General features: G+C 38.2%; 95 protein-coding genes, 1 tRNA gene and 1 pseudogene (1 of these 97 running past the window's edge). 46 read left to right on the top strand and 51 right to left on the bottom strand.

Features of this window, described 5'->3' with window-relative positions:
- From mnmE to lpxK, 8 genes are all read right to left on the bottom strand, one after another.
- Window positions 1-564, bottom strand: partial view of a tRNA uridine-5-carboxymethylaminomethyl(34) synthesis GTPase MnmE gene (gene mnmE, locus EWU23_RS00485; RefSeq protein ID WP_166227745.1) — the 5' end (the start) only. It extends 801 nt beyond the left edge of the window; 564 of the gene's 1,365 nt are visible here — the first part of the coding sequence; its start codon is at window positions 562-564; its stop codon lies off the left edge, out of view.
- On the bottom strand, window positions 564-848 hold the full coding sequence (locus EWU23_RS00480; RefSeq protein ID WP_166227744.1) for an SCP2 sterol-binding domain-containing protein: 285 nt from the start codon (window positions 846-848) through the stop codon (window positions 564-566). The genes mnmE and EWU23_RS00480 overlap by 1 nt, the downstream gene beginning before the upstream one ends.
- Before the next feature lie 70 nt (window positions 849-918).
- Window positions 919-3,837 (bottom strand): PD-(D/E)XK nuclease family protein, encoded by a 2,919-nt coding sequence (locus EWU23_RS00475; RefSeq protein WP_166227743.1) that lies wholly within the window; start codon window positions 3,835-3,837, stop codon window positions 919-921.
- Window positions 3,838-3,843: 6 nt separating this feature from the next.
- On the bottom strand, window positions 3,844-5,553 hold the full coding sequence (locus EWU23_RS00470; RefSeq protein WP_166227742.1) for a GMC oxidoreductase: 1,710 nt from the start codon (window positions 5,551-5,553) through the stop codon (window positions 3,844-3,846).
- A gap of 10 nt (window positions 5,554-5,563) precedes the next feature.
- On the bottom strand, window positions 5,564-6,103 hold the full coding sequence (locus EWU23_RS00465; protein ID WP_166227741.1) for a gluconate 2-dehydrogenase subunit 3 family protein: 540 nt from the start codon (window positions 6,101-6,103) through the stop codon (window positions 5,564-5,566).
- Window positions 6,104-6,196: 93 nt separating this feature from the next.
- A complete protein-coding gene (locus EWU23_RS00460; RefSeq protein ID WP_205753039.1) occupies window positions 6,197-6,694 on the bottom strand; it encodes a transposase in 498 nt (165 codons plus the stop codon).
- A 362-nt stretch (window positions 6,695-7,056) separates the two neighbouring features.
- Entirely contained in the window at window positions 7,057-9,048 is a 1,992-nt protein-coding gene (locus EWU23_RS00455) for a putative porin (RefSeq protein ID WP_166227738.1), read from the bottom strand.
- Between the two features lie 29 nt (window positions 9,049-9,077).
- Window positions 9,078-10,085, bottom strand: coding sequence for a tetraacyldisaccharide 4'-kinase (lpxK, locus tag EWU23_RS00450; RefSeq protein ID WP_166227736.1), 1,008 nt, complete (start codon window positions 10,083-10,085; stop codon window positions 9,078-9,080).
- 66 nt (window positions 10,086-10,151) lie between these two features.
- Between lpxK and EWU23_RS00445 the strand changes: the two genes are divergently transcribed.
- Together EWU23_RS00445 and EWU23_RS00440 are read left to right on the top strand one after the other, a co-directional pair.
- On the top strand, window positions 10,152-11,246 hold the full coding sequence (locus tag EWU23_RS00445; protein ID WP_166227734.1) for an o-succinylbenzoate synthase: 1,095 nt from the start codon (window positions 10,152-10,154) through the stop codon (window positions 11,244-11,246).
- 48 nt (window positions 11,247-11,294) lie between these two features.
- Window positions 11,295-11,696, top strand: coding sequence for a hypothetical protein (locus EWU23_RS00440; RefSeq protein WP_166227732.1), 402 nt, complete (start codon window positions 11,295-11,297; stop codon window positions 11,694-11,696).
- Window positions 11,697-11,828: 132 nt separating this feature from the next.
- Here EWU23_RS00440 and hemF read toward each other — a convergent pair whose 3' ends face one another.
- Genes hemF through EWU23_RS00425 form a run of 3 tightly spaced genes read right to left on the bottom strand, consistent with a single transcriptional unit; the run spans window position 11,829 to window position 15,943 of the window.
- A complete protein-coding gene (gene hemF, locus EWU23_RS00435) occupies window positions 11,829-12,722 on the bottom strand; it encodes an oxygen-dependent coproporphyrinogen oxidase (protein WP_166227730.1) in 894 nt (297 codons plus the stop codon).
- Window positions 12,723-12,724: 2 nt separating this feature from the next.
- Entirely contained in the window at window positions 12,725-15,337 is a 2,613-nt protein-coding gene (locus EWU23_RS00430) for a transglycosylase domain-containing protein (protein ID WP_166227728.1), read from the bottom strand.
- 12 nt (window positions 15,338-15,349) lie between these two features.
- Window positions 15,350-15,943, bottom strand: coding sequence for a beta/alpha barrel domain-containing protein (locus EWU23_RS00425; protein ID WP_205753038.1), 594 nt, complete (start codon window positions 15,941-15,943; stop codon window positions 15,350-15,352).
- 125 nt (window positions 15,944-16,068) lie between these two features.
- Between EWU23_RS00425 and mnmA the strand changes: the two genes are divergently transcribed.
- The 4 genes from mnmA (at window position 16,069) to EWU23_RS00405 (ending at window position 18,924) form a co-directional block, all read left to right on the top strand.
- The gene (gene mnmA / locus EWU23_RS00420) at window positions 16,069-17,205 is read left to right on the top strand and encodes a tRNA 2-thiouridine(34) synthase MnmA (RefSeq protein WP_166227724.1); all 1,137 of its coding nucleotides are present in this window, start codon (window positions 16,069-16,071) and stop codon (window positions 17,203-17,205) included.
- Window positions 17,206-17,362: 157 nt separating this feature from the next.
- The gene (locus EWU23_RS00415; RefSeq protein ID WP_166227722.1) at window positions 17,363-17,674 is read left to right on the top strand and encodes a metallophosphoesterase; all 312 of its coding nucleotides are present in this window, start codon (window positions 17,363-17,365) and stop codon (window positions 17,672-17,674) included.
- Window positions 17,634-17,888, top strand: a complete 255-nt coding sequence (locus tag EWU23_RS00410) for a metallophosphoesterase family protein (protein ID WP_205753037.1) — start codon at window positions 17,634-17,636, stop codon at window positions 17,886-17,888. The genes EWU23_RS00415 and EWU23_RS00410 overlap by 41 nt, the downstream gene beginning before the upstream one ends.
- A 208-nt stretch (window positions 17,889-18,096) precedes the next feature.
- Window positions 18,097-18,924, top strand: coding sequence for an AraC family transcriptional regulator (locus EWU23_RS00405; RefSeq protein ID WP_205753036.1), 828 nt, complete (start codon window positions 18,097-18,099; stop codon window positions 18,922-18,924).
- A gap of 230 nt (window positions 18,925-19,154) precedes the next feature.
- Here EWU23_RS00405 and EWU23_RS00400 read toward each other — a convergent pair whose 3' ends face one another.
- The 3 genes from EWU23_RS00400 to EWU23_RS00390 are packed head-to-tail and all read right to left on the bottom strand — an operon-like array spanning window position 19,155 to window position 24,787.
- Entirely contained in the window at window positions 19,155-19,691 is a 537-nt protein-coding gene (locus tag EWU23_RS00400) for a metallophosphoesterase family protein (RefSeq protein WP_166227716.1), read from the bottom strand.
- 1 nt (window position 19,692) lies between these two features.
- Window positions 19,693-20,697 (bottom strand): zinc dependent phospholipase C family protein, encoded by a 1,005-nt coding sequence (locus EWU23_RS00395; RefSeq protein WP_166227714.1) that lies wholly within the window; start codon window positions 20,695-20,697, stop codon window positions 19,693-19,695.
- Complete coding sequence (locus EWU23_RS00390; protein WP_166227712.1) at window positions 20,684-24,787, bottom strand: hybrid sensor histidine kinase/response regulator transcription factor; 4,104 nt, start codon at window positions 24,785-24,787, stop codon at window positions 20,684-20,686. The genes EWU23_RS00395 and EWU23_RS00390 overlap by 14 nt, the downstream gene beginning before the upstream one ends.
- Window positions 24,788-25,089: 302 nt before the next feature.
- On the opposite strand from EWU23_RS00390, the gene EWU23_RS00385 reads away from it, so the two are divergent.
- Window positions 25,090-26,118, top strand: a complete 1,029-nt coding sequence (locus EWU23_RS00385; RefSeq protein WP_166227710.1) for a GntR family transcriptional regulator — start codon at window positions 25,090-25,092, stop codon at window positions 26,116-26,118.
- A 31-nt stretch (window positions 26,119-26,149) separates the two neighbouring features.
- On the opposite strand, the gene queG is transcribed toward EWU23_RS00385, so the two are convergent.
- Window positions 26,150-27,091, bottom strand: coding sequence for a tRNA epoxyqueuosine(34) reductase QueG (queG, locus tag EWU23_RS00380; RefSeq protein ID WP_166227708.1), 942 nt, complete (start codon window positions 27,089-27,091; stop codon window positions 26,150-26,152).
- A gap of 100 nt (window positions 27,092-27,191) precedes the next feature.
- Here queG and EWU23_RS00375 point away from each other — a divergent pair, with 100 nt between their 5' ends.
- Together EWU23_RS00375 and dnaJ are read left to right on the top strand one after the other, a co-directional pair.
- On the top strand, window positions 27,192-27,716 hold the full coding sequence (locus EWU23_RS00375) for a nucleotide exchange factor GrpE (protein ID WP_166227706.1): 525 nt from the start codon (window positions 27,192-27,194) through the stop codon (window positions 27,714-27,716).
- An 8-nt stretch (window positions 27,717-27,724) separates the two neighbouring features.
- A complete protein-coding gene (gene dnaJ, locus EWU23_RS00370; RefSeq protein WP_166227704.1) occupies window positions 27,725-28,882 on the top strand; it encodes a molecular chaperone DnaJ in 1,158 nt (385 codons plus the stop codon).
- Window positions 28,883-28,965: 83 nt separating this feature from the next.
- Here dnaJ and EWU23_RS00365 read toward each other — a convergent pair whose 3' ends face one another.
- From EWU23_RS00365 to EWU23_RS00355, 3 genes are all read right to left on the bottom strand, one after another.
- Window positions 28,966-31,944, bottom strand: coding sequence for a glycosyltransferase family 117 protein (locus EWU23_RS00365; protein ID WP_166227701.1), 2,979 nt, complete (start codon window positions 31,942-31,944; stop codon window positions 28,966-28,968).
- Window positions 31,945-32,012: 68 nt separating this feature from the next.
- A complete protein-coding gene (gene pheS / locus EWU23_RS00360; protein ID WP_166227699.1) occupies window positions 32,013-33,038 on the bottom strand; it encodes a phenylalanine--tRNA ligase subunit alpha in 1,026 nt (341 codons plus the stop codon).
- A 15-nt stretch (window positions 33,039-33,053) separates the two neighbouring features.
- A complete protein-coding gene (locus EWU23_RS00355) occupies window positions 33,054-33,734 on the bottom strand; it encodes an outer membrane beta-barrel protein (protein WP_166227697.1) in 681 nt (226 codons plus the stop codon).
- Between the two features lie 104 nt (window positions 33,735-33,838).
- On the opposite strand from EWU23_RS00355, the gene radA reads away from it, so the two are divergent.
- Window positions 33,839-35,218 (top strand): DNA repair protein RadA, encoded by a 1,380-nt coding sequence (gene radA / locus EWU23_RS00350; RefSeq protein WP_166227695.1) that lies wholly within the window; start codon window positions 33,839-33,841, stop codon window positions 35,216-35,218.
- Here radA and truA read toward each other — a convergent pair.
- From truA to EWU23_RS00325, 5 genes are all read right to left on the bottom strand, one after another.
- On the bottom strand, window positions 35,190-35,957 hold the full coding sequence (truA, locus tag EWU23_RS00345; protein WP_166227693.1) for a tRNA pseudouridine(38-40) synthase TruA: 768 nt from the start codon (window positions 35,955-35,957) through the stop codon (window positions 35,190-35,192). The two genes, radA and truA, sit on opposite strands and share 29 nt — an antisense overlap.
- Before the next feature lie 12 nt (window positions 35,958-35,969).
- On the bottom strand, window positions 35,970-38,198 hold the full coding sequence (purL, locus tag EWU23_RS00340; protein WP_166227691.1) for a phosphoribosylformylglycinamidine synthase subunit PurL: 2,229 nt from the start codon (window positions 38,196-38,198) through the stop codon (window positions 35,970-35,972).
- Window positions 38,199-38,309: 111 nt separating this feature from the next.
- Window positions 38,310-38,891, bottom strand: a complete 582-nt coding sequence (locus tag EWU23_RS00335; protein WP_166227689.1) for a nucleotidyltransferase family protein — start codon at window positions 38,889-38,891, stop codon at window positions 38,310-38,312.
- The gene (locus tag EWU23_RS00330; RefSeq protein WP_166227687.1) at window positions 38,891-41,071 is read right to left on the bottom strand and encodes a xanthine dehydrogenase family protein molybdopterin-binding subunit; all 2,181 of its coding nucleotides are present in this window, start codon (window positions 41,069-41,071) and stop codon (window positions 38,891-38,893) included. The genes EWU23_RS00335 and EWU23_RS00330 overlap by 1 nt, the downstream gene beginning before the upstream one ends.
- Entirely contained in the window at window positions 41,068-41,556 is a 489-nt protein-coding gene (locus EWU23_RS00325) for a (2Fe-2S)-binding protein (RefSeq protein ID WP_166227685.1), read from the bottom strand. Before EWU23_RS00325 ends, EWU23_RS00330 begins: the two co-directional genes overlap by 4 nt.
- A gap of 95 nt (window positions 41,557-41,651) precedes the next feature.
- Between EWU23_RS00325 and EWU23_RS00320 the strand changes: the two genes are divergently transcribed.
- The 5 genes from EWU23_RS00320 to EWU23_RS00300 are packed head-to-tail and all read left to right on the top strand — an operon-like array spanning window position 41,652 to window position 45,566.
- A complete protein-coding gene (locus EWU23_RS00320; protein WP_166227683.1) occupies window positions 41,652-42,824 on the top strand; it encodes a class I SAM-dependent methyltransferase in 1,173 nt (390 codons plus the stop codon).
- A 57-nt stretch (window positions 42,825-42,881) separates the two neighbouring features.
- Window positions 42,882-43,556 (top strand): hypothetical protein, encoded by a 675-nt coding sequence (locus EWU23_RS00315; protein ID WP_166227681.1) that lies wholly within the window; start codon window positions 42,882-42,884, stop codon window positions 43,554-43,556.
- A 4-nt stretch (window positions 43,557-43,560) separates the two neighbouring features.
- Entirely contained in the window at window positions 43,561-43,866 is a 306-nt protein-coding gene (locus tag EWU23_RS00310; RefSeq protein ID WP_166227679.1) for a hypothetical protein, read from the top strand.
- A gap of 10 nt (window positions 43,867-43,876) precedes the next feature.
- The gene (locus EWU23_RS00305) at window positions 43,877-44,323 is read left to right on the top strand and encodes an SRPBCC family protein (protein ID WP_166227677.1); all 447 of its coding nucleotides are present in this window, start codon (window positions 43,877-43,879) and stop codon (window positions 44,321-44,323) included.
- A gap of 4 nt (window positions 44,324-44,327) precedes the next feature.
- Entirely contained in the window at window positions 44,328-45,566 is a 1,239-nt protein-coding gene (locus tag EWU23_RS00300; RefSeq protein WP_166227675.1) for a dicarboxylate/amino acid:cation symporter, read from the top strand.
- Here the strand turns inward: EWU23_RS00300 and EWU23_RS00295 are convergent.
- On the bottom strand, window positions 45,553-46,692 hold the full coding sequence (locus EWU23_RS00295; protein WP_205753034.1) for an ABC transporter permease: 1,140 nt from the start codon (window positions 46,690-46,692) through the stop codon (window positions 45,553-45,555). The two genes, EWU23_RS00300 and EWU23_RS00295, sit on opposite strands and share 14 nt — an antisense overlap.
- Before the next feature lie 95 nt (window positions 46,693-46,787).
- Window positions 46,788-47,162: a 30S ribosome-binding factor RbfA gene (rbfA, locus tag EWU23_RS00290; RefSeq protein ID WP_166227671.1), complete on the bottom strand. Its 375-nt coding sequence runs from the start codon at window positions 47,160-47,162 to the stop codon at window positions 46,788-46,790.
- Window positions 47,163-47,247: 85 nt separating this feature from the next.
- On the opposite strand from rbfA, the gene EWU23_RS00285 reads away from it, so the two are divergent.
- Window positions 47,248-48,618, top strand: coding sequence for a hypothetical protein (locus EWU23_RS00285; RefSeq protein ID WP_166227669.1), 1,371 nt, complete (start codon window positions 47,248-47,250; stop codon window positions 48,616-48,618).
- On the opposite strand, the gene rpiB is transcribed toward EWU23_RS00285, so the two are convergent.
- On the bottom strand, window positions 48,615-49,052 hold the full coding sequence (gene rpiB / locus EWU23_RS00280) for a ribose 5-phosphate isomerase B (protein ID WP_166227667.1): 438 nt from the start codon (window positions 49,050-49,052) through the stop codon (window positions 48,615-48,617). The genes EWU23_RS00285 and rpiB overlap by 4 nt on opposite strands.
- Before the next feature lie 81 nt (window positions 49,053-49,133).
- Here rpiB and EWU23_RS00275 point away from each other — a divergent pair, with 81 nt between their 5' ends.
- Window positions 49,134-49,856 (top strand): LOG family protein, encoded by a 723-nt coding sequence (locus EWU23_RS00275; RefSeq protein WP_166227665.1) that lies wholly within the window; start codon window positions 49,134-49,136, stop codon window positions 49,854-49,856.
- On the opposite strand, the gene EWU23_RS00270 is transcribed toward EWU23_RS00275, so the two are convergent.
- Window positions 49,853-51,520 carry a helix-hairpin-helix domain-containing protein gene (locus EWU23_RS00270; RefSeq protein ID WP_166227663.1) on the bottom strand — a complete coding sequence of 556 codons (1,668 nt, stop codon included), beginning with the start codon at window positions 51,518-51,520 and terminating at the stop codon, window positions 49,853-49,855. The two genes, EWU23_RS00275 and EWU23_RS00270, sit on opposite strands and share 4 nt — an antisense overlap.
- 14 nt (window positions 51,521-51,534) lie before the next feature.
- The gene (locus tag EWU23_RS00265) at window positions 51,535-52,020 is read right to left on the bottom strand and encodes a methylated-DNA--[protein]-cysteine S-methyltransferase (protein WP_166227661.1); all 486 of its coding nucleotides are present in this window, start codon (window positions 52,018-52,020) and stop codon (window positions 51,535-51,537) included.
- 324 nt (window positions 52,021-52,344) lie between these two features.
- Here EWU23_RS00265 and EWU23_RS00260 point away from each other — a divergent pair, with 324 nt between their 5' ends.
- From EWU23_RS00260 to EWU23_RS00230, 7 genes are all read left to right on the top strand, one after another.
- Window positions 52,345-53,775 carry a circularly permuted type 2 ATP-grasp protein gene (locus tag EWU23_RS00260; RefSeq protein ID WP_166227659.1) on the top strand — a complete coding sequence of 477 codons (1,431 nt, stop codon included), beginning with the start codon at window positions 52,345-52,347 and terminating at the stop codon, window positions 53,773-53,775.
- Window positions 53,776-53,970: 195 nt separating this feature from the next.
- A complete protein-coding gene (locus tag EWU23_RS00255) occupies window positions 53,971-54,813 on the top strand; it encodes a hypothetical protein (RefSeq protein WP_166227657.1) in 843 nt (280 codons plus the stop codon).
- A gap of 233 nt (window positions 54,814-55,046) precedes the next feature.
- Window positions 55,047-55,622: a hypothetical protein gene (locus EWU23_RS00250; protein WP_317164280.1), complete on the top strand. Its 576-nt coding sequence runs from the start codon at window positions 55,047-55,049 to the stop codon at window positions 55,620-55,622.
- A 193-nt stretch (window positions 55,623-55,815) separates the two neighbouring features.
- Window positions 55,816-57,063, top strand: coding sequence for a hypothetical protein (locus tag EWU23_RS00245; protein ID WP_166227653.1), 1,248 nt, complete (start codon window positions 55,816-55,818; stop codon window positions 57,061-57,063).
- 216 nt (window positions 57,064-57,279) lie between these two features.
- Window positions 57,280-57,474 (top strand): hypothetical protein, encoded by a 195-nt coding sequence (locus tag EWU23_RS00240; RefSeq protein WP_166227651.1) that lies wholly within the window; start codon window positions 57,280-57,282, stop codon window positions 57,472-57,474.
- A gap of 332 nt (window positions 57,475-57,806) precedes the next feature.
- Window positions 57,807-58,157, top strand: a complete 351-nt coding sequence (locus tag EWU23_RS00235; protein WP_166227649.1) for a DUF4386 domain-containing protein — start codon at window positions 57,807-57,809, stop codon at window positions 58,155-58,157.
- Window positions 58,138-58,494 (top strand): DUF4386 domain-containing protein, encoded by a 357-nt coding sequence (locus EWU23_RS00230; protein WP_166227647.1) that lies wholly within the window; start codon window positions 58,138-58,140, stop codon window positions 58,492-58,494. Before EWU23_RS00235 ends, EWU23_RS00230 begins: the two co-directional genes overlap by 20 nt.
- 94 nt (window positions 58,495-58,588) lie before the next feature.
- Here the strand turns inward: EWU23_RS00230 and lysA are convergent, their stop codons facing one another.
- Window positions 58,589-59,824, bottom strand: a complete 1,236-nt coding sequence (gene lysA / locus EWU23_RS00225; RefSeq protein ID WP_166227645.1) for a diaminopimelate decarboxylase — start codon at window positions 59,822-59,824, stop codon at window positions 58,589-58,591.
- 44 nt (window positions 59,825-59,868) lie between these two features.
- On the opposite strand from lysA, the gene EWU23_RS00220 reads away from it, so the two are divergent.
- From EWU23_RS00220 to EWU23_RS00210, 3 genes are read left to right on the top strand one after another with little or no spacing between them, the layout of a single operon-like run.
- Entirely contained in the window at window positions 59,869-61,209 is a 1,341-nt protein-coding gene (locus EWU23_RS00220; RefSeq protein WP_166227643.1) for an alkaline phosphatase D family protein, read from the top strand.
- Between the two features lies 1 nt (window position 61,210).
- Window positions 61,211-61,648, top strand: coding sequence for an OsmC family protein (locus EWU23_RS00215; protein WP_166227641.1), 438 nt, complete (start codon window positions 61,211-61,213; stop codon window positions 61,646-61,648).
- Between the two features lie 3 nt (window positions 61,649-61,651).
- Window positions 61,652-62,446, top strand: coding sequence for a thymidylate synthase (locus tag EWU23_RS00210; protein WP_109322699.1), 795 nt, complete (start codon window positions 61,652-61,654; stop codon window positions 62,444-62,446).
- Between the two features lie 920 nt (window positions 62,447-63,366).
- Here EWU23_RS00210 and EWU23_RS00205 read toward each other — a convergent pair.
- From EWU23_RS00205 to EWU23_RS00170, 8 genes are all read right to left on the bottom strand, one after another.
- A complete protein-coding gene (locus tag EWU23_RS00205; RefSeq protein ID WP_166227639.1) occupies window positions 63,367-64,332 on the bottom strand; it encodes an AAA family ATPase in 966 nt (321 codons plus the stop codon).
- On the bottom strand, window positions 64,329-65,687 hold the full coding sequence (locus EWU23_RS00200) for a peptidylprolyl isomerase (RefSeq protein WP_166227637.1): 1,359 nt from the start codon (window positions 65,685-65,687) through the stop codon (window positions 64,329-64,331). Before EWU23_RS00200 ends, EWU23_RS00205 begins: the two co-directional genes overlap by 4 nt.
- Window positions 65,688-65,694: 7 nt before the next feature.
- On the bottom strand, window positions 65,695-67,950 hold the full coding sequence (locus tag EWU23_RS00195; protein ID WP_166227635.1) for a peptidylprolyl isomerase: 2,256 nt from the start codon (window positions 67,948-67,950) through the stop codon (window positions 65,695-65,697).
- A gap of 88 nt (window positions 67,951-68,038) precedes the next feature.
- Window positions 68,039-68,719: a hypothetical protein gene (locus EWU23_RS00190; protein WP_166227633.1), complete on the bottom strand. Its 681-nt coding sequence runs from the start codon at window positions 68,717-68,719 to the stop codon at window positions 68,039-68,041.
- On the bottom strand, window positions 68,716-69,765 hold the full coding sequence (locus tag EWU23_RS00185; protein ID WP_166227631.1) for an agmatine deiminase family protein: 1,050 nt from the start codon (window positions 69,763-69,765) through the stop codon (window positions 68,716-68,718). The genes EWU23_RS00190 and EWU23_RS00185 overlap by 4 nt, the downstream gene beginning before the upstream one ends.
- A 1-nt stretch (window position 69,766) precedes the next feature.
- Window positions 69,767-70,534, bottom strand: a complete 768-nt coding sequence (locus tag EWU23_RS00180) for a type III pantothenate kinase (RefSeq protein WP_166227628.1) — start codon at window positions 70,532-70,534, stop codon at window positions 69,767-69,769.
- Between the two features lie 3 nt (window positions 70,535-70,537).
- Window positions 70,538-72,466, bottom strand: a complete 1,929-nt coding sequence (gene nadE, locus EWU23_RS00175) for an NAD(+) synthase (protein ID WP_166227626.1) — start codon at window positions 72,464-72,466, stop codon at window positions 70,538-70,540.
- Between the two features lie 5 nt (window positions 72,467-72,471).
- Window positions 72,472-72,777: a hypothetical protein gene (locus tag EWU23_RS00170; protein ID WP_109322691.1), complete on the bottom strand. Its 306-nt coding sequence runs from the start codon at window positions 72,775-72,777 to the stop codon at window positions 72,472-72,474.
- A gap of 100 nt (window positions 72,778-72,877) precedes the next feature.
- Here EWU23_RS00170 and EWU23_RS00165 point away from each other — a divergent pair, with 100 nt between their 5' ends.
- Together EWU23_RS00165 and EWU23_RS00160 are read left to right on the top strand one after the other, a co-directional pair.
- The gene (locus tag EWU23_RS00165) at window positions 72,878-73,525 is read left to right on the top strand and encodes a 7-carboxy-7-deazaguanine synthase QueE (protein WP_235942123.1); all 648 of its coding nucleotides are present in this window, start codon (window positions 72,878-72,880) and stop codon (window positions 73,523-73,525) included.
- Window positions 73,526-73,528: 3 nt separating this feature from the next.
- Window positions 73,529-74,776: an OmpA family protein gene (locus tag EWU23_RS00160; RefSeq protein WP_166227624.1), complete on the top strand. Its 1,248-nt coding sequence runs from the start codon at window positions 73,529-73,531 to the stop codon at window positions 74,774-74,776.
- 923 nt (window positions 74,777-75,699) lie between these two features.
- Here EWU23_RS00160 and EWU23_RS00155 read toward each other — a convergent pair.
- Window positions 75,700-76,197 carry a septal ring lytic transglycosylase RlpA family protein gene (locus EWU23_RS00155; RefSeq protein ID WP_166227622.1) on the bottom strand — a complete coding sequence of 166 codons (498 nt, stop codon included), beginning with the start codon at window positions 76,195-76,197 and terminating at the stop codon, window positions 75,700-75,702.
- A 104-nt stretch (window positions 76,198-76,301) separates the two neighbouring features.
- Window positions 76,302-77,573 carry a citrate synthase gene (locus EWU23_RS00150; protein ID WP_166227620.1) on the bottom strand — a complete coding sequence of 424 codons (1,272 nt, stop codon included), beginning with the start codon at window positions 77,571-77,573 and terminating at the stop codon, window positions 76,302-76,304.
- Window positions 77,574-77,755: 182 nt separating this feature from the next.
- Between EWU23_RS00150 and pepT the strand changes: the two genes are divergently transcribed.
- A complete protein-coding gene (gene pepT / locus EWU23_RS00145) occupies window positions 77,756-79,027 on the top strand; it encodes a peptidase T (protein WP_166227608.1) in 1,272 nt (423 codons plus the stop codon).
- A gap of 344 nt (window positions 79,028-79,371) precedes the next feature.
- Here pepT and guaA read toward each other — a convergent pair whose 3' ends face one another.
- Both guaA and EWU23_RS00135 read right to left on the bottom strand, forming a co-directional pair.
- Window positions 79,372-80,895, bottom strand: a complete 1,524-nt coding sequence (guaA, locus tag EWU23_RS00140; protein ID WP_166227606.1) for a glutamine-hydrolyzing GMP synthase — start codon at window positions 80,893-80,895, stop codon at window positions 79,372-79,374.
- Between the two features lie 72 nt (window positions 80,896-80,967).
- Window positions 80,968-82,143: an exo-beta-N-acetylmuramidase NamZ family protein gene (locus tag EWU23_RS00135; RefSeq protein ID WP_166227604.1), complete on the bottom strand. Its 1,176-nt coding sequence runs from the start codon at window positions 82,141-82,143 to the stop codon at window positions 80,968-80,970.
- A gap of 77 nt (window positions 82,144-82,220) precedes the next feature.
- On the opposite strand from EWU23_RS00135, the gene EWU23_RS00130 reads away from it, so the two are divergent.
- Window positions 82,221-83,429: an ABC transporter permease gene (locus EWU23_RS00130; protein WP_166227602.1), complete on the top strand. Its 1,209-nt coding sequence runs from the start codon at window positions 82,221-82,223 to the stop codon at window positions 83,427-83,429.
- 2 nt (window positions 83,430-83,431) lie between these two features.
- Window positions 83,432-85,282 (top strand): M61 family metallopeptidase, encoded by a 1,851-nt coding sequence (locus tag EWU23_RS00125; RefSeq protein ID WP_166227600.1) that lies wholly within the window; start codon window positions 83,432-83,434, stop codon window positions 85,280-85,282.
- Here the strand turns inward: EWU23_RS00125 and EWU23_RS00120 are convergent.
- Window positions 85,272-87,548, bottom strand: a complete 2,277-nt coding sequence (locus EWU23_RS00120) for an NADP-dependent malic enzyme (RefSeq protein WP_166227598.1) — start codon at window positions 87,546-87,548, stop codon at window positions 85,272-85,274. The two genes, EWU23_RS00125 and EWU23_RS00120, sit on opposite strands and share 11 nt — an antisense overlap.
- Window positions 87,549-87,569: 21 nt before the next feature.
- Window positions 87,570-88,829, bottom strand: coding sequence for a cation:dicarboxylate symporter family transporter (locus EWU23_RS00115; RefSeq protein WP_166227596.1), 1,260 nt, complete (start codon window positions 88,827-88,829; stop codon window positions 87,570-87,572).
- Between the two features lie 130 nt (window positions 88,830-88,959).
- On the opposite strand from EWU23_RS00115, the gene trxB reads away from it, so the two are divergent.
- The 3 genes from trxB to bshB1 are packed head-to-tail and all read left to right on the top strand — an operon-like array spanning window position 88,960 to window position 91,727.
- Complete coding sequence (gene trxB, locus EWU23_RS00110) at window positions 88,960-89,898, top strand: thioredoxin-disulfide reductase (protein ID WP_166227594.1); 939 nt, start codon at window positions 88,960-88,962, stop codon at window positions 89,896-89,898.
- A 9-nt stretch (window positions 89,899-89,907) separates the two neighbouring features.
- Window positions 89,908-91,005 carry a peptidoglycan DD-metalloendopeptidase family protein gene (locus EWU23_RS00105; RefSeq protein WP_166227592.1) on the top strand — a complete coding sequence of 366 codons (1,098 nt, stop codon included), beginning with the start codon at window positions 89,908-89,910 and terminating at the stop codon, window positions 91,003-91,005.
- 2 nt (window positions 91,006-91,007) lie between these two features.
- The gene (gene bshB1 / locus EWU23_RS00100) at window positions 91,008-91,727 is read left to right on the top strand and encodes a bacillithiol biosynthesis deacetylase BshB1 (RefSeq protein ID WP_166228982.1); all 720 of its coding nucleotides are present in this window, start codon (window positions 91,008-91,010) and stop codon (window positions 91,725-91,727) included.
- Between the two features lie 315 nt (window positions 91,728-92,042).
- On the opposite strand, the gene pdxH is transcribed toward bshB1, so the two are convergent.
- Window positions 92,043-92,675 carry a pyridoxamine 5'-phosphate oxidase gene (pdxH, locus tag EWU23_RS00095; RefSeq protein ID WP_166227590.1) on the bottom strand — a complete coding sequence of 211 codons (633 nt, stop codon included), beginning with the start codon at window positions 92,673-92,675 and terminating at the stop codon, window positions 92,043-92,045.
- A 65-nt stretch (window positions 92,676-92,740) separates the two neighbouring features.
- Here pdxH and polA point away from each other — a divergent pair, with 65 nt between their 5' ends.
- The gene (gene polA / locus EWU23_RS00090; RefSeq protein WP_166227588.1) at window positions 92,741-95,590 is read left to right on the top strand and encodes a DNA polymerase I; all 2,850 of its coding nucleotides are present in this window, start codon (window positions 92,741-92,743) and stop codon (window positions 95,588-95,590) included.
- Between the two features lie 10 nt (window positions 95,591-95,600).
- Window positions 95,601-96,593 carry a glycosyltransferase gene (locus tag EWU23_RS00085; protein ID WP_166227586.1) on the top strand — a complete coding sequence of 331 codons (993 nt, stop codon included), beginning with the start codon at window positions 95,601-95,603 and terminating at the stop codon, window positions 96,591-96,593.
- Window positions 96,594-96,610: 17 nt separating this feature from the next.
- Here EWU23_RS00085 and EWU23_RS00080 read toward each other — a convergent pair.
- The 3 genes and pseudogenes from EWU23_RS00080 to EWU23_RS00070 form a co-directional block, all read right to left on the bottom strand.
- Window positions 96,611-96,946 (bottom strand): annotated as a pseudogene (locus EWU23_RS00080) (four helix bundle protein); the annotation flags it as partial.
- 141 nt (window positions 96,947-97,087) lie between these two features.
- Window positions 97,088-97,954, bottom strand: a complete 867-nt coding sequence (locus tag EWU23_RS00075; protein WP_166227584.1) for a carbon-nitrogen hydrolase — start codon at window positions 97,952-97,954, stop codon at window positions 97,088-97,090.
- Window positions 97,951-98,916 (bottom strand): glycosyltransferase family 9 protein, encoded by a 966-nt coding sequence (locus tag EWU23_RS00070; RefSeq protein WP_166227581.1) that lies wholly within the window; start codon window positions 98,914-98,916, stop codon window positions 97,951-97,953. Before EWU23_RS00070 ends, EWU23_RS00075 begins: the two co-directional genes overlap by 4 nt.
- Before the next feature lie 96 nt (window positions 98,917-99,012).
- On the opposite strand from EWU23_RS00070, the gene EWU23_RS00065 reads away from it, so the two are divergent.
- The 3 genes from EWU23_RS00065 to EWU23_RS00055 all read left to right on the top strand — a co-directional run bounded on the left by EWU23_RS00065 (window position 99,013) and on the right by EWU23_RS00055 (window position 102,577).
- Window positions 99,013-100,494, top strand: coding sequence for a glycine--tRNA ligase (locus EWU23_RS00065; protein WP_166227579.1), 1,482 nt, complete (start codon window positions 99,013-99,015; stop codon window positions 100,492-100,494).
- Window positions 100,495-100,508: 14 nt separating this feature from the next.
- Window positions 100,509-102,431, top strand: a complete 1,923-nt coding sequence (locus tag EWU23_RS00060) for a DUF349 domain-containing protein (protein ID WP_205753033.1) — start codon at window positions 100,509-100,511, stop codon at window positions 102,429-102,431.
- A 73-nt stretch (window positions 102,432-102,504) separates the two neighbouring features.
- Window positions 102,505-102,577: transfer RNA gene (locus EWU23_RS00055), tRNA-Thr, on the top strand.
- Window positions 102,578-103,209: 632 nt separating this feature from the next.
- Here EWU23_RS00055 and EWU23_RS00050 read toward each other — a convergent pair.
- Window positions 103,210-103,740 (bottom strand): hypothetical protein, encoded by a 531-nt coding sequence (locus EWU23_RS00050; RefSeq protein ID WP_166227575.1) that lies wholly within the window; start codon window positions 103,738-103,740, stop codon window positions 103,210-103,212.
- Window positions 103,730-104,203 carry an N-acetyltransferase gene (locus tag EWU23_RS00045; protein WP_235942122.1) on the bottom strand — a complete coding sequence of 158 codons (474 nt, stop codon included), beginning with the start codon at window positions 104,201-104,203 and terminating at the stop codon, window positions 103,730-103,732. Before EWU23_RS00045 ends, EWU23_RS00050 begins: the two co-directional genes overlap by 11 nt.
- Window positions 104,204-104,535: 332 nt before the next feature.
- Here EWU23_RS00045 and EWU23_RS00040 point away from each other — a divergent pair, with 332 nt between their 5' ends.
- Entirely contained in the window at window positions 104,536-105,129 is a 594-nt protein-coding gene (locus EWU23_RS00040; protein WP_166227573.1) for a c-type cytochrome, read from the top strand.
- A 72-nt stretch (window positions 105,130-105,201) separates the two neighbouring features.
- On the opposite strand, the gene arsA is transcribed toward EWU23_RS00040, so the two are convergent.
- A complete protein-coding gene (gene arsA, locus EWU23_RS00035; RefSeq protein ID WP_166227571.1) occupies window positions 105,202-106,965 on the bottom strand; it encodes an arsenical pump-driving ATPase in 1,764 nt (587 codons plus the stop codon).
- Between the two features lie 78 nt (window positions 106,966-107,043).
- Window positions 107,044-108,138: a helix-turn-helix transcriptional regulator gene (locus EWU23_RS00030; protein WP_166227569.1), complete on the bottom strand. Its 1,095-nt coding sequence runs from the start codon at window positions 108,136-108,138 to the stop codon at window positions 107,044-107,046.
- Window positions 108,139-108,262: 124 nt separating this feature from the next.
- Here EWU23_RS00030 and EWU23_RS00025 point away from each other — a divergent pair, with 124 nt between their 5' ends.
- From EWU23_RS00025 to EWU23_RS00005, 5 genes are all read left to right on the top strand, one after another.
- Window positions 108,263-108,601, top strand: a complete 339-nt coding sequence (locus EWU23_RS00025; RefSeq protein ID WP_166227567.1) for a hypothetical protein — start codon at window positions 108,263-108,265, stop codon at window positions 108,599-108,601.
- 236 nt (window positions 108,602-108,837) lie between these two features.
- Window positions 108,838-112,446, top strand: coding sequence for a PAS domain S-box protein (locus EWU23_RS00020; protein ID WP_166227565.1), 3,609 nt, complete (start codon window positions 108,838-108,840; stop codon window positions 112,444-112,446).
- Window positions 112,447-112,512: 66 nt separating this feature from the next.
- Window positions 112,513-112,872, top strand: a complete 360-nt coding sequence (locus tag EWU23_RS00015; RefSeq protein ID WP_166227563.1) for a response regulator — start codon at window positions 112,513-112,515, stop codon at window positions 112,870-112,872.
- A 17-nt stretch (window positions 112,873-112,889) separates the two neighbouring features.
- Window positions 112,890-113,732, top strand: a complete 843-nt coding sequence (locus EWU23_RS00010; RefSeq protein WP_166227561.1) for a hypothetical protein — start codon at window positions 112,890-112,892, stop codon at window positions 113,730-113,732.
- 1 nt (window position 113,733) lies between these two features.
- Entirely contained in the window at window positions 113,734-115,158 is a 1,425-nt protein-coding gene (locus EWU23_RS00005; RefSeq protein ID WP_205753032.1) for a glycosyltransferase family 2 protein, read from the top strand.
- The last annotated feature ends 185 nt before the right edge of the window (window positions 115,159-115,343 follow it).

The following is a 115,343-nucleotide window of genomic DNA, read 5'->3' as shown; positions in this document are numbered from 1 at the left end:
TCGATCCGCAAATTCCACATCTTCTTCTCCAAAATCCAACTCCAACTCAATCAAAGACGCAAAATGAATTAATTCCTCTCGCAAGGCGGCCAATTCCTGGGAAAAACCTCCGCGCAATTGATGCAAAGCAGCGGAAGTAGCGGCGGCTGAATCGGCTGCAATAACATCCGCCACGGCTTCCGCTTGGGCTAAATCAAATGCTCCATTCAAAAAGGCTCTTTGCGTAAACTCCCCTGCTCTGGCTAATCTCGCCCCTTTTTCCACAAATAATTGAATGATACTCTCTTGAATATAGGGCGAACCATGACAAGAAATCTCAATAACATCCTCTTTGGTGTAGGACTTAGGTCCCTTGTATAAACTAATCACAACCTCATCATACACTCTGCCACCCGACTCAATACGGCCATAGTGCAAGGTATGTGGGGCTTGTTTGGATAAATCTTTGTTTGGGAATACCTCATTGACCCAAGCTATGGCCTTGTCGCCCGACAAGCGGATGACACCAATAGCTCCTACACCCAAAGGTGTAGCTAGGGCAATAATTGTATCCTTAAAATCCATTATAGCAAGTTTTGCAATTTCATGGCTACTGACATATCACCCGAAATCTTAATTTTACCAGTCATAACAGCCATCATCGGGTTTAAGTCGCCCGACATCACTTTACTAAAGTTCTCCACCGTAGCTGAAATCGTACAATCTGCTTCTTCATTTTCATTAGTGACTGTTCCATCGTTTTTAACCACGATGATTCCTTCTGGAAATGCAAACTTAAATGAAACGCCTAATCCGCCTTTCTGTGCGGCCATGGCGGCAATACGGTCGTTGATGTCTTGAAATGTCATGTTTATTATTCTAAATGTGTCAATGAAATGGCAAATTTAAGGCATTTATTTCCTTAATGAAATTTTACAACTATACCTCCCGGTGACAAATCCCCTTGAAGTCGCAATATTGGCAGTCTTCCAAATTAGCTGTTTTCTCAAAAGGCGCCGAAGGATCTAGTAATCGATGAACCCAATGAGCAATCAATTGTTCTGATTCTTTCAAAAAATCTTCCAATGATTGATTCTCACTAAATTCTATATTCTCCGTTAAAACGGTAGCTGATAAATTTCTAAAAGATATAATCCCAGGCTGGATCTGAGCCGTAGGTGTATGAATTTGTTTCAAATATCCCACTCGCTCTTCCTGAGGTTTGGAAAGCTCCTTACCTAATAAAAACTTATATAGCCACAATTGAAAAAGTTTTTCCTTGATATCCTCGGAAGTTAATTCCGACATTAAGTCTCCTCCAATTTTTAAGTCTTTTTTCTCTACTTTTCCCGTTTTATAATCAATAATCCGAATGGTATTCGCCCCTAATCGATCCAATCGGTCAACACGACCTTTGATTTTCACTGGCCAAATTTCCCCATCAACCGATATTCCAACCTGTGTTTCTAAACTTCCTTCGACTTCCAAAAGTTCAATGGGCTCATTTACCCATTGTGGTGATGCTTGTAAATAATTTTCTAGAATTGTTTTGGCAACTTCTTTTAATACATAATTGAAGCCTTTTTCCAGCTCAAATACCCCTTTTTCTTTTTCAATTTCTCGAATGGCCCGATTCAAATAATCATCCAAATGACTGATTTTCTCCTTCCAATCCACTTGATCCATTCTTCCTCCATGCTGCTCTTGAATTTCGTTATCGAGTAATTCCAACACTTTATGAATCCAAGTACCAAAAACATCGGCCCCCATGTCATCATCACTTTGTTTTTCATCCCGCAATCCTACAATTTGGGAAAAGTAATACTTCATGGAACAGGTCACTAACATGGACACTGAAGAAGCAGATAGTCCCCTTTTCAAAAGAACTTCTTTGATCTTTTGTCGCATCTCATCCGTTTTTTCAATGCTACTTACATGCTCCTCCTGCTCTTTGTTTAATTTACCTAATTCCAAGACTGGCTCTTCCAATACCAATTGGGGATTCTTCTTTTTCCAGTCGAATCGTATCTGCTTAATGAAACGACTCATTTCCTTGATACTTGATTTTTCGGAAGGTTGCACATAACAAAGAATCACTTCCTGAGCTCTTTGCAATAATCGATAAAAGTGATAGGACGTAACCGCATCAGCCTGAGTAAATGTAGGTAGCGAGAAATACGACATATTGGCTATGTCAGTAGGAATTAAACTTTCTCGCTTTCTTGTACCTGGCAATGAACCTTCATTTAATGACAACACGATTACTCGGTCAAAATCCAACGTTCTCGTTTCTAATAAACCCATGACATGTAAGGTCCGGGAGCTATGATCTGGCCCCTCAAAGGTCAATTTTTGTTGCTGTAATAATTGCATCAATAATATTTTACCACTGGCATAGGATATTGGAAATCTATCTAAAATAGCTGTTTCTAAGGTTTCACAGACATCAAAAGCTTGCTGAACAGCCTCTGCTTCCTCATCCCATTCATTGCGGGGATAAGCCAGCATAATCTGATAAATAAAGCTTTTGATATGTTCTAAAATCTCCGAAAAATCAGAGTCCGTATGCACCAAAACATGGTGTAGAATGGGAATATTGATTTCCTTTATCGTATCAAATGACACATATAGGTTATCGGTACCGAGTTTTGAAATCAATAATTTATGGGCATCAATTTGTTTATGTTTTGACCAATATTGGGCATAAAGCTGAACTAAGGGATGCTGCCAAAGCTTCATCAAATGGGCCGTAGGAAAACGTCCATCAACACCTCTTTTGGTCAAATCCCACCATAAATTAATCAATGAAAAAATTTGGGTCTTTTTGATGGAAAAACCCATGGTGATGTTCAAGCGATCCTTAAATTCACCGATATACTGTGTCACTTGATCCAAAAGTGATTCATCCCCCAGTACCAAAGCTACTTGTTCCTGATCTCCATAGGTATATGCCCATTTTCGGATGGCCTCCATGGCCACATACACTTGAGCTGAAGGATTGGCTAGCCCTATGATTTGTACTTTTTTAGGATCTTCTAACAAATGCTTTTCCATCCAGAGGAAAGGCCCTCGCGATAAATAGTTTTGGGAAGCAGGATGAGAATAATTCCTTAACCAGTTGCCTGCCCGATGAAATTTATTTTTCACGTAATATTCATCCGCATCCCAAAGTGTCTCAGCCAAACCCTGTTTGAGTAACATGCTGATAATATCTTCCTCGGCTTTCGACAGGGCATTAAAACCAACAAAGTAGATTTTTTTAAAGTTTTTGGCTAGGGCTAATCCATTTTCTAAATTTTCTACCAACTTACGATAGGCCATTCCTCGGTACACTAAACCTAAGGACTCCAATCTGCTTTTGAGACGAATATACACCTCTAATAAATGATCGTAGAGCTTGAAATAAGCCTTAGTATTCTCTGTAATGAATTTTTCAGGTTGATCTTCGCCATATTCTAGCCCCCAACGTTCTAAGGATTTGGCTTCTGACAAAAAAGAAAACAATTGAATGGGATCCACTAGGTAAAGATCAAGTATATCAAAATCTTTCAGCATCAATTGTCCCCATGAAACAAATCGATCGAAATCCACCTGCAGATCCACTTCCTTGAAGCATGCAAAAGCTTCCATCAATAGGGAAATGGGATCAATGAGCTCCGAATTTGTCATTTGCAGAGCAAATTCCTCAATGGTCATCACTTTGGGAGAAATAAAAGGTCTTTCTCCCAATTGTGCTAATTGAGTTTTAAGGTAAAGCGCACCCCTTTGGGAAGGCATCACTACAGCGACTTCCCTCAGTTCATCAAAGCCATGTTGAGCTATGAGATGTTCCGCTGTTTTCCTTAAAAATGATTTCATGCTGTCTTACAGATTTCCCTTTTTCATTTCTTTGACAGCATAATCTACTGCTCTAGCGGTAAAAGCCATGTACGTTAAAGAAGGATTTTGTGTAGAAGTAGAAGTCATACAGGCTCCATCAGTCACGAATACATTTTTAACATGATGCATTTGATTCCATTTATTCAAAAGAGACGTTTTAGCATCCGCTCCCATGCGCACTCCGCCCATTTCATGGATATCTAAACCAGGTGCTTGTTTGGTATCTCGATGACGGATATTTTTAAAACCTGCTTTGGTATACATTTCAGTAAATTGATCAATGAAATCTTGCACCATTTTATCGTCATTGTCATCATAAGCCACATTCACATGCAAAATAGGCATTCCGTTTTCATCCTTTTTTAGCTTATCCAGTGTGACTTTATTGGATTCTTTCGGTATCGTCTCTCCCATCATGTGTGAGCCAGCATACCACATTTGATTCAGTTTAGGATTTAATAAGGAATTTTTCAAGCTTTCTCCTAACCCTTCACGATCAGTATTTGAACCTCTTCCTGCATTCATACCAGCAGCATAGCCTCGTAAGAAGTTGGTTTCTTGCTTATATAAATTACGGAAGCGAGGGATATAACCTGAATTTGGCCGTCCTCCTTCTGTTTTATAGTCCAAATAACCTTCGTATTCGGCTGAAATAGAAGCACGATAGTTATGAAAGGCGATGTGTGTACCCAACAATCCTGAATCATTACCAAGTCCATTGGGGAAACGATGCGAGGTAGAATTCAATAAAATCAAATTGGTATTTAAAGCTGCAGCAGTAACAAAGATCACTTTCGCATAATATTCCACCATTTCTTTGGTATGTGCATCTACCACCCTTACTCCTACGGCCTTTTGTTTCTTCTCGTCGTAAATAATGGAATGAACCACGGAATCAGGACGTAAAGTCATGTTTCCAGTTTTGGCGGCCCAAGGTAAAGTAGAAGCATTAGCAGAAAAATAGCCACCATACGGACAGCCTCTTTGGCATAAATTCCTACCCAAGCATTGCGCTCTACCTTGTTGATAGTGGATTTCCTGTGGCTGAGTTAAATGCGCACACCGACCGATAATCACATGGCGATCATTATACAATCGCTTGATTTCCTTTTGAAAGTGTTTTTCCACACAGGTCAATTCATGCGGAGGTAAAAACTCGCCATCAGGTAAGGCATCTAATCCATCCTTATTTCCAGATATACCAGCAAATTTCTCTACATGGGAATACCAAGGGTCTAATTCTTTATAGCTAATAGGCCAAGGAGTGGCAAAGCCATCGCGAGCAGGTCCATCAAAATCCAATTGAGACCAACGCTGCGTTTGACGAGCCCATAAAAGTGATTTACCGCCTACTTGATAACCACGAATCCAGTCAAAGGGCTTGTCTTGCTCATAGGGGTGCTCCTTATCTTTCACAAAAAAATGCTTGGCATCCTCACGGAAAGCATAGCACTTAGAAATGATAGGGTTTTCCTTGATTTCATCATCAGTCAATCGACCACGGTGAGGAAATTCCCAAGGCGACATTAAGGTAGTTGGATAGTCTTCATTGTGAGTCACCTTTCTTCCTCTTTCTAAAACAAGAGTCTTAACCCCTTTCTCACAAAATTCTTTGGCAGCCCATCCTCCAGCCATTCCAGACCCGATGACAATGGCACCATAGGTGCGCTTTTCGGCATTAGTTAAATAATTCATTGAATATAACTTATGATTTTTTGACAGAAGCACAGCCATTAAAATAGCCAGGTGCCATGACATAATGAAAATGATTGACCATGATTTCTTCCGAAGAAGTATAGCCCTGAATGGTTAATCCTTTTAAAGTTGACATTGCTTTTTGTGCATCAGCTCCTAGATTTCCATGAGCCATCACAAAAAGAAATTGCTCTTTTTCTGCTTGGCTAGCTTGAGACCAAGGTTTTTTCACATAGGATTCCAATGAAGTTTTAAAACCATCTAAAACCTTACGAAAAGTCGCTTGTGCGGCTGGATCATAGCAGTCATCTAACATGGTTTTAACAAATACGGGAACTCCCAAACTGACGGCTCCGGGGATAGCAGATTCAGGTATAATGATTCCTACCCAATCGCTTAGTAATTGATCTTGTTCTGCAGACCATGCTCTTGGCTTCCAAGACGCTGCATTGGCCTGTTTCGATTGGGCAGAAAGGTCATAAAAAGCCACTGTTCCTAAGGTGGCTAAAGCCATTCCTTTTACCCATTCTCTACGAGAAATTGTTGTCATTTGCAAAAGAATTTAAAGAGAGTAAATCTAAGGAAAATTCGGGAGCTTGTTGTGCTGAAAATGTAGGTAAAAAATGAAAAAATAGAAATTCATTTAGCGCGAACAAGGAATATGGCGTATTCTCTTCTTTCCCCAATTTTTAGGGTTATTACGTGTATATTTCTGCATATTGTCAAATGCTTTTTTATGTAGAACAACATAATCGTGGTAATTCGAATGCCAAGAAAATGCGGCATCAATCATGTGTGCATATTTTGACACCGCAGATTTATATGATCGAATAATAGATGATATGGATCCATATTTAGGTGAAATGGAAGACATAAATGCTTTGCTTGGACATACATTTACCTTTTGGAAAGGCTCCTCTTTATTTACTATGTTTCCATCCAAGACATTCGAATTGGGAGAAAATTTATCTTCATTTGATGAAATCCTAATGGACAAAGTATCTAAAATATTTTTGATAATCAACATCCCATGCATATGGTCTGGCATGATGACAAAATTACCTAAATCTACAAATGGAAAATGTAAAGGTATTTCGTTCCAAAATTTTTCTGCCAATTTACCTAATTCACTCAATTGCATTTCTGAATCGGATAAAGGATGTTTTTTGACAATTTTACCAAAATAATGAACCCTGTTTTTGGTACAAATAGTAATAAAATAAGCACCAGGCCTTCTGTAGTCCCAATATGGTTTTCGAGTTGTATCAACCCTATATTTATTTCGAAATTTTCTAGGTTTAATTGGTGTCATAGGTATAATTTTTGACTGTATAAATCTGTAGAAAAACAGACCGCTACAACAAAAAAAGCTCTATAAAACATCAAAAAAAATCCGACTATCAGAATATCAATATCCAGATAAAACCCAAAGCCGAAGCACTGCTTCGGCTCAACGGATCTCTGGCACCTCCAAAGCCGTTGCACTGCAACGGCTCAACGGTCCTAATCAAACAACAGCCATTTTACCCCATAACCAAAAACCCGTGACATGGCTGGATGAAGGTAAGCCGTATAATAATTGTTGTTCAAGAGACCATAATTGGCATGTGACATTTTGAAAAATAGGCGTACCCGATTAATACGCAAGGAAACATAGGGGTCAAGCTGGACAAAAGCCGGTACTTGGTAATTATTTTGAATATGGTACTGTTGCAAAGCAGGCTGATAAGCATCCGCAAAATAGGCAGATTGATGGTGTATATCGATTCCAAATTGAACATAAAGCAACTTCTTATATTGTACATCCAAAGCCAAATTAGCATCAACCAATAGGTTAGGCATGCGGAGAACATTGGGACCTGTTTGTGTATTGGCATAAACTTTCGTAAACCAGGAGAGTTTTTTCCATTGTCCTCCTACATCCACCGACGTTCTAAAAACACCAATATCTGATTTAGCTTGCATGGGAGTAGCTAGTGAATCAAGGTATATCCAATCAGAAATACGTTGAATGGTTAAACCTGGCTTAAAATAAATATATTTCGACTTCAAATTAATCCCTCCATAGATTTCGTCCATGGAGATATTCGCAAAATCATTTTTCCACCGATATGAGGTATTATACACCCAGTTTTGTGCAATACTTGGACTATACGAAATTCTTTGGGCACTGACTTGAAAAATGGGCGATTGAAAACTGGCTTTCAGTCGATAATCTGATCCTAACAAATATTCACCCTCAGCTGTAAAATCAATATTCTGACTAAATGATTGATTGATCCACAAGCCTACATAATTCTCAAATCGATCTAATTTAGTCTCATTTAGCGGATTATACACCGACCAATAACGTTGCTTTAAATAAGTCCGATAAACAAACTGTTTATATATTCCTTTTAAGCCTGTTTGGTGACTATAGGATGACCATTGATTCTCATTGTACAGTGAATCCTCGGTAGGAGCTTGAATGTATTGAATATAGGTTCTTGGATAAAAACCATCGGCTAATGATTGTTGGAATGCCTTATCTCTAAACTTCACAGTTCGATTTTCCACATCCAAGGCTTGGAATAATTGTAAGCCTTTCCACCCAACAAATTCATGGTAAACGTGAAATTTGATGAATTTATCATTGGATTGAGATAAAGAATTGGACAAAATGGCCGTATTATCAATGTATTTCAAAGCTTCATCCGCAGTCAACGTTTTTGATAATTTCACGCCCCCTTGATCATTGGTTCCTTGATCAAAATAATTAATATGCCCTAATAAACGGTATTTCTTATTTTTTGATTGATAATTGCTATGCAACAATAATCCCCATTGACCTAATAAACTCTGCTCACCTGATTTAAATGCGGCATCTGTCAATACTTTGTCGGCCACCATCCTTTGAAGAGCAATACCTATATTCCAGAGAGAATCTACGTTTCGGGCAAAATTAAAATTCAAACGAGTTTGACCTCCTCCACCCAGATTATATTCCACTTCAGAATAAGGCGATTTGGAATTAAAATATCGAACCTGATCCGATTGAAAAGCGTAGGGAGAATATACTGAATAACCCAATTGGGTGCCCAAACTACCTGGGGATTGAAAAAACATATTTCTAACGGCTGTTCCATCATTTCCTAAATTAGCCGTCAAAAAACCACTTTTCTCCTGAAATAAATATCGGTGGAAAAGCGTAAGTGTCGTATCAATTCTTCGCTTGATTTCACGAGAATTTACAATATCAGATTCATGTACATAATACATAGTATTAGGGCCAAACACTTGTTTGGTCGAATCATCTAATGCGGCACGACCACTTTTTTGAGGCCCTTTGCTAGTTCCTTTAGTATTCTGAGTAGCTGGATTGGGAAAGCCATTTCTGTCATTCGGATTTTGGGTACCGGGAAAACCTGAAGTCGTTCCAGGCGTCAAAACTTGAGCCCAAATCGAAAATGGAAGCAAAAAGGAAATAAGAAAAAGTATGGTTAACCGATGTTTCATCACCGCAAAGGTAGCTTAAAATAAGGAAATTATCTTGTCAAGCTTTGGTTCAATAAGCTCCAAAACTCAGCCTCCCTCTTCAAAAAATACATCTCCATAGGCAGATAGGCTAATTTATTGGCTAAGTCTGGAAATTCCTGATAAGCAGCTTGCAGGCGAACATAATCCTTGTGCGTGGTAATAAATGCCTCATCCTCTGCCATTTTAGCCGCCTTTGTATTTAAATCGTGTAGTTCAGCTTGAGTAAAACGATGATGATCTGGATAAGATTGTGTGCTTTTCATTACACCTATTTTTTTTACTTGCTCAAAAAATAGACTCGGATCTGCTATACCTGCCAATGCATGCCATGACATATGGGAAAATTCTTGGATTCCCTGTGGTTTTCCATAACGGATAGAAGCAAAGAAAACAGGTTTGCGTATTTCTAACTGAAAACGGTCTATTTGTTGATGGTCCAACATTGATGGACAACGAGTCACCACTACGGCATCTGCCCTTTCAATTCCCGATCTCCATTCCCTTAACCTCCCCATGGGCATTAAATGGTCTTCAAAATAAGGTTGATCATACGTAGTACAAATGATATTAAAATCAGCTTTTAAAGCACGATGCTGAAAGGCATCATCTAAAATGACCGTTTCGATTTCCGGAATTTGCTCTATCATTTGTTGAATTCCTGTAACCCTACTTTCACAAACAGCCACATGCATTTGTGGAAAAGTGGTCTTATAGGTTAGAGGTTCATCCCCAACTTCGGCAGCGGCGGAACTAAGCTCTACCCATTTAAAACCCTTGCTTATCCGCCCGTATCCCCTACTTAAAATTCCCACAGAATTATTCCAGCTTGCATGATGAATTAAATAAGCCACCAGTGGACTTTTACCGGTACCACCCACGGCTAAATTTCCAACTACTATGGTTTTGGGTTTGTCAAAATGATGAGATTTGAACCAACCCCAATCATAAAATGCATTACGTACGGAGATGATAATTCCATAAAGCAATGCAGGAAACCAGGTGAATATATTTTTCATATCAAGTTTAAAGCTAAAAAGAATCGTCGAGGCAGCAAAACAGCCAAGAAAATAATAACTTGCGGTATGTTTGATATATCCGTTTCTTACCAAAAACATCCTCTACAATTTCACTTTGAAGCAGGTACTTCACGAGGAATATTGACCGAAAAAAACTCATATTTCATCCAGATTAAAAATAAAAAAAATCCCACTCAAGTGGGACTGGGAGAAGCTGGCCCCTTAAGAGGCCTAAGCCCAGAATTTGAAGAAGAAGGATTAGCGGGCTTCGAAAAGTATATTAAAAGCGCCAATTGGGAGTTATTTCCCGAAAACTTGGAAGAAATACCTGAATTTGTCTCCCATCTTCCTTTAGCTTATCCCTCCTATAAATTTGCCATTGAAATGGCTGTTTATGATTATATTCATGCTAAAAATGGAATTCATTTTGAAAATGCATTTAGCCTTGGTAAAATGGCTATACCTATCAATGGTTTGATTTGGATGGGGAAACCCGATTTCATGGAAGATCAAATCGAACAAAAAATCGCCCAAGGTTATACATGTCTAAAGTTAAAAATTGGAGCCATTGATTTTGATCAAGAACTTGCCATTTTAAATAATCTCAGAAATCAATTTCCCAAAGAAAAATTAAGCATTCGGGTAGATGCCAATGGAGCTTTTACAACAAAGGAAGCTGCTCATAAATTAGAGCAATTGGCTAAATTGGATATACATAGTATTGAACAACCTATTCGGGCCGGACTTTGGAATGCAATGGCAGAATTATGCCAAGAAAATATTTTGCCCATAGCCCTAGATGAAGAATTGATTGGTTTGGAAAACTATGAGCAACAAAATCAATTATTAGATAAAATCCCTGCTAATTACTTAATTATTAAACCTAGCTTAGTAGGTGGCTTTTCCTCCAGTCATACTTGGATTCAAGCAGCAGAAGAACATCAAATGGACTGGTGGATAACTTCTGCCTTAGAATCCAACATAGGTTTACAGGCTATAGCACAATTTACCGCTGAATATTCACTACAAATTCCCCAAGGCTTAGGTACAGGTTCCTTATATACCAACAATTTTGCTTCTGGTCTTTCCATTCAAAGTGGAAATTTACATTTCAACCCAAATTTCCATCGTGTCAATCCTTTTCATGAAATTCATGTTTAGGAAATACATTTTAAGGCCTATCTTTACAAAAAATTAGAAAAATACTTCATGAATACGATTGACGCGGCAATGATTGCCATCCTAGAAAAACGCTTAGAACTCTCTAAATTGAATTACTCAGATGAAAGCTACGATGATGTAGAAGAAATCTTACATGATTTGGAAGATGATTTTAATGAAAAATATGGTGATCAATTAGAAGAAATTCTGGAGAAGGTTCATATCAAGCATTGCCCAGAATCCGATGTTCTTTTACCTACAGCATACCTAGCTAAGAAATTTGTAGAAACAGAAGATGGCGAAATTGAAATAGGGAAGAAAGAAGGTGTAGAGGTAGAATGGATAGAAAACCCTTCAGTAGGTGCCAGATTAGTACTTTTACCTTCTCCTACACGTATTTTACTGATGACACCTAAAGGTATAAGTGTCGTTTGGGAAAAAGAAAGCTAAGCTTAACAGTAAGATTATCAGAAAATATTAGGATCAATTAACCCTTGAAACCTGATTTTTAATCATCAAAAAAGCCATTTGAAATAAAATTCAAATGGCTTTTTTGATATCATGGGCTCTTTAATGTCAAAATCACACCCAATCCACTCCTTTAACCAATAATTTCTGAGTTTCTAGTCCCAAAGGATAATCTGAATAGTTGTGCATATAATCCCAACTTGCTAAAGGAGGTAAGCTCATTAAAATGGATTCCGTTCTTCCATTCGTCTCTAATCCGAATTTAGTGCCCCGGTCATGAACCAAATTAAATTCCACATATCTTCCTCTACGTAGTAATTGAAATGCCTTTTCTGCTTCACCAAATGGACGGATAGCATTTTCCTGCATCAAATAACTATAGATAGGAACAAAAGCCTCTCCTATCGCCTTCACAAACTCAAAATTGGCTAGTTTTTCTTCCAAAGTTTTGGCCTTGATATAATCAAAAAATATCCCTCCGATTCCCCGCGTTTCTTCACGGTGTGAATTAAAGAAATAATCATCTGCCCAAGTTTTATATTTCGGGTAATACTCCTTATCAAACCGATCACAAACTGCCTTAATCTGTTCATGAAACCATTTTGCCTGCTCCGGAATGATGATATGAGGGGTCAGATCGATACCCCCTCCAAACCAATGTTCACCATTGCTTAATTCAAAATAGCGAACATTCATGTGAATAATAGGAACCCATGGATTGATGGGATGCATCACAATGGACACTCCTGAGGCAAAAAAATCTACTTCCTCTTTTATATCAAGACTTTTCACCATTTTGGGATGTAAAGGACCAAATACAGCAGAAAAATTGACTCCGGCCTTTTCTAAGATATTTCCGTTCACGATGACACGTGATCGACCTCCCCCACCTTCTTTACGCTTCCATTGATCTTCTTTAAATCGACTTCCACCATCGACAGCTTCTATGCCTCTACAGATAGAATCCTGCAAACCTTTGAAATAATCAGCTATGACTTCCTTACGCATACTTATTGAGGAGAATGTTGATTGGTATCTGGTGTTTCTGATGGACTTCCTAACAATGAATTGAGAGAATCCAATTCCGAGTCACTGACTTGTAGTGAATCAGGCAAAGTACTATAAGCACTTTGACAATTAAAATCTTTTTTGACCACACGCTTGTCGAGTTTATCGAATGGCACAGGTTTATAATTAGCCAATAAAGGGTCATTGACCACTTTGATCATAAATCGCTTGTAGATAGGTAAGGCTGTTTTAGACCCTTCACCGAGTGCCCCCGTTCGGAAGTGTATAGAACGGTCGTCACCACCAACCCACACACCCGAAATCAAATTATGGGTCATTCCAATAAACCAACCATCCGAATGATTCGAGGTCGTTCCTGTTTTTGCAGCAAATGCAGGTGCATAACGATTATTGGTTGGTAATAAGACCTCTCCTTCATTCCAAAGTAAGGAACTTCCAGTCCCTCCTTCATATACCACTCCCTCTAACATGGAACGAACCAATTGGGCCGATTCTTTTTTAATCACTCGGTAAGAAACAGGATCAAATCGCTGTAATACTTTACCATTTTGATCTTTAATCTCCTGAACTATCATAGGTTCTACATGAATTCCTTCATTGACAAATGCAGAGTAGGCCCCAATCATTTCATATAAAGACACATCAAAGGAACCTAAACCAATGGAAGGAACAGCTTTCAATGGACTCTTAATACCCATTTTCTGTGCATAATACATGACAGTATCTGCGCCCACCTCATTGGTTAATCGAGCTGTAATGGAATTAATGGATTTAGCTAGAGCACGACGAATTGGCATAGCAGAATAAGAAAATGTACCATCCGCATTGGAAGGACGCCAAATTTTCTTTTCCCCTTTTTCTTCTACTTCTAACTCAAATGGCTCATCAGTCATCATGTAGCATGGCGACAAATCCTTGGGACCATCAATGGCGGCGGTATATACAAATGGTTTGAAGGTTGAACCTGGCTGGCGTCTCGACTGTTTGACGTGATCGTATTTAAAATACTTAAAATCCAATCCCCCTACCCAAGCTTTAATATGTCCAGTATAAGGATCTAAGGTCATCATGCCCGACTGCAAGAAACGCTTATAATACTGAATAGAATCATAAGCACTCATGGTCATTTGTTCTTCACCTAAAGTAGATCTAGAATAAACCCACATTTTCCGTTTTACATTTTTCATGTAATGCATGACAGAATCAGGATTCTTGGGATATTTATGTACTAATGCCTTATAATATTCTGTACGTTTGGCGACCGTATCAATGAAACCTGGAATTTCTTTACCATGCTCATCTACCCAAGGATTTTGTCCCGTCCAGTGATTATCAAAGGTTTTTTGAATGGAACGCATACCTGACTCTACAGCCTGTTCAGCATGAATTTGCATCCTTGAATCAATGGTGGTATAAATTTTCAAACCATCTCGATACAAGTCAATTTCCATGTCATTGGCTTTGGCCCACTCATTCAAATATTTGGCAATTGCCACTTTAAAATAATTACCCGTACCATCATATGGCGATTCCTCATTGGAATGCAACTCAATCGGCATTTTAGCCAATGAATCATAGGCATTTTTCTTGACATATCCCGCTTTCACCATTTGAGCTAATACCACATTACGACGCTTCCATGCCCTATTTTGCTCCAAAGGTTTGCCTTCATACCTTTTAGGATTATAGGTCGTGGTTGCTTTCTGAAGCCCGACTAAAATAGCCGCTTCTTGAATATTCAATGAATCAGGAGAGGTGTTAAAATAGGTTTTGGAAGCCACTTTAATACCATAGGCATTATTTCCATAATCTACCGTATTTAAGTACCAAAGGATGATTTCATCTTTGGTATAGAATCTTTCCAGCTTGATAGCCGTAACCCATTCTTTAGATTTGTAGATTAATTTACTCAGGCCTGGAACATAACCGAACAAACCTGTTTTGGTAAAGCTCTTTTTGGTTCGCGTTTTGAATAAATTCTTAGCTAACTGTTGAGAAATAGTACTTCCACCCCCACGATCTCCGCCTTTTACTAAACCAACAGCTACCCCAGCCCAAGCTTGAAAGTCAATACCTGTATGCTCATAAAAACGCGCATCCTCCGTGGCTACTAATGCTTGTACCAAATAAGGAGAAAGTAGTTTGTAATCACGTATGGGGGTTCTATTTTCTGCAAAATACTTACCAAGCAAAACTCCATCGGCGGAATAAATTTCAGAAGCTTGCGACAATTTGGGATTTTGTAATTCATCAACACCCGGCATTTCACCAGTCAACCAAAAGACATTGGTTTCAATCACAAAAAGGTAAATGAGCACATACATGACAACTTTCCCAGCCACTTTCCACATGGTCACTATGGGCCGATAATAGGGTGAACTACGATCTACATGTGCTTCATAATATGCTTCAATCAATCGCCATTTAGTCCTAAGAAAAAAAATGGTCATAGCCACTTGACCAACTAACCAAGAATACTTTTTTTCACCTAAGACTCGGGCTAATAAGGGCAATAAAAAAGCAGTTAAACGCTCCAATCCTGTCCAGAAAAGGCTTTTAAGCTGTTGAACGATTGCGCGAATTCGTTGTAGCATAAATGGATTGAATTATTCCGTTTCTAATTTTTCTAAGATACTCATTAAATCCGTAAAATCCCTAAAGCCTGGCCTATCCTCTTGGCCTGCCACTAGACCGATACCTTGGATCGAACTTTGCTCTACCCATTCTTCTACATCTTCTTCTGGAAGCTCCAATCCCAATATAACAGGATATTGGGCTGCCCAAGTTTCTATTTGAGCTTCCATACCTTGTAGAGAGTCAGGAGAATCAGCTACTAATAAAAAATAGCTTACATAAGGAGCTGCGGTAGCAAATAATGCAGGTAAATTATCCGTGTCGATATTGACACGCATCATTTTGGGAATATCCAATTCCAATAAACGGGGCAAAGCTGCTCGAGAATCCACTTCTATCCAATCAGGAGCATAGTTTTGCACAATTTCTTTCATTTGATCGGCAGAAACACCAGAAAGTTCTGCTACTATTTCTACGCCACTCAACCAATTCCTAATTTCTTTGTATTTATCTAATGGCATCTCATATAAGGCAAAACCTAACCAATCAACCCCCATGCCGGCACAGTAGCGAGCGTCTGAAAGGTTAGCAATTGATGAAACCTTAACGCGTGTTTTTAACATCATATTCTCTTCTAAAACAATTGGCAAAACTACGGTTTAGGACGTGAATTACAAATAAAAATGACTTATTGGAGAAATAAATCACTAAATTGCGGAAAATTTCTGCAGGCTTTGAACCTGAAATGAATATGGAAACAAAAGGACGCGTTCTCGTCGCTATGAGCGGCGGCATTGACAGCTCGGTCGCAGCTGTTTTATTACACGAACAAGGTTATGAAGTTATTGGCATGACCATGAAAACATGGGACTATGCTAGTTCGGGCGGAACAAAAAAAGAAACAGGTTGCTGTTCTTTGGATTCCATCAATGATGCCCGACACATTGCTGTATCCTTGGGATTCCCTCACTATATTTTGGACATCAGAGAAGAATTTGGGGATTCTGTTATCGATTATTTCACCCATGAATATGTAGAGGGTCGTACTCCTAACCCCTGTGTGATGTGCAATACCCATATTAAATGGGATGCCCTTTTGCGCAGAGCTGATCAATTGGGATGTGAATTCATTGCTACAGGTCATTATGCCCAAATACGCCAAGAAAATGGACGATATGTCATTTCCAAAGGTGTAGATGCCTTGAAAGATCAAAGTTACGTGCTTTGGGGAGTATCGCAGGAAAGCCTAGCTAGGACTATCCTGCCTCTAGGACACTTAACCAAGCAACACATCCGTGAGATGGCTACAGAGCGTGGCTTTGTCGATTTAGTCAATAAATCAGAAAGCTACGAAATCTGTTTTGTGCCTGATAATGATTACCGTGGATTTCTAAAAAGACGTTTACCTGAATTAGAAGAAGCAGTACATGGGGGCAACTTCGTCGACCAAGCTGGGAAAATCATTGGTAAACATGAAGGCTATCCTTTTTATACCATTGGTCAAAGAAAAGGCCTAGGTAAAGCTTTTGGATTCCCCGCCTTTGTGACGGAAATTCGCAAAGAGACCAATGAAGTAGTGATAGGGAAATTAGAAGATTTGAACAGAACAGGGATGTACGTGGGTCAATTAAATATGCAGAAATATGCTGAAATACCCGCAGGTGGACTAGAAACCATAACCAAAGTACGGTACAAAGATCCTGGCACTGAGGCCAAAATTGAGCAATTTAAAGATAAAATCAAGGTTGAATTTCACGATGAAGTGGCTGGCATAGCTCCAGGACAAGCCGCTGTATTTTATGAAGGGGATGATGTGGTTGGCGGAGGATGGATTTTAAAATCCTTTCAAAAAGGTAGTGTTTTTGAAAACATTCAGTCTTTTGAATGATGAAACTAGTAACCTTAACCTGCTTATTGATTCTGTTTTGTATATAATTCAATTTGGCCCAACCAACTAAAAGCTGTCCTAAATCAGATATTAGCGTTTTAGTGATGGGGACTTCGGTCGACAGGGTGAATACCACCAAAAAGAAGTAGCTAACCAAATGGCTATTACAGGTACTGAAGCAGAAATCGATTTCATCATCACCACAGGAGACAATATGTATCCCAAAGGAGTAGCTAGTGCATTAGATCCTGCTTGGAGAAGTAGTTATGAAGATATTTATCTTGGACATAGCCTGCATGTCAATTGGTATCCTGTTTTAGGAAATCACGACTATGCAGGAAACCCTCAAGCCGAAATTGATTATTCTCAAATCAGCAGAAGAAGGAATATGCCTACCCGCTACTATTCGAAAACCTATAAATTATCAGATGGAAGCCGTGAATGTAGATTTCTATTTGGCCGGACATGAGCATCATTTAGAATACCATCAGCTTAGCCCCAAACTTCATCACATGATTTCTGGGGCTGGAAGTAAAATAACCCCTTTAAAATCGACTGAAAAAGCCAAGTTTGCACAATCTGTCAATGGCTTTGCCGCATTTTTCATTCAACCCAAAGTATTGGTATTCCAATTTATCGATGAAAAGGGAAATACCCTCTTTAGTCAACAAATCAAAAAATAATCCATTCTTCCATTTTAGCTTTTCAGCACGTATTGACAATAAGTCAAGATATTAAAACAGTAAAATATTATCGTATTAAATGAATTAAAGCATCAAGGTTCGTATATTACCATTGATAATTGGTATTTTCGTACCTGATTTTTCGTTCATTAAATGTGTTTTACAATTGAAATTTATACCCAAATTAGGTTTTAAAGAAGATCTCAAAATGGAAGGGTTTGAGAGCATCGATTTGCAAGAATTTTCTAAGCGAGATTGGTCTAGTTTGGAACCCAATACTCCCTTTTCCCCGCATCGACTAGATTTTTTTGTCCTATTAGTTATTACCCAAGGATCTGTCCGACATAAAGTTGATTTAAAAGAATTCTTAGTTCAGGAGAATGAATGTTTGATTATTTCTCCCAATCAAATTCATGCCTTAAATAGTGAGTCAGATTACCATGGATATTTCTTTTTGTTCACCAAAGAATATTTATTAAACTATTTTACGCCAAATACGTATTTTCATATTTCTCAATTATTCAATTACCATCTATTTAACCCTGTATATCAGCTAGATGAGTGCATGATGGATTATGCTGGAAGGGTGGCATCAGAATACATTTACAGCCCTTATCTGCTTAAAAATCAAATTATCTCTTCTTTGTTTTCTATTATTTTATACAAATTAAATAACAGAAACTTACTCATTCAGTCTCATCAAAACTCCAAGCAAGGTTTTGATTTGTTTGAAAAATTCAAAAACATGATTGAGGAAGAATACCCTAACAGTAGGAATGTCAATGATTACGCCGACAAAATGAATATTTCCTACAAGCATCTCAATGAGATTTCCAAGCGATTTACCAATAGGACCGCCAAGGAGTTTTTAGATGATTACATCATCCTGGAAATTAAGAGAAAACTAAGCTCAACAAGCCTCTCTGTCAAGGAAATTTGCTTTATTATTGGCTTTGATGAACCAACCAATTTCATCAAATACTTCAAAAAAACTACAGGAATCACCCCTCTTGAATTTAGGTCAAAAAACAAATAAGGTTTCATATTTACCATTATCTGTCACAGATTAACCTTTAGGTAACAAGTATTTTTGTTGAATTTTGTTACGTTATAGCTAGAACATACCATTCTATTTTATGATTTTGGACAAGACATTATCAAAAATTATATTATTTAATTCCGCCTTTTAATTACCAAATCCTGTGTTCATATAATAAGGTGTAAACATTAACTTGTTTACACCTTTCTTTTTCTAGGCCATTTAACTTAATTACCTTCCTCCAGCATTTCTTTGGGCACTTTTCTGTTCCTCTCCATTTGAATAATTTCTACATCAAATATCCTGGAGCAATCTATTTTTAATTGGATAGCAGTTTGTATTGGGTGAAAACCATGCTGACCTGCTGCACCTGGATTAATAAAAAGCATATTATTCCGCTTTATATCCCGCTTAACTTGTAAAATATGGGAATGACCACAAACAAAGATTTGAGGTATTCCTTTAGAAAAAGCCTCATATGCATCAGGCTTATAAGAGGAAGGTGCCCCAGCAATGTGCGTCATTGCGATATTGACTTCTTCGCATCGAAACCGCATAATTTTGGGATACATATTGCGGATTGTTCTATCATCAATATTACCATATACTCCAGCTATAGGCTTTTTGTAGGCAATTAATTGATCTGCCAATTGTACAGAACCCCAATCTCCCGCATGCCAAATCTGATCACAGGCTTGCAAATGAGGTTCCAATCGAGGATCTAAATAGGAATGCGTATCTGAAATAATCAAAATTTTCTTCACGCTACTCTGCCCTTTTATTTTTTAATGAAATCAATAATTTATCTGCAATCAAGCTATTGGAGAGCCAGGCTTTTTTCTCCCCTTGAAATGCAGCCATCAGCTCCTTGTTTAATTGAGCATCTGCATTCACCCAGCTTGGAGAACCTGCCTCTTTATAAGCTGAATACCAAAATGAGGCCACTCGGTGCGCTGAAACCAACATACGATCCTGTACCTTATCGCCCAATCGATTGCCATATGCTTGAATAAACTCTTTAGTATAATAATTCAAGGTTCTTCCATTTCTTACCACTTGCATATGTTTCTTTTCCGCTCCCACTACTACCGTAACCTCCTTTTCTACTTGAAACAGTTCAGGCAACATAGCATGAGATTCCAATAAAATCTCAAAAATAAAGTCTTGAGGTTTAGCGATATAAACGAGTGGTTTTGCTTGGTAAGTAGCTAAATGATATTGCGACAATTGCTCTTCTGGAACTAAACTTTCCCATAAAGCATGTAAACCTTTTTGTCCAGTCAATTGTCCATCATGATTTTTGGTTGTGTGCAATGGCACATGTGCATCCGCCACATAATGACCTAAGTCTGCTGCATAAAACAACACAGAATCTCTCATTTCCATTTTAAAGGCATTGACCAATCGACCATAGACACGAACTACCTCCCATGGGACTAAACCCTCCTTACGAAGTGAATCAAAACCATATTTCGCCACAGCTGCCGTATAGTCATGAGGTATATCTGTTCTATAATTAGCTCCAAAAATGGCCGCATCCATATCTAAATAATGCTTAGATTCTTCTGATTTATCTTCATTTCGACGAACATCTGGTCGGACGGATTGATTAACTAAATAATCTTGATTAGCAAAAAAATATGCTCCCAATGGTTCAGGTAAAGCATAAATAGACACTTGCTGTAAGGTCTTATGAGCTAAAAAACCCCAGGAAGAAATGATTAGAGTAAATGGAATAATGAGTAAAAATAAACGCTTAGGATTTTTCATCTTGAATTTGTTGAATGAATGATTTAGGGGATTTCCCATATTGTTTTTTAAAGGCACGAGTAAAATAAGCAGGGTCATTAAATCCAACCTGATAAGCTACTTCTGAAATATTAAACTCTGAATTTTCTAACAATAACTTAGCTTGTTGCAATCGGATAGAACGAATAAACTCATTTCCCGCTAGGGATGTTAAGTTCTTCAGTTTTCGATACAACTGCATTTTGCTCATATCTAATCCCTTTTCTAAATCATCCACATCAAATTCGGCTTCTGAAAGATGATTTATAACCAATTGAGTGGCTTTTTGCAAGAAAGGGTCTTCATATACAGGTAGTTTTCCTTCTGTAAGCCCTTGTTGGATCATCTGCTTTTGCCAGTTTTTCCGCATTCTCTCCTTCGTTTCTAGCAATTTATTCACCCGAATTTCTAAAATATCAGCATTGAATGGCTTGGAAACAAAATCGTCTGCCCCTGCTTGCATACCTTCGATTTGACTTTCATGAGAACTTTTTGATGTTAGAATCAACAAAGGGATATGGTTCGTCTTCGGATTTTGTCGCAATGCCCTACATAAATTCACCCCACTCATTCCGGGCATCATCCAGTCGGTGATGAGCACATCTGGAATAAACTTTAAGGCCATTTCTAAGGCGTCCTCACCCCTTTCTGCTTGGATAATTTGGAATCGATTTTTGAAAATATCTGAGATAAAAAGGCGCATTTCCGCATGATCGTCCACCACCATTAAAATTTGTTTTTCTTGTTCTATTTCCAGTTCATCAGCCTTCTTACTGGTTGATACTTTGTCCATTGTTGGAAAAATACTGTAGGCAAGGATCCAAGAAGGGTCAAAGTCGTTTTTAGTTACAGGAAAGTCAATACAAAAATCACTTCCCTTCCCTAATTCACTACTTACATGAATATGACCCAAATGTAACTCCATTAACTCCTTACATAAGGATAGACCTACCCCTGTTCCCACTCGACCAATGGAATCTGGTACTTGATAAAATCGATTAAATATATGCGGCAGATGAGTAGAATCAATTCCTTTCCCGGTATCCATGACATGGATTTTCACCACTTGTACCTCCTCTTCTGAATCAGCCTTAAACTGTTTAATTAAATCCATCTTTACCGCTATGGTACCATCTTCGGGAGTATGCTTAAAGGCATTGGAAAGTAAGTTACTGATACATTTTTCGATAATATCGGCATCGTAATAAACGAATAAAGAATCCACGGGCGCAGTCCATTTTAACTTGATCTGCTTTTGAACGGCATAAGTCTCAAAACCTTGTAGAATACCATTGACCTGCAAAATCAAATCATGTTGAGCTATAACAGGTTGTTGTTTACCGGCTTCAATTTTCGACAAATCCAATAATTGATTGATCAGGTGCAATAACTTTTGGGCATTCTGGTATATGGCCAAAATTCTTGACTTCTGCTCTTTATTGGCTTGGGTATTATTTAAAAAATACTTTTCCAATGGACTAATAATCAAAGTCAAAGGAGTTCTTAATTCGTGAGAGATATTGGTGAAAAAATGAGTTTTCACTTGCTCCAATTCGCGGATACGTTCTTTTTCTATTTCCTTCATCCGCAGATCCGTTTTGAATGCTTCTCGGATTCTAACTTCTCTCATAAAACCAAATACCATTCCCAACAACAGCAAGGTATACATTCCATATGCCCACCAAGTTCTATACCATGGTGGCAAAACTGTAATTTTCAACTCAAATGGGTTCTCCCCCCAGACACCATCCGAATTGGTAGCCTTTACTTTAAAGGTATAATCTCCTGGATTCAAATTGGTATACGTAGCCGAACGCTGTGTACCTACTTCATTCCATTCCTTATCAAATCCTTCTAAATAATACGCATAACGGTTATTTTTGGGTCTTTGATATTCCAAGGCGACAAAGTCTAAACTAAATACGGTCTGATCTGGTTGAAGGATTAAGTGCTTAGTTTGAAGGATATCCTTATCCAATGGAGAATTCTCATCGCCTACTTTAACGGGCTTATTAAATATTTTCAAACCTGTCAAATAGATAGGAGGAATATCCATTTTCATCCTCAAACTATCTGCTTTGATAAAATTAAGGCCATTGGCACCACCAAAAAACAACCAGTCCTTATTATTTTGACTATATGCATTGGCCAGAAACTCTTTTCCCTGTAATCCGTCTAATTCATCAAAATTGACAAATTTAAGCGTCTTGGAATTCATTTTTGAAATCCCTCCATTGGTACTTATCCAAAGATTTCCTTGTTTATCTTCCATCATACTTCTCAAGGTATTAGAAGCTAAACCATCCGCCACTGTAAAGTTTCTAAATCCTTTCCCGGGCCCATGATACAGATGTAAACCACCACCATTGGTCAATACCCAGATCCGCCTATTTCGATCTTGGAATATCTTAGTAATATTATTGTAACGAATACCATTAGCTGATCCATTTTTGTCGATATGCGCCAAGCTTTGGGTTGCTATGTTATAGACATAAATTCCAAAACCCGTAGTTCCAATCCAAATTTGCCTATTTTCATCTACCAAAAGGCTGGAAATATTTTTTGCTCCAAAATTCTTACTCCCTAAAATGGGATAAGGGATTCGGTATTTTTTACTAGCTATGTCAAATTCAATAACGCCCAAGCCAGCGGTACCCAGTAATAATTTATCCCCCATCAAATTCATGGCTGTCAAATTAGCTGCACGATTACCCAATTGATAAGGATAAGCCACTTGCTTTCTTTGAGGTGTTAAATTGATTAATCCATGGCCCCATACTCCAATCCACAGATTTCCTTCTGAATCAGACTGCAATAAACTGACATCAAAATCCGCTACGGGATTTAATTTATTCACTCCTGCATTATTGATGATATGTTCTATTTTGCCCGTTTTATAATTGAAATAAGACAAACCCACATTCAATCCAATCCAAACACCATTGGGGTCAGTTTTACTCGCACTGATGGCGGTAACTTTATTACTTAATAAGCCTTGTAAGGTATTAGGCTTATACCTTAAAATGGAAAAGCGAGGCTTTTGAAAAAAAGCAATATTCAAACCAGCTTCCCAAGTGCCCACCCAGGTATTTAGGTTTGCATCGGTAAATAAACTAGTAACAGAAAATGAGCTAATCCCTAAATCGGGATCTGGATTAGAGGATATTTGATAATAAGAAGAATAATCTTCTTTTTTCAATACGTAAACACCATTATCTGTCCCTATCCATAAATTTCTATAGGCATCCTTGGTCAAACTCGTGACGATGTTTTGTCTACTTAATGGGCTTTGAGCATTATAAAAAACTCGTGTAAAGTGCTGATTTTGAGGATTAAAACGAAATAATCCACGCCCTTCTGTTCCGATAAGGATATCTCCATTGAAGGATTCATTGATTACTCGAACCCGATAATCAGGTGTATTATTATTTTCTGCCAATTTAAAGGGTAAATAGGATCTTGGTCCTAATCGGGAAATCAATAAACCAGTCCTCGTACCAAACCAAATAGACCCTTTAGAATGTCGATAAATCCGCACTACATCCGCCATCATGGGATTTTTTACATCCGATTCTTTAGCAATCAATTTGTTTTCTCGGGTATCATAAATTAAAATACCTAATCCAGTAGCGGAAACCATGACGCGGTGATTACCTAAATTCAAAATGGATGAAACCGTCATGGAAGAAAAATCTTCCCCATTGGGCCCTTTACTGAAACGATACACCTTTCCAGTGGCTAAGTCGATTTTATTCAATCCCGCATTACGGGTACCTGCCCACATATTCCCTTCATCATCTTCACACATGGTAAAAATATCGCTACCACTGAGTGTGGTGGAATCGGATGGATCACTTCTAAAAACCACAAAATTATTTCCATCATAGCGGTTAAGGCCGTCGGAAGTAGCAAACCAAAGGAAACCTTTTTTATCCTGAATAATTTTGGAGATGGTACTTTGCGACAATCCAGAAGCCGTAGTCAAACGTTCATAACGCTGACTTTTTTGCGCCTGTAAGATATGACTGACGCATAAAATCAAAACCAATAAAAGGCGAAAATGTCGTTTCAAGAGATCAATTATGCAGGATAATAAAAACTAAAATTAGAAAATTATTCCTGAATCCTGAGCTGATTTATCCCTAATTGAAATAAAAGCTTTTGTCGTAATATGACTCAAAAGGCTGATTAAAAGGTTCTTTTTATGCTTAAAATTTTTCAAAATGCCCATTCTGCAAGATATATCCTGATATATGAAAGATTTGTCCTAAAGTATCCAAGCAATGAAACTTAATTTTGAACACGATTTAAGACAAAATAATTTAGTTTTTGTCCTAAACTTTCTCCATCTATTAAATATATCAGAATCAAATTATGAATAAATCATTTGTTTCGTTTTCTGGCAGAAATTTTGACAATAAATTGCCGAAATACCAGCAATTAATTAATTCACTTCTTCAAGATATTGAGATGGGAGAATTGAAACCTGGAGAACGTCTTCCTTCCATCAATGAAGCTTCCGAAGAATGTTATTTATCCAGAGATACAGTAGAAAGAGCTTATACTGAATTACACAAAATGGGAGCCATTACTTCCATTTTTAGAAAAGGATATTTCATTTCTAACTCGTCGTTAAAACTAAAAACGAAAGTGATGTTTTTAGTTGGAAAAATCACCGACACCAATAAGGCCATTTTCAATTCCTTCAATGAAGCGGTAGGCAAAAATGTCCTGGTGGATATATTCACATATCAGTACAAGACACGTCAATTTCAAGAAATATTAGGTCAACAATTGGGTAATTACCATTACTATGTGATTATGCCACATTTGATTGAAGAGGAAGAAGAAAACATTAAATGTTTAAAGAAGATTGCTGGAGATCGCTTGATCTTATTGGACCAACAATTCGAAAGCATGCAAAATACGCATGCGAGCATTGTTTGTCATCCTAAATCCCAAATTATTCAAGAATTTACCAACCATACAAACCTGTTTCAAAAATACCGTTGCTTAAATCTCGTATTAACGGAAGAAGAATACTTCGATGCGGAATTTATCAATGGCTGTGGAGATTTCTGTGAATCCATTAACATGGATTTTAAAGTATTGGATGGTCTGGACGGAGAAGAATTAAACCAAGGTGAATTGTACTTTACCTTGGATGATTCAGACTTAATTCAGGCCATCAAATACGCAGATAAACAAAACTGGAAATTAGGACAAGACATGGGAATCATATCCTATAATGATCAAGGATATAAAGAAATATTATCGGGTGGAATTACGGTACTTTCCAATCAACCTGAGAAAATCGGTCGACAAGCTGCAGCACTTATTGGTGAAAGCTATAAGACCACAGAAGAAATTGATCTGCAATTGATCGTAAGACTATCACTTTAGGGTTTAATTTTGTGGAAACGGGTCATGAAATTCATGACTCGTTTTTTTTGTTGACATACTGAATGTTTCGTTGCAGACCACTTATTTTACTTCGCTTGATGGCGGAATAATGAAATAGTTCTTTAAATACCTCTTCCGACAAAGATTCCCAATCTCCCCTTTCCATCTCTAAAAATGCAGATTTTGCTTCTAACCGAGGTTCCTGATGCGGAGTAGAAAACCGATTCCAAGGACAGACATCTTGGCAAATATCACAACCAAAAATCCAATCTTGAAAATCTGATTTCATGGAAGCGGGAATGCCTGCTTTTAATTCAATGGTGAAATAGGAAATGCATTTTGAACCATCAACCCAATATGGACTTAAAGCCTCGGTAGGACAAGCATCAATGCAACGGGTACAAGTTCCACAAAAATCCTTGATAGGCCCGTCGGGGTCGGCAGGTAGGTCAATGAGCAATTCGGCTATAAAATAGAAACTCCCCTGTTTGGGAATGATTAAGTTACCATTTTTTCCAATCCATCCCATGCCTGACTTTTTAGCCCAGGCCTTTTCTAATACAGGGGCAGAATCAACAAACATACGACCGGAAATTTCACCTAAATCCTCCTGTAGCGCATCCCATAAAACTTGCATCTTATCCTTAACCACACGGTGGTAATCCTCACCATAGGCATATTTGGAAATCTTAAAATGATGATTCAGGGGGATTAATTCCGGATTAGGAAAATAATTGAATACCAAGGAAACCACGGTCTGACAGCCCTCTACCAGTTTTCTAGGGTCTAAACGCTTGTCAAAATGATTGGCCATATAAGCCATTTCTCCCTGTAATCCTTGGTTCAACCAAGCTTCTAATTGAGGGGCTTCTTCCTCCAAAAAATCAGCCTTCGATATTCCACAAAAAGAAAACCCTGCTTCATAAGCCCGTTTTTTAATCAAAGAAGAAACTTGTTTGGAATCTAGTGTCATATTCCTAAAATTACAAAGATGCCTTATCTCTGCCAAACTGTCATAAAATACTTTTTGGCTTATGATTTGTGAGGCTATGAAAGCGTATTAATTTTGCCTTATGAAAAAGAAAGAAAACGAGAATAACTTAGAGGAAGAAAAAATCCAATCCGAAAATCAGGAAAATTTGACAGATAACGAAGAGACCGAAACGCAAGAGACTCCTACGGATGAGTTGGCAGAAATGAAGGAAAAATACCTTCGCTTGTATTCAGACTTTGAAAATTTCAGAAAGCGGACAGCCAAAGAAAAAGTGGAATTAATCCAAACCGCATCAGCAGGTTTGATTGTTGATTTACTTCCCGTAATCGATGATTACGAACGTGCCTTAGCCAACGCTCCAGAAGGAGAAATTTCGGAAGGAATTCAATTGATTTTCGCCAAAATCAATTCCGTATTACAATCAAAAGGATTAAAGGAATTACCAGCAAAAGGAGAAGTATTTGATGCGGAAATACATGATTGTATCACGCAATTTACTGCCCCTACAGAAGCTGATAAAGGAAAGGTGATTGAAGTGATTGAAAAAGGATATACGTTATACGAAAAAGTCATCCGCTTTGCGAAAGTGGTGGTTGGTAATTAATAAGCAAAATGGCTCAAAAAAGAGATTATTACGAGGTATTGGGAGTAGCTAAAACAGCTTCCGAGGAGGAGATTAAGAAGGCATATCGTAAGATGGCCATTAAATACCATCCCGATAAAAACCCTGATAACAAAGAAGCAGAAGAAAAATTCAAAGAAGCAGCTGAGGCTTATGAAGTCCTAAGCAATGCCCAGAAAAAAACTCAGTATGACCGATTTGGACATGCGGGCATGGGTGGAGCAGCTAGTGGCGGTTTCAATGGTGGAAATATGAACATGGAAGATATCTTCTCTCAATTTGGAGATATATTCGGTGACGAAAGTCCATTTGGCGGCTTTTTCTCAGGAGGCCGAGGTGGCGGAGGAAGACGCCAGCGCAAAGGTTCAGACTTACGCATTAAGCTAAAGCTAAATTTGGAAGAGATTGCCAATGGCGTTGAGAAAAAAATTAAAGTTAAACGTCATGTAGCATGTAAGACTTGTTCTGGGAATGGCTCAAAAAATGGGACAGACCTAAAAACCTGCCAAACTTGCCAAGGTTCTGGTCAGGTTCGTCGAGTACAACAAACCATGCTAGGACAAATGGTTACCTCATCTACCTGCCCTACATGTAGTGGAGAAGGGAAAAGTGTGGGAGCTAAATGTGATGTTTGTTTTGGCGAAGGTCGTGTCTTAGAAGAGGAAATTATCCCTATCAAAATTCCTGCTGGTGTATCTAACGATATGCAGTTGTCTATGAATGGAAAAGGAAATGTTCCTCCTCGTGGAGGAGTAGCAGGTGATCTATTGATCGTAATCGAAGAGGAAGCCCATGAGGTATTACACCGTGATGGGAATAATATCATTTATGATTTATATGTCAGCTTTGCTGATGCAGCTTTAGGCACCTCGGTTGAGGTTCCTACGATTGGAGGTAAAGCCAAAATCAATTTAGAGGCAGGAACTCAAAGTGGTAAAATTCTTCGCTTAAAAGGCAAAGGAATCAAAGAATTGAATGGTTACCACGTAGGCGACCAATTGGTTCATGTGAATATCTGGACACCTAAGCAATTGACTAAAGAAGAAACCGAAATCTTAGAGAAATTAAGAAGCTCCGAAAACTTTGCCCCGCAACCCGGTAAATCCGATAAAGGATTCTTCCATAAAGTTCGAGATATGTTCAGTTAGAAATAACTAATACATCTATATAAAACAAAGAAAGGCTTGAATCATCAAGCCTTTCTTTGTTTATAAGCGATAATCGCAGATTGCTATCCATTGATTCTTGCTAACTGTTTATTGAAAATCCCTTCCAACTCCTTGTATTTAGCAGGATTCACTTTTGATTCTTTGAAAGCCGAAACAATCAAATTCATCTCGTAGAAAGCTATTTGAATATCACGATCATGTGAACGTACATTGTCTTCTGAGAAGTAATAATCAATGGCTTTAGAATTACGTTTGATAATGGTATTGGCCATACTCAAGGCTTTAGCTTCATCTCCAATTTCTAAATATAAGCCAACCGAACTAGCCGAGAACTGATCGTAAGGAATCACTTTATTAGGCATGACCTTGTCTAAATAATCCAGCACTTGTTTAGCCTTAGGTAAATTCCCTTCACGAATCAATTGATCTGCTAAACGATAAACACCTAGTCGGGCCGTGACACTAGGAATACCTAAATAGAAATCTCCGTGGTAATAAATCTTTTCATCATTTAAACCTCTCCAATACATTTTATTCAAGAAATTATCCGCCATGATTTTTGTATTCACAAAACCATCTTTGGCTCCAGGAATTTTGAATGGCATCAAACGATAAGCATAACCTTCCAATTGCATACTTTCTTTCAATCCCAAATATTGGTCATTGGGTAAAGTAGAAGCAAAATAGATAGGACGCTTCCAACCTGTTTTCGCATTGTTAGAAATGACTTCCAATTGAATCAATTCCCCTTTGAAAATATTTTTACCGGGAAGCTTCCAACCGATGCTGGTACTCAAGAAAGGAGTAAACTCTTTAGGGAACCAATTACTAGCCGCAATTTCCGTTGGATTAACAGGTATTACCAAAGAATCAGATGGGAAAGTATTAATCATATCACCCGATTGAGTCTGAGCTTGAATTCTAGGGTCATTTTTGTGTAATAAATCCAAATAGTCAGGTAATGACATCCCTGTGATATTCGGATTGCCATTATACATCACTTGGTCATTAACACCTTCTAAAAATTGATCTTTCGTTAATTCAATTGGTAAAGGAGCCGATTGATACGTTTGACGTTTCATTTGATCGATATACCAGTCTGTACCCAATAAGGATAAATTACATACACGTACGTCTGTACGGAAGCCTTCTACTTCTTGTACATACCAAAGAGGGAAAGTATCATTGTCTCCACCTGTAAATAGAATGGCATTGGGTGCACAACTATTCAACAAGTTCTTAGCAAAGTCGATTTGATGATATCTACCACTTCTGTCATGATCATCCCAGTTTTGCTGAGCCATAATCAAGGGTGCAGAAAGTCCGAATACGGCTAAAAGAGACCATTTCAACTGAGGACTTCGTACTATCATAGACAACCAATCACCCAATTGCATTACTCCTAATCCAGCCCAAATAGCCATGAAATAAAAGGATCCTACATAAATATAATCCCGTTCACGAGGCTCTACGGGTGGTGAATTTAAATAAACCACCAAGGCTACACCACTGAGAACAAACATTAAAATGGTTATCAGAAAATCCTTTTCATTTTTATTGTACAACAAGTAAAAACCTAGGAAAACCAAGATGAGTGGCAGGAAGAAATAATTATTTCTGGCTTTATTATTGGCCAAATTTTCTGGTAATTTAGATGAGTCTTGGAATGGATTGATAGCCCAAGCATCTTGATAATCACTTTCCCTACCTAAGAAATTCCACAACAAATACCTCATGTACATATGTCCGACCTGATGAGTAAACATAAAACGGAGATTATCACCAAAGCTAGGTTTTTGACCTGCAGGAATTCCTAGCATCTCTTGATACAAGGCCACATGTTGAGGTGAATTACTGTACACCCGAGGTAACAACATTTGCTGGTCCTTTTGGTAGACGTATTCTGGTTTGTAAGTATAGACTTCGTATTTACCGTCTTTCAACTTATAAACAGGCTCTCCTTGCTTAAATTCTTCGATTTCAGCTGTATACACAGGACCATATAGCAAAGAACGCTCTCCATATTGTTCCCTTTTCAAATACTTCAAGAAATTCAAAATATTACTCGGATCGTTCTCATTAATCGGAGGATTATATCCCGAACGAACTAAGGCCACCGTATACGTGGAATAACCTATCATCAAGAATACAAATGAAAACAAGGCTATATTCAATACCTCTTTGCCTTTGGCATAAGAATAACGAATTCCTAAAACCACAGCTATGATGATTAAAAACAAGAAAAATAAGGCCCCACTGCCATTACTCAAGCCCAATGAATTCACAAAGAATAATTCAAACTTGAATGCGATAGAAGGTAATCCAGGAATGATACCTGAATTTATAATAGCCAAAATGACCAATCCGATAAACATAGCAATAAAACCGCCTTTGTAAGTTGGTTTAGCCTCACGTTTAAAATAGTATAAAATAGCCAAGGCTGGCAAAGTCACCAAATTCAATAAATGGACACCGATGGATAGCCCCACTAAATAGGCAATAAATAACAACCAACGGTTTGCTTCAGCACGATCTTCGACCAATTCCCAACGGAAGGCTGCCCATACCACAATCGCGGTAAAGAATGACGACATGGCGTATACTTCAGCTTCTACAGCTGAAAACCAGAAGGAGTCAGAGAAAGTATAAATCAATGAACCAACCACACCCGAAAACAACAAGGTATAGGTTTCTGCCTTATTTAATTCTTCAAAGGATTTGTTGATTACTTTACGACCAATCATCACAATGGTCCAATGCATGAATAAAATAGTCAATGCACTACTGATAACCGAAAGCATATTGACCCAAAAGGCCACCCGACTCACGTCACCAAGAGCCAATAAAGAAAACATTCTTCCTAGCAATAAGAACAAAGGTGCCCCTGGAGGGTGTGGGACTTGCAATTTATAGGAACAGGCGATGAATTCACCGCAATCCCAAAATGAAGCAGTCGGTTCAACGGTTAGTGTATACGTAACCAATGCGATGGCAAATACGCCCCAGCCAGTTACGTTATTTAAGCGTTTAAAATTCATCATATATTACAAATTAAAATCAAATGTACAGGGATTCATCCTGTCAAAAAAAAGCTTTCTGTTAAGAGTTGTTAATTGAATTGCTTTAAAAAGCGAACGTCATTTTCGGTAAATAAGCGTAAATCTTTGATTTGGTATTTCAACATCGTGATGCGTTCAATACCCATTCCAAAGGCAAATCCATTATATTTTTTAGAATCTATGCCTACGTTTTCAAGGACATTGGGATCGACCATACCTGCTCCAGCTATTTCTACCCAACCTGCCTGTTTACATACATTACAGCCTTCTCCTTTACACAGTAAACAAGTAATATCCATTTCAGCACTAGGCTCTGTAAAAGGAAAATAGGAAGGACGGAAACGTACTTTAGTATCTTTTCCAAACATCTCTTTAGCAAAGTGATAAAGAGTATCTTTCAAATCCTTGAAACTCACTTTTTCATCCACATACAATCCTTCAACTTGATGAAAAAGACAATGTGCTCGTGCTGAAATCGCCTCATTACGGTATACTCGTCCTGGCATTACCGAACGAATGGGAGGTTTCTGATGCTGCATCAGACGAATTTGCACATTGGAAGTATGTGTTCTTAACAATACATCATCTTGAATTTCTCCTGCTCCTTTTTCAATAAAAAAGGTATCCTGCATTTCTCTAGCCGGGTGATTAGCAGGGAAATTTAAGGCCGTAAAATTGTAAAAATCTGTTTCAATTTCAGGTCCATCTGAAACAGAAAATCCCATGCGATTGAAGATTTCTAAAATTCGGCTACGGACTAAAGTTAAAGGATGGATAGTTCCTTGTTGAACGGGACTTGATAATGTCAAATCCGAAGGAACGACAAAGCTAGACTTAGCATCAGCAAATGATTCCTGAGCTTGATTAAACTTACTTTCGGCTAGATTTTTTAATTGATTTAAGGCTTGACCAACCTCTCTCCTATTTTCAGCGGGCACATCTTTTAAGCCATCAAATAAACTGGCTAATCGACTTTTACGACCTACGAACTGAATTCGGAATTGCTCTACATCAGATTCATTTGAAATGACAAAAGCCTCAATTTCATCCTGAATCACCTTTATTTGTTCATTCATTCAATAAAACGTTAATTATAATATTTTTATACCCAAGGTAAGATGCCACACACTAGCCTTTTGAGAAATATTCACATCCGTTGGAATGGGCACAGTATTTGACAAATCAGTTAAATTCCCTTCATAACGAAGGTCTAAGGTTAATCCCAATAAATCCAGGCCACCTCCTACAGTATATGAAAAATACGCCTTGGAGATCGCATCTCTAACGGATGCCGAAGAAGTTACCGAAGTAATAGCTTGAGCAATGGTATTATCTGAGTTTAAATTATAGGAAGCGACAGGTCCTGCCAATACATGCAAAGGCCCTAGTTTATATCCCAAAAGAAGAGGTACATCTAAACTTGTATATGCTACATCGACCGATTGATTACGGCTAGAAATAGTAATAGCTGCATTTTTGGCAGTCACTAATACCTCTGGCTCAATGAATAATTTACGTCCAATTCGTGCATAAACTCCACCAACATAACCCGTTTTTAAAGCTAGATTCTGATTAATGATATCATTAATTGGGACAGAAGCTCCTTTATACGTCATACTTTCTACATTAATAGAGGATAAGGTAATACCTCCTTTTATTCCGAAACGGAATAAACTTCCAGTAACTCTCCTAGCCCCAAATTGGGCATTAGCTTGAAAAATCATTCCTAAAAGGAACAAAAACAGTAAGCTGAATTTAATTGACTTTTTCATGATTGGGCGGTTTAATTCAATTAGCTTGTAAAATTATCCTTTTTACTCCGAAAAAAAAGGAAAAACCAAATCAAAGCGTAATTTTGGGTTCTTAATATATTTCTGTGGCCAAAGCCAAAACCTCTTTTATTTGTCAATCTTGTGGACAATCCTCACCTAAATGGTTAGGTAAATGTCCAGCTTGTGAAGAATGGAACACTTTTGTAGAAGAACTCCTTGAAACGACCATACATCCAGCTGAAGTTTGGAAAAATAAAAGTACCATAAGAACGGCTCCTGTACCTAAATTATTGCAGGAAATAAGCTTTGAGAGCAGTCCAAAACTTCAATGCTCCGATGAAGAATTCAATCGGGTGTTAGGCGGAGGTATCGTTCCTGGAAGTTTAGTCTTAATTGGAGGTGAGCCTGGTATTGGTAAATCAACCTTACTGCTTCAAGTTGCCCTTTCTCTTCAAGGCCCTAGAATATTGTATGTAACAGGAGAAGAATCAGAACAACAGATTAAATTAAGAGCTGACCGTTTAGGACCGATTTCTCCGGATTTATATATTTTAACGGAAACCAATACCCAGCAAATCTTCAAACACCTGGTCGACTTAGAGCCTGATTTGATTATCATTGATTCCATTCAAACTTTATATTCAGATCAAATAGAATCTGGGCCTGGCTCTGTTTCTCAAATTAGAGAATGTGCCTTGGAACTCATGAGATTTGCCAAAGAAAGTGGCACCCCCATCTTTTTAGTGGGTCATATCACCAAAGAAGGATCCATTGCAGGGCCTAAAGTGTTGGAACACTTAGTCGATACAGTACTCCAATTTGAAGGAGATCGAAATATGATCTATCGAATTCTTCGTACCACCAAAAATCGCTTTGGAAGCACATCTGAACTTGGCATTTATGAAATGTTGGGCAACGGCCTAAGACCCGTGAGTAATCCTTCGGAAATCCTCCTTTCATCTAGGGATGAGCCAGCATCAGGTATTGCCATTGGAACTATTTTGGAAGGAAATAGACCCTTATTGATAGAAATTCAGTCTTTAGTGACCCAAACTTCTTATGCGACAGCCCAAAGAACTGCTACTGGCTATGATGCCAAACGATTGAACATGTTGCTGGCTGTTTTGGAAAAAAGAGGAGGTTTTAGGCTAGGGGCCCAAGACGTATTTTTGAATATTACAGGTGGTATTCGTGTAGACGATCCCGCCTTGGATTTAGCTGCTTGTATGTCATTACTTTCTTCCCATGAAGATAAAGTCATAGATTCCAGCATTTGTTTTGCCTCAGAAGTAGGTTTGGGAGGAGAATTAAGAGCTGTAACCCGTATAGATCAACGCATCGCAGAAGCAGAAAAACTTGGTTTTAAAGAGATTTGGATCAGTAAATACAACCAAAAAAGCATTAATTATAAAGCCAAAACGATTAAAGTGCAATTGGCAAGTACCTGGATGGAGGTTATGATGAACATTTGGAAACGAACGTAATTTCCGGATAAGCTACTTGTATTAAATGTAATCCATGTGCTGGAACAGCCCTACCAGCTTGTTTTCGGTCTTTAGATGCTAAAATTCTGATTAAATCCACTTGGTCCCATTTCCCTAACCCTATTTCAATCAAAGTACCTACTACCGCCCGGACCATGCCTCGCAAAAAACGATTCCCTTGTATGGTGAAAATCAACTGATTCGTTTGTCTTCTCCAAGATGCTTGGCTAAGTTGACAATCAAACGTATTTACATCCGTTTTTACTTTTGAGAAACTTTGGAAATCTTGGTGATTCAATAGAATCTGGGCTGCTTGATTCATCGCTTCCAAATTTAGTGGAGCTTCAAACCAATAAGCATATTCTCTTGAAAAAGGATCTTTTGTCAGACTTATGTGGTATTCATAGGTTCTGCTGAGCGCATCAAAACGTGCATGAAAATCATCAGGTACTTGATAAATGGCCTGAATCGCTAAACTAGCAGGAAGTATCCGATTCAATCGATAAACCCAATCCACCTTCGGCTGATTTGCCTCCTCTATACAGTCAAAATGGGCAAATTGTTCTTGTGCATGAACACCCGTATCTGTCCTACTGCTCCCCACTAAATCCACAGGGATTCCTGCGATGGTACTGAGTGCTTTTTCTAGTTCTGATTGAACAGAAACCGCATTTTTTTGAATCTGAAATCCATGAAAAAAGCCGCCATCGTACGAAAATTGTAGTAGATAACGGCTCATTTCTATAGGGATTTAATTCAATGCCTTTTCTAAAGCGGTATGGAATGATTCTGACGCTTTTGCTTGTGACGAAACAATTTGTCCATCAACAATAAAATCATGTCCAACAACTACACCTAAATCACTAAAAGGAATAGCTTGTGCTGAAAGTTGTGCTTCAAAGGCGGCTTGTTTTTCAGGAGCAACTGACACTAAAACACGGCTTTGAGCTTCTCCAAATAAGAAGGCATCTTGGCGAATATTTTTGTCTGAATTGATGGCAAAACCTTTTTGACGAGGGAAAGAAGACTCAGCTAAGGCCACTAATAAACCTCCATCGGATAAATCATGTGCTGATTGAATCAAGGATTGTTGAATCAAACTAGCAATTCCGCCTTGTATTTTTTGTTCCGTCTCCAAAACAAAATGTGGAGAAGGACTTGCTTTAACTCCTTTGTACGAATATAAATATTCAGAAGATGCGATATCATTGACACTTTCTCCTACCAAATAAATCAAATCTCCTTCTTCCTTGAAGTCCAAAGTCATTTTTTGACTCGCCTCCTCTAAGATACCCAACATACCAATCGTTGGCGTTGGGAACACAGGACCTTCGTCAGATGATTGGTTATAAAAACTTACGTTACCACCAGTTACAGGTGTTTCAAAAGCCAAACAAGCTTTTCTCATACCTTTGATAGCACCAACAAACTGCCAATATACTTCTGGAACATAAGGATTACCGAAATTCAAGCAATTGGTGATTGCTACTGGCACTCCACCGGAACATACGATATTACGAGCTGCCTCCGCTACAGCAATGGCACAACCCTCCTCTGGATCAGCATTGACGTAACGCGAGTTACAGTCGACCGTGATAACGATGGATTTCTTAGACCCATGTACTTTCACTACCGCTGCATCTGAAGGGGCATTCGTATTACGATTGGCACGACCAATGGATGAATCATATTGTTCGGCAACCCATTTTTTAGAAGCAATGTTCGGATGATTCATTAAGAAATCAAATGCTTTACTTATTTCACCTGCTTCTAAATCGGCAACAGAATCTATCTTAAATTTCTTAAACTCTTGGTAATAAGCTGGTTCACGGTATTCGCGGTGATAGATTGGTGCGCCTCCGCCCAATACTAGATCATCTGCAGGTACATCGGCAACCAATTGTCCATCTTGGAAGAATTGAAGACGTTTTGTATCAGTCACTTCACCAATTTGTTCACAATTTAAATCCCACTTATCAAATATCTTTTTAGCTTCATGCTCTCTACCTTTCTCCACGACGATCAACATACGCTCTTGAGATTCAGATAATAGAATTTCAAAAGGTTTCATGTTCGGTTGACGCGTAGGAACCTTAGATAAATCAATAATCATTCCATGTTCCCCTTTGGCAGACATTTCGGAAGTAGAGCAGATAATACCTGCTGCACCCATGTCTTGAATACCAATCACACAACCTGCTTCAATGATTTCTAAAGAAGCTTCTAATAATAATTTTTCTTGGAAAGGATCACCTACTTGTACGGCAGGTAATTTCTCTGATGATTTAGCTGTGATATCCTCAGAAGCAAAACTTGCTCCACCAATACCATCTTTTCCTGTGGCTGAACCTACTATAAATACGGGATTTCCAACACCATAAGAAATAGCAGATGCTTGTTTTCCTACTTTTAAGATACCAGCAGAAAAGGCATTGACCAATGGATTAGTAGAATAACAATCATCAAAGAATACTTCACCACCTACTGTAGGAATACCAAAGGCATTACCGTAATCACCGATACCTTTCACAACACCTTTGACTAACCACTTGGTTTTGGCTAATTCAATATTTCCAAAACGCAAGGAGTTCAATTGGGCGATCGGACGCGCACCCATCGTAAATATATCCCGATTGATTCCACCAACTCCGGTAGCAGCACCTTGATAAGGCTCTAAGGCTGATGGGTGGTTATGAGATTCAATCTTAAAGGCACATCCTAATCCATCACCTAAATCAACCAACCCTGCATTTTCTTCACCGGCTTTAGCCAACATACGTGGAGAATCTTTCGGCAAGGTTTTTAACCAAACAATGGAGTTTTTATAACTACAGTGCTCAGACCACATCACAGAGAAAATGGATAATTCAGTGAAGTTAGGTTTGCGACCTAAAATCTCCTGAATGCGATCGTACTCTTCTGGTAGTAAACCTAATTTTTTGGCAGTTTCGAGGGTGGGTAAGCTTTCGTTGGATTCCACAATATAAATTTTAATGTAAGAAATGGCTTGGAAGCACACAATTGAGCACAAAGGTAATAATTTTTGCTTGGAGGGAAACGATTAAATCAGGAATATTCCATTTAAGCATATCTATTTCTCCCAATTTTCTTGCCAATACTTTTTATCCTCTGGTGTATCTAAATCTCGGTATTCTTCTTCAAAGGAAATCCACCGACAAATGTCTGGATGAGATTTCCAAAAAGGTCCAAATCCTTTATCTCCCTTCCAATCATGTAATTTATGTTGATGTTCAAAAGGAATCAATACGGGTGGAGAAGATTGACCGCGGAATGAAGAAATGATCACTTGACTGGCATTTTCTTGATGAGCTTCTAGAATGGCATGAAGGTGTTTTTCCTGAACAAATGGAGTATCCACTAACATGAGAAGAATGGCTTCTTTTCGAGGAGCTAAGGCTCTCATACATTCTGCAAGTGTATTTCCTTGTCCTAAAGCCCAATCTTGGCTTTCCAAAATTTCCACCTGTTCCTGAGAAATGATCGACCGAACGGCTTCTTTTTCTGCTCCTAGAACCACAACTATCTCTTCCTTAAAAGGAGCTTGCAAAACCTGCAAGCTCCTTTCTATTAACGTTTTTTGACCTAATCTAAGTAAAGCCTTTGGCTCACCTAGTCGCGAGGAAGCACCTGCCGCTAAAAGAACTCCAAGCATTAGACGTTTGAGATATCAAAAGGTAAAGTTCTCACACGCTTTCCTGTAGCTAAAAACACGGCATTGCATAAAGCAGGTGCTACGGGAGGAAGTCCAGGCTCCCCTACTCCACCGGGTGCTTCGCTACTGGGCATCACGAATACTTCCATCTCGGGTATTTCTCCTTGTCGAAGTACAGCATAGTCGTGGAAATTACTTTGTTGGGTTTGTCCATTGACCACGGTTATTTCATTCTTAATCGCTGCCGTTAAACCCATGGTAATATTACTTTGTACTTGGGCTTTGATATTTCGAGGATTAATAGCTACACCACAGTCAATCACAGAATAGACTTTTTTAATTAAAACTCCATTTCCTTGTTTTTCCACCACGATGGCATGAGCACAAATGGAAGAAAACGAACGAGCTATGGCAATACCTACCGCTTTTCCTTGAGCCTTCAGTTGCTGGTAATTCGATAATTCAGCTAACTTCTTTAAAACCTCCACAAATCGAGGAGAGCCAGCTAACAATTCTAGTCGAAATGCCAAAGGATCTTTTTTCGCATGATGGGCTAGTTCATCGATAAATGATTCTTGACCAAACAAATTGGTAGAAGCATACACAGATCGCCACCAGAGGATAGGTATTTTGGTTTTTACCAAACTAAATGAATTCCTTCTATTCGGGAAAGTATAAGGACTATCTGGCAAATTAATCCCTTCTTCAGCCCAAGGATCTGGAGCATTATCCAAAGGAACTTGGAATACCTGATTTAAAATAGAAGCACCATTCAATCGATGTTCAAAAGCTTGCACCTTTCCTTGTGCATCTAAGGCCCCTTTCATAACAGATAGCATACCAGGACGGAATGGTCCTTGTTGGGTATCATCTTCTCTCGTCCAAATTACTTTGACAGGAGCATTGATTTGCTTAGATAGATGAGCTGCTTCCAATACATAATCGTAATAGGCTTTTCTACCAAAGGCTCCTCCTAAGAAAGTCACATTAATTTTAACATGCTCCTTTTTAAAACCTAAGTAAGTGGCTAATTCGGTAACCAATGAATCGGGGCCTTGAACTGGAGCCCAAACTTCGACTTTACCATCTTGAACATAGACAGTAGCGTTTTCAGGTTCCATGGGCGCATGAGCTAAAAAAGGAGTTTGATAGGAAGCCTCTATTAGTTGATTGGCTCCAGCAAATGCCTTATTCACATCACCTGTCAATGATTCTTTGTATTCAAATCCTGGTGATTTACCGGCTTCCTTCAATTGATTGAAGTACTTCTCCGTATTCATGGCATCCGCTTCAGTACTTTCCCATTCAATATCCAAGAGACGTTTTCCTTTTAGGGCAGCCCAATAGGAATCAGCTAATACGGCAACAGCCTCTGTACTAGCATGAGGCATTTTACGCTCAGTTTTTAATACGAATTTTACACCTGGACTAGCAATGGCTTTTTCTCCATGATAGGATTTTACTTTGGCATGAATACTTGGAGCATGAGCTATACTGGCGTATAACATACCTGGAATGACCACATCCATGCCAAATTTAGCAGTTCCATTTACTTTGGATGGTATTTCGGGCCTTGGAAGGGACTTACCTATTTGCGTAAAATCAGCAGGATTTTTTAGAACGGGACTGGAAGGTACAGGTAATTTAGCTGCCGAAGCTACTAATTCACCATATCCCAAGCTGATTGTTTTGTTCTTTTGATAAACACGTCCTTCTTTGGCATAACATGCACTAACGGGAACATGCCAGTGATTGGCAGCAGCCTGAACAAGCATTTCTTTAACTGCAGCACCTACAGTTCTCATAGGAAGGTAACGGGTACTCACAGATGATGAGCCTCCAGAAAGCTGAGAACCAAATTTAGCCGAACCATCAGAGGTGACAATTTCTACTTGGTCTAAACGAACTTCTAATTCCTCTGCAATCAGCATAGGGATGGATTGGGAGGTTCCCTGACCCATATCTGGCCTAGCATTAAACAAGGTTACTTTACCTGATTCATTAATCAGTACATAGGGATTTATCTCTACTCCAATATGAGGTTCATGAGCCAAATTCCTGACTTTCACCCCTTTCCCATTGGCTAAATTTTCAAAACCAATGGCAAGAAAAGCTGCCGTTTGGGCACTTATCTTAATAAAATCTCTTCTCGAGGTTTGCTTTGTTGTATTCGCGCTCATTTGGATTTCGTTTTAGTTTGGCTTTTCATGGATTTAGCCGCAGCATGTATCGCTTTGCGCATGTCTTGGTAAGTACCACATCGACAAATATTTCCAGCTAAGGCAGTGTCAATATCTTGATCCGTGGGATTTGGATTGGAATCCAATAAAGCCGCTACGGCTAATATCTGACCCGATTGACAATATCCACATTGTGGAACTTGCTCTTTAATCCAAGCTAATTGAACTGGGTGGCTTGTCGTAGTAGATAAACCTTCAATACTAATAAGTTTATCTTCAGGCTTGATGCTAGAAATTGGAGTTGAACAAGAGCGAATCGGATGACCGTTTAATAAAACTGTACATGCCCCGCAAAGACCCATCCCACATCCAAATTTAGTACCTGTCATCCCTATTTCATCCCGAATTACCCATAAAAGGGGTGTATCAGAAGCTACATCCACCAGATGTTTCTTCCCATTAAGTTTGATGCTGTACTTACTCATGGTTTTGATTAATAGATTAGAATATAAATTTACAATAAAATCAATTTCCTTTCGTCTTAGATGGGAAATTTAACATAAGCCCATTAATTTGCACGATGCTATCCAAGGAGGAAATCAAGTTTATTCAAGAACATGCCCAAGATGACCCTTATCAGTTAAGTCTGTCAAAAGGTCTACATCCTGGACTTTCCTTAAGTAAATTAGCTCCACAAATTCAAGCAAGGCAAAAATTAGTGCACAAATTACCTACTTGGATTTCACATTCTAGCGTATTTTTCCCGCCTCAATTAAATCTTGAACAAGCCTCATCAGAGGATACGGCCCTCTTTAAAGCGGGACTGATTCATGGAAAAATCATTGATATAACGGGTGGCATGGGAGTAGACTCTTGGGCCTTTGCCCAACAAGGACATTCGGTCACTTATGTAGAAAGGGACGAAAGCTTGGTCCATATCACTCGATTCAATCATCAAGTATTAGTAGGAAATTCCATACATCATGTTCATGGTGACGGGATAGACTATATGAAGAAGCATCCATCTGATTGGGATTATATCTACATAGACCCAGCCAGAAGAGGTTCCAAAGGGGAAAAAGTCATTCTGTTAGAAGATTGCGAACCCAATGTGATTGAACTATTGCCCTTCATTGAAAATAATACCCAATTATTGATAAAGACTAGCCCACTTCTCGATATCAGTCGGGCCATTCAAAGCCTGAAAGGAGTGGATAAAGTTTGGATCATTTGTGTAAAAAATGAAGTGAAAGAATTGCTATTTCTAAAATCCCAAAATGCTACGATGGACCCTGTCCTAGAAGTTCATGAGTTAAGTTTAGCGAATAGCTTGATTTTCCAGGCCAAATTAAGTGAAGAGCGTGAGACTATTTCTAAGCTAGGTACATTAGATAAATACCTTTACGAACCACATCCAGGTATTCTAAAAGCAGGTTTCTTCAAATTAGTTGCTGGAAAGCAGCTTCATAAATTAGGTAATAATACGCATGTATATACTTCGGCTGAAAGGGAAGATACTTTTCCTGGTCGGCAATTTAAAGTGATAGCCCAAGGGAATCCTGATAAAAAATGGATCGAGACACATTTACCTACAGGCAAAGCCAATATCAGCACAAGAAACTTCCCCATGAGTCCCGAAGAAATTAGAAAGAAATGGAAGATAAAAGAAGGCGGCCCATGGACACTTTTTGCCTATCAGGATGAGCATCAAAAAAATGTCTTGGCGCTTACAGAAAAATGTCCAGTAAATTGATTTCGTATTTACATCAAAAAAATTACCTTTGTTCTTTATATTCAACAAATTAAGGCCATGTCTAAGTATCTTTTCCTAGCGTTATTTGTTTTCGGTACTTTCTATAGTCAAGCTCAAATATTTTCTGGTATGACGGAGATAGAGCGATCTAAAAAAGAAGGCTTTTATACCTATTTAGGAACGGAAGAAAAATACGCCATTGAAAGCTGGAAAAACTATTTAAAGAAATTTGGTCGGGTAGAAAATGGTAAAGGCGGGGCTATCAATAGTTTTGATACACGGATTTCATCCATTTCTAAGAATTCATTCCCCTTGCTATCTAAAATTTCGGAAGAAAATAATAAAACAAAACTGTTTGTTTCCATAGCGCTTGGCCCAGATGATTACATTCAAACGGGTCATGCCCAATTTAAGGACGCTACTGCTTGGTTAGAAGATTTTATTGAAATTCTCAATCTAGAAGAAGCTGTAAGAAAAGAAGATCAAAAAGTAGCTAATTTGACCAGCCAAAAGGTGAAAAATACGAAATCGGCAGAAAGGCTTGTGAGAGAATTAGAAGCTAATAAAAAGCAAACCGAACTTTTAACTAAAAAATTAGAGGAAGCGAAATTAGAAAAAGAGAAATTACTAGCTAATCAAGAACAAAATAAATTAGATCAAAAAGCAACAGAAGATGCGTTAATTCTTCAAAATCAAGCATTAGAATCAGCAAAAAAGAAAATTAAAGACTAAACCCATGAAAAAATCCATTCATTTTTTGGGACTAATCATGATCTACATCATGACTAGTAGTTTTGGATTGGTAGAGTATTCTGCCATGAGACCACACACGTATTTTGTGGGTATAGATAGTACAAAAATGAAGCAGTCTCCATTAGCCTCGGCTAAAAAAGAATTGAATCAGGTCCAGAAAAAGGAAGAGGAGAATCAACAAGACGCTCAACTGAATGAAGAAGGCAGTCATTGGTCCAAATATATTGTATTAGGTGTGAAAGCTATCTTTTCAACATTACTTAGTCTCGTTAGTTATATGATTAAGTAAATCCCACCTTATGCCATCATTTAGAGTCCAAACTCCTATTTACTCTCCGATTGAATATGTTTGGACTCTATTTGATAAGGATTTATTAACCAAATTATCTCCCCCTTTCCCTCCTATTTCCATCAACAGATTCGATGGCTGTCGAAAAGGAGATTTAGTCCAATTAGAAATTAAATTAGGCTTTTTTAGCCTGTATTGGGACTCAGAAATTACTGAAGATTTTCAGAGTGATGATAAAATATATTTTATCGATGAAGGAAGACGCATTCCCTTGGGTATAAAATTTTGGAAACATCAACATATTTTAGAGAAATTGAGTATTGACCAAACTCGAGTCATTGATCAGATTTCGTATTCCACTTCCTCCAAATTTTTAGATATTCTACTTTATCCCTTACTTTGGGGAATGATTGCCTATCGCAAACCTTTTTATAAATCCATACTTACACTTCGCTAAACATATGAAATTAAGCCTTACTCAAAAAATCATCTTAGGTTTTATCCTAGGACTCGCTTTAGGCGAATACTTCTTCCTCTCTTTTTCCCCCGAAGAAAGTCATGAGTGGGCGCAACGTTTTCAGGTGATATCCAAGATTTTCCTACGATTAATCAAAATGATTGTAGGACCCTTAGTATTTTGTACTCTTGTGGTGGGTATTGCCAAATTAGGTGACTTTAAAGCTGTGGGTAGAATTGGATTAAAAACCATTGGATATTTCTATTTTGCTACCCTACTTTCCTTGGTAACAGGTTTGGTTGTGGTAAATATCACGCAACCAGGAAGTTTACAATCTTGGCCAAAACCTGCAGCAGGAACTTCTACGGGTATAGATGCCTCAAAAGCTAAAACCTTAGAAGACTTCATTTTGCACATTTTCCCTGATAGTTTTTTTAAAGCATTGGCAGAAAATGAGATACTTCAAATCGTCATCTTTTCTTTATTCTTTGGAGTGGCCTTAGGGTCTATCGGGGAAACAGGTAAAAAACTCATCCATGTGTTTGAAAACTTAGCCGAGGTTGTTTTCAAAATGGTTAATTATGTGATGGAAGTGGCACCTTATGCCGTTTTTGCCGCTATGACTACCGTGGTAGCGAATAAGGGATTGAGTATCTTAATTAGTTATGGTTATTTGATGATTTGCTTCTTAGGGGGTCTTTTATTTTTTACGGTAGTCGTATTGTGGGCCATCTGTATATTCAACAAAATCCCATATTGGGGCTTATTAAAAGAACTCAAAGAAGCTTTATTAATTTCATTCTCTACGGCCAGTTCTGAAGCATCCTTCCCTCAGACCATTGCTGCCTTAGAGCGGTTTGGTTGCAGTCGCAGAATCGTGGGTTTTGTGTTACCCTTAGGTTATAGTTTTAACTTAGACGGCTCCATGTTGTACATGACCTTTGCTACAGGATTTATAGCTCAAGCCTATGGGGTTCATTTAAGCTTAGAGCAGCAAATCACCATGTTATTAACCTTAATGATTACCTCCAAAGGAATAGCTGGTGTACCAAGAGCCTCCCTCGTTATTATCGCAGGAACTTTAACCATGTTTAATTTACCTGCAGAAGGAATCGCTTTATTACTGGGAGTCGATCCTTTCTTAGATATGGGTAGAACCGTTACATCAGTGGCAGGAAATGGAGTTGCTACCTGTGTCGTGTCTAAGTGGGAAGGAGAATTCAATCCTCCTACGAACGCTTAAAAGTCATTTCAACGGCTTTTCTTGCTGGAAATATAGAAGCTAAAAATGTGACAATGATGACCACCAATGCGGTTTGGATGAAATCCGACATATGCATTTGGATGGGATAGGCATCGATCAGTGAATTAGGGATTCCTAAGGATATTATCCCAAATTCCTGTTGAATATAACCTAATCCATAACCTAATAACATCCCCAAGATAGCCCCTGAGAAGCTAATTAATACTCCAACCAATAAGAAAGTTTGGAACATCTGTCTTTTCGTAAAACCCATAGCCAATAAGGTAGAAAGGTCCTTCTTTTTTTCAATGACCAATAAGGAAAGGGCATAAAACAAGGTAAAGGAAGCAATACCCATCACAAAGGCCATGATTAAGAAAACAAAGAATTTTTCAATCTTGATGGCTTTCAAAAGAGCAGCGTGTTGTTCATCCCGAGTTTGAACCTGAAAGTCTTTTCCAAATAAAGCCTCAAGTTTCGTTTTAATTTGTTGCTCATCGGCGGAATCCTCAATCATGATTTCCAAAGCAGAAATTTGATTATCTACACCCATCAATTCCTCCATCCAGGGTAGAGGTACTAATATCATTTGATTATCAAACGATTGCTCTACTTCCATCACTCCAGAAGGAAAAAACCGATTACTTCGTATGGATTGCTCATTCGCCGTAAAGCGCTTCAATGCTTGGTGATTGGGATACCAGGCTTCTATGGGTGTAAAAACATCTTCAAAACTCATTCCCATATTTAAAAACACTCCGATACCTACCACAGCAAAGGCATGTTCTCCATTTTGAACAAAATAATCTCCTTCCACCACTTGTTTCTTTAAGCGTTCGGCCTTCAAAAACGCTTCATCAACCCCTTTAAAACGAACAACCAATTGCTTGTTTTTATAACGAATAAGAGCTTGATCTTCTAAAATGGGATTGACGAAGCGAATGCCTTCAAGAGATTTTACTGCCATTTTTTGCTGGGCAGAAAGTGTAAATCGAGCATCCTTGGTAGAAATTACCTTTACATCTGGATCGTACGTTTTAAATAAATCTTTTTGGAATTCTTCTAACCCATTAAATACCGACAAAATCAGAATTAAGGCCATGACTTCCACACCCACGCCCAGCATAGAAATGCGGGAAATGAAGGTGATAAAACTCGCCTTAGACTTGGTGAAAAAATACCTTTTTGCAACAAATAAGGGTAGATTCAAGGGAATACAATTTATTTATCTTCCTCGTCAGTAGCAGGAGGAATGACTAATCCTTCAAATAAAGCTTCAATCTTAGCTGCATAGGCTGCAGTATCATCTAAATAGAACGACAAGTGAGGAATGATTCGTACTTGATGGCGAATTCGATTGGCCAAGGCATTACGTATGGCTTTCGTTTTTTCTTCTAAAATGTCCACTATACTTTGCGGATCATCCACTAAAAGAAAGCTCAAATAACAACGAGCAGCCGATAAATCTGGGCTCATTTTTACATCCGTAATAGTGACCATCCCTTTGCCAAAAATCTCTTTAAATTCCTTTTGAAAGATATCACTTAAATCCTTTTGTATTTGACGACCAAACTTTTGTTGACGCTTGCTTTCCATATTTCTCCTTTCTTTACCTAAAAATCTCACAAATTTCAGAATAATAATTGGATTAACCGTAATTTAGGGACAGTGTTCCAAAAATATGTTCCAAATTTTCAAGTCTGATTCCATCTTGCCTACCCTTTTGTTGGTAACAATTTGGCTTATAAGTTTATTTTATATCCAGCAATGGGGCTTGGCTCCATTTCCTTGGGAGATTAAAAACTATTTATTGGGTCAAAAATTAAATCAAGGCTTCTTGATTTATGAGGACATTAGTGACAATACGGCCCCATTAGCTGCTCTTTTTTATCAGATCATTCAATGGTTATCGATACCCGTGCATTGGAATATTTATTTATCTTCCATCATTGTTATTTACCAAAGTTATATTTTCCAACAAACCATTCAGCGCTTTGAATTGATGCCTCAAATTGGGTATTTACCATTTTTGATGTATGCCATCATCTTTCATTTATCCTTGGAGTTTTTAGCCCCTGGTCCTGCCTTAGTTGGCTTGACTTTTTTATTATTGGCATGGAGGGAAATTATCTATCAACAAAGAACCCTACAAGTCAATGACCGAGTCATACTCATAGGCATTTACATGGCTATAGCCAGTTTATTTTACTTGAGTTATTCCTTATTCTTTGTGTGGGCCTTATTGAGTTTGCTATTTTATTCGGGTATTACCTTACGACAAATAGTACTGATGTTTGTCGGATTCTTCATGGTCTTCTCCTTGAACATCCTGTTTTTTTCCATCAATGGAAATTTGCCCTTCATGATTCAGGTATTTAAACGCTCCGCTTTTCAATTTCAAGTCCCTGAGCAGCTAGAAGTCACGCAAATTGCAGGTGTTTTCGCACCTGTTTTATTCATTGGAATTTGGGGATTTTGGTTGGTGTTACGCAGTAGAAGAATACGCTCCAATGCTCAAAAAGGGCAGCAAACAAATCTCATCTGGCTCATTACAGCTATTTTTGCTACGTTGACTGTGCCCTCTTTGATTCGGATCAATTTACTTTTTTTCCTTCCAGCATTAGCTTATTTTGGGCTCAATATTTTTCACTTAAGCAGCAATGCTATTCTAAAAGAAATAGCCATTTGGTTATTGATAGCTGGGACTTGGTATAATGTACAAATTGAAATCAAAAATAAGGATCGAGAGCGTATTCCCGCCCCTACCTTGACGCTAAAGAATCAAAGATTGATGGTGTTAGGGCCACAAATTGAAGAGTATTTGGGGAACCAAATGGTAGGACCTTTTGTCAATTGGGATTTAGCTAAACCCCTTTTTTCTAATTTGGATCAATACAAAAATGTAGTTTTATTGCACGAATATTTTGAAAAAGATGCCCCAGATTACATCTATGATGCAGAAAACAACATCAAAAAACTGAGTGTCTATTTACCTCGTTTAAGAAAGTCGTACCGACAAATCTCCCCCAATTTGTACCAAAAAAATCCTTAGCTACACGCGATTTTACCTACACGGCCTTGGTGACGACCACCTTCAAAAGGAGTTTCAATGAATGTAGCTAAACAAGCTTTAGCTTCTTCTAAGGAAATAAAACGAACGGGTAAACAAATAACGTTGGCATCATTATGCTGACGGATTAATTTAGCTACCTCTACATTCCAAGCTAATCCAGCACGTATACCCTGGTGTTTATTCGCCGTAATGGCCACTCCATTAGCACTTCCACAAAGGAGTAAACCAAAACGCTGTTCACCATTTTCTACAGCCGATGCCACAGGATGTGCAAAATCTGGATAATCCACTGAATCTGCCGAAAAAGTACCATAATCCTTCACTGTGATTCCTCTTTCTGATAAGAAATCAATCAAATCATTTTTATAATCAAATCCGGCATGATCACCACCAACAGCAAAAGTTAAGCTCATTGTCTTGTATTTTAGTTCTAAATTCTTAACAAAGGTAAGCGGATAAATCCTACATTTGCGTAGTATCAAAAGAATAAATTTATGTTGGAGAACGATCGGCAGAACGAAGAAGAAAGAATCAAAAAAGCATTTGGAGACAAAACCTGGGCACAAATAAAATCGGAAGAGTCTTGGAGGATTTTCAAGATCATGAGTGAATTTGTCGAAGGCATTGATAAACTATCTAAAATTGGACCTTGCGTATCCATTTTTGGTTCGGCAAGAACTAAGCCAGACAATCCTTATTACCAAGTAGCGGAAGAAATTGCTGCTAAACTGGTGAGGCATGGCTATGGAGTGATTACAGGTGGTGGCCCAGGTATTATGGAAGCGGGTAATAAAGGGGCCAAAACAGAAGGTGGTAGATCCGTAGGATTAAATATTGAATTGCCATTCGAGCAATTTGCTAATCCTTACATTGACCATGACAAGAACATCAATTTCGACTTCTTCTTTGTCAGAAAAGTCATGTTTGTAAAATATTCTCAAGGATTTATCATCATGCCGGGTGGATTTGGCACCTTGGATGAAATGTTTGAATCATTAACCCTGATTCAAACTCATAAAATTGGACGTTTCCCCGTGGTATTAGTAGGCACAGATTACTGGAAAGGCCTAATTGATTGGGTAAAAAACACCATGATCACCCAAGGGAATATCAATGAAGAAGATTTGGATTTATTTTCCTTAGTCGATACACCTACCGAAGCCGTACGCGTCATCGATGAATTCTATGCCAAATACTTATTGAAACCAAACTTCTAAGCTTTTTTAAAAAAGGTTTTCACGTCTTGGACATTCAGTGCATTTAAGGTTAAGGAGCGCAATAATCCTCCTTTTCGACCTACTTTGACCCCATATTCCATATCTCGGATGCCTTCTATTTGGTGGGCATCGGGATTGATGGAAACAAAAATGCCCTTGTCCATCGCATCATAAATATAACGCCAATCTAAATCTAAACGATAAGGACTAGCATTCAATTCAATGCTGACGCCATTAGCTTTACAGGCATCTAAAATCTTATCCATGTGCAAAGGAAACCCCGCTCGGGTTAATAGCAGTCGGCCTGTAGGATGCCCCAAAATAGAGGTATATGGATTTTCAATGGCCTTAATAACACGTGGCATGGAACGGTCTAAATCCATGGCTAATTGAGCGTGTACAGATGCCACTACATAATCAAATCGCGCTAAAACAGACGCATCATAATCCAAAGACCCATCTGGTAAAATATCTGCTTCAATGCCCTTCAGGATGGTAAAATCATTCCATCGGGTATTCAATTTGTCTATTTCCTCCTGTTGGGCTATAACACGGTCTTCTTTTAAACCATTGGCATAAGCGGCATATTGAGAATGATCAGCTATACCAAAATACTGCAAACCCTGTGCTCGGCAAGCCTCAGCCATTTCCAATACGGTGTTTTTACCATCGGAATAGGTCGAGTGATTATGTAAGCAACCTTTTAAATCGGAATATTGAATCAATTCATCGGATTGATGCTTTTGCGACCATTCAAATTCTTTGAATCCTTCCCGCATTTCAGGAACGATATAAGGCAATACTAAGGTATCATACACCTCTTTGTCGGAAGTAATCGCTTTGCCTTGAAAATATTTATAAAATTGAATGGAGATCAAATGCTCTGGATGAGCCACCTGTTGAAATAGCGCATTTCCCCATTGATCTGGTGCAATAACATGAATTTGGAGAGCTAATAGATGTCCATGAAATAAGCCTCTCCAAGTAAAAGGAGATGATGCTTGGATATCTTCTTCCATTCCTTCAATGGAATTGATAAGCGCGCCTGAGCCAAAAATATCAGTTGATTCAACTAAGAAAATGAGTTCGGAAATTACTTCACAATTCCTCGACAACTCTCCAGCTTCAGCTACTTGGCTGAATTTTGTTTTCAACTGCTCCAGAATGATGTGCGACAAATGGGTGGCTTTATCTAATCGAAGTTTTTTAGCATTTTGCTTGAGGAATTGAATATAAAGCTGCACATTTTCTTGAACTGCTTTTCCAAAACCTTTCAATTGCTCCAAGCGGTTTTCTTCACATGCTGTTAATAAATCATCTAAATCAGTGATGCCCAATTCCTTCCAAATAAGACCTACTTTCTTAGGCCCTAGACCTTTGATTTTTAATAGGTTCAAAATCCCCGGAGGCGTTTGTTCTAGTATTCCATCCAAGTCGGAGCTGCTTCCAACTTGAATTAGGTCTAAAATAATCTTAACAATGGACTTCCCTACGCCAGGTATTTGTAATAATTCTGTTTCTGTAAGAGAGGAGATTTTACCGGGATATTTATCCAATCCACGGGCTGCAAAAGCCAAATTTTTACTTTTAAATTCATTGATACCATGGACATCCCATAGTTTCACCAATAATTCCAGAGCGTCTACAATTTCATCATTTCCCATACCCAAAGATAAGCCTAAAAAAGATTCAATTGCTGACTTAGACCTGGATATCCTTCATGTTTTAACAACCATTCTTTTCTCCACAACTCTCCCCTATACCCGACTAATGAACCATCTGAACCGATGACCCGATGGCATGGAACAAGCAACAGCACGGGATTTTGGGCATTGGCATTCCCTACCGCTTGTGCGGCCTTAGGTTGTTCGATTAACTCAGCAATTTGCTGATAGGACATCACTTCCCCAGCAGGAATTTCGAGTAATGCCGACCAAACTTTCCTTTGAAATGTGGTAGCTTTTGAAAAATCAATAGGACAAGTCCACTTCCAATGAGACCTTTCAAAATAGGCATCCAAATTCCGCACCACTTCTTCCTGCATTCCTTTTAATTCATCTGTTATGGAATCATTCCCCCCAATTTCCACAAATTGCAAGGAGGTCAAGCCTTTATCTGAAAGTCCTATTTGTATAAATCCGATGGGAGAATGGTAGAAAAACATGAGTAAATTATAAAGTGTAAATGATGAATTATTTATTTAAACGAAATTGAAATTTCTATTTATAATTTATCGTAAGAATAGTTCCGTATAAATTTAATTTCACCAAATGAAAAAAATCAAAATTAGCATTTGATATATTTTAAAATTAAACCAATTATCTGATACCTGAATCAGATTCTTTTAAAATAAGACCATATAAAATTCCTAATTTATCGTTGCCATTTATAAATTATAATCTATACTTTATAATGTATTACCTCTTTTTTTTCCAGAAATAAAATCCTAAATTATTACCTAATCAAGCATTCCAGAATAATAAAGCCTATGAATTTCTCATTTAAAGATTACCAAACAGAAGGATTTTACGACGAAATGTTTAGTCCAGAGGGACTAGTTCGCGAAGGATATCAACCATTCAAAGAACGCGTAGAACAATTAAGTAAAGAAGAATTTTTACGTCGCCATCAATCTGCCGAAAGAGCCTTAATGGCCATGGGTATCACGTTCAATGTCTATTCCGAAAACGAAGGTACGGAGCGTATCATGCCCGTGGATATCATTCCCCGAATTGTGAATGGTTCTGATTGGGATAATGTGGAGAAAGGCCTAGTTCAACGAATTACAGCATTAAATTTATTTTTATCTGATATTTATTCCGATCAAAAAATCATCAAAGACGGAATTATTCCCAAGGAAGTTATCTATTCTTCCAAAAACTTTTTAGCCCCCTGCATAGGGATTAAACCACCTAAAAACATTTGGATTCACATTACAGGAACGGATTTAATTCGGGGTGATAATGGTGAATTTATGGTATTGGAAGACAATTTACGCTGTCCTTCAGGTGTGTCCTACATGTTGGAAAACCGAGAATTGTTCAAGCAAACATTTCCTGAGGTCGTGGCCAAAACGCAGATTCGAACCATTTCTGATTACCCACATAAACTGTTGGAAATGCTGCGTTTCATTAGTGATCGTCCAGATCCAACTGTGGTGGTATTAACTCCTGGAATTTACAATTCGGCCTATTTTGAGCATTCTTATTTGGCCCAACAAATGGGAGTAGAATTAGTGGATGCCCGTGATTTGGTGGTTCATGAAGGCTATGTCAAAATGCGTACGACCAAAGGTTTCAAGATTGTAGATGTGATTTACCGCCGTATAGACGACACCTTTTTAGACCCTCAAACATTCAACCCAGATTCCATGATTGGTATTCCAGGGATATTTGAAGTGTATAAAAAAGGACGAGTAGCCTTAGCTAATGCGCCAGGCACAGGGGTGGCAGATGATAAGGTAATCTATGCCTATGTGCCTAAAATCATCAAATATTATTTAGGAGAAGATGCCATCCTTCCCAATGTGGAAACCTATATCTGCGGAGAAGAAGCCGACAGAAAGTATGTCTTGGAAAACATCGAAAAGTTGGTGGTGAAAGAAGCCAATGAAGCAGGTGGATACGGCATGCTGATTGGACCTAAATCAACTAAAGAGGAACAAGAGAAATTCAAAAAATACATTTTAGAAAATCCAAGAAATTACATTGCTCAACCGACTATATCCTTGTCGCGAGTACCTTGTTTGATAGAAGATCATCCTGAAGGGCGCCATGTAGACCTAAGACCCTATATTTTATATGGAAATGAAGTCAAGGTAATCCCCGGAGGTTTAACCCGTGTAGCATTGAGAAAAGGCTCCTTAGTAGTCAATTCCTCACAAGGTGGTGGCTCGAAGGATACGTGGGTGCTTTATTAATGTAGAATGTCTTGTCTTGAAATAGGTTAAATCGGGGTTTATTCATAACTCATTGTAAATCAATAAGATTTAGATAAATTGAGGTACATGTTATTAATTTAACCAACTCAGTATCGCCAATTCAGTCTTTACAGGGTGGATTTACGATTTGTAGTAGCGTGGAAATGTTTGTTATGTGAAAATAAAAAACAAAATATGATAACAAATGTAGACTACAATTATCCTCTTGTAATATCAAAGGGATATTTCAATGGAAGAACTGTTGCTGTTCCACCATTTCCTGATTATTTAAGTTATTATCATGTTCATTTCATGCGGTACATATACTATTTGTGTATAATGAATGCTAAAGGAAATTATCCGAATGGATTATCAATTGAAGAGATACTTAAAGGATTTGAACTAAACAAAGGAAAAATATGTGAACCAAGAATCACGAAAATATTAATTGGGGAAGCTCCACCACCGAACCCAATGAATTATTTCTACAATCCCACACCTTTAAGATGGAATCCTACAACCGGTAATCCTTCCTTAAGTCAAACATGGACTAGCGCAATAAAAAACAGCTTATTTCCGGGAATGGCATTTCCAGATACGGTTTCGTTTTTGGAAGCATGTGCAAGAGAAGGGTTTTTACTTTTAGACTTGTTTCCTTATGCTATCAAATATTCAGGAAGAGGCAATGCAAATTATAGTCAAGCTTGTATAAGCTCTTGGGGAGTAGGGCCCACGACATACCCACATAACATTATTAATACACTGAATTATCTAATTTGTTATATTCAAAAAACAATAGCAATTGGTTTTGCACTTACTAGTTTTGGTAGAATAATCTTATTTGATGTTGGTGCTGTTGGTAGTTTCAATGCTTGGTGCTTAGCTAATGCAATAACATTGGACCCTCCAGGACCATTGGACCAAATTAGAGTGGTTGCGCCTCTTGTACCACCAAACGCATCAAAATATTTAAGAATTTGTCACAGAAGACCAATGTTAAGTCCGTGTTCGACACTTTTAAAATTAGCAGGAATTTAAAATCTAATCTTCACATAATAGCGTGTATGTAATATTGCCTTGCCACAGACACAACACAAGGCAACATCATCTTCAGGCAAAACTTTATAGCAAATGGTAAGGCGACATCAAGAACAATCAGACTATCTTGACAAATGGAAATAATACCAACAATTGAAAAATACTTGAACGGAATTACTACAGACGAATTTCACAGGTATAAGTCGTGGGACAATTGCCACCAATCATTCAGTGTGTCAAATCAGAAAGACAGTCATATTTTAGAGTTGGCATTTTATTTGGCAAGTTGGGGAATGTATAGAGGCTCTAGTGGCTTACTTCAAAAAAATCATTTAATTCACAAAGGTGCAGTTGACATTTTGTTTTCAAATAAAGGACAAAAACTAAAATGCAACTCAATAAAAGAAGTTAATAAATCTAATATCAAAGACATTTTAATCTTAAAAGACATACTATCTAACCATTATAAAAACATTAAGTTTACAAAGGGAGCAGACAAACCAAAACCAATTTCACCGACAGACACATTGTTAAGTAAAATATTACTTGGCACTTTGAGTTGTGTTCCCGCTTATGACAAATATTTCATTAACGGTTTAAAAGAAAAGAAAATTAAAAATACTGCTTTCAATTACAATTCATTAAATGAACTGTTTGACTTTATTAACAATCATACAACTGAAATAGACAACGCACAAAAACTTATTTTGAAAAAGACAGAACAACATTATCCAGTAATGAAAATTTTGGATATGTATTTTTGGCAAATTGGCTATGATAAAGAAGTGAAAAACAAACAGAAAATCTAAAATGAATACAAAAACCACAGTTTATAACACGAGTTTTGCGTCAGGCGGGGTGACGTGCAAACTTGGAGCTTTGTGCTTCTATTCAAGTTCAGTACAGGTTGACAGTTTTGTGCTCCGAAATCCACCGCATGAACGCCAAGTGTGGAACATAAATAGTAATAAATGTACAAACACAATTTGCAAATATTAATATATGGAAGACAAGATAAAAGCACTTAAAGAAAAATTCAAACATTTGAAGATTGATAAAATTGAAGAGGAAGATCCATTTACTCAGGAAGGTGAAGTTCCAGTAATTGACACATATTATATTATTTCAAATTTTCATGGTAACAAAAATATTTCCGTTACCGTTTCCTCAGAAAGCAAATTAGAATTGTTAGATAAATTTTTATCGAACGAATCAGTAATTTTAGATGAATACTTAGGTGTTAAGTATCAAGATAAATATGAAATTGTTCTATCATCCATTAGTAACCACTATATGGGGCCTTCGAGTAAAAAACAAAAATTTGAAATCATCCTAAATTATTTTAAGAATGAGTTAAGTATTCACTTAGAAAGTAATGTTGAAAATACTCCAGCTTCGGACTTGTATAGTTTGCTTTATAGATTTGGATCTGGGAAACGAAACTGGATAATCACAATTGAAAACTTTAAAAGGACTTCACCTGATGGTCTAAATAACGATTTAAGAAATATTTTAAATTCAGTCTTGTTTGACTTTGAATATAGCTTCAATTTAGCTTATGAACCTATTGAATTAAATAGCCTGAACAAAAGAATTCCTCGACTCAAAAGACCTGCATTGGAGGTACCTGCACACCCGATAAATTTTACATATAAAAAATATATACCTGAGTTAATTCAGTACTATCATTTATCAGAAAAGGTTGACTATATACCTTTCAAATACTTATGCTATTTTCATATTCTTGAATATTTTTCTGATAAAAGTGCTTATTTTGTGGTTGCAGCACAAGTAAAGCAGTTGCTCTTAAAACCTGACTTCCACCTCAAAACCGACAATTACATTGAACAAGCAATTAATATTTTTAAAAAGGAAAATGAAAAACATTTAACTGACAAAATTAAATTAACAAGGGTTTTGCAGCAATTCGTTAACATGCATGAATTTCGAGAATATTTAGATGCAACAAAACTTTTAGATCACTTCCAAAAGGAACAAATATTTAACTGCTATAAACCACTCAAAATTCCATTATTAGACTTTACCAATGAGGTGACATTTTTCCAATCATTGACAAACCGAGTGTATGCTATGCGTTGTTCAATTGTACATTCCAATCCCGATTTTGACGAAACCAAGGCTGTCCCTTTTGTTCATACATCTGAAAATGTAATTAGTCTAAATATTGAAATGGCACTAGTGTATGAAATCTCAAGAAATATAGTTGTCAAATCTAGTGATACAAGATAGATTTAATGCTGTTAACTCTGCTGTTCGACATGTTCCGAAGGGTCATGTCGAACGACAGATGATAGGGATTTGTAATCCTTTGATAAAAATAAATTTGGCTTCGAGAACCTCAGCCAACTTCATCCTCTGTTCGAAGAAAAGAAAACGATAAAGATTGATCTGCTGTTCGACATGACCCTTCGGAACATGTCGAACAGCATTAAATTAATTTTGAATATGAAAACGGAATCAATCAAACAAAGCAAGAAGTTAGAATTAATCCCAAAGAGTACCAATCTCAATGAATTTACTTTGCTCAATAAAATCTATGAATTGGAAAATAAATCCATCGAAAAAGGACTGCAAGAGGCAGAGGACAGTAAATTAAATGATCATGCGAAAGCCAAGCATCTTTATGAAAAATGGTTATAATTTTCTACTCACCATCTCTTAATTGTGTATCAGAAAATAGTGTTGGTTTTGGCAGATTGGCAAGCATCAGCTGGTATAACATATTGTGTTTGGGCGGCTTATGCGACTATTTTAGCAAAATAAATCTACCCTACCTTGAAAATGTTAGCTATTTTGCATTTTATGATTTTTAATATTTAGATGGGGTTAAATTCGTGCCATACCTATTTTGGGCATAGAATATTTGATGGGCTCTCCATCAGAAGAATAAGCCACTATTTTTATTTGGGCTATTGTTTCTAATTTTACTTTCCATGGAAATAATTTACAATCAATGATACTTCCTACAAAAAATGATTTCAGATAAAAATTTAGCCCGAATTGCAGGATTTTGCTATTTAGTCGTGATTGCTACAGGAATGTTTTCAGAAGTTTTTGTTAGGCAAGCTTTACGAGTGCCCAATAATGCATTGGCTACTGCCCATAATATTCAAACGAATGAAATGCTTTATCGTTGGGGTTTTGCTGCTGACCTGATCAATTTTGTGATTGGAATACCCACTATATTGATCATTTATCACTTTTTCAAAAAATCGAATAAGCTTATCCTGCAAATTGCTTTAGCCATGGCTATTATTCAAACGGCCATTATTGCAGTCAATCTATTAAATCAAATTACCCCCCTTGTTACTTTTAAGCAATGACACTTACTTAGCAGCTTTTCAACCAAGTCAATTAGCCACACTCGCTCTTTTGTCCTTAAATATTCAAGCACAAGGTTATGGAATTGGTTTAGTATTCTTTGGATTTTATTGTATTCTAATTGGGTATATCATTTTCAAAACCAATGCCATACCAAAAATTATTGGCGTATTATATGCCATAGCTGGACTGTGCTATTTGATCAATAGTTTTACCATGTTTCTCTCCAAAGGATTTGCCAATCCTTTGTTCATGTACTTTGCCATTCCGATTTTTGTAGGTGAATTATCTCTTTGTTTGTGGTTACTCATCAAAGGAATTGATTCATCAAAATGCTAAGGTTTGTCGAAGCTTGGAGCTTAGATTTGTCAAATTTTGAAAATTTGACAAATCTAATACACCAATCAAAATCCCTAATCAAAAACACTAATCACTAATAAATCTGGTTTCTCACCAAATCCTCCAAGGTATCTCTTTTGCGGATTAATTTGGCTTCTGATTGGTCTACCAATACTTCGGCAGGAAGAAAGCGAGAATTGTAATGAGATGCCATCGTAAAACCATATGCACCCGCATTGGCAAAGGCGATGATATCTCCTTCTTTAACTTCATTTAAAATGCGCTCATTTTGATTTCCTTCAAAATCAAAAGAGAAAGTATCTGTCTCACATATATTTCCTACCACACGGTAAGCATCTTGTTGGACATCCTCTTCGTTTGAAGCATTGAAAATATAATGATATGAACCATACATCATCGGACGAATCAAATGATTTAATCCGGAATTAATTCCCAAAAATGTTTTAATGGGATCTCGTTTAACCACCGTAGCAGTAGTTAATAAAGTTCCTGCCTCTGATACTAAAAACTTACCCGGTTCCACCCAAAGCTTCAATTCTTTGCCATAATGTGCACAGAATTTCAAGAAGGCATTGCCCATGATTTGACCAATCTCCTGCATGTTTACGCCTGGATCTTCAGGAGAATAAGGTACTTTAAACCCTCCTCCCAAATCCATCAATTCTAAATCTGGAAAATCCTTAGCAAATTCAAACAAGGCTGACGCTGCTTGTTCAAAGGTCTTTCCATCTTTAATATCAGAACCCGTATGTTGATGTAAACCAATCACCTTTATTTGATATTGATTCACCAAAGCCAAAATCTCCGCCTTTTGATGAATGGATATACCAAACTTGGATTCTGGATGTGCCGTCATGATTTTGGCATTTCCCCCTCCAAAAACGTGGGGCTTAATGCGCAATAAACAAGGTACCGATGAACCGTATTTTTGGCCAAACTTTTCTAAGACCGACAAATTATCCAAATTAACCATCGCGCCTTGGGATACCGCAAATTCTATTTCCTCAAACTCTACCCCACTCGGTGTAAAAGTAATCTGATCACCCCGATACCCTGCCAATAAACCTAATTCCAATTCCTGTGGTGAAACCACATCCAAATCCACGCCTTCTGCCAACATCAACTTCAAAATGGAGATATTCGTATTTGCCTTACAAGCGTACTTGATCGACAAGGATATATCATCAAATGCGGAACGAAGAACCGAGATTTTTTCTCTAATTTTGTCCGCATTATATACGTAAAGAGGTGTACCAAATTGTTTGGCAAGCGTTGTCAAAGGAATACCTTGAATGGAATAATAGGCCATTGTTAATAAATTAAGGCACAAAGATAGTGCTAATCTTCTTATCTATGCAGTCAACAAACAAAATAAGACTAATCCTTCTCAGCTTATTCTTCGGAATTTCAGCCATTTCCTCTTCCTTGGCACAAGTAAAAAGTGGCCCCATGTTGGGATATTCTGAAATGAAAGAGGTATTGATTTGGGTACAAACTCAAAAGCCAGCTCAGGTACAAATCAAATATTGGGAAAAAGGTAGTGATGCTAATAAATTGGTTCGCCTTTCTTCTGCCATTAGCACACAAAAATCCCAAGCCAATATCGCTCGAATCATTGCCGATGAAGTAAGCATGGGTAAAAAATATACCTATGAAGTGTGGGTAGACCATAAAAAGGTCAACTTTGATTATCCATTAGAATTTCAAACTCAAACGCTTTGGCAATACCGAACTGATCCCCCTAATTTTCAATTTGTAGTAGGTTCATGTAATTACATCAATGAGGAGGCTACGGATAGACCAGGTAGACCTTATGGTGGAGCCGACGAAATCTACAAGGCGATATATGACAAAAAGCCTGATTTCATGATTTGGGGAGGTGATAATTTTTATTACCGAGAGACTGATTGGAATACAAGAACGGGCATGATTCACAGAAATGACCATACTCGTGGACAAAAATCCGTTCAACCTTTATTGGCCAGTACCCACCATTATGCGATTTGGGATGATCACGATTATGGTCCTAACGACGCAGATCGTTCATTTGCCTTAAAGCATACTTCCTTGGAATTGTTTAAACTGTATTGGGGTAACCCCAATTTTGTCTATCCCAATGAAGCTGTTACAGGAATGTTTCAATGGGCGGATGTCGAGTTTTTCATGATGGACGATCGCTGGTTTAAAGCTCCCAACGATGAAAAGAATCCGGCCAAGGATTATTTTGGACAAAAACAATTGCAGTGGTTGTTGGATGCTTTGACAACTAGCAGAGCTAGTTTTAAAATCATCGTCAATGGCGGACAAGTGATTAATCCTGCCAAGGTGTTTGAAAACATGGCAAATTATGAACAAGAGCATACACAATTATTAAAAGAGATTAAAAACAGAAATATCCCCGGTGTTTTATTCATTTCTGGCGACCGTCATTGGTCAAGTTTTTGGAAAATGGAACGCCCAGGCACCTATCCTTTGTTTGACTTAACAGTTTCTCCATTAACTGCAGGAACGGCAAGCCCTACCCCGGAGGATTTAAATAAAACATTAGTACCAGGAACAGTGAGCAATCAGCGTGCTTTTGCCCATATTTCTGTCAGCGGTCCACTAAAAGATCGTATATTAGAGATTAATTTAGTGAATTCAGAGGGGAAGGAATTGTGGAAACAACGTATCACATCAAGTCAATTGAAATAACATGGAAGTTGTATTAAATCGAGTAGATCAAGATTTTCATTTCGAAGCTAGAGGCAGTTCTACTGTACCCGTTCATATTGATGCCGCAGAAGGAATCGGTGGACATAATGCAGGTGCAAGACCTATGGAGTTGCTCTTAATGGGTTTAGGGGGCTGTACTGCCATTGATGTCATCTTAATTTTGAAGAAACAAAGACAGGTGGTAGATGATTTTCAAATCCGCGTGTCGGGCACTAGAGAAAAGATTGAAGGAACGGAGAAAACACCATTTAGAACGATTAACATTCAATTTGAATTACAAGGCAATATTGATGGAGCTAAAGCTTTAAAAGCCATCCAAATGTCCATGGATAAATACTGCTCTGCGACTGCACAATTAGAACCTAGTTCTGTAATTACCCATACCCTATTGTTGAACGGTGAAGCCTTCGAAATTTAGTCCATGAAAGTATATTTAGACCTATTGCGTCATATCAAAGAAAACGGCACCTTTAAATCGGACCGAACAGGAACAGGAACTTTAAGTGTATTTGGTTACCAAATGCGATTTAATTTGGAGGAAGGATTCCCCATGTTAACGACCAAGAAAGTACATACCAAATCCATCATTTATGAGTTATTGTGGTTTTTAAAGGGTGAGACCAACATCCAATACCTAAAAGAACATGAAGTATCTATTTGGGATGAATGGGCGAATGAAAACGGAGATTTGGGACCCGTATATGGTAAACAATGGCGTTCTTGGGAAGGACCGAATGGACAAGTGATTGACCAAATCAAAGAAGTAATCCATACCTTAAAAACCAATCCAGATTCTCGAAGGATCATTGTTTCTGCTTGGAATGTCGCTGATTTGCCTAAAATGGCCTTGATGCCGTGTCATGCCCTATTCCAATTTTATGTGGCCGATGGTAAGCTATCTTGTCAGTTATACCAGCGTTCGGCCGATGTATTTTTAGGAGTGCCATTCAACATCGCTAGTTATGCACTCTTGACGATGATGATAGCTCAGGTATGTGATTTAGGTCTAGGAGATTTTGTGTGGACTGGCGGCGATACTCACTTATATTCCAACCACATGGAACAAGTGGAAAAGCAGTTGTCCCGTGAACCAAGAGCTTTGCCTCAAATGAAAATTAATCCAGCCGTTAAAGATATTTTTGAATTTACTTACGAGGATTTCACCTTAGAAAACTACGACCCTCATCCAGGGATTAAGGCACCAGTGGCTGTATAAATGTAGAATGAAGAATGTCTTGTGTCTTGTCCTGATATAGGTTGACAGTTTTTAGGACGACTCAGCTGGTAGTTATCGAACATTAATATTTGGGATTTTCCGATATGTATTTATTGAAGCAATACATGTTATTTTATATCGCACTCTACTTTAATGCGATTACTTAGGTATTTCTTTTTTTTAAAAAAAAGAAACAAAAAAAAATGAAGTACGGTTAATCCTAAGACGAATTCCGCTACGCGGAACCGATGTTCACTCCGCATACGGCTTTAATCTTTGACTCTAACGCACATGGCCTATGCGCCGGGTCAAATATCCGCCTACCGCTTCGCTCATGCTACGTTCCCATCTTTCGTTGGGATTAACCTCATCAGTTGTCTTTATTAGAGTTTAGTTTTTAGAATGAATTTTGAGATTTTTTGATAGAAAATACCGTCGGTCAGCACGAGCGAAAGATGATGAACGCAGCGGTAGACGAGGTTTTGACCTTAGCAAAGGCGATGCGTGTCGGCGTCAAAAATATAGGCGATAGCGGAGTGAATCACGGTTTCGCGAAGCGAAATTCGCCTTTGATGACCGACAAGAAAAGAAGTTTTTTTGTTTCTTTTTTTTCAAAAAAAAGAAATACCGTAAAATTGGATTTTAAGTGATGTTATTTATGAGCTGATTCAAAAGAACTATAATCACACCATTTACCATGGCCTTTAATTTTTATAAAAAGAAAGACTTTGGAGGTTTTGAAACTGCTAAATTTTTATTTAAGATGTATTATTAACAAACCTAAAGTCAACTTATTTCAGAACAAGACCACATTTAGCTTTAAAAATGAAAAAGCCAGTTGATTTATATGCAGCTTAATTTATATTTACAATGAATTATTAATAAACACAAAGTCTACCTATTTCAGGACAAGACATTCTTCATTCTTCAATAATTCTCCTCACCACCTCCGCGGCATTCAATCCTTGTGACTCCGCTTTGTAATTCAAAATGATACGGTGCTGAAGAACAGGTACGGCAACCGCACGTACATCTTCCACGTTGGGTGAAAATCTTCCTTGTAATAAGGCACGGCACTTAGCTGCCAAAATCAAATTTTGCGAGGCTCTAGGACCTGCCCCCCAAGAGATGTATGAATTAGTCACTTCTGTGGCTAAGGCAGAATTCGGTCTTGTTTGATGTACCCATTTCACAGCGGTTTCTACCACATGATCTGGAACAGGTACACGTTTTACCAATTGCTGGTATTCCAATAAAGTGTGAGCATTTAAAATGGAGGCTGGTAATGTTTCGGCATTGGATCTCTCGGACATACGTACTACCGCTACTTCCTCTTCATAGGATGGGTAATCCAAGACCAACATAAATAAAAAACGGTCTAACTGAGCCTCTGGTAGTGGGTACGTTCCTTCCTGTTCAATCGGGTTTTGAGTAGCTAAAACAAAGAATGGCTTGGGTAAAGGATAACTCTCTCCAGCCACAGAAACGGTTTCTTCTTGCATAGCCTCCAATAAGGCCGACTGGGTCTTAGGAGGTGTACGGTTAATTTCATCCGCTAAAACAATATTGGAGAAAATCGGTCCTCGGTTAAACACAAAATTTCTTTGTGCATCCATCACCTCTGCTCCAATGATGTCTGATGGCATCAAATCAGGTGTAAACTGAATCCGACGAAATTCTAAATCTGTCAATGCAGCCACCGTATGCACTAATCGTGTTTTAGCTAATCCAGGAACACCTACCAACAAACAGTGTCCTTCGCAAAACAATGAAATTAATAGCAAATCAATAATTTCCTCCTGACCAACAATGCGGTCTGCTACCGCTGTTTTAATCCGCTGAAAATCCTTAACAAATGATTCGGCTAATTGTACGTCGTTCATCATTCTCCTGTTACACTGCCCGCCAATAAATTACAATCTTTATATTCGTCATCAATGAAAATAAAGACATCCTCTTTTGCTTTCATAAACCATTTCTCTACCGCCTGATTCTTTTTACGGGTCAAAGCAATGGCAGCAATCTTTTGATAATCATCTTTCAAATTGGCAAAGTGAGGAGGATGTTTCGCCTTAAAATATAAGACGCGCACAGCACTTCTTCCATCTTCTGTACGATAAGAAATAGGTGTCGAAATAGTACCTACTTTCATGGAATCCAAGGAGAAATATAAACCTGGCTCCATGCCACTATCAAATGGCATACGAGTAGTACGAGTACCTGGGTCTATCAACATACCACCCGCATCTTGGGTTGGTTTATCTTCAGAAAATTCTCTTGCAGCACGATCAAACTTGATGGAATCTCTTTGAATCAAGACACGGATACTATCCAAAAACTTAGTTGGCTCTGTTAAATCAAGTTTTTGATAATCAGGACGTAACAAAATATGTCTTGCATGATATTCTTGTCCACGAATCTCCAATAATTGAATCAAGTGAAATCCAAATTCTGATTCAACCACATCCGACATCACTCCTGGCTTCAACTTCAATGCGGCAGCTTCAAATGGAGCAACCATTTGCCCACGTTTAGAAAAACCTAAATCCCCGCCACGTTTTCCACTTCCTAAATCTTCTGAATACAATTTAGCTAACTCCTCAAAACTCTCCCCTTTTTCCACTCGTTTGCGGTAATCCAATAACTTAGCAATTAACTCATTCTTCTGATTTTTATTCGGCTGAGCCAAGCGAACAATGTGACCCACTTCTACTTCAGAAGGCAAATAAGGCAATGAATCTGTGGGAATAGCCGCAAAAAAAGCAGCCACTTCTTTCGGCGTAATTTTCACGTCACCTGTAATCTTATCTTGCATCTTACGTCCGGTCAACTGTTCCTTCAATGAGGTGCGTAAATCTTCTTTCAAATTAACGATTGACTTACCAAAAGCCTCTACAATATTTTTGGAAGAACCATATTGAGTTTCCATTTGATCCATGCGGGAATTCAATTCCATTTCAACACGCTTATCCTCCACAATCACAGAGTCTATCTCAGCTTTGGCTAACATTAATTTATTGATAACCAAACCTTCTAATAATTGACAGCGAGTAGGTGTATTGGCTTGGCCACTCGACAAATACTGCTGGTATTGCTGCTCGACCTCTGATTTTAAAATATAATGATTGTCGACCTTGACAATAATCTTATCCAACAAAGTTCCTTTACTAGCCTCTTGTGCAAATGTTGCCCAAGACAGCATCAACATCACTCCTCCAAAAATCCAACGATTCAATTTCATAAATTTTTTATTGCATTAATTTTTGTAATTCCTCTTGCTGAATAACAATCGGATACTTATTCTTCAATTTCTTAAGCCACTCCTTATCTAGTTGCGCTTGCAAATCACGAATGATACTACTTCTACATTCGTCAAAGGTCTTAACACGCTGTTCTTCTACTTTTTTAATCTCAAGATAAACATAACGGCCTTCATATTCCAAATTCTTTTTGCCAACCTGCCAGGCTTGAGCATCTAAAACAGGTATTTCACCCTTTTTAAAATACCCTTCTGTAGCTTCTAAGCTTTTAGGTTTAATGGCATTAAAGCGCTTGACCACATCATCCATGGATTGAGAGAATAAACGAAAACTCACTCGAGCATTCTTGGCTTTATCCGTTTTGGAAGCTGATACTAATTTCCCCTCATCCTTTTCGATGAATCTAACGTTATTAATTCCCTTACTAGCTAAAAATTCAACTACCTGATTAACACGCCCTTCTGATAAAGTATCATGTTCCGTTCCATCAATATGTCCCGTCACTTCCACCACATAATCACGGTTCTTACTCATCAACAAACCCAATTCTTGTAATACTTTTTTGGCATTCACATTCAGTTCAGATTGTCCCAATTTGAATAAAATATCCGGATAACGCTTATTCATAGGGTAAGGGGCCGATTTAAGCAATTCCATGGCATCAGCTAAGGTCTTGGCATTATCAGATGAAATCAGTTTAACTTCAGCTCTAACGGGCATAGTAAACAATGACATATTTTCCTGATAATAAGCTTGTTGACGTAAAGAATCCAACGATTTTTCAAAGATCTCACGGTCAGTTATCTTGCTTAATAAACTACCCTCTAAAAACTCCGTCATCTGCTCTTTAAAGGCAGGATATTTTGTTTCCAAATGCTGCTCCTCAGCCCTTAGTGTATGAGAATCAATAAACTCGTCTAACCAAGTGACTTCTGATACGGCTGGTAAATAGCCTAATTCCTTTACTTTTCTGCGCTGTTGGGCGACAATAAACTGATAAAATTCATGGATCGTAAACGATTTATCCAAGACTTTAAACAAAGGAAACTGAAGCCAAGGCTCATCTCCTACACGATCACGAGCAAAACGCTCCAAAGCCATTTTCTTGGATTCTTCCAAAATGGCCACTCGGTTTTCTACTCGCACCCGCTTCATGAATGACTGGCGGATTAAAGCACTACGCTCTGGATCCGTATTTACCTTTTGACGTAAGTATTCAGCCATTTCTTCATAAGAAAGAAGTGGCTTTTTGTCCAATAATTTGAAAATTTGCCAACCTAAATTGGTCCGAATAGGTTCTGAAATATCTCCCAAACGCTGTAGACCAAATAACTTATCTTGTAATTCTTCACTTAAATCAGAAGAATAATACCAGCGACGCAATTCACCACCACGCCCTTTGGAGTAAGGATCCTCTGAATAATTTCGACAAACATCTTCATAGCTTTCTCCCTTTTTCAGATAAGCTTCTACTTGCTCTATTTTCTTTTTTGCTTCTACTTGGAAGGGGGTTCCTGCTTCTACTGGTACAGAAATTAGAATATGAGCCAAACGAATTTTTCCTTGGTTAGGACGCTGCTTCAGTATTTTGATCAAATGATAGCCGTTGGACGTTCTCACAGGACTAGAATATTCACCCAAAGCCAGTTCATACACTTTATTTTCAAAAGCATATTGTGTTTGTAAACTGGTGATAAAACCCAAATTCCCGCCTTTTTTAGCCGTTAATTCATCATCAGAAAAGCGTAGGGCCAATGAGGCAAAATCCTCTCCTGCTTTCAGTTTTTTATATAAATTATCAATTTTCTGATAGGCTATTAAAGTATCTCCTGGACTAGGATTGGCAGGTAATTTGACTAATATGTGAGCCACTTGCTTTTCATCCTTCAAACGTTGGTACGCCTCTTTCACTAGGGCATTCACCTTGTCATTATCCACTAAATAAGGACTAGCCAATTCCTTACGAAAACTAGCATATTCCTCCTGAAAACCAGGATTTTCAGCCAATTTTTCATCTTCTGCAGCTACTAATTTCAAGGATAAGTCTAAATAATCAGATAGAAATTTATTCTTATTATCTGGTTTTATACTATCGCTTTCAATCAAACGACGGTAAATGGAGGAAAACTGAGCCGAACTGATTTTTTTAGGGCCAATCTGAATCGGAAATCCCTCTTGTGCCAAGGTGCTTGGAAGGGTAAAAAGAAAATATATAAAAGCTAATAAGTGAAAACGAAAACGCATAGTTTGCCAATTTTGCTTGTCCAATGGGTTATAAACGACAACAAGCTTATAAAATTACGAATAATCCCTAAATAAACCCTTTAATTCATCAATCCCTTACGCTTATTTCATAAGAGAAATCATAGTGATAGTCATTGAGCATCTTAGGTCCACTTTTCCAAGTGCCATTTTTCTTAAAACTACCCAGCTTATCTCCATTAATTTGCATCTCTGATATTCCCAATCGATCATTACCATCCCATTTACTCCATAAATCCATGCCCAAACCACTCGCTCTCATCCCCCACATAAACCATCCCAATGGATTCGTTAATGAAGATAATTCCAATATAGATACCGGAACTTGCAATACCCCTCCCCATTGATTAACTTGTTTTAATACCTGCTGAATTTTTTGATAATCATCTACTTCCCACAGAGTCACTTGAACTCCTAAACTTTGTCCTGGCTTCAATTTGATCGTCAATGGCGGAATTTCTTTCAAATTAATAAGAAGGCCCTGCTTAACTTTTCCTAGATAATGCGATGATTGTTGAATCTGAACAACTTGTTGTTTTTCAATGGCTACCACCGAATAAACCAATAAAAGTTCATCGGCTTGCGTGATATTTTCTTGAATATTTTTAGCTGCCATTTGAGTCCAATGGAACTGCACCTGCTTATCTTTTACCAAGACTTTTTGAATCGGAACTTCCGATTTGACAGGAATAGCCTCTTTCCTACAAGAGAAAAATGGTATACCCATCAAAAAAAGGAGAACATATCTCATAAGACTGCCTTAGGCTCTTGCTGAGTCAGACAATGGAAACTACCCTGTCCCCAGATTATTTCTCTGGCAGAAAGACCTATCACTGGTCTATCGATGAATAAAGTCGACAATATTTCCAAAGCAATGGAATCTTGAGGACAATGGAAGGTTGGCACTATTACTGCCGCATTAGAGATGTAAAAATTGGCATATGATCCCGGCGCTCTAAATTCATCTATCACCACGGCATCTGGCATGGGTATCTCTATAATCTTAAGCGGCCGACCGTCCAACAACCTCATTTCTCTTAATTCTTGCAAATTTTGAGCCAAAACAGCATGATTATCGTCAGCTACATTAGGTTCGACCATGGTGATGACTGTATCTTCATTCACGAATCGAACGGTATCATCAATGTGACCATCGGTATCATCCCCTACAATTCCATCACTGACCCATAGGACCTGATCCACTCCATAATACTCTTGCAAGTAGTTCTCAATGTGTGCCTGAGTTAGATGTGGGTTACGGTTAGGGTTTAATAAACATGAACGACTTGTCAATACCGTACCTTTCCCATTAAATTCCACCGATCCTCCTTCCATGATGATGCCTGGACTTTGGCATGCTACACCTAAATCTTTAGCGATGGCTTGAGGAATTCGATCATCATCATCAAATGGAGGATATTTCCCTCCCCAAGCATTATATCCCCAGTCAATTAATAGTCGTTCTGGACTACCGTTCTTAATTAAAAATGCAGGTCCATGGTCACGGCACCAGGCATCATTCGTAGGGCGAATAAATAATTCAATTTGCTGAGGATCAATCTGATACTTGAGTAACTCTCCTAAAATAAAATCTTTAAGTGCTACATTATTGACGTTAATTTTCACCTTTTCTCCTAGTGAAATAGCTTTGATGAGTGCAAAGTATTCAGGATACATCTGAGCCAATTTACCTCCTTGCCAGGAATGATCATTGTATGGAAAGGTAATCCAAGTAGCTTCATGAGGATGCCACTCTGCAGGAAAAAAAAAGCCTCTTTCTTTAGGAGTCGATACCATATTAATCCAAGTAATTTTCAGAAATTAAACGTAATCCATCTAAGGTGATTAACTTATTCACCTCATCAAAATAGGATTCTAAAGGGGTTAAAATAGACGACAATCCGCCGGTAGCCAATACTTTGACATGTTGGCCCTTCTCCGCCTTTACCCGATGAATCATCTCTTTCACCATACCAACATATCCCCACAATATGCCCGATTGAATCGCACTTACGGTATCAAATCCTAAAGCAGAATGAGGCATTTCTAAGGGTACTTCGGGTAATTGAGCTGTTTGAGAAAACAAAGATTTTACCGCCGTTTTTAGTCCAGGAGCAATGGAAACACCCTCCATTTTTCCCTGTGCATTCACTAAAGTAAAGGTTAAAGCAGTACCAAAATCAACAATTAACACATCCGCTTGATAGGCATAATGCGCATACACGGCATTGGCTACTAAATCAGATCCTATTTCATCTGGAGAAATAATATCAATAGGGAATTTCTGATACAATTTAGGCGACATGATATCAGCCGAAACAGAAAGCCAATTTTCTAGGCCTTTTTGAACATGATAGGAAACAGAAGGAACTACGGAAGAAATAATTAATTTCTGAGGCTTCAGCGAACCTATATTTTTCTCTAACCACTCCTGACGAATCCAATTTTCCATCCGCAACGTAGTCCAAGGCTGGTGAGTAGGCGTTCTTAAAATCAATTTCCACTCCCCTTCAGTATAAAATCCAAAGACAATGTCGGTATTTCCAATATCTACTACTAAGAGCATGTGTTAAGGTTTAATATCTTTTTCTAATCCCGCAGATAAAATTGGAAAACGAAGCCATGATTTTGGATCCAAACTATAATCATCCACATGAAAACCAGGTGCATAGCGCTCCCTTTTCCATTGATTTCTTGCCCATAATCGGAAAAATCGAGAACAAAAAACAGTCAATTGTTCTTCCGTAAAATGCGAACCATATTCCTGGATCAAATTTTGCAAACAAGCTGCAGGCGACAATTTATCAAAAAAGGCCCAGCGTTCAATAGCGTTTAATATAGGATAAGGCATTAAATCCTCCTCATCCACTTGCTTGGATGTTAATGGTCTTAATTCTGCACTTGGTTCTAATGTATTGACATGTGATAGGCCTGATAAGTGCCATGCCCCATCCAATCCCTCTTTCTCCATCCAAATCAGCCATTGACGAATAAATGTTTTATCAATTCCTGCAATAGGAGAAATAGAACCCGATGTATCTCCATCCATGGTAGCATATCCTACGGACGCCTCCGAACGGTTGGAAGTCGCTAATAATAAAGCATTGTTGATATTGGCCAGCATCCAAACACTAGGGCTACGTAATCTGGCTTGAACATTTTGTAGAGTGATATCATCCTGTTCCCAACTTAAGGTTCTTCCAATGGCCTTCTCAATGATGCCCCGATATTCTTTTACCAATACATCAATGTTCCAATCGTAATGGGTTGTTCCAATACTTTCCGCCAAAGCCTTGGCTGAAGCTCTGGTTTGATCAGAAGAATTTTCTGTTCCTTGATATGCCGTGGTTAAAATTTTGGCCATAAAATCCTTCTCAGATGCAATATCTGTTATCCAAGGAATGTAAGCCATTTTTGCTTGAACTCCCTCCCAACCTAACTCTTTGTAGGCCAACTTTACTGCTAAATAACACAAGGTTGCAATAGCCGATGAATCGGCTCCTCCGGAAAGCGATATTACCCAACCAAAGGAATGTGATTTTCTTACATAATCCCACAATCCCAAACTGACAGCTCGGGCAAACTCCTCTTCCTTGATGTTTCCTGAATGTTCCCAGGTGGCTCCCTCAAAGTTCGGATATTCACTTGGCTTCGGCCAATCAACATCAGCTTGTAGGAGATCTTCTCCCGTACTCGTTTCACTACTGATATCGACAGAAGCAATAATCAATTGGCTATCTTTAAAACTGAATCGCTTGGATTCTGCTAGTATTTGACCCTGATGAACCAAGTAGGCATCCCCATCAAAAATAGTTCTTCCTGATTCATTGCCTAATACATTAGCAAAGACATAGGCCCCTTGAATGATGTTAGAACCTTCTATGGCTAATCGCTGACGCGTTTTAGACTTAGCAAAGGCAAAATGAGATGCAGTAGGACTACAAATGACCGATACCCCTCGCTGTGCCAAGGAGTGGGCTGGTCTATTTTCTCCTTCCCAAGCATCTTGACATATTTCAATACCTATACTGATACCATCCGCATGAATACGATAATCTCCTATGGGAATGTCTCCCAAACTGGTGGAAATAAAGCTTCTTTTATGGGCAGGCCAAGGGTTAAACCAACGCGTTTCATAATGGACACCGTCATTGGCTAAATGTTGCTTCGGAATTAAAGCAATCAGTTTTTCATTAGCCAAACAAGCTGCTACATTATATAATTTATCTTCAAAAAAAATGGGTAATCCAACCCACACTAAGATATGTTGGGTATGAGGTAGTAATTGCAGCAAGTACTCCCAAGCTTTCTCAGAAGTATGGGCATTTAAAAACTGATCTTCACAACCGTAGCCCGTCAAACAAAGCTCAGGCAAACAAAGTATACCAGCCTGTTTTTGTTGGGCTTCTTGAATTAAAGATATGATTCGGGCGTGATTCCCCTTCCAATCCAAAGGTACTTGGTTAAGAACCCCGGCAGCTATTGCTATTTTAGGCATAATGATTAACGGGGTTTCTTGGAACTAACACGATCAGCTGGTTTATAAAATTGATACCAAGCTCTTTTCTTTGTAGGCTTATTGGGGCCTATGGTCGCGTAGTTGGAGGTTCTCACATGCTTATAGCGGGGAGTCCACATCCAAGAAAATGCTTCTCTAGGCCGATAATAACTTTCTCCGTGACGGTGTTCAACCCGTACACGACATGTCTCTCTAGGACAGCGCGCTGACCAACAAGAACTCATCCCAACTGTTAGGAAGGTTCCTATAAAAAACATCCAAAAAATACGGAATGTTTGATTCTTGATCATTTTAAGAGAAAAATAAAAAATCGATCCTGTCTATAAGAACGATTTCTTATTAGTTAAATTACAAATCAAAGCTTAATTTTACTTAGAATTTTAGCCTTGCATGCAATCAAACACCAAAGATATAAAATCAGTTGTAAAAAGAGATGCTTTTGAGTATCCAGTGATGGAATCTTTTTATACGATTCAAGGTGAAGGAAAATTCCAAGGACATGCGGCCTATTTCATTCGTTTGGGCGGTTGTGATGTAGGATGCCATTGGTGTGATGTGAAAGAATCTTGGCCCATAGATACACATCCGATTAAAACAGTAGCTGAATTAGTTCAAGAAGCATCTGAATTTCCAGGTAGAATCGTTGTTATTACTGGCGGAGAGCCTTTGATGCATGATTTAAACCCACTAACTGAAGCTTTACAAGAGGCAGGCTTTAGAACCCATATCGAGACTTCAGGTGTTGGCAAGCAAATAACGGGTGTATGGGATTGGGTCTGTTTTTCCCCTAAAAAATTCAAGGACCCTAATCCATACATATTTCCATTAGTCAACGAACTGAAAGTGGTCATTTTTCATCCCTCAGATATAGTCTGGTCACAATCTTGGACAGAAAAACTACCTGCAAAAAGCCTTTGGCTGATGCAACCAGAATGGTCCAAACAAGCAGACATGAATCCTTTGATTGTTGATTTTGTCAAAGAAAATCCTCGCTGGCAGATATCTGTTCAGACTCATAAGTTTTTACAAATCCCCTAACACATGCTAGCGGCTTGGATATTTTCATTCAGTGTATGGGGATTATCCTCAGATAGCCTAACATCGGCACCTATCACCGAACTCAATCTTCAAAAAGCACAGTATTTTCCACATTATTCGGAATCTCGAAAGGAAATCTACTATACAACCCGGGGAAATCAATCCGATGAAGAATTACAAGTAGCCACTTGGGATGGAGAAAAATTCATTGATCCTCAAGCACTTATCAGTATTAACCAAGATACTAATGAGGGGACTGTTACCTTATCTAAAGATGGGAACACCTTGATCTTTTCAGGCTGTGAATACAGAAACAGTTTTGGCGGCTGTGATTTATATGAAAGTTATTGGGTCAATGAAAGCTGGACTAAACCTCGAAATTTAGGTATACTGATTAATTCCCATGATTGGGAAGGTCAACCTTCCTTAAGTCAGGATGGTAAAAAACTCTATTTTTCATCGGACAGACCCGGGGGGCAAGGCAAGAGAGATCTTTGGGTGAGTGAAAAAGATGCTCATGGACGATGGAAATTGGCTGTTAATTTGGGTTCTCAAATCAATAGCTCCACAGATGAACAAGGACCTTATTGGTTGGAAAAACAAGAAGTATTAGTCTTTTCCAGTGATAAAAAAGGTGGACAAGGGGGATTAGATTTTTATCAAAGTCAATTAGAAAATAACCAATGGCTTGTGCCCAAAAATATATTAGAATTAAATAGTTCAGGAAATGAGGCAGGAATATGCTTAGGTATTCATGAAAATGAATATTTTATTTCTAGAAACAAGCCGGGTCAGGCTACAGAAGAAGAGTTACATCGTATCATCATTCCCAATTCCATTTGGATGGTGAAAAAAGTACTTCCAACTAAGGTAGATCCAGTAGTGCCGGCACCTTCCAAAATCAAGTTGCTAGATGTCAGCTTTGATGATATTCAATTTGCGACAAACCAATGGAACATTCCCAGCCCTATTCCTTCTAGTTTACTAAAATTGGCGCATTATCTCCAGGAAAACCCCATTCAAAAAATAGAAATCAGAGGGCATACAGATGAAATTGGGCAAGCTAAATCCAATCAAGTTCTTTCTGAGAAAAGGGCCAATTCCATCAAACTTTACTTAATAAATCAAGGGATTGCCGCCACTAGAATTCAAACCAAGGGACTCAGCTTTCTTAAACCCAAAGTAGCACCTGTTCAAGCAGAAGCTAGGAAGTTGAATCGAAGGATCGAGATCGTGCTTTTAAGTGATTAGTTACTTAGAAATATTTGTCTTGTCCTGAAATAGGTAGACTTTGGGTTTATTAATAATTCATTGTAAATATAAATTAAGCTGCATATAAATCAACTGGCTTTTTCATTTTTAAAGCTAAATGTGGTCTTGTTCTGAAATAAGTTGACTTTAGGTTTGTTAATAATACATCTTAAATAAAAATTTAGCAGTTTCAAAACCTCCAAAGTCTTTCTTTTTATAAAAATTAAAGTTCATGGTAAATGGTGTGATTATAGTTCTTTTGAATCAGCTCATAAATAACATCACTTAAAATCCAATTTTACGGTATTTCTTTTTTTTGAAAAAAAAGAAACAAAAAAAATTCTTTTCTTGTCGGTCATCAAAGGCGAATTTCGCTTCGCGAAACCGTAATTCACTCCGCTATCGCCTATATTTTTGACGCCGACACGCATCGCCTTTGCTAAGGTCAAAACCTCGTCTACCGCTGAGTTCATCATCTTTCGCTCGTGCTGACCGACGGTATTTTCTATCAAAAAATCTCAAAATTCATTCTAAAAACTAAACTCTAATAAAGACAACTGATGAGGTTAATCCCAACGAAAGATGGGAACGTAGCATGAGCGAAGCGGTAGGCGGATATTTGACCCGGCGCATAGGCCATGTGCGTTAGAGTCAAAGATTAAAGCCGTATGCGGAGTGAACATCGGTTCCGCGTAGCGGAATTCGTCTTAGGATTAACCGTACTTCATTTTTTTTTGTTTCTTTTTTTTAAAAAAAAGAAATACCTAAGTAATCGCATTAAAGTAGAGTGCGATATAAAATAACATGTATTGCTTCAATAAATACATATCGGAAAATCCCAAATATTAATGTTCGATAACTACCAGCTGAGTCGTCCTAAAAACTGTCAACCTATATCAGGACAAGACACTAAAAACTAAACCCTATCTCTTCTTTTTCTTTTTTGACTTCTTCTTTTTCTTCGCCTTTTTGACATAGACCGTATAAGGATGCTCCTGTAAGATAAGGCTATCCCTTTTTTGCAAGAAGGTTAAAAGCGTATCTCGTAAATCAGTCTCTTCTAATGGACGTATAAGCACAGGAGCAATACCTGCGCCTACGATACCTAATTCTTTAGCTGCGCTAAAAGACACATCAATCAATAAACGTTTATGATGCGGACCACGGTCATTAACCCGAACATACGACTTAATTCCGGATTGAATATGGGTTATTTCTAACCATGTTCCCATAGGGTATTTCCGGTGAGCAGCAGTGAATAAATAAGCATTATAACGTTCTCCGCTATATGTCTTTTTTCCACTTAAATTCTTATGATAATAAGAAGCTTTCCCTTGTTGATTTTGAGCTAATAATCCTTCTACAAACACTCCCATAAAAAGGAGGACAAAAAGAAAAAATCGCTTGAATTGTAATGTCATGCATTCTATTTAAGCTTGCAAATTAGCCCTAATACCTCAGTAAACCAAAAAAGCCCTTCGAAGGAAGGGCTTGGGGCTAGTTAAAAATCGTTAGGAAAATAAGCCTATCGTTGAGCAATCTCAACAAATGCACGGCTTGTTGCCCCAGTATAAATTTGTCTTGGACGACCAATAGGCTCTTTGTTAGCACGCATTTCTTTCCACTGTGCTATCCAACCTGGAAGACGACCAATGGCAAACATCACGGTGAACATATTGGTTGGAATTCCTAAAGCACGATAGATAATTCCTGAATAGAAATCGACATTCGGATATAGCTTTCTAGCTACAAAATACTCATCACTTAAAGCAGCGGCTTCCAAGCGTGCGGCAATAGCCAACACAGGATCATTGACTCCTAGAGCGGTCAAAACATCATCCGCTGCCTTTTTAATAATCTTCGCACGAGGATCAAAGTTTTTGTACACACGGTGTCCAAAACCCATCAAGCGGAAACCTGAATTTTTATCTTTCGCCATGGCAATGTACTTATCTGTATCACCCCCATCTGCCTTAATTGCTTCTAACATTTCTATCACCTCTTGGTTAGCACCACCATGTAATGGTCCCCAAAGGGCATTGATACCTGCTGAAATAGACGCAAATAAATTAGCATGAGAAGAACCAACTAAACGTACCGTGGAGGTTGAACAGTTTTGTTCGTGGTCAGCATGTAAGATTAATAATTTATTCAATGCTTTTGATACCACAGCATCGCCAGTATATTTTTCGCCTGGTTTAGCGAACATCATTTGCAAAAAGGTAGAACAATAATCCACCGAAGTGTCCGGTTGAATGATACCTTCACCCATGGATTTTTTATAGGACCAAGTAGCCATTATAGGCAACTGAGCTAATAATCTCAATACACTTTTTTCATCATCACCTGCTTCATCTGTAGAATAAAACGCAGACATCGCTCCTACTAAAGCAGCAATGGTACACATAGGATGTGAGTTTGTTGGGAATCCTTCAGAAATCTTAAATAAATCTTGATTTACCTGAGTGTAAGATTGGATATCAGCCGAAAAGGCATCCAACTGAGCTTGTGTAGGTAATTCCTCATGAATGAGCAAATAAGCAACCTCTAAAAACGAAGCTTTATCTGCTAATTCTTCAATGCTATAACCTCGGTAACGCAAAATCCCATCTTCTCCATCCAAATAAGTAATTGAACTTTTAGTTACTCCAGTATTTTTGAAGCCTGGATCAAACGTAATATAACCCGTCAAATCACGCAATTTTGCGATATCGATGGCCTTTTCGTTCTCTGTACCCTCCAGAGTAGGCAAATCAAAGGATTTCCCTTCGAGGTTAATAGTAGCCGGTTGAGACATAATTTTTATAAGCTTAACTTTGGTATAATCTTAAATATTGAAGAAGCTTATTGCTTCAAGCAAAATTCAAGCCTCTAAGATAATACGTAATTTTGAAAGGTTAATTACCTTTATGAATCCAAAAAAAATAAATTTATTTAACACAATTTTTTCTTTCTATATTTCAAAAATAATCGGTTTTTATGACCAATATCTCCCAAAAGTTCAATAACTACTCCTACAGCTCCACCCAGCGTTTTCTTACTTATGTACAAATTGACACACAATCTGACCCCAGCTCCTCTAATAGCCCTACTACAGAGAAACAAAAAGATTTAGGAAAAGTTTTAGTTCAGGAATTAAAACAACTTGGAATTGACTCATCCCATATGGATGAGTATGGCTATGTATATGCTCAGCTGCCATCCAATATAAATCAGTCCATTCCTGGTATATGTTTTTGTGCTCACATGGATACTTCGCCCGACTGTTCGGGTAAACAGGTTAAGCCCATCATTCACCGTAATTACCAAGGGCAAGATTTGGTTTTACCTGATGATTCGTCGGTGGTCATTCGTTTAAAAGAGCATCCAGATTTAGCCGAACAAATGGGTCACGATATCATAACGGCAAGTGGTAGAACTCTTTTGGGAGCAGATAATAAAGCCGGAGTAGCTGAAATTATGGATGCCATTCAGTTTTGGATAGAACATCCAGAAGTTCCTCATGGCCCCATCTCCATCCTATTTACTCCAGATGAAGAGGTGGGAAGAGGAACTGACCATGTCAATTTAGATCAAGTCAATGCGCAATATGGATATACCATTGACGGTGAAAAAAGAGGTCATCTAGAAAATGAAACTTTTTCTGCTGATGGATTTAAAATACAGATAGAAGGTATTTCTCAACATCCTGGTTTTGCCAAAGGACGCATGGAAAGCGCCCTAAAAATAGCGGCAGAAATTGTAAATCAACTACCCAAAAATCACTTAAGTCCTGAAAGTACTGAGAAAATGGAAGGGTTTATTCATCCTGTAGGAATTTATGGTAGTGTAGAGGCTGCTGAAATTGAATTAATCTTACGCGATTTCAAGACGGAAAAGCTCCAAGAATATGGTAATCTACTTCAAGAAATAACTCATAAGGTTTTAGAGAATTACCCTCATTCCAAAGTTCAATTTCAGCAAACGCAACAATACCGCAATATGAATGAGATTTTAGTCGATCACCCTGCTTGCCTAGAAAATGCGATGGAGGCCATGAGAAGAGCTGGATTAAATCCAGAAATGCAAAGTATACGTGGGGGAACGGATGGTTCCCGACTGACATTCATGGGTTTACCTTGTCCGAATTTGTTTGCTGGTGAGCATGCCTTTCACAGTAAACAAGAGTGGGTGAGTGTTCAGGATATGCAAAAAGCGACGGAGACTATCGTACATCTTGCTGCCATTTATGCAGAAAAGACTATCTCATAAAAAAACAAGCTTTGGGTTTAAACCCAGAGCTTGTTTTTCTTCAGCCGATTAAACATCATCCCACACTTTCAATCTTGAATTAATTTCTTACATTCTTTTGGAATTAATTCTGCCTAATTGACTTGAAATGATTAGAACCAAAATAGAAAATTCAGAATAAAGTTTTCTTCCTAAAAAGAGATAACCTCTAAATTGAACAAGCTCCGGGTTTAAACCCAGAGCTTGTTTTCCATCTAATTTAAATCAATTCGCTCCGTTTTTTCCAACGCTGGCAGCGTTCTAAACGCTGACAGCGTTACGGAGCGGAAACGTTTTATAAATTTATTTGTTGTCCAATTTCTTGATTATTCCCACTCAATCGTTGCCGGTGGCTTCGAAGAAATATCATATACCACGCGATTGACTCCTTTCACCTTATTGATAATTTCATTGGAAATTTTTCCTAAGAATTCATAAGGCAAATGACACCAATCGGCCGTCATTCCATCCAAACTACTCACTGCTCGTAAAGCAACCACCTGCTCATAGGTTCTTTCATCTCCCATCACCCCTACCGAATGAATCGGTAGTAAAATAGCTCCTGCTTGCCAAACCTGATCATATAGGCCTTCTGATTTTAAACCATTGATGAAAATAGCATCCACCTTTTGAAGTATATCCACTTTCTCTGGAGTAATATCACCCAAGATGCGAATCGCTAAACCAGGACCAGGAAATGGATGACGCCCTAAAATATCTTGAGGAATACCCAAGGTTTTACCCACTTTTCGAACTTCATCTTTAAACAAGGTATTCAAAGGCTCCACCACTTTCAACTTCATGAAATCAGGCAATCCGCCCACATTATGATGTGATTTGATAGTTGCCGATGGTCCTTTTACCGAAACCGACTCGATCACATCCGGATAAATCGTACCCTGACCTAACCAAGCTACTCCTTCTATAGCATGAGCCTCCTGGTCAAATACATCAATAAAGGTTTTACCAATAGCCTTTCTCTTTAATTCTGGATCACTTAATCCTGCCAAAGCATCATAAAAACGCTGCTTTGAATCCACTCCTTTGACATTCAATCCTAAGGAATGATAAGATTCCAGCACTTGCTCAAATTCATCCTTGCGTAACAAGCCATTGTCGACAAATATGCAATACAAATTCTTTCCTATTGCATGATGCAACAATACCGCAGCTACCGAACTATCCACCCCACCTGATAATCCCAACACCACTTTATCTTGACCTAATTTCTCTTTTAATTGAGCCACCGTAGTTTCAACAAAGGAATCAGAAGTCCAATCCTGAGTACAATCACAAACCTTCACCACAAAATTGCGTAAAATGATACTTCCTTCCGTACTATGAGTCACCTCAGGATGAAACTGTATCCCAAAAATAGGTTTAGAAGCATGAGCAAATGCCGCTACCTTGACCGTTTCCGTAGAACCAATAATTTCATAGGGAGCAGGTAATTCCATAATGGTATCTCCGTGCGACATCCAAACTTGACTACTATTGGAAATTTCATCCCACAAAACAGAATCTTTCGTTGCGTGCAGATGAGCACGTCCATATTCCCTATGCTGGGATGCCTGAACAGATCCGCCCCCTTGATGAGCCAATAGCTGCGCTCCATAACATATTCCTAAGATAGGCAATTCACCAAAAAGACTTAAATCCACCCTAGGTGAGTCTTCATCTCGAACTGAACATGGACTACCTGATAAAATAATCCCCTTCACAGAGGAATCTATCGTGGGTATATGATTGTAAGGATGTATTTCACAATATACTTGAAGTTCACGTACTCTGCGAGCAATCAATTGTGTCACCTGAGAACCGAAGTCAAGAATAATAATTTTTTCCGCCATAGCTTCGTTAAATAAAAATAAACGGCAAAGGTCGCAATTTTAAACGAAAAATCGAGTATTTATTTGGTATTTCTATCGATAAATCAGGTACTTCTCTCGAACCTTTTTATACTCTTTCAAACCCTCCTGCCAACTTGCCCTAATCTCCTTTTCTGATTTCCCTTCCAACATCATTTTTCTTAATTCATTGGTTCCTGCCAACTTGTCAAAGAAAGCTGGACTGGTAAAAAACGATTCTTTTTTGCCCATTTTTTCAAAGAAATAAAACAAATATTTCAAACTAAATCCTAAATCTCGTGTATCCGCCTGCGTTAAATCAAAACCATAACATAGCTTTCCTTTCAATGGTGGATCCATCGCTCCTGGCATAGGCATCGGTGTAAAGGTATAATTACCCAATCCTTCTACATTCGTTCCTGCCACTTGAAATTGAGTACTTGTTCCTCTGCCAATACTGACATTTGTTCCTTCAAACAAACACAAAGAGGGATACAATCCTATAGCCTGGTCATTAGGTAAATTGGGGGAAGGTGCCACGCTGATGTGCACTTTATCTGAATGTTTATATTTTTTAACAGGAATAACGGTCAAATCACATTGAATCCCTCGATCCAACCAAGCTTCCCCATTAATCATTTTGGCCAACTCCCCTAAGCTACATCCATGTACCACAGGAATGGGATTTAAACCCACAAATGAAGCAAATTCTTTCTCAAGTACCGGTCCATCTACATAATGCCCATTGGGATTAGGACGATCCAAAATAATCAATTTCACACTGTTTTCAGCGCAAGCTTCCATCACATAATGCAAGGTGGAACTGTAAGTATAAAAACGTGTCCCCACATCTTGAATATCAAAAATCATTACATCAATTCCTTCCAAATCAGCCTTAGTCGGCTTTTTATGTGAACCATATAAAGAAATGATAGGCAAACCTGTCTTCTCATCTTTTCCATTATCAATATGAGCACCGGCATCCGCTGTCCCTCTAAAACCGTGCTCAGGAGCAAAGATTTTCTTAATGGGTACTTTCAAAGACAATAAGGTATCTGCCAAATGAGTTTTACCTAAAACCGAAGTATGATTAACGACCAAAGCTATTCGCTTGTCAAATATCATAGGCAAATACTCAGCAATTTGTTGATCTCCCGGAATAGCTTTTGTTGATTGAGCCAAACTCATTGGAACAAATAGCCCATTGGAAAAAAACAACAATAAAATCAATAGCTTGTAGATTCGATGCATTCCTATTTTCTTTGCGGTTTAAAATTTACTTTTCAAATATCAGATAAATTTTAAGATTATTAATGTAAATCGACTGAATGAATTTTCCGCTTTTTGTTGCACGTCGGATTCGTAATACCCATGAAACCTCCTTTTCTAAAACGGTTACCTATGTCGGTATAGGAACAGTAGCCATGGGAGTCAGTATCATTCTCATTGCTTTTTCCATTTTATTCGGTTTTAAAGAATCCATTCTAGACAAATTAACCAGTTTTGCGGGGGATATCCATGTGAGTCAAATCACAGGAAATCATTCCCTTTCGGATAGTCCCATGCGTAGAAACTTAGCTTGGGAAAAAGCCATTCGTCAAAATCCTTCCATTGACCATATACAGGCACATTTACAAAAACCTGGAATTTTAGTGGGTAATGCAGGATTGGCTGGCATTGTTATTAAAGGAATTGGAGATGATGTCCCTAAAAATCAGTTGTCGAAAAACATGCTGCAAGGACATGCTCAAATTCAACATCCACAAGATATCATCGTAAGTAATACCTTAGCTAAACAACTGAAAGTCAAGCTACATGGCAGTTTAATTCTTTATTTTTTAAGTAATCCAGAACGTCCAAGAAAAGTAAAGATTACAGGAATCTATGAAACAGGATTAGAAGAATTAGATAAAATGTTCATTTTGGCCGACCGTAGCTGGGTTCAAAAAATGAATGGCTGGTCGGTCGATTCCATTGGTACCTATGAAATATTTCTAAAAAAATCAGCAGACTTATACCAATCTGCCGATGAGATAGAATCAAGCATGCCCACGGAATGGCGCTTAGAAACCATTACAGAGCTATACCCTGCTCTATTCGACTGGATGATGATGCTCGATAGAAATATTGTCATTTTTATTTCATTGTTATTGGTAGTTGCCTGTTTCAATCTCATTGCCACCCTTTGGGTGTTGATTATGGAACGTATTCCTATGGTGGGTGTATTAAAAGCTATGGGGGCTAGTCATCGGCAAATCAGGACCATATTTTGGTGGAACGGATTCTTTATTTTACTTCGTGGTTTAGCTTTAGGTAATATGTTAGCTGTGGTATTTTGCTACCTACAATCAACATACCACCTCATTCCTTTAGACCCCGAAAGCTATTACATGAATTCGGTTCCTATTGTCTGGTCCATGTCTACTTGGATTTGGGTCAATATCGGCACGAGTCTTTTGGTGGCACTCATCATCATCTTACCCACCATCTTTATCAAAAAAATTCAAGCACAAGAAGCGCTACAATACAAGCATTAACTATGAAAAGAATACGTATTTTCTTACTGTTGTTCATTTCGACTCTTGCGTTTGGTCAAGATAAGATTCAGTACAAGCTCGACTTGAATAAACTAGCCAATGACCGATTAGAGGTTATTGTCAAAACACCTAAATTCAAACAAAAGGAGGTGGTATATGCCCTTCCCAAAATTGTACCTGGAACCTATGCCAATTATGATTTCGGTCGATTTGTTCAGGAGTTTAAAGCACTAGATGCTCAGGGAAAAAGTTTACGCATCAAAAAAACAAGTCCCAATACCTACCAAATATCCAATGCTTCTCAATTGGCAGAGATTCGATATTTCGTGGATGACACCTGGGATAGCCCAGAAATTGCAGGCGATTATGTATTTGAACCCGCGGGAACCTCCTTTCAAAAGGATAGTTTATTTGCCTTGAACACGCATGCCATGTTGGGTTATTTCATTGGTTACGAAAAAACGCAAGTCCAACTATCCATTGATAAACCGGTTCATTTTTTTGGCGCAAGTTCTTTACAAAATACAAGTAAAGCCTCTACTGATCTATTTGAAGCGGCACATTATCAAGAACTGATAGATGCACCATTGATGTATTCTGCACCAGATACGATAAGTTTTCCTTTGGCCAATGCCAACATTTTAATTTCGGTCTATTCTCCCAATAAAATGTGCTCGGCTGCACAAGTGGCTGAACAGATAAAACCGATCTTAGAAGCACAAAAAAAATATCTAGGAGGTCAATTACCTGTTTCCAACTATGCCTTCATCATTGTCTTATCTGACAATATCAAAAACGGAAGTTACGGAGCATTGGAACATGCCCAATCTTCTTTCTATTACTTGCCTGAAGGAAATATTCAAACCTTATCGGAAACCATCCGTGAGGTATGTGCCCATGAATTTTTCCATATAGTTACCCCTTTAAATATCCATTCGGAGGAAATTGGAAACTTTAATTTCCTACAACCCAAGATGTCCAAACACTTATGGCTGTATGAGGGATTAACGGAATATGCAGCCCATCATGTTCAACTAAAATACCAAATCACCGACCTCAAGAAATTCATGTCCACTTTTGAAAATAAGTGGGAAGTGATGAATGTGCAATTCGACAGAAAATTACCCTTCACCGTCATGAGTGAAAAAGTATTGGATAAGTATAAAGATCAATACGGAAATGTCTACCAAAAAGGAGCTTGGCTAGGATTTGGATTAGATGTAACGCTCAGAAAGATCAGTCAAGGAAAATACGGAACTCAAGAAATGATGCGAGATTTGGCTAAATTTTATGGGCCTCACCAGTCTTTTAAAGACGATGAATTATTTGATCAATTGGTTAAAATCACCCAAAAACCGGAATTGAAAAGCTTTTTTGAAAAATATGTGGAAGGGAAAGAAGAAATTCCTGTAGCCGATTGGCTTCATAGCATAGGCTATGAAATCCAAGAGTTTAATGCCAGCCCTGTCAAGTCCTTAGGTTTTGATTTTCAGGCATTAAATGTTAATTCCGAGACCCATCGAGCTATTATTAATTCAGAAGATGGAATCAATGAGTTTGGACGCATGCTGGGCCTTCAAGCCAAAGATGAATTGGTATTTATCAATCAACTTTCTTTTAGCTTAGAAAATTTCAGCGTGAATGCCGCTAAAGTACTTAAAGATATCCAGTTAGGTGACATCTTAGAAATAGAAGTAGCCAGACCCAAAGTCAATGGAAGCTATGAAACAGTTCGTTTAAAAGCCCCATTTCAAACAAGTATGGGCAGCGCCCCGACCTCTTTTGTTCCTCAAAAGAATCCGAGCGATGCCCAATTGGAATTACGTCAGCAATGGATGAATTCTATTCCGTAGTTTGTGCTTCCACTACCGCAATAGCCACCATATTGATAATTTCTCGTACACTAGCTCCTAGTTGCAACACGTGAACAGGTTTACGCAATCCTAGTAGTATCGGTCCAATGTATTCAATTTCTGCTGCTTCTTTCAATAAATTGTAGGCGATATTGGCTGCAGACAAATTAGGAAAAATGAGCGTATTGGCCGTTTCATTTCCTAAAGTAGCAAACGGATAATTTTGTTGGCGTAACTCCTTATCAAAGGCCAAATGTGCTTGCATTTCGCCTTCAATCAGCCATTTAGGGTATTTTTTCTGCAAAATATGAGTGGCCTCGCGCATTTTGATGGCATCATCTCCATCGGCTGATCCAAAATTGGAATAACTCAATAGCGCAATTCTTGGCTGTAAATTAAAACGCTCCACAGCCTCTCCTGTCAAGCGAGTGATTTCCACGATGTCTTCTACATCTGGCTGAAAATTAATGGTGGTATCAGAGAAAAACAATGGCCCTTTTTTACTTAAAAGTAAATACATCCCTGCCACTTTTTTAACTCCTGGTTTTTTACCAATAATCTGTAAAGCTGGTCGAATGGCTTCAGGATAATTCTTCGTCAAACCAGAAATAACCCCATCTGCACGCTGAGTTTCCAGCATCATGGCGGCAAAGTAATTACTCTTTCTTACCTGTTTTTCAGCTTCCCATCGTGTATAGCCCCTTCTTTTACGCTTTTCATAAAACAAATCAGCAAACTCTTTTAACAAAGGTTCACTATCTGGATGTTTAAAGTCCAGAATTTCTGTTCCCTGTAAATCTATATGATGTTCTTCACAAATGGCCTGAATGGCGGCTTGATTTCCTAATAATATCGGTTTAGCTATCCCCTCGTCAAGTACTTCCCTCACGGCCTTTAACACTTTCAAATTTTGCGCATCGGCAAACACAATACGCTTAGGATTACTCTTGGCACGCTTCAAAATGAATTTCATCACCTGATTATCTAAACCTAAGCGTTTAGCCAATTGGTGTTCGTATTCATCCCAATTTTTAATTTGAACGGTAGCCACACCTGAGTCCATGGCCGCTTTGGCCACAGCCATAGAAACGGTGGTAATCAAACGTGGGTCTACCGGTTTAGGAATAATATAATCCGGTCCAAAACTGATGCTCTTTTCATTATAAGCCAAATTCACAATATCAGGTACCGGTTTTTTAGCTAAACAAGCCAAGGCCTTAGCCGCAGCTAGTTTCATTTCATCGTTGATCTCGGAGGCTCTCACATCCAAAGCTCCTCTAAAAATAAAGGGGAAACCCAAGACATTATTGACTTGATTAGGATAATCCGAACGACCTGTGGCCATGATTAAATCATCTCGAACTGCCTTGGCTTCTAAATAACCTATTTCTGGAGTTGGATTAGCCATAGCAAAGACAATGGGGTCTTTTGCCATCGTTGCAACCATATCAGGAGAAATAATATTACCCACCGATAAACCTAAAAAGACATCTGCTCCTTTCATGGCTTCGGCTAATGTTCTTTTTTCTTGGGCATCACAAGCTAATGGGCTAACATATGGATTCAAGTCCGTTCTAGCTTTTGAAACTAGACCGTCTTTATCAAAAATCAGAAAATTTTCAATCTTAGCTCCTAATTGCAAGTATAATTTAACACAAGAAATGGCCGCAGCACCTGCTCCTGAAACCACAAAACGCGCTTGATTAATTTTTTTCCCCACAATTTCTAAGGCATTAATTAAAGCTGCAGAAGAAATAATCGCTGTTCCATGCTGGTCATCGTGCATGATGGGAATCTTCAAGCGCTTTTTCAGTTTCTCTTCAATTTCAAAGCACTCGGGCGACTTGATATCTTCCAAATTGATTCCTCCAAAAGTAGGTTCTAAGCGTACGACTGTCTCGACAAAATCGTTTGGCTCCAGGCAGTTCAACTCGAGGTCAAATACATCAATATCGGCAAAAATCTTAAACAAGACTCCTTTTCCCTCCATGACAGGCTTACTAGCTTCCGGACCAATATTTCCTAATCCTAAGACGGCTGTTCCATTAGAAATCACCCCCACTAAATTGCCCTTGGCTGTATACTGGTACACTTTTTCTGGAAAGGCGGCAATCTCTAAACATGGCTCTGCCACACCAGGGGAATAGGCAAGCGATAAATCCCGCTGAGTGGCGGTGGATTTGGTAGGTTTAACTTCAATCTTCCCTGGTTTACCTTCGGAATGGTAAGCTAAGGCATCTTGTTTTAAAATAGATGAAATGGACATAATTGGATATGTTGATGAAAATTATTCGGACTCGGGGGCGTGAAATTCACCTTCATGCTTCGCCAACCAAATGGTAGCTACCCCATTACCAATGAAATTTGTGATCGCTCTGGCTTCTGACATGAAACGATCCACACCTAAAAGAAGGGCTAATCCCTCTAATGGGATGACTTGTAAAGCAGTTAATGTGGATGCTAACACGACAAATCCACTTCCTGTTACGCCTGCGGCGCCTTTGGACGTAACCATCAAAACACCAATGATGGTTAATAATTGTTCCCAATTGAGTTGGATACCGTATACCTGAGCGAGAAATAAAGTCGCCATAGATAAGTAAATACTGGTACCATCTAAATTAAAGGAATATCCGGCAGGGACCACTAAGCCCACAACAGACTTGGAGCATCCCATTTTTTCTAATTTTTGCATTAAAGAGGGTAAGGCTGCCTCCGAAGAAGAAGTGCCTAAGACAATCAAAAGTTCTGCCTTGATATAACTCAAAAAAGAGGTGATTCTTTCCCCGCAGGAACGCATGACCAAGGCCAAAATAACAAATATAAATAGCCCCATGGTGATGTAAACGGAGGCCATTAGTTTAGCTAATGGAAGCAAGGAGTGTATTCCAAATTTTCCAATTGTGTAAGCCATCCCACCCATAGCACCCAAAGGCGCTAAATACATCACCCAATGCAGGGCTTTAAATACCCAATGGGAGGCTTGTTCCATCCCAGAAATCATACGAGCTTTTCCCCGAACAGAGTTTAAAAATACTCCAAAAAAAATGGAGAAAAATAAAACCTGAACGGTAAAATTTTCTTTCAAAAACAATAACCAAGAGAAAGAAGCTGCTTTGGAAGTATATTTACTAATGTCTCCTCCCGCCACATCCGAACGAATGACGCCTTCCCCAGGAACTAAAATGGTCGATACGAAAAGGCCAATGACCAATGCCACGGTAGTAATCACCTCAAAATACAACAAGGCCTTCCCTCCAACTCGACCCACCTTTTTCAGGTTACCCATATTGACTATTCCCAAACTGATTGTCAAGAAAATAATGGGATGAATAAATAATTTCACTAAACTGATAAAAAATCCACTCAGCAATTCACTTAAACTTGGTCCCATGCTGATATCAGCCCCTAAAAATGAATACGTAAATTTCTTTTCCATTAAGGAATACAATGCCCATTCTGGAGCAAAATGGCCTAGTAGAACACCTAGAAAAATGGAGATTAATACCCAAAAAGTAAGGTTCTGTGTAATTTTCTTTTTACTCATTCGTTTGTATGCAGATGATAAACAAATGTAAGGATTAATAGCAAAATATCCTCGTTTGGGATTCTGGGCTTATTTACCGAATTTTGCACCTTCATGAACCTTTTGAGATCTTTCAGGTGTTACTAATTTTATGGCAGAAAAAATTAAATGTTTGATTATTGGCTCAGGGCCGGCAGGTTATACCGCAGCTATTTACGCTTCTAGAGCAGGTTTACAACCGATTATGTATCAAGGTGGTCAACCCGGTGGTCAGTTAACTACAACCACGGAAGTTGACAATTTCCCTGGCTACCCCAAGGGTGTAGAGGGGCCCACGATGATGCAGGATTTAGAAAATCAAGCGAAGCGATTTGGTACCGATGTGCGCTTTGGTTTAGCCACTAAAGTAGACTTTAGCAGTCAACCCAAGAAAGTGTGGATCGATGATCAAATCGAATTAGAAGCTGATGCCGTTATTATTGCGACTGGGGCTTCTGCCAAATGGTTAGGATTGGAAGGAGAAACAACTTTCAATGGTTTAGGCGTTTCTGCCTGTGCTGTTTGTGATGGTTTCTTTTACCGTAATCAAGTAGTAGCTGTCGTTGGAGCGGGTGATACCGCTGCCGAAGAAGCTAGTTATTTGGCTAATTTATGTACAGAAGTACACATGATTGTTCGCAGAAACGAAATGCGGGCTTCCTTAATCATGCAAGAACGTGTTAAAAATAATCCAAAAATACATATCCACTGGAACTCAGAAACGGAAGAAATTCTAGGAGACGCTAACGGAGTTACGGGTATTCGTATCAAAAACCGAGAGACTGGAGCCACGGAAGAAATCACCTTAACCGGATTTTTCGTAGCCATTGGTCATCAACCGAATACTTCCATTTTCAAAGGTCAATTGGACATGGATGCACAAGAATATTTGATCACAGAAAAAGGGAGTGCTCGCACCAATATCCCTGGCGTATTTGCTTGTGGAGATGTGCAGGATTCTATTTATCGACAAGCAGTAACAGCAGCTGGTAGCGGTTGTATGGCTGCCTTAGATGCAGAAAGATGGTTGGCTGCCAATCATTTACATTAAAACACATGTATGTCAGTAAAAAACCTGATTTTCTTCCTATCTCTTAGTTTTTTTGCCTTTACAGCTAAGGCACAAGAACGTAATTTGTTCAAAAAGAGCACCAAGATAGAGACCAAATCTAACCCCAATACCAAAGAAAAGAAAGAGGAAATCGATGATCTCCCTCCATTACAATTTCGAAATGAAACGGAAACCTCTGGAATGGTGGCTGGTTCTGAGATGCAGGAACGTAAATATGAACCTATTAAAATCGTAAACCCAACCATCAGTAATTTCGATACCACTTCCATCGATGAAGGGGAAGCTCTAGTCGTTGAAATTGAAGAAGAAAATGCTCCAGTAGGAAGTGAAGATTTCGTCACCGTAGCCTCCTATTTTGCCATTTGGGATACTAAAAGTATAGACCCATATGACATAGACATCAAAGATTTTGATGAACCTGTCGACATAGAACTATACAATGTTGGCAGCGGTAGAAATTGGTCTCCTCCTTTAAATGTAGTTAAACAGACCAGTCCATTTGGCCCACGTTGGGGGCGCTTACATGCTGGGGTTGACCTAGACTTGGAGACAGGCTATCCAGTGATGTCGGCCTTTGATGGCATTGTTCGTATTTCAGGTTTTGATTATTCCGGTTATGGCAACTATGTGGTAGTCAGGCATTACAATGGACTAGAGACACTTTATGGTCATCTTTCCAAACGAAACTTTGAACCAGGTACTTTTGTGAAAGCGGGAGATGAAATAGGTTTAGGAGGAAACACCGGTAGAAGTACGGGCTCTCACTTGCATTTTGAAACTAGGTATGAAGGAAACCCCTTCAATCCGAACAATGTGTATAATTTGAGCACAGGAGAACCGCTTTCAGATCACTTATTAATTACCGCTAGAACATTTGATAGACGCTCCCTTTCCCTTCGCAATGAATACGGAAGTGCGGGTGAAAAGATTCGTTCTAGACGTACGGCTTGGACACGCGTTCGTTCAGGGGATTCCTTGTATTCCATCGCTCAAAGAGCAGGAATGTCAGTGACCAAATTGGCTAGATTAAATGGATTAAAACTCAGCTCCACCATTCGAGCAGGTAGACGTTTACGTATTCACTAATGATGAAACTTGATATTTTAGTTATGGCTGCGCATCCAGATGATGCCGAGCTAGCTTGTTCGGGTACTATAGTATCTCAAATTCAGCAAGGCAAAAAAGTAGGTATTGTTGATTTTACCCGTGGTGAATTAGGTACGAGAGGTACACCAGAAATTAGAATAGCTGAATCTGCCGCTTCTAGCGCCATTTTAGAAATTCATGCCCGAGAAAACCTAGGAATCAGAGATGGTTTCTTCCGAAATGATGAAGAAAGCCAATTGAAATTGATTCAAATCATTCGTAAATACCAGCCCGAAATCGTATTGGCTAATGCGTTGGAAGACCGCCATCCAGATCATGGGAAAGGCGCTCAATTAGCCATTGATGCTTGTTTTTTATCTGGCTTACGAAAAATAGAAACTCATGATGAGCTAGGTAATGCACAAGCAGCTTGGCGACCAAAACATGTTTTTCACTACATTCAAGATCGGTATTTAAATCCTGATTTTGTGATTGATGTCAGTGCCCATTGGGATGTCAAAGAGCAATCCATTCGTGCATTCAAAAGTCAATTCTTTGATCCAAACTCGAATGAGCCAGACTCTTACATTTCCTCTCCCGACTTCCTAGAATTCATCCGTGCCCGTTCCATGGAAATGGGTCACAAAATAGGTGTTAAATATGGAGAAGGATACCAAAGCCAAAGAACAATGGGGTTAAATGGATTTGAGGCAATACTGTAAATTATAAATGATGAATTATAATTTATAAATGAGTTTTGAATTCAACTTACAATTCAAATTTACAAATCCCTTTCCACCTTGGCTGCACGACATAAAAAAGCATTTTGGGCTCTTTTATGTCATAAAAAAAGAAACAAAAAAACTGAAGAAAGACGGTTAATCCTAAGACGAATTCTGCTGTGCAGAACTGATTGGCTCTTCACTTACGGCTGGTAAAATGTAGACTGAAAATGTAGAATCCAAAAATTAATAAAACAGTCAACGTCATTCAGGCATTAACACAAATCCATTTATAATTTATAATTTATAATTCCCTTAAGGTGCAATTCTATACCTCTCCCATTTCCCATTGATCCATTCATATACCACGCGATCATGTAGTCGTGAAGGTCTACCTTGCCAAAATTCGATGTAATCAGGAATTAATTCATAACCTCCCCAATGTTCCGGTTTAGGGATATCTTGACCTTCATATTGTTTCTCCAATTCCTTGAAACGTTCCTCCAAAAATTCCCGATGAGGAATTTTAGCACTTTGCTCGGAAACCCAAGCTCCAATTTGAGATGCTCTTGGTCTAGATTGAAAATACTCGGTAGATAGCTTTTCATCTACTTTTTCTACATGCCCCTCGATGCGAACTTGTCTTTCCAATTCCCCCCAAAAAAAGGTAATAGAAGCTTTATCGTGATGCGCTAAATCATGCCCTTTTCTCGAAAAATAATTCGTAAAAAAGGAGAATCCCCGATCGATATATTTTAATAAAACGATTCTTCCCGAAGGTCGCATATCTTTCCCCAACGTACTCAAAAACATCGCATTGGGCTCTGGTAATTCGGCATTTTGAGCTTCCTTAAACCAAATTTTAAATTGTTCCAAAGGATCAGGATGCACCTTACTTTCCAATAATTCTCCTTTCTGATAATTTTCTCTTAGAGCTGCTAAATTCATAATTCGAGTATTTATTCCTTATCTTTGTTTAGGCTCCCAAAGCCCATCTAATAAAGATTAAATATATGAAAAAATTATTCCTTTTTGATGCAATGGCCTTGATTTATCGTGCCCACTTTGCATTTGCTAAAACACCTAGAATCTCATCAAAAGGAATAAATACCAGTGCTGTATTCGGTTTTACGAATACCATTTTGGAAGTAATCCAAAAGGAAAAACCAGATTATTTAGGCGTTGCCTTTGACACCTCTGCTCCTACTTTTCGACACATCGAATACACCCCTTATAAGGCTCAGCGACAAGTTCAGCCGGAAGACATTACCATTGCCATTCCCTATGTGAAACGCTTGGTGGAGGCCATGGATATTCCTTTATTAATCATGGATGGTTACGAGGCCGATGATATCATAGGAACCATAGCCAAGAAAGCCGTAAAAGCGAATCCGGATATTGTTGTTTACATGATGACGCCCGATAAAGATTATGGACAATTGGTCGAAGAAAGAATTAAAATGTACAAGCCTGCCTTCATGGGTAAGGGCGTAGAAATATTAGGACCAGAAGAAGTTTGTGCTCGATGGAATATTCAGCATGTGGATCAGGTAATCGATATGCTGGGTTTGATGGGAGATGCAGTGGACAATATACCTGGCATTCCTGGAGTAGGTGAAAAGACCGCTCAAAAACTGATTGAGCAGTTTGGATCCTTAGAAAATCTCTTAGAAAATACGGATCAACTCAAAGGAAAACTACAGGAAAACCTGATTAACTTTAAGGAACAAGGCATTTTATCCAAACATTTGGCTAGAATACTTTGTGAAGTTCCTTTGGAATACGAGGAAGAAAAATTACTCTACACTCCTCCCAACAAAGCCTTGTTAGAACCTTTATTGGATGAATTGGAATTTCGAACGCTGAGAAAGAGAATTTTAGGTGAAGATGCGTCGGCTGAACCCGCTACTCCCAAAGCCAAGGCTAGTCCCAAAGTGGCCGCCAATCAAATGGATATGTTTGGTAGTCCAACCCCAGCCGCACCTGCTCCTTCCAGTACGTCAGAAGATAACTCCGATGAGGAAGAGGCTTCTACTTATCAATCTTTCAATACGCTAGAAAATACCCCTCACCAATACCATTTAGTTCAAGGTGAAGGGGCTATCAAAGGATTAATCACATATTTAGCTCGACAATCCTCTTTTTGTTTTGATACGGAAACGACGAACATCAACGCCATAGATGCCGAATTAGTTGGTATGTCTTTTGCTTATCGTAAAGGAGAAGCATTCTACATTCCTTTTCCGGAAGATCCCATAGCTTGCCAGCAACAACTAGATTTGTTCATAGACCTTTTTGCTAATGAACAGATTCAAAAAATTGCTCAAAATATCAAATATGATATGAGCGTGTTGGCCAATTATGGCATTGAAATCAAAGGAGAAACCTATGACACCATGTTGGCCCATTATTTGATTGAGCCAGAAAAACGCCATAATATGGACGCCATGTCCATGAGTTACCTGCATTATGAACCTATGTCCATCGAGAAATTGATTGGAAAGAAAGGAGCCAAGCAAGGCAACATGCGAGACGTGGATTTGGATTTAGTAAAAGAATATGCTGCCGAAGATGCGGATATCACTTGGCAAATAAAACCCCATTTAGACCAACTTATGGCTACAAATGATAAAACGGTTCAACTTTTCAAAGAAGTTGAAATGCCCTTGGCCAGAGTTTTATCTACAGTAGAAAGAGAAGGTGTTTTATTGGATATTCCTTTCTTAAAGGACATGTCTACTACGCTAGAAAAGGATTCTCATGAGGTTCAAAAACAAATATTTGAATTAGCAGGCGAATCATTCAATATTGCCTCTCCTAAGCAATTGGGCGAAGTTTTATTTGAAAAACTACGGTTAGACCCTAAGGCTAAAAAGACTAAGACGGGTCAATATATGACAGGGGAAGAAATCCTTTCCAAATTAGAAGGTGAGCACAAAATCGCTTCGTTGATCTTGGACTTTAGGGAATTGCAAAAGTTAAAATCCACCTATGTGGATGCCCTTCCCCAATTAATTTCACCGAAAACTGGCCGCATTCATACCTCTTTCATGCAAGCTGTTACGGCTACTGGAAGATTGTCTTCTAAAGATCCCAATTTGCAAAATATCCCCATCCGTACGGTACGGGGAAGAGAAATAAGAAAGGCCTTTATTCCCAGAAATGAAGAATACCAAATACTCTCAGCAGATTATTCTCAAATAGAGTTGCGCATCATGGCAGCCTTTTCACAAGATGAATCTATGTGTGAGGCCTTCAACAAAGGTTTGGATGTACACAAAGCCACCGCTGCTAAAGTATTTCAAGTTCCTTTAGAGGAGGTAAGCTCAGATATGAGAAGAAAAGCCAAAACGGTAAACTTTGGGATCATTTATGGCGTATCTGCCTTTGGTTTAGCGGCTCAAATTGGTATTTCCAGAACTGAAGCTAAAGAAATCATTGACCAATATTTCATTGAGTTCCCTAAAGTGAAGTCGTATATGGATCAAAGTATTACCAAAGCCCGAGATTTTGGCTACGTAGAAACGGTCCTTGGAAGAAGGCGCTATTTGAAAGACATACTTTCTCCCAATATGAATGAAAGGGGCTTTGCGGAACGAAATGCCATCAATGCTCCCATTCAGGGATCTGCCGCCGATATGATTAAAGTAGCTATGATTCAAATCCAAGATTTCTTATGGAAAGAGAATATGAAGTCGAAAATGATCCTAACCGTACATGACGAACTTGTATTTGATGCTCATGTGGATGAAATTGGCTACCTTCGTGAAAGGATTGATAAAATCATGTGTTCTGCCCTAGATTTGGGTGTTGTTATTGAAACGGGTATTGGTGTTGGTGCAAATTGGTTGGAGGCCCATTAACGATTAAATTGTGAATATTTCCATCGCATTATGTACCCGTAACGGGGAGAAGTTTTTAAGAACACAACTAAGTAGCTTTGTTGATCAAACGTTGCAAGCCGATGAAATCATTGTGTGCGATGAAGGATCTACAGATCAGACATTAGCTATATTAGAACAATTTTCCGATAGATTACCCCTTAAAATTCATAAAAACCCTGAACGTTTAGGCACGTATCGAAATTTCGAAAAAGCCTTATCTCTTTGTCAGGGTGATATTATTTTTCCCGCAGATCAAGATGATTTTTGGGTCCCACAAAAGTTAGAGCGGGTTTATACCTATTTTAATTTCCATCCAGAGATTGATGCCATCTTTACAGATGCGCTGTTAGTAAATGAATTTGGACAAACTTCTGGCAAGCAACTTTGGCAATCTTTCCGCTTTAGACAAAAACAGCAACAGGAATGGAAAAACGGTAAATCCTTAGAAATCTTGTTGGATGGAAACCGGGTAACAGGTTGTACCATGGGAATTAGAAAGTCTTATTTTGAGCGTGTTAGTCCCTTTCCAAGCTCTCTTCCCTCCTCCTTTTTGCATGATGCGTGGTTAGGTATCATGGCTGCTGCTGAAAACAAAATCGACTTCATTCCTGCTACCTATGTACATTACCGTTTACACTCCGAACAGCAAGTGGGTGTAAAAGGTAGTGAAGGAAAACCGCCAACCATGGTAGATCGCATGAGTCGACCACATGCAGATAAAGTAGCCCCTTATCAGAAAAGCTGGTCATTTCTTTGCCAAGTTAGAGAAGCAATGCTAGCAAGCAATCCTACTTTATCCTTAGAAGCATTAGATACCAAAATTGACTATTTAGAAAGACGCGCCCACCTTCCCGAAACCCGTTGGAAACGACTAAAACCTACGCTTCACAACCTACTGGGTGGTCATTACCACCGTTTCAAAGACATGGATTCCGAAGCCCTAGCACCGTATTTGATGTTTTTGGGAGATATTTTGGAATAGATATTAGGGATTAGTTATTAGGGATTAGGATTGGTTTTTGAAATCCCTTTCAGTTTTTTTATGATACTTGTTATTATTTTCAATATCTCAGTAGCTTCATTCGTATAATTTTGAAACTCTATTATTACTAAATATTTGGTTTTAAAAAGTAATTCAAGCCAATATAAACTTTCATTTATTTCTTTTTGAGCTACTGACATTTTGTGGATAAAATCAGCCTTAGATTCTGCATATTCTGCCTCTCGAATCATGGCACCTACACTTGTTGAACAACGCAATAATTGTTTAGAGAGAATTTGCTCCTTTTTATCAGATGTTAAATGCTGATAAAGTTTGACTGTATTTATTGCAAATTGAAATGTCTTATTTCAAATATTACTATGATTCATGTTTGATAATTAACTGTCAAATCTCATGAAATATTTTTGGAATAAATAAAGCAAACATCAAATTACCAAGTAATTGATAAAACCCTAATAACTAATCCCTAATAACTAATCCACAAACCGCTTCACCACATTCCCATATGAATCTATCCTGCGGTCACGGAAGAAAGGCCAAGTTTTGCGGTAATATTCACTGGATTCGACATCAACAGATAGAACAGCTATTTCCTCCTGATCATGAGGAGCCTGATACATTACTCTTCCAAAAGCATTGGAAACAAAACTTCCTCCCCAAAACTGTTGACCGTTTTCTTGACCAACCCGATTTACTGAAACCACAGGAATGCCATTAGCAATGGCGTGACTTCGTTGAATTGTCTGCCAGGCTTGATATTGTTCACGATTAATATCTCCATTTTTTTCCTCCAAATCCCAGCCGATAGCCGTTGGATACACCAATACCTCCGCTCCTTTCAAGGCCGTCAAACGAGCGGCTTCTGGATACCATTGATCCCAACAAATTAACACGCCGATTTTGGCAAATTTGGTTTGATATACTTGGTATCCTAGATCACCAGGCGTGAAATAATACTTTTCATAATAGCCAGGATCATCTGGAATGTGCATTTTGCGATACTTACCTAAATAGGATCCATCGGCGTCAATCACCGCCGTGGTATTATGGTACAATCCTGCAGCTCTTTTCTCAAAAAGAGAAGCTACAATAACCACGTTCAACTCCTTGGCCAATTCTCCTAATTCATCGGTACTTGGACCAGGAATGGACTCTGCCAATTCAAAAAATCGAGGATTTTCTTCATAACAGAAGTAAATGGACTTGAATAATTCCTGTAAACAGATCACCTGAGCCCCCTTAGCGGCTGCATCTCGGATGGATTGAATGGTTTTGGTCCAGTTTTCAGACAGATTTTCTGAAACCGACAATTGAATCAAGGCAAAGGATACGTTTTTCATATTGTTTGAGAAGCGCTAATAATGAGATCTAAAGAAACCTTGTTTAAACAATCAAAATGCCCTAGGGGACAGAAATTACCTCCCTGAGTTGAACATGGACGACAAGTAATTTCTTTATTTTCAATGGATGTGAACTCTGTTTGATATGGATAAAAGCCAAAATCGGAATGCGTGGCACCCCATAAGACAAATAATTTCTTTTTTAGAGCAGCAGCAATATGCATCATACTGGAATCATGGGCAATAACAAACTCTGCTTGTTGCATCAAAGAGGCCGAAGCCGCAACCGACGTGCGATTACATAAATTAATTACCTTATTGGGGAATAAAGTATTCAATCGATAGCCATAATGCTCATCCCAAACATCCCCAATCAGAACCAATTGTCCGTCGATTCGCTCACACAATTCGATCATTTTGGGGTAAGATAAAACCTTGGTGATGTACTGAGCTCCAATGGCATACACGATGTATTTACCATGAATACCAAAATCAATGGGATTAACAGCTTGACCGGCTGGTATAAAATAATCCAATCCTTGTCCATCCGAATGTATATCCAGTTTGTGTAATGAATCAAAATAGCGATCCACCAAATGTTTTTTAGGCAGGAGATTGATTTTCTTCTTAACTAATAGTTTTCTTTCTCTGGTAAACTTATCTATTTGATGAGGAATCTTCCCTAACAAAAAGCAAAGTGCATGAGATCGAACATTTTTATGTAAATCCACCACGGCATCAAAACCTTCTTTTCGGAGCTCAGAAGCCAATTTCCATAAATTTCCTTGGTAAGCATGCACCTGATGAACATATGGATTCCCCTCCCACAAATTGGCGTATTGTTGTTTGGTAGCTATATGAATTTCCGCTTGTGGGTATCGACTTTTCAGTGCCCGAATGATGGGTGTGGTTAGGATAATATCCCCTAGTGAAGAAAAACGAATGCAGAGAATTTTGTTCATTGGTCGCAAATAGCCCTGTAAAATTAAGAAAATTCAATAGCCAAGCCTCATACTTTCATTCTTTTCGGTAAATTGCGCACTAATTTGATTGCTTTAATGGAAAATAAAAAACAAGACACCGCCTCAGCTTTAAAAGACATTATTTCACATGCTAAAGAATACGGCTTCGTATTTCCTTCCTCTGAAATTTATGATGGTTTGCAGGCCGTTTATGATTACGGCCAAAATGGTGTTGAACTAAAGAATAATTTAAAAATGGTTTGGTGGAAAGCCATGACCATGTTAAACGATAATGTCGTGGGAATAGATGCCTCTATTTTCATGCATCCACTCATTTGGAAAGCTTCTGGTCACGTGGATTCATTCAATGACCCGATGATTGATAATAAAGACTCCAAGAAACGTTATCGAGCAGATACTTTATTAGAAGATCGTGCCGCCCAATATGAGGCAGAAGGTAAAGCCGAAGTAGGTAAAGCCTTGTTGCAAAAGATGGCCAAAGCCTTGGATGCGGGAGATTTGGAGGCGGTTCGACAAATCATCATTGATGAAAATATCACTTGTCCTATTTCCAATACGGCGAATTGGACAGAGGTTCGACAATTTAATTTGATGTTTTCTACCCAAGTAGGAGCCGTATCAGAAGATGCTAGCTTAATTTACTTACGTCCAGAAACAGCGCAAGGAATCTTTGTTAATTTCTTGAATGTCCAAAAAACGGGCCGAATGAAAGTTCCATTTGGTATCGCTCAAATAGGTAAAGCCTTTCGAAATGAGATTGTAGCTCGAAATTTCATTTTCCGTATGCGGGAATTTGAACAAATGGAAATGCAATTCTTTGTACGTCCTGGCACAGAAATGGAATGGTATGCCGCTTGGAAAGAGGTTCGTATGAAATTCCATCAAGCTATTGGTTTACCAGCTTCCAAATTAAAATTCCATGATCATGAAAAATTGGCTCATTATGCCAATGCTGCCGTGGATATTGAATATGAATTCCCTTTTGGCTTCAAAGAAATGGAAGGCATTCACTCCAGAACGGATTTTGATCTAAAAGCGCATCAAGATTTATCAAGGAAAAAGCAGCAATATTTTGATCCTGAAATCAACGAAAATTACATTCCATACGTGGTAGAAACCTCTGTTGGAGCGGACCGTTTGTTCTTGGCTATCCTGTGTAATGCCTATACAGAAGAAATAGTTGGTGAGGGAGATCAACAAAAACAAAGAATTTACCTTAATTTACATCCAGCAATAGCCCCAATCAAGGTGGCGGTATTGCCATTAGTGAAAAAAGATGGTCTCGCTGAAAAAGCTCAGGAAATTAGTCGTTCACTGAAATTTGCCTTTAATACTACCTACGATGAGGGCGGCGCCATTGGAAAGCGTTATACTCGTCAGGATTTAATAGGAACCCCTTATTGTGTGGTGATTGATTACCAAACGATGGAAGACGATACAGTTACTGTACGTGATCGTAACACAATGAGTCAGGAGCGCATTTCTATAGCTGACCTAAAAGAAAAATTAGGTTATGCTGTATCGATGGAGCGTATTTTTGAAAAATTACTTGTTTAAACACGCAAACAACGATGAGTATGATGACCGAAGAGACCCCAAAAGCTGAAGAGATTTCTGTTGAAGCTAACACACCCACTCCTGTTTCTCCTGTGGAGGAAATAGAAAAAGTGATAGAAAGTAGCGCAGAAATTGAATTAAGCAGTCCTACAGAAGCCATGTTGAGCACAGAAGAGAAAACGGTGGAATATCCGCTTTTGGAAGATGGACATTCAAAAGAGCATTTGCATCGCTTTTTTGGGAAACTTAAAGACTTGGTACAGCATCATGCGGGGCCTGCGGTGTACAAAAAAGTGGATGAATTAATCAAAGAAGCCAAAGAATCTTGGGATAGCATCAAACAAGCAGAGCGACAAGCTGCTTTAGATAGTTTCAAAGCTGCTAATGATGGATTCGAAGAAGGTTTTACTTACAAAGGAGATAGCTTAGCTCAAGAAATTGATGCTGCCATACATGTAATTAAAAAGACCAAGCAAGACTTTTTCCAACAACTAGAAAAAGTTCGTGAGAAAGCATTGGAAGGTAAAACGCGGTTGATCAATGAATTACGCACCCTAGTGGATGCCGATGATAATTCTGATCCAGCGCATGTGAATGCCAGTTTCAAGGCATTCAAAAAAATACAAGATGAATGGAAAACCTTAGGTTCTGTTCAAGGTCCTATGAATCAAACACTTTGGCAGAGTTATCATGCTTTAGTGGATCGCTTTTATAGCAATCGTAGTATATTCTTTGAGTTGTTGGAACTTGACCGTAAAAAGAATTTACAAGCTAAGGAAACCATTGCTGTGAAGTTGGAAAGCCTAGCAGAGATGGTGAAACAAAATGCTCCCTTGCAAAAATTGATGAAGGATGCAGAAGAATTGTTTGAAGAATACAAACATATTGGACCTGCTCATCGTGATGAAAATGAGGCATTATGGCAACGAGTTAAAAAATCATTGGATGTTTTGTTTGAACAAAAAAGACAAGTCAATGAAGCTCAGAAAGCCGTTTATGAAGAAAATTTAAAGATTAAGAAAGAATTAGCGGATTTAATGCACCACCATGCCACTTTCCAGTCTGGTAGTATTACGGAATGGAACCAAGCCTCTAAAGCCGTGTTAGCTCTGCAAGAACAATGGGGTAAATTGAAAGGCGGTTTACCTAGAGAAGGAGGAAAAGAAGTGAGTCATCTGTTCTGGTCCGACTTGAAACTATTCTTCAAGCATAAAAGTGAGTTTTTCGCCAAAATAGATGCCGAGAGAAAAGCCAATTTAGCTTCCAAATTATTGTTAATTGAGCAAGTAGAAGGGATCGTAGCCGTTGGAACAGAGACACAAGAGATTACCCAACAGGTGATTGAATTGCAGAAAAAGTGGAAAGAGATAGGTCATGTACCTGAGAAGCAAAAGGATCAGGTATATACCAAATTCAAAGCCGCTTGTGATGCTTATTTCAATTTGAAACGAAGTAAAGGCAAAGGAGCTCAGGATGAAGAATTTGAAGCAAATTTGGTAGCTAAACAAGCCATTTTATCCGATTTAGAAGCAACATTGAAAGATCCTAGCTTATTAGCCAATTTGAAAGCGAAGAAAGAAGCTTGGGATGCCATTGGTTTTGTTCCACGTAAAAATGTTAAAGACATACAAGAGAAATTCCGCAATACCTGGAATGCAGTGATTGATTTAGCAAGAACCCAACCAAAGGAGCAATTGGCTGCTTGGGGATTTGAGTTAAAATCATTGCCTACGGAGACAGGTGGAGGTTCTGAAGAGCGTAGAAATCACTCAGGAGATAGCCGTAAGAAAATCCAAGCTTTGGAAAATGATATTGCGGTGTTAACCAATAACTTAGAGTTTTTTGCCAAATCGAAAGGGGCAGATAAATTACGTGCTGAGGTAGAAAAGAAGATTGAACAGGCACAAAAGGAATTGGAAAAACTGAAAAAAGATTAAAAAAAATCAAGTTTTTTGGGGACAACACTTGTCAATTTAAGCCTAGATGCTTACTTTTGCATACCCAATTCAAGCCTCCTTAGCTCAGCTGGTAGAGCAACTGACTTGTAATCAGTAGGTCATTGGTTCGATCCCGATAGGAGGCTCATCAAAGCTCAACAGAAATGTTGGGCTTTTTTGTTATAATCGTAGGTCATTGGAATTGCATTACATGTATCAGAGATATAGGTTTTGTAACAATGAGTAAATAAAGAAAAATAAGTGAAATTGTCTTTTTTTATGATTTTTCAAACCAGATTTCATAGTTAATCCCAACGAAAGATTTGAACGAAGCGGTAGGTGGAGCTTTGACAATGCGCAGGGGCAATGTGCGTCTGAGTCAAAGAAAATAGCCGAAAGCGAAGTGAAAATCGGTCCGCTTGCGGATTCGTCTTGGATTAACGAACAGCAGAAAGTTTTTTTGTTTCTTTTTTTTCAAAAAAAGAAATGCCTTGGAAAATGCATTAGCCAGCATATTGCCTTCTAATGAGAGAAAAGAGATTAAATTTAATTGCAAGACATTATTACTTTTCCTTTGTGTCTCATATATCAAAAAACAAATTCTTCTCACAAATCTGGAAATTAATCCATTCCTTTATTGTGCATTTTTCCATGTAAGAGCATCTTGAAAATCATCCATCATGGAAGAATAATTGTGCTGGATTTTTTATCCCAGCCAAGATTTTAAATAGCTAGTGTATTTGCTCATTTTAAAGCATTTCAACATAGATTTCTATCATTAAACAGGTAATTCTGAAAACCGAACTTGTTTATCCCATTTCTCTTTCCACTCTGACTGAAGGGATAATTTCTGATTAATTTTATCCCGAAAATAAACTTCCAGCCAAATTCTGTTATCAAATTTACAAACATCTTTAAAAACCATTTCTGAATGAAAGAGTAACTTGAAAAGAAATTCTTCCTTTGGTTCTCTATGCTTATTAATCACTTGACTAAGGCTTACAGCTGTAATATTCAAATCCCGAGTAAAGTCGCTTCGTTTGGAATAAAGAGTATCCACATAAAATTCTAAGAATTGAGTAAAATGTGCTTGATTGTCATTGATAGTTGAATGTAGGAAATCCTCCATTTTCAACTTTAATTGCATGAGCTTCGCACGTAGAATTTGTTGTTTCGGTAAATTCTTCAATCTCTCTAAACGAGCATGCATTAAGGCAATAGAATCTTGTTCTCTTTCCCTTTTCGTTTTATACCTAGAGTCTATTCCAAAATCGGAATCAAGATTGATCATATTGTCTTTATTCGCCATGTTCGTATCGATTAATAAGATCTAGTATTTCTGGAACTTCTAGACTTAAGGTTACGCCTGTAACATTCATGTTGTATTTAGTAATATAATGGGGAGCAATTGAACTTTTGGGTCTAAGTGAAACACAAGCAAATTCTCCGAATTCTATAACTGCAATTTTAGAAACAAAGGCAATTAAGTTGCCTGCAATATTTTCGTAAATCTTCCTCTCTCCTCTATTTTCCAATGATACACAGAGAAGTCTGATGTGAATTCTCCATTCAGATGGAATTCTTTCTAGTGAAATTAGACCCAGTATATCATCTTGTCCTTTGATGACTAATTTGTATGTCTCCTGCGTTTTTTCTTCCTCCCAATTAAAAAAATAGCGCGTTTTCGACAACAATTTATAATCCTCACTTTCAACGGGTAACACTTCTATCGGATAAATTTTACTTGTTGAAACTTCAACTACATTCATCATACAAGTATACAATAAAGCTTACAAAAAATGTAAATTAAAATATTATTATTTACAATATACGGAAACTTTCAATTTGTGCTCCCATATTTCAATTTCACTAATATCGTATATTTATCTAATTCACTAAAGCCAAGAAAATGATAATTTGAAAATGAATAATCATTCTTCCCTATTTATTTTCCACCTCTAATCCTCCCCTCCTTCCATTGACATAAACGAAAATTGTGATTTTCGAATTTTCCGATTAACATTGTACATCAATCAGCCAATCTTCCTTGAATCAAAAATTCTGAAAAGCTGAAATTTTTCTGTTCTTTAATCAACCAAAAAACATGAATCACTCAAAACCATTGGTTTGGGCTATGCTAGGATTTGGCTTAGCACTCACTCTAGCCTCCTGCTCCTCACAAGAAAACAAGGCTGAAAAACCAGCCATCTCGGTAAATTCCGAAAAAGAAATCATCCAACGTGGAGAATATTTAGTCACCACGATGGGGTGTAACGACTGCCATTCTCCCAAAAAAATGGGGCCTAAAGGTCCTGAAATTATTCCTGAATTATTACTTTCTGGATATCCCTCTGATCGACCCATCGTCAAATTTGATAGTCCATTAATCAAACAAGGCTTTGCCCAACTGTACCCTGATTTAACTGCCGCCGCAGGCCCTTGGGGGGTATCCTTTGCTGCTAACCTAACACCTGATGAATCAGGAATAGGTAATTGGACTGAAGATCAATTTAAAATGGCCTTAACCAAGGGGAAATTCAAAGGCTTAGACCAAGAACGCATGCTCTTACCTCCTATGCCTTGGTTCAATTTCGTTCATCTAAAAGATGAAGATGCTCATGCTATGTTTCAATATCTCAAGAGCTTGAAACCTGTAAAAAATGTGGTGCCATCCCCAATATCACCAGATAAAATGTAAAGCCCCTTGCCTGTAAAGCCCTTGCATGCAAGGGCTTTACAGGCAAGGGCTCTTCTGCATACAAGGGGGACTCTACATACTCAGTAACTCAGGAAATACGAGTTCCTCCGTTAAATAAGGTATTCCAAATGTCCTATGGGCCAATTTTGTTTGAATCTGTTCAATAATAGCTCCTTCGGCCGAAGCTCTCTTTTTTAATATGGGGTCCTTTAGTTCGGGTAAAGCCGATAAACATTGGTTAATCAACCAGGCATAAGGTTCTATACCTGCCCTTCTTAAATCCTCTTGCAAGGCGGCAGCTTCACGCATGGGCGTCGTTTCGGGCAAAGCCACTAAAATAATCTTTGCAAATTCCTTGTCTTGCAATGCCATATAAGGTGTCCGAATTTTATCAGCTGATAAAGAACTGTGTTTTAAAACCTCTTTGTGATAACTACCTGTAGTATCCAATAATAGGAGCGTATGTCCTGTAGGTGCCGTATCCATAACCACAAATTGCCTTGATGCCGAATGAATGGCTTTAGAAAATGCATGAAAAACAGCCACCTCTTCTGTACAGGGTGATTGTAAATCTTCCAATAGTAAATTCCTCTCATTTGCACCTAATTTTGCCCCTTTCTGAGCCATGATTTTATGGATATACAATTGCGTTTCCACTTTAGGATCTATGCGCTCCACTTGTAAATTGGCAGGAATTTGATCCAATTGACTAAGGAAATCGTTAATATGTGCTGCCGGGTCCGTAGTAGTTAATAATACCTTATGTCCTCTTTCTGCCAATAAACAAGCTATCGTTGCAGCGGCAATTGTCTTTCCAACTCCCCCTTTTCCCATAGTCATAATTAAGCCGGAGGTCCTTTGGCCTTGTTCCAAAGAATTTACCAATTCTTTCAGAGATTCAATATGATACTGGGCATGAGGAGAAGAGGCGATCTCTTCCAAAACGATTTGTGATTGCAAAGTCTCATCTAACAATGACCTTAATTTTCTTAGTCCCAATACGTTATAAGGCAATAATGGATAGGTTTTCATCGGCAAATTAGCCAGCGGCATAGGAATCTCTTGCAATTGTTTGTCGGCCAACAAGGCTATTCGCTGGGCAACTGGATCCATTGGATTCAAAGCTTTAAAAACACCATTGATGAGTAATCGCTGATTTTCTAAGCCTAATTCCCTTAATTCCATACTGGTCTTCGCAGCTTCTTTTAAGGAAGATTTTTCCGGTCTACTGACTAAATAGAAGGTAGTCAATTGTGGATCTCGCAAACTTTGAATCACTTTTTTATAGCGCTCTTTACTACTTTTTAAGGCAGAGGAAGGCCCAATACAAGACGCTCCCCCTGGATTATTCTCTAAAAAATCATCCCATGCAGATGGCAATTCAAGTAGTCGTATAGTGTGCCCCGTAGGTGCCGTATCAAATATGACAACATCATACAAATCATCAATTCCTTCCCCGGTAATAAACCTAGAAAACTCATCAAAAGATGCTATTTCGGTGGTACAGGCCCCCGATAGACCCTCTTTTACTTGTTTAATTTCCATTTCACTAGCTACCCCCATCATGGGCTGAATCACCCGATCCCTGTACTCCTCAGCGGACACATCGGGACTGATATTAATCGTAAATAAGGTGGGCAATTGCTGATGCGCCTGAATTTGCTCCCCAACGGATGTTTGTAAAACATCTTCTAAATTGGATGCTGGATCTGTGCTAATTAATAAGACTTTTTTTGCTTGATCAGCTAGTTGAACTGCCGTGGCACAGGCTAGAGATGTTTTACCAACACCCCCTTTACCAGTAAAAAATAAATATTTGGTATATGAATGTTCCATGATTGAGCTTAGCTAGATTGACATAAATTCCATTCAATTTACAGAGCTTTTATCAAGAAAGATATGATATTGGTCAAGCTATTCCTCTTCCAGATGTTTCAATGCTTCTTCTAAATTTTGTTTTAGCCTTTTCCTCAACGATGCCGGTGAAACAACGGTTAAATCATGCGCATACCTCATTAAAAAACTCTCTAATTCTATATTAATTTCCATGTTCCAAGTAACACGTATTTTTTGATGTGAGGAATCCTGGACCTTCACTTGTTGAGAAGGATGTAAAGGATATTTCGTTAAATAATCCAACAACCAATTGTCTGTATCTAAACGCACACATACTATTTCTGGCTTTATTTCTGGATTAATCAAGTTGCTTCGAAGTATTCCCAACATATTTTTGAAATAATCTGGAGGATAAAAATCAGGAGCAAAGCGGAGTTGATACGTTGATTTAACAACCTTCAATTGATCCATACGGTCCAATGCCAATAGGCGAAGAGTATTGATTTCAGTCTTTATAATACGGTCATTCTCTTTCACTTCTTGGATAAGCACATACCAACCCGTATACCAGCCATTATTGTACTCCTTGATCATCAGTGGAATGCCTAAATAGAATTTGTGACGAGCTGATTTGGACAAGCTTTGGTAGGAGAAATGCAAACAATCTTTAGCTGCAATAGCTTCTAAAATAGGTTTAATGTTATCTGACCCTGCTCGCTCACCATCCTTAATCAACTGAATACTTGGCCAAGTATTGATTTTATGGTAAGTAGCCAAGTTATTTTCCAATGTAATTGCCCTTAACTTATTGACTATTCCCTGTCCTGCTCCATCCGTAAATAGATGTTGATTCAAATCAATGATGGAGGCAATCTGATTTAATTCCTTTTCGGAAAAACTTGGGAAAGCAGAGATGTCCTGTCGCACATAGTAAAAACCTAAAGTTGACCTAGAAAATCGAATCAATTCACCCATTTCTTCTTCTATACTAGGGTATCGTTCTTTTAATAATTCCTTTAAGGCACTTACATCCCGACTAAAACTACGCTCTGAGTAAGTGGGGATGTCAAAATGCTCTGATAAATACTGCTCCACGGTGCGAAAATTCACCAGAAAAGCCTTTCGTAAAAATAAAGTGTTGATTTCTTTGAGTCGGTCTTGGGGGCTTAACATAATCAATGTTGAATGTAAAAGAAATGAACTACAAGCTAGTGAAATGTTAGTAAAACGCCAATATTTGGCGGACTATAAATCGAATTTTGGGTATCGAAAAACAAAAAGTAAACAGGTAGATCCCATGAATAACAAACTAGTAAAAATGCTGATGTTGAGTTTGGTCCTAGTATGGATTATCTTATATGCCACAGAAGGAATTGCCAGAGCCCTTTGGCGGCCCTCTCAATACAAGAAATATCGAATGTGGATCTTTGCCATCGTGGTAGTGAATCTATTCATTTCATTTTATCTCATGTTGGCGCCGTATCAATTATTTGGTCAAAGCCCTAGCGATGGATATTTTTCTCTATTAGTTACTGCACATATGAGCTATTTGATTGTAGGATGTGGTCTACATTTTTTCTCTCAGATAGATGAGAAAAAATACTTGTACCAGAATATCCTCCCCTTAAATAAATAGATAGAAGAAATAATGGGGATATTTATCCTTATGGAATAAATCCTAATTAAGCAGAACAGCTAGAATATTCGTGCCGATATGAATTTCTATTTCAATAATTATTGGCTAATTTAGTTCACAGTTCACTGTGCTCCTTAAAATCATGTATTATCCCATTACCTCAGGTTCCTTAAGAAAATACTTCGGATTTTTTCTAGCTTTGGCTCAAGAGGTAAATCTTCTCGACCCTATAACCTATGCTACCAATTGTTCTACCAATTCCTCAAAATGAGGAGGAGAGATTAACGGCTTTATTACAATATAATATTCTTGATACTATATCTGAAGAAGAATTTGATGACCTAACGCAATTAGCCTCTTCTATTTGTCAAGTACCGATTGCATTAATCTCTTTAATTGACAAAGACAGACAATGGTTTAAATCTAAAATTGGCCTTACCATAGAAGAAACCAGTCGGGGTATTTCCTTTTGCCAATACACCATCATGGGTGATTCGGTATTTGAAGTTCAAAATACGCTTCAAGACAATCGCTTTATAGATAATCCCTTTGTTACGGGTCAAGATGAAATCCGCTTTTATGCTGGGGCACCCTTACTCAATCCGGATGGTTATGCCATAGGTTCAATATGTGTATTGGATCGAGTACCAAGGCAATTAACTGAAGAGCAAAAAAAGTCATTGCAAACACTCTCCAAACAAGTCATCAATCAATTAGAACTTCGTCAAAAAAATATACAATTAAAAGATGAGATTGCTTCTTTAGCTAAGGATGCCTTGGAAGTTCTCACGAAAGAGCTAAATTCTTATAAATTAGCATTAGATCAAACCTCTTGTGTCATTATCACCGATGAACATGGGATAATCAAATTTGTCAATGATACGACATGTAAAGTTACCAAATTCAGTAAGGAGGAATTAGTTGGCCAACATAACCGCATTTTAAATTCAGGTTACCATAATTCAGCATATTTTGCCGACATGTGGCAAACCGTTCAAAACGGCTCCATTTGGAAGGGTGAAATCAAAAACAAAGCCAAAGACGGATCCTTATTTTGGGCTGATTTGACTATAGTCCCAATATATGATGAACAAGGAAAAGCCAGTAAATTTTTAGCCATCAAAAGTGATATCACCCGTCAAAAACAGGATGAAGATCAACTCAAACAGTACTTTGATTTATCGAAAGACTTATTGTGTATAGCAAATGTCAATGGGTATTTTGAACGATTGAGCCCGAGTTTTTCAGAAATACTGGGCTATTCGAACGAAGAGCTAATGGCTAAGCCATTTTATGATTTCATTGTAACGGAGGATATTCTTTCCACGCAAAAAATTATTTCTAGCTTGGCCGAAGGAAAAGAAGTAGTCAATTTTGAAGCTCGATTCACCTGTAAAACTGGCGGACATCGAATCTTAAGCTGGAATGCCTCTCTCAATAAGGAATCTGGATTATTATTTGCCACTGCTAGAGATATCACCGAAATCAAATCTCGGACAGAGGAAAATAAACGCCTGTCCTTTGTCGCCCGCGCCACAGACAATATGGTGGTTATTACCGACAAAACGGAAAGAATTCAATGGGTCAACGAACCATTTGAAAAAATAACCGGCTATACTTTTGAAGAATCTTTTGATAAAAAACCGGCTGAACTTGTTCAATATATAGGTACTAGCCTAGAAACCAAAAAGGCCATCCGAGAAGCACTTGATCACCATAAACCATTTCGGGGGGAAATTCAAAATATCAGTAAATCAGGTAAAGAGTATTGGGTCGATCTATACATTAGTCCGATTTATAATGACAAAGGCGATTTAATCAACTACATCGCCATTGAGTCTGACATCACAGAAAAGAAAGAAAAGGACAATAATATTGCCAATTTATTGGCCACCCAAAAAGCCATATTCTACGGGGTAGGATTATGTGTGATTTTTACTGACACCCAAGGTATCATTCAAAACATTAATCAAGCTGCACTGAATTTATTAGAGTACAAAAGTGGTGACCTCATTGGAAAGTCCACTCCTGCCCTATTTCATGATCCAGAAGAAATCAAAAAACGGACCAAAGACTTAAGCTTGGAACTGGGAATTGATCTTAAAACTAGTTTTGACACCTTTGTCCTTAAGGCGAGAAGCACAGGCGTGGCTGATGCCAACGAATGGACTTACATTTCTAAATCAGGGAAGCGAATTCCTGTTTGGTTAAGTGTGACGTGTATCCGACATATCAATGGAGAAATCTTAGGCTATTTAGGTGTGGCGGAAGATTATACGCTCAAAAAACAAGTAGAAAATGAGTTAATTCAAGCCAAAACCCTAGCTGAACAAGCCGTATTTGCCAAAGATAGTTTCTTGGCCAATATGAGTCATGAAATAAGAACTCCATTAAATGCGGTCATTGGCTTCACGGAACTCTTGACCCAAAGTGAGCTATCTACTGACCAAAAAGAATACGTTGATCATATTCAAACGGCTGGGGAAAATTTACTGGTGATTATCAATGAAATACTTGACCTGTCTAAAATAGATTCTGGGCAATTACACATTGAAGAACACCCATTCAATGTCAGAAATACCCTCAAGCATGTGTATGAATTACTCAAAGTAAAAGCACATAAAAATAAATTAGACTTTAGCTTATTTTTGGATGCAGAAATTCCTGATTCCATTATTGGTGATAAAGTAAGAATCAACCAAATCATCATGAATTTAGCAGGAAATGCTATTAAATTCACAGAAGAAGGGGAAGTGCTTATATCGGTTAAGAAAACAGCTGAAACGGATACTACCGTGACTCTTCGCTTTTCTGTCAAAGATACAGGGATAGGTATTGCGGAAACTAAACTAGATAGTATATTTGAGAGGTTTAGACAAGCGGAAGAAAGTACCACTAGAAAGTTTGGAGGAACTGGATTAGGTTTGAATATTGCTAAACAAATGGTGGAACTTCAGCATGGAAAATTAGAAGTAAAAAGTAAATTAGGGCAAGGTTCTGAATTTTACTTTAGCTTAGAATTCAAGAAGACCACTGATAGTAATAATGAATTAAGCAATCAGAACAGTAAGGTAAATAATGAGCTTGGGAAATTGTCAATTTTATTGTGTGAAGACAATGAGTTGAACCAGCGACTTGCCAAAACGGTCATTCAAAATTTTGGTTTTGACATCGATATTGCAGCAAATGGTCAATTAGGCATTGAAAAGCTAACAAAGAAAAAGTATGACCTTATTTTGATGGATTTGCAGATGCCTATACAAGATGGCTATCAAACAACCATTATGATACGGAATGAGCTTAAAATGAATATTCCGATCATTGCTATGACGGCTCATTCATTAGTAGGTGAGCAACAAAAATGCTTTGATATTGGCATGAATGCGTATGTTGCAAAACCATTTAAGCAGTATGAATTATTGGAAGCTATCCAAGATGTGATAAAAAAAAGCAATTTACTCGGAACAGAATCAGAAACGACAAGCTCAATTAATCCCATAGAGGATAAAATAATAGCGATTGATTTTTCTTATTTAGATGAATTGTCGGGCGGAGATGATGATTTCAAAAAAGAGATGATGGAGCTTTTTATCAAAAATGTACCTGAAGATGTAATAGAGCTTTCCCAAGCTATTCAAGAGAAAAATCAGGTTCAAATTAAAAAATCGGCCCATCGCATGAAATCATCCTTGGCGATGTTTCAGCTATCCAAAGGAATTCAGTTTTTAGAATCTGCCGAACAGCAGTCCTTATCTGAAACGATGGATCCAATATTGCCTAAAACCCTTCCAGATTTCCAAACATATATTCAGTCCGTTATTTTTTCATTAAAGCTTTTACTCTAATCTACCTCATACAAAAGTTTAGCAATTGAGAGCATCTTTTCTCCTGTTAGACAATAAATTCACCCAATGAAAGTCCTACTCGCTGAAGACAATGAAATATTAAGAACTTCCCTTTCTTTCTTCTTAAAGAAGCAAGGTTTTGAGGTTAGCCCTTTTAGTAACGGAAAAGATGCGCTAGAATCCATCAAAGATTATGCCTATGATATCATTCTAACGGATATCAATATGCCAGGATTTAGTGGTTTAGAAATAACAGACTATGTCCGAAATACGCTCCAACGGGAAACACCCATCATTATATTCACCTCTTCTACGGTCGAACAAACAGAATTAGATTCTTTTCGCATTGGAGCCAACGAATTTATCGCAAAACCCGTCAGTCCTGCCATTTTATTAATTAGAATGAATAAATTACTGAATAAATAAGCACTACCTCAGAGTTGATGTTAGAATACAGCAAACAATTCTTTTCTGAACTACACCCAGCAGACTTTTTCATCGTGGGTGCTATTTTGCTGTTTAGTGTGATTTCCTTCATACTTTTTATGGCTATTGTGTTGAGTCGCTTGTACCACATCCGACAAGCGATACATTTTGAAAGAAATACGGAAACAATCAATAATCTATTACTAGAAATTCTTTTTAACGACAAGAGCTATTTTGATTTAATGGAAGATAAAATGCTTGTGCGTTTATTTTCCATTCCACAATTTAGAGCTCAATTGATGGAATCAGTGATTAATTTACACCAAAATTATGAAGGTGAATATGCTGAAAGCCTTCAAAAACTTTATATTGAATCCCAGTTAATAGCAGATTCATTTGCGAAGTTGCGTCACAAAAACTGGGAAATTAAATGTAAGGGAATCAAGGAATTGACGGAAATGAACATCAAAAAAGCCTATGAACATTTGGTCGAAATATCCAAATCCAATCATCCTATTTTAAAAATCAACGCCTTAAATGGCTGCATTAAAATCAATGGACCACAAGGCATTATTCACTTAGCCAAACATGAATTTACCATTGATTTATGGACACAATTAAACATTATTGATGCCCTAAAGAAAACATCCTTATTAGATACTCAGCATATTGAACTATTACTTCAGGCTAAAAATAATTCCGTGATTAGTTTAGGTTTAAAAATCATTCAAACTTTCAGATTGTTTGAAAAACAAAGTCACGTAGAAGCCTTATTACAACATAAGCATACCCAACATATTAAAGAGGAAGCTGAAAGTCTATTAGCTACTTTTACATCTTATGGCAAGGAAATAAACTAATATGGGGGCATCTAATTTACCCTTTCTGGTTGAATTGTACTTAGGCATAGCCTTGGGATATGCGGTGACAATCATGTCCTCGTACCTGTATTTGGCTTATTTGTCGGTCAAAGAGTTAAAAGCCTATTTGAAGAGAAACAGTTTTGAAAATTACGAAGTACTTCTTTCCAGTGAATATGCACCTTTTTTATCCATTATTGCCCCTGCATATAATGAAGGATTTACCATCGAAGAGAATGTTAAATCACTTTTATCCCTGAATTACAATCATTATGAAGTGATTGTAGTCAATGATGGAAGTAAAGATAATTCCATGGAAATTCTGCAATCTACCTATGATTTGATTCCTATGGAACTGGATAAAATTGGCTCTATTCCAACAAAAAATATCAAAGGTGTTTATCAATCTCAAAATCCTGCCTTCAATAAATTGATTGTGGTGAATAAAGAAAATGGAGGAAAGGCAGATGCCTTAAATGTGGGGATCAATATATCCAAACATCCTTATGTGGTTTGCATCGATGTCGACTGTATATTGGATAAAGATGCTTTACTGAAATTGGTAAAACCTTTTATGGAAACTAGCCACAAAAGAGTCATTGCAACTGGAGGCGTTGTTCGAATTGCGAATCAATGCATCATTCAAGATGGTCGATTAATAGAAGTCAATATTCCAGATAAATTAATGCCTCGTATTCAGGTATTGGAATATTTGCGTTCTTTTTTGTTAGGAAGGATGGCCTGGGAAAGGCTGGATGGACTTTTGCTCATCAGCGGGGCTTTTGGTGCGTTTGACAAGGAGATCGTGATTGCAGCGGGAGGTTATAATACTAAAACGGTGGGCGAAGACATGGAACTGGTAGTCAGAATGCGCCGATATATGCATGAAAGAAAATTAGCCTATACCGTAAGTTATATCCCTGACCCTCTTTGCTGGACAGAAGCACCAGAGACACTTGAAATTTTCATGAAACAAAGAAGTCGGTGGATGCGTGGAACAATAGAAACTTTATGGGCGCATCGGATTATGTTTCTGAATCCTAAATACAAATTATTGGGTTTAATTAGTGTTCCCTATTGGACATTTTTTGAGTTTTTTGCTCCGTTGGCAGAAGTGATAGGCTTATTAGCTACGCTATATTTTATTTTGGCAGGAACGATGAATTGGCATTATTTCTTCTTACTCATGATATTTGTGTATTCATTTGCCATTCTATTTTCCATACTCACCTTATTTACTGAAGAAAGAACCTATCATAAATACACGAAGGTTGACGACTTCTTAAAACTCTTGGGTGCAGCCTTCATTGAACCATTTTATTTCCATCCATTAAGTGTTATTTCTGCATTTAAAGGCTATATAGACAAGATTAAAGGAACGCATTCTTGGGGTGAAATGACGAGAAAAGGATTTAATAAAAAATGATAAATTATCATTTATAAATGCCTAGAATTTAGTTATTAGTGTTTAGGGATTAGTAAGATGTACGTCCCTGATATATGTTGACCACAAAAGTCAAAATATATGAAAGCGAATTTACATCAAATCAGGAAAACTCGTTGTTACTCGGAAGCATTTAAACGAGAAATTGTGAGTATGTTTGAGTCTGG

The sequence above is a fragment of the Aquirufa beregesia genome (assembly GCF_011090385.1).
GTDB classification, from domain to species: Bacteria; Bacteroidota; Bacteroidia; order Cytophagales; family Spirosomataceae; genus Aquirufa; species Aquirufa beregesia.
Note: the sequence above shows the minus strand (reverse complement) of the source record. Positions and strands in the feature narration are given on the sequence as shown.

What these genes read in the sequence shown, in the direction of transcription:
- EWU23_RS00455 (WP_166227738.1), bottom strand. Translation starts at nt 9,048, where the DNA reads ATGAAACATCGGTTAACCATACTTTTTCTTATTTCCTTTTTGCTTCCA.
- EWU23_RS00150 (WP_166227620.1), bottom strand. Translation starts at nt 77,573, where the DNA reads ATGTCTCAACCGGCTACTATTAACCTCGAAGGGAAATCCTTTGATTTG.
- rpiB (WP_166227667.1), bottom strand. Translation starts at nt 49,052, where the DNA reads ATGAGCTTAACTTTTGCTGTTGGTGGTGATCATGCCGGATTTGATTAT.
- EWU23_RS00045 (WP_235942122.1), bottom strand. Translation starts at nt 104,203, where the DNA reads ATGATGAATGTAGTTGAAGTTTCAACAAGTAAAATTTATCCGATAGAA.
- EWU23_RS00165 (WP_235942123.1), top strand. Translation starts at nt 72,878, where the DNA reads ATGCAATCAAACACCAAAGATATAAAATCAGTTGTAAAAAGAGATGCT.
- EWU23_RS00310 (WP_166227679.1), top strand. Translation starts at nt 43,561, where the DNA reads ATGAAAAAATCCATTCATTTTTTGGGACTAATCATGATCTACATCATG.
- trxB (WP_166227594.1), top strand. Translation starts at nt 88,960, where the DNA reads ATGGCAGAAAAAATTAAATGTTTGATTATTGGCTCAGGGCCGGCAGGT.
- EWU23_RS00325 (WP_166227685.1), bottom strand. Translation starts at nt 41,556, where the DNA reads ATGAGTAAGTACAGCATCAAACTTAATGGGAAGAAACATCTGGTGGAT.
- EWU23_RS00375 (WP_166227706.1), top strand. Translation starts at nt 27,192, where the DNA reads ATGAAAAAGAAAGAAAACGAGAATAACTTAGAGGAAGAAAAAATCCAA.
- EWU23_RS00270 (WP_166227663.1), bottom strand. Translation starts at nt 51,520, where the DNA reads ATGGGAAATGATGAAATTGTAGACGCTCTGGAATTATTGGTGAAACTA.
- EWU23_RS00075 (WP_166227584.1), bottom strand. Translation starts at nt 97,954, where the DNA reads ATGAAAAACGTATCCTTTGCCTTGATTCAATTGTCGGTTTCAGAAAAT.
- nadE (WP_166227626.1), bottom strand. Translation starts at nt 72,466, where the DNA reads ATGCCTAAAATAGCAATAGCTGCCGGGGTTCTTAACCAAGTACCTTTG.
- EWU23_RS00180 (WP_166227628.1), bottom strand. Translation starts at nt 70,534, where the DNA reads ATGCTCTTAGTAGTAGATATTGGAAATACCGACATTGTCTTTGGATTT.
- dnaJ (WP_166227704.1), top strand. Translation starts at nt 27,725, where the DNA reads ATGGCTCAAAAAAGAGATTATTACGAGGTATTGGGAGTAGCTAAAACA.
- EWU23_RS00275 (WP_166227665.1), top strand. Translation starts at nt 49,134, where the DNA reads ATGTTGGAGAACGATCGGCAGAACGAAGAAGAAAGAATCAAAAAAGCA.
- EWU23_RS00480 (WP_166227744.1), bottom strand. Translation starts at nt 848, where the DNA reads ATGACATTTCAAGACATCAACGACCGTATTGCCGCCATGGCCGCACAG.
- EWU23_RS00425 (WP_205753038.1), bottom strand. Translation starts at nt 15,943, where the DNA reads ATGATGTTAAAAACACGCGTTAAGGTTTCATCAATTGCTAACCTTTCA.
- lysA (WP_166227645.1), bottom strand. Translation starts at nt 59,824, where the DNA reads ATGGCCTATTATTCCATTCAAGGTATTCCTTTGACAACGCTTGCCAAA.
- EWU23_RS00285 (WP_166227669.1), top strand. Translation starts at nt 47,248, where the DNA reads ATGTTCCAAATTTTCAAGTCTGATTCCATCTTGCCTACCCTTTTGTTG.
- EWU23_RS00245 (WP_166227653.1), top strand. Translation starts at nt 55,816, where the DNA reads ATGGAAGACAAGATAAAAGCACTTAAAGAAAAATTCAAACATTTGAAG.
- EWU23_RS00130 (WP_166227602.1), top strand. Translation starts at nt 82,221, where the DNA reads ATGAATTTTCCGCTTTTTGTTGCACGTCGGATTCGTAATACCCATGAA.
- EWU23_RS00070 (WP_166227581.1), bottom strand. Translation starts at nt 98,916, where the DNA reads ATGAACAAAATTCTCTGCATTCGTTTTTCTTCACTAGGGGATATTATC.
- EWU23_RS00210 (WP_109322699.1), top strand. Translation starts at nt 61,652, where the DNA reads ATGAAAGTATATTTAGACCTATTGCGTCATATCAAAGAAAACGGCACC.
- EWU23_RS00220 (WP_166227643.1), top strand. Translation starts at nt 59,869, where the DNA reads ATGCAGTCAACAAACAAAATAAGACTAATCCTTCTCAGCTTATTCTTC.
- EWU23_RS00335 (WP_166227689.1), bottom strand. Translation starts at nt 38,891, where the DNA reads ATGCTTGGAGTTCTTTTAGCGGCAGGTGCTTCCTCGCGACTAGGTGAG.
- EWU23_RS00015 (WP_166227563.1), top strand. Translation starts at nt 112,513, where the DNA reads ATGAAAGTCCTACTCGCTGAAGACAATGAAATATTAAGAACTTCCCTT.
- EWU23_RS00030 (WP_166227569.1), bottom strand. Translation starts at nt 108,138, where the DNA reads ATGTTAAGCCCCCAAGACCGACTCAAAGAAATCAACACTTTATTTTTA.
- EWU23_RS00160 (WP_166227624.1), top strand. Translation starts at nt 73,529, where the DNA reads ATGCTAGCGGCTTGGATATTTTCATTCAGTGTATGGGGATTATCCTCA.
- EWU23_RS00170 (WP_109322691.1), bottom strand. Translation starts at nt 72,777, where the DNA reads ATGATCAAGAATCAAACATTCCGTATTTTTTGGATGTTTTTTATAGGA.
- queG (WP_166227708.1), bottom strand. Translation starts at nt 27,091, where the DNA reads ATGACACTAGATTCCAAACAAGTTTCTTCTTTGATTAAAAAACGGGCT.
- arsA (WP_166227571.1), bottom strand. Translation starts at nt 106,965, where the DNA reads ATGGAACATTCATATACCAAATATTTATTTTTTACTGGTAAAGGGGGT.
- EWU23_RS00060 (WP_205753033.1), top strand. Translation starts at nt 100,509, where the DNA reads ATGAGTATGATGACCGAAGAGACCCCAAAAGCTGAAGAGATTTCTGTT.
- rbfA (WP_166227671.1), bottom strand. Translation starts at nt 47,162, where the DNA reads ATGGAAAGCAAGCGTCAACAAAAGTTTGGTCGTCAAATACAAAAGGAT.
- EWU23_RS00330 (WP_166227687.1), bottom strand. Translation starts at nt 41,071, where the DNA reads ATGAGCGCGAATACAACAAAGCAAACCTCGAGAAGAGATTTTATTAAG.
- EWU23_RS00195 (WP_166227635.1), bottom strand. Translation starts at nt 67,950, where the DNA reads ATGCGTTTTCGTTTTCACTTATTAGCTTTTATATATTTTCTTTTTACC.
- EWU23_RS00305 (WP_166227677.1), top strand. Translation starts at nt 43,877, where the DNA reads ATGCCATCATTTAGAGTCCAAACTCCTATTTACTCTCCGATTGAATAT.
- pdxH (WP_166227590.1), bottom strand. Translation starts at nt 92,675, where the DNA reads ATGAATTTAGCAGCTCTAAGAGAAAATTATCAGAAAGGAGAATTATTG.
- EWU23_RS00205 (WP_166227639.1), bottom strand. Translation starts at nt 64,332, where the DNA reads ATGATGAACGACGTACAATTAGCCGAATCATTTGTTAAGGATTTTCAG.
- guaA (WP_166227606.1), bottom strand. Translation starts at nt 80,895, where the DNA reads ATGGCGGAAAAAATTATTATTCTTGACTTCGGTTCTCAGGTGACACAA.
- EWU23_RS00010 (WP_166227561.1), top strand. Translation starts at nt 112,890, where the DNA reads ATGTTAGAATACAGCAAACAATTCTTTTCTGAACTACACCCAGCAGAC.
- pheS (WP_166227699.1), bottom strand. Translation starts at nt 33,038, where the DNA reads ATGAATGAACAAATAAAGGTGATTCAGGATGAAATTGAGGCTTTTGTC.
- pepT (WP_166227608.1), top strand. Translation starts at nt 77,756, where the DNA reads ATGACCAATATCTCCCAAAAGTTCAATAACTACTCCTACAGCTCCACC.
- EWU23_RS00410 (WP_205753037.1), top strand. Translation starts at nt 17,634, where the DNA reads ATGGAAGCCGTGAATGTAGATTTCTATTTGGCCGGACATGAGCATCAT.
- EWU23_RS00320 (WP_166227683.1), top strand. Translation starts at nt 41,652, where the DNA reads ATGCTATCCAAGGAGGAAATCAAGTTTATTCAAGAACATGCCCAAGAT.
- EWU23_RS00050 (WP_166227575.1), bottom strand. Translation starts at nt 103,740, where the DNA reads ATGGCGAATAAAGACAATATGATCAATCTTGATTCCGATTTTGGAATA.
- EWU23_RS00260 (WP_166227659.1), top strand. Translation starts at nt 52,345, where the DNA reads ATGAATTTCTCATTTAAAGATTACCAAACAGAAGGATTTTACGACGAA.
- EWU23_RS00065 (WP_166227579.1), top strand. Translation starts at nt 99,013, where the DNA reads ATGGAAAATAAAAAACAAGACACCGCCTCAGCTTTAAAAGACATTATT.
- EWU23_RS00040 (WP_166227573.1), top strand. Translation starts at nt 104,536, where the DNA reads ATGAATCACTCAAAACCATTGGTTTGGGCTATGCTAGGATTTGGCTTA.
- EWU23_RS00190 (WP_166227633.1), bottom strand. Translation starts at nt 68,719, where the DNA reads ATGAGATATGTTCTCCTTTTTTTGATGGGTATACCATTTTTCTCTTGT.
- EWU23_RS00105 (WP_166227592.1), top strand. Translation starts at nt 89,908, where the DNA reads ATGTCAGTAAAAAACCTGATTTTCTTCCTATCTCTTAGTTTTTTTGCC.
- EWU23_RS00365 (WP_166227701.1), bottom strand. Translation starts at nt 31,944, where the DNA reads ATGATGAATTTTAAACGCTTAAATAACGTAACTGGCTGGGGCGTATTT.
- EWU23_RS00460 (WP_205753039.1), bottom strand. Translation starts at nt 6,694, where the DNA reads ATGCAATTGAGTGAATTAGGTAAATTGGCAGAAAAATTTTGGAACGAA.
- EWU23_RS00300 (WP_166227675.1), top strand. Translation starts at nt 44,328, where the DNA reads ATGAAATTAAGCCTTACTCAAAAAATCATCTTAGGTTTTATCCTAGGA.
- EWU23_RS00120 (WP_166227598.1), bottom strand. Translation starts at nt 87,548, where the DNA reads ATGTCCATTTCATCTATTTTAAAACAAGATGCCTTAGCTTACCATTCC.
- EWU23_RS00440 (WP_166227732.1), top strand. Translation starts at nt 11,295, where the DNA reads ATGAATACGATTGACGCGGCAATGATTGCCATCCTAGAAAAACGCTTA.
- EWU23_RS00215 (WP_166227641.1), top strand. Translation starts at nt 61,211, where the DNA reads ATGGAAGTTGTATTAAATCGAGTAGATCAAGATTTTCATTTCGAAGCT.
- EWU23_RS00255 (WP_166227657.1), top strand. Translation starts at nt 53,971, where the DNA reads ATGATAACAAATGTAGACTACAATTATCCTCTTGTAATATCAAAGGGA.
- EWU23_RS00395 (WP_166227714.1), bottom strand. Translation starts at nt 20,697, where the DNA reads ATGAAAAATCCTAAGCGTTTATTTTTACTCATTATTCCATTTACTCTA.
- EWU23_RS00200 (WP_166227637.1), bottom strand. Translation starts at nt 65,687, where the DNA reads ATGAAATTGAATCGTTGGATTTTTGGAGGAGTGATGTTGATGCTGTCT.
- truA (WP_166227693.1), bottom strand. Translation starts at nt 35,957, where the DNA reads ATGAGCCGTTATCTACTACAATTTTCGTACGATGGCGGCTTTTTTCAT.
- EWU23_RS00470 (WP_166227742.1), bottom strand. Translation starts at nt 5,553, where the DNA reads ATGAATTATTTAACTAATGCCGAAAAGCGCACCTATGGTGCCATTGTC.
- EWU23_RS00125 (WP_166227600.1), top strand. Translation starts at nt 83,432, where the DNA reads ATGAAAAGAATACGTATTTTCTTACTGTTGTTCATTTCGACTCTTGCG.
- EWU23_RS00115 (WP_166227596.1), bottom strand. Translation starts at nt 88,829, where the DNA reads ATGAGTAAAAAGAAAATTACACAGAACCTTACTTTTTGGGTATTAATC.
- EWU23_RS00025 (WP_166227567.1), top strand. Translation starts at nt 108,263, where the DNA reads ATGAATAACAAACTAGTAAAAATGCTGATGTTGAGTTTGGTCCTAGTA.
- EWU23_RS00385 (WP_166227710.1), top strand. Translation starts at nt 25,090, where the DNA reads ATGAATAAATCATTTGTTTCGTTTTCTGGCAGAAATTTTGACAATAAA.
- EWU23_RS00465 (WP_166227741.1), bottom strand. Translation starts at nt 6,103, where the DNA reads ATGACAACAATTTCTCGTAGAGAATGGGTAAAAGGAATGGCTTTAGCC.
- EWU23_RS00135 (WP_166227604.1), bottom strand. Translation starts at nt 82,143, where the DNA reads ATGCATCGAATCTACAAGCTATTGATTTTATTGTTGTTTTTTTCCAAT.
- EWU23_RS00415 (WP_166227722.1), top strand. Translation starts at nt 17,363, where the DNA reads ATGGCTATTACAGGTACTGAAGCAGAAATCGATTTCATCATCACCACA.
- EWU23_RS00295 (WP_205753034.1), bottom strand. Translation starts at nt 46,692, where the DNA reads ATGCTGGGCGTGGGTGTGGAAGTCATGGCCTTAATTCTGATTTTGTCG.
- bshB1 (WP_166228982.1), top strand. Translation starts at nt 91,008, where the DNA reads ATGAAACTTGATATTTTAGTTATGGCTGCGCATCCAGATGATGCCGAG.
- lpxK (WP_166227736.1), bottom strand. Translation starts at nt 10,085, where the DNA reads ATGAAAAATATATTCACCTGGTTTCCTGCATTGCTTTATGGAATTATC.
- EWU23_RS00445 (WP_166227734.1), top strand. Translation starts at nt 10,152, where the DNA reads ATGTTTGATATATCCGTTTCTTACCAAAAACATCCTCTACAATTTCAC.
- EWU23_RS00235 (WP_166227649.1), top strand. Translation starts at nt 57,807, where the DNA reads ATGATTTCAGATAAAAATTTAGCCCGAATTGCAGGATTTTGCTATTTA.
- EWU23_RS00265 (WP_166227661.1), bottom strand. Translation starts at nt 52,020, where the DNA reads ATGTTTTTCTACCATTCTCCCATCGGATTTATACAAATAGGACTTTCA.
- EWU23_RS00315 (WP_166227681.1), top strand. Translation starts at nt 42,882, where the DNA reads ATGTCTAAGTATCTTTTCCTAGCGTTATTTGTTTTCGGTACTTTCTAT.
- hemF (WP_166227730.1), bottom strand. Translation starts at nt 12,722, where the DNA reads ATGCGTAAGGAAGTCATAGCTGATTATTTCAAAGGTTTGCAGGATTCT.
- EWU23_RS00020 (WP_166227565.1), top strand. Translation starts at nt 108,838, where the DNA reads ATGCTACCAATTGTTCTACCAATTCCTCAAAATGAGGAGGAGAGATTA.
- EWU23_RS00430 (WP_166227728.1), bottom strand. Translation starts at nt 15,337, where the DNA reads ATGCTACAACGAATTCGCGCAATCGTTCAACAGCTTAAAAGCCTTTTC.
- EWU23_RS00240 (WP_166227651.1), top strand. Translation starts at nt 57,280, where the DNA reads ATGAAAACGGAATCAATCAAACAAAGCAAGAAGTTAGAATTAATCCCA.
- EWU23_RS00405 (WP_205753036.1), top strand. Translation starts at nt 18,097, where the DNA reads ATGGAAGGGTTTGAGAGCATCGATTTGCAAGAATTTTCTAAGCGAGAT.
- polA (WP_166227588.1), top strand. Translation starts at nt 92,741, where the DNA reads ATGAAAAAATTATTCCTTTTTGATGCAATGGCCTTGATTTATCGTGCC.
- EWU23_RS00005 (WP_205753032.1), top strand. Translation starts at nt 113,734, where the DNA reads ATGGGGGCATCTAATTTACCCTTTCTGGTTGAATTGTACTTAGGCATA.
- EWU23_RS00185 (WP_166227631.1), bottom strand. Translation starts at nt 69,765, where the DNA reads ATGGTATCGACTCCTAAAGAAAGAGGCTTTTTTTTTCCTGCAGAGTGG.
- mnmA (WP_166227724.1), top strand. Translation starts at nt 16,069, where the DNA reads ATGGAAACAAAAGGACGCGTTCTCGTCGCTATGAGCGGCGGCATTGAC.
- EWU23_RS00155 (WP_166227622.1), bottom strand. Translation starts at nt 76,197, where the DNA reads ATGACATTACAATTCAAGCGATTTTTTCTTTTTGTCCTCCTTTTTATG.
- EWU23_RS00475 (WP_166227743.1), bottom strand. Translation starts at nt 3,837, where the DNA reads ATGAAATCATTTTTAAGGAAAACAGCGGAACATCTCATAGCTCAACAT.
- EWU23_RS00355 (WP_166227697.1), bottom strand. Translation starts at nt 33,734, where the DNA reads ATGAAAAAGTCAATTAAATTCAGCTTACTGTTTTTGTTCCTTTTAGGA.